109 protein-coding genes and 2 pseudogenes (1 of these 111 running past the window's edge) are annotated in these 108,737 nt (G+C 69.7%); 51 read left to right on the forward strand and 60 right to left on the reverse strand.

What is annotated here, in order from left to right; genetic code table 11:
* Positions 1 to 74: 74 nt before the first annotated feature.
* The 3 genes from I4Q42_RS13785 to I4Q42_RS13795 all read left to right on the forward strand — a co-directional run bounded on the left by I4Q42_RS13785 (position 75) and on the right by I4Q42_RS13795 (position 2,879).
* The gene (locus I4Q42_RS13785; RefSeq protein WP_198576661.1) at positions 75 to 842 is read left to right on the forward strand and encodes a sulfite exporter TauE/SafE family protein; all 768 of its coding nucleotides are present in this window, start codon (positions 75 to 77) and stop codon (positions 840 to 842) included.
* 86 nt (positions 843 to 928) lie between these two features.
* On the forward strand, positions 929 to 1,594 hold the full coding sequence (gene trhA, locus I4Q42_RS13790) for a PAQR family membrane homeostasis protein TrhA (RefSeq protein WP_198576662.1): 666 nt from the start codon (positions 929 to 931) through the stop codon (positions 1,592 to 1,594).
* Positions 1,595 to 1,598: 4 nt separating this feature from the next.
* Positions 1,599 to 2,879 carry a patatin-like phospholipase family protein gene (locus I4Q42_RS13795; protein WP_198576663.1) on the forward strand — a complete coding sequence of 427 codons (1,281 nt, stop codon included), beginning with the start codon at positions 1,599 to 1,601 and terminating at the stop codon, positions 2,877 to 2,879.
* A 23-nt stretch (positions 2,880 to 2,902) separates the two neighbouring features.
* Here I4Q42_RS13795 and I4Q42_RS13800 read toward each other — a convergent pair whose 3' ends face one another.
* Positions 2,903 to 3,823, reverse strand: a complete 921-nt coding sequence (locus I4Q42_RS13800) for a DUF4019 domain-containing protein (protein WP_198576664.1) — start codon at positions 3,821 to 3,823, stop codon at positions 2,903 to 2,905.
* 141 nt (positions 3,824 to 3,964) lie between these two features.
* Between I4Q42_RS13800 and I4Q42_RS13805 the strand changes: the two genes are divergently transcribed.
* Both I4Q42_RS13805 and I4Q42_RS26080 read left to right on the forward strand, forming a co-directional pair.
* On the forward strand, positions 3,965 to 4,411 hold the full coding sequence (locus I4Q42_RS13805; RefSeq protein ID WP_198576665.1) for a copper-binding protein: 447 nt from the start codon (positions 3,965 to 3,967) through the stop codon (positions 4,409 to 4,411).
* A 23-nt stretch (positions 4,412 to 4,434) separates the two neighbouring features.
* Positions 4,435 to 4,526 (forward strand): annotated as a pseudogene (locus tag I4Q42_RS26080) (hypothetical protein); the annotation flags it as partial.
* A gap of 23 nt (positions 4,527 to 4,549) precedes the next feature.
* Here the strand turns inward: I4Q42_RS26080 and I4Q42_RS13810 are convergent.
* From I4Q42_RS13810 to I4Q42_RS13835, 6 genes are all read right to left on the reverse strand, one after another.
* On the reverse strand, positions 4,550 to 4,873 hold the full coding sequence (locus I4Q42_RS13810) for an FmdB family zinc ribbon protein (protein ID WP_198576666.1): 324 nt from the start codon (positions 4,871 to 4,873) through the stop codon (positions 4,550 to 4,552).
* 103 nt (positions 4,874 to 4,976) lie between these two features.
* Positions 4,977 to 5,945 carry a lipid A-modifier LpxR family protein gene (locus I4Q42_RS13815; RefSeq protein ID WP_198576667.1) on the reverse strand — a complete coding sequence of 323 codons (969 nt, stop codon included), beginning with the start codon at positions 5,943 to 5,945 and terminating at the stop codon, positions 4,977 to 4,979.
* Between the two features lie 323 nt (positions 5,946 to 6,268).
* A complete protein-coding gene (locus I4Q42_RS13820) occupies positions 6,269 to 8,140 on the reverse strand; it encodes a ribonucleoside-diphosphate reductase subunit alpha (protein WP_198576843.1) in 1,872 nt (623 codons plus the stop codon).
* A 598-nt stretch (positions 8,141 to 8,738) separates the two neighbouring features.
* Positions 8,739 to 9,947, reverse strand: a complete 1,209-nt coding sequence (locus I4Q42_RS13825) for an outer membrane beta-barrel protein (protein ID WP_198576668.1) — start codon at positions 9,945 to 9,947, stop codon at positions 8,739 to 8,741.
* Positions 9,948 to 10,288: 341 nt separating this feature from the next.
* Entirely contained in the window at positions 10,289 to 12,076 is a 1,788-nt protein-coding gene (locus I4Q42_RS13830; protein ID WP_198576669.1) for a cation:proton antiporter domain-containing protein, read from the reverse strand.
* A gap of 25 nt (positions 12,077 to 12,101) precedes the next feature.
* Positions 12,102 to 12,374, reverse strand: coding sequence for a helix-turn-helix domain-containing protein (locus tag I4Q42_RS13835; protein WP_198576670.1), 273 nt, complete (start codon positions 12,372 to 12,374; stop codon positions 12,102 to 12,104).
* 71 nt (positions 12,375 to 12,445) lie between these two features.
* Here I4Q42_RS13835 and ybaL point away from each other — a divergent pair, with 71 nt between their 5' ends.
* Positions 12,446 to 14,095, forward strand: a complete 1,650-nt coding sequence (gene ybaL / locus I4Q42_RS13840; protein ID WP_198576671.1) for a YbaL family putative K(+) efflux transporter — start codon at positions 12,446 to 12,448, stop codon at positions 14,093 to 14,095.
* A gap of 173 nt (positions 14,096 to 14,268) precedes the next feature.
* On the opposite strand, the gene I4Q42_RS13845 is transcribed toward ybaL, so the two are convergent.
* Positions 14,269 to 15,054, reverse strand: coding sequence for a TerC family protein (locus tag I4Q42_RS13845; protein ID WP_198576672.1), 786 nt, complete (start codon positions 15,052 to 15,054; stop codon positions 14,269 to 14,271).
* Between the two features lie 118 nt (positions 15,055 to 15,172).
* Between I4Q42_RS13845 and I4Q42_RS13850 the strand changes: the two genes are divergently transcribed.
* From I4Q42_RS13850 to I4Q42_RS13880, 7 genes are all read left to right on the forward strand, one after another.
* On the forward strand, positions 15,173 to 16,270 hold the full coding sequence (locus I4Q42_RS13850) for an acyltransferase family protein (protein WP_198576673.1): 1,098 nt from the start codon (positions 15,173 to 15,175) through the stop codon (positions 16,268 to 16,270).
* Between the two features lie 70 nt (positions 16,271 to 16,340).
* Entirely contained in the window at positions 16,341 to 17,027 is a 687-nt protein-coding gene (locus I4Q42_RS13855; protein WP_198576674.1) for a CHAP domain-containing protein, read from the forward strand.
* Between the two features lie 74 nt (positions 17,028 to 17,101).
* Positions 17,102 to 18,061, forward strand: coding sequence for a magnesium transporter CorA family protein (locus I4Q42_RS13860; RefSeq protein WP_198576675.1), 960 nt, complete (start codon positions 17,102 to 17,104; stop codon positions 18,059 to 18,061).
* An 81-nt stretch (positions 18,062 to 18,142) separates the two neighbouring features.
* Positions 18,143 to 19,390 (forward strand): pentapeptide repeat-containing protein, encoded by a 1,248-nt coding sequence (locus tag I4Q42_RS13865; RefSeq protein ID WP_198576676.1) that lies wholly within the window; start codon positions 18,143 to 18,145, stop codon positions 19,388 to 19,390.
* Positions 19,391 to 19,616: 226 nt separating this feature from the next.
* Positions 19,617 to 20,729 carry an SGNH/GDSL hydrolase family protein gene (locus I4Q42_RS13870; protein WP_198576677.1) on the forward strand — a complete coding sequence of 371 codons (1,113 nt, stop codon included), beginning with the start codon at positions 19,617 to 19,619 and terminating at the stop codon, positions 20,727 to 20,729.
* A 130-nt stretch (positions 20,730 to 20,859) separates the two neighbouring features.
* Positions 20,860 to 22,434 (forward strand): hypothetical protein, encoded by a 1,575-nt coding sequence (locus tag I4Q42_RS13875; protein ID WP_198576678.1) that lies wholly within the window; start codon positions 20,860 to 20,862, stop codon positions 22,432 to 22,434.
* A gap of 20 nt (positions 22,435 to 22,454) precedes the next feature.
* Positions 22,455 to 22,919, forward strand: coding sequence for a hypothetical protein (locus tag I4Q42_RS13880; protein WP_198576679.1), 465 nt, complete (start codon positions 22,455 to 22,457; stop codon positions 22,917 to 22,919).
* Positions 22,920 to 22,927: 8 nt separating this feature from the next.
* Here I4Q42_RS13880 and I4Q42_RS13885 read toward each other — a convergent pair whose 3' ends face one another.
* Complete coding sequence (locus I4Q42_RS13885) at positions 22,928 to 23,785, reverse strand: crotonase/enoyl-CoA hydratase family protein (protein ID WP_198576680.1); 858 nt, start codon at positions 23,783 to 23,785, stop codon at positions 22,928 to 22,930.
* A 112-nt stretch (positions 23,786 to 23,897) separates the two neighbouring features.
* Between I4Q42_RS13885 and I4Q42_RS13890 the strand changes: the two genes are divergently transcribed.
* Positions 23,898 to 24,686: an SH3 domain-containing protein gene (locus I4Q42_RS13890; protein ID WP_198576681.1), complete on the forward strand. Its 789-nt coding sequence runs from the start codon at positions 23,898 to 23,900 to the stop codon at positions 24,684 to 24,686.
* A 130-nt stretch (positions 24,687 to 24,816) separates the two neighbouring features.
* On the opposite strand, the gene I4Q42_RS13895 is transcribed toward I4Q42_RS13890, so the two are convergent.
* Entirely contained in the window at positions 24,817 to 25,419 is a 603-nt protein-coding gene (locus I4Q42_RS13895; protein WP_198576682.1) for a class I SAM-dependent methyltransferase, read from the reverse strand.
* A gap of 85 nt (positions 25,420 to 25,504) precedes the next feature.
* Between I4Q42_RS13895 and I4Q42_RS13900 the strand changes: the two genes are divergently transcribed.
* Positions 25,505 to 25,915 carry a hypothetical protein gene (locus tag I4Q42_RS13900; protein WP_198576683.1) on the forward strand — a complete coding sequence of 137 codons (411 nt, stop codon included), beginning with the start codon at positions 25,505 to 25,507 and terminating at the stop codon, positions 25,913 to 25,915.
* Positions 25,916 to 25,922: 7 nt separating this feature from the next.
* Here I4Q42_RS13900 and I4Q42_RS13905 read toward each other — a convergent pair whose 3' ends face one another.
* Positions 25,923 to 26,357, reverse strand: coding sequence for a DUF488 domain-containing protein (locus tag I4Q42_RS13905; protein WP_198576684.1), 435 nt, complete (start codon positions 26,355 to 26,357; stop codon positions 25,923 to 25,925).
* A 76-nt stretch (positions 26,358 to 26,433) separates the two neighbouring features.
* Here I4Q42_RS13905 and I4Q42_RS13910 point away from each other — a divergent pair, with 76 nt between their 5' ends.
* A complete protein-coding gene (locus I4Q42_RS13910; RefSeq protein ID WP_198576685.1) occupies positions 26,434 to 27,333 on the forward strand; it encodes an alpha/beta fold hydrolase in 900 nt (299 codons plus the stop codon).
* Between the two features lie 184 nt (positions 27,334 to 27,517).
* On the opposite strand, the gene I4Q42_RS13915 is transcribed toward I4Q42_RS13910, so the two are convergent.
* The gene (locus tag I4Q42_RS13915; protein WP_198576686.1) at positions 27,518 to 29,632 is read right to left on the reverse strand and encodes a M13 family metallopeptidase; all 2,115 of its coding nucleotides are present in this window, start codon (positions 29,630 to 29,632) and stop codon (positions 27,518 to 27,520) included.
* 110 nt (positions 29,633 to 29,742) lie between these two features.
* Positions 29,743 to 30,225: a copper chaperone PCu(A)C gene (locus I4Q42_RS13920; RefSeq protein ID WP_198576687.1), complete on the reverse strand. Its 483-nt coding sequence runs from the start codon at positions 30,223 to 30,225 to the stop codon at positions 29,743 to 29,745.
* 353 nt (positions 30,226 to 30,578) lie between these two features.
* Here I4Q42_RS13920 and I4Q42_RS13925 point away from each other — a divergent pair, with 353 nt between their 5' ends.
* On the forward strand, positions 30,579 to 32,138 hold the full coding sequence (locus tag I4Q42_RS13925; RefSeq protein WP_198576688.1) for an MDR family MFS transporter: 1,560 nt from the start codon (positions 30,579 to 30,581) through the stop codon (positions 32,136 to 32,138).
* A 138-nt stretch (positions 32,139 to 32,276) separates the two neighbouring features.
* Here the strand turns inward: I4Q42_RS13925 and I4Q42_RS13930 are convergent, their stop codons facing one another.
* Complete coding sequence (locus tag I4Q42_RS13930; protein WP_198576689.1) at positions 32,277 to 34,439, reverse strand: primosomal protein N'; 2,163 nt, start codon at positions 34,437 to 34,439, stop codon at positions 32,277 to 32,279.
* A gap of 146 nt (positions 34,440 to 34,585) precedes the next feature.
* Between I4Q42_RS13930 and I4Q42_RS13935 the strand changes: the two genes are divergently transcribed.
* The 4 genes from I4Q42_RS13935 to I4Q42_RS13950 all read left to right on the forward strand — a co-directional run bounded on the left by I4Q42_RS13935 (position 34,586) and on the right by I4Q42_RS13950 (position 39,266).
* Entirely contained in the window at positions 34,586 to 35,266 is a 681-nt protein-coding gene (locus tag I4Q42_RS13935) for a DUF484 family protein (RefSeq protein WP_198576690.1), read from the forward strand.
* A 136-nt stretch (positions 35,267 to 35,402) separates the two neighbouring features.
* A complete protein-coding gene (locus I4Q42_RS13940) occupies positions 35,403 to 36,320 on the forward strand; it encodes a tyrosine recombinase XerC (RefSeq protein ID WP_198576691.1) in 918 nt (305 codons plus the stop codon).
* 250 nt (positions 36,321 to 36,570) lie between these two features.
* Positions 36,571 to 38,586, forward strand: a complete 2,016-nt coding sequence (locus tag I4Q42_RS13945) for a methyl-accepting chemotaxis protein (RefSeq protein ID WP_198576692.1) — start codon at positions 36,571 to 36,573, stop codon at positions 38,584 to 38,586.
* 149 nt (positions 38,587 to 38,735) lie between these two features.
* Entirely contained in the window at positions 38,736 to 39,266 is a 531-nt protein-coding gene (locus I4Q42_RS13950) for a hypothetical protein (RefSeq protein ID WP_198576693.1), read from the forward strand.
* Positions 39,267 to 39,438: 172 nt separating this feature from the next.
* Here the strand turns inward: I4Q42_RS13950 and I4Q42_RS13955 are convergent, their stop codons facing one another.
* From I4Q42_RS13955 to lpdA, 3 genes are all read right to left on the reverse strand, one after another.
* Positions 39,439 to 39,717: a hypothetical protein gene (locus I4Q42_RS13955; RefSeq protein WP_198576694.1), complete on the reverse strand. Its 279-nt coding sequence runs from the start codon at positions 39,715 to 39,717 to the stop codon at positions 39,439 to 39,441.
* A 79-nt stretch (positions 39,718 to 39,796) separates the two neighbouring features.
* Complete coding sequence (locus I4Q42_RS13960; RefSeq protein ID WP_198576695.1) at positions 39,797 to 40,300, reverse strand: RDD family protein; 504 nt, start codon at positions 40,298 to 40,300, stop codon at positions 39,797 to 39,799.
* Positions 40,301 to 40,416: 116 nt separating this feature from the next.
* Positions 40,417 to 41,820: a dihydrolipoyl dehydrogenase gene (gene lpdA, locus I4Q42_RS13965; protein ID WP_198576696.1), complete on the reverse strand. Its 1,404-nt coding sequence runs from the start codon at positions 41,818 to 41,820 to the stop codon at positions 40,417 to 40,419.
* A 412-nt stretch (positions 41,821 to 42,232) separates the two neighbouring features.
* Here lpdA and I4Q42_RS13970 point away from each other — a divergent pair, with 412 nt between their 5' ends.
* The 4 genes from I4Q42_RS13970 (at position 42,233) to I4Q42_RS13985 (ending at position 46,055) form a co-directional block, all read left to right on the forward strand.
* On the forward strand, positions 42,233 to 43,684 hold the full coding sequence (locus I4Q42_RS13970; RefSeq protein WP_232793132.1) for a S10 family peptidase: 1,452 nt from the start codon (positions 42,233 to 42,235) through the stop codon (positions 43,682 to 43,684).
* A gap of 145 nt (positions 43,685 to 43,829) precedes the next feature.
* On the forward strand, positions 43,830 to 44,489 hold the full coding sequence (locus I4Q42_RS13975; RefSeq protein ID WP_198576698.1) for a peroxiredoxin: 660 nt from the start codon (positions 43,830 to 43,832) through the stop codon (positions 44,487 to 44,489).
* 3 nt (positions 44,490 to 44,492) lie between these two features.
* Positions 44,493 to 45,527, forward strand: coding sequence for an MBL fold metallo-hydrolase (locus I4Q42_RS13980; protein WP_198576699.1), 1,035 nt, complete (start codon positions 44,493 to 44,495; stop codon positions 45,525 to 45,527).
* A 39-nt stretch (positions 45,528 to 45,566) separates the two neighbouring features.
* The gene (locus I4Q42_RS13985; RefSeq protein WP_198576700.1) at positions 45,567 to 46,055 is read left to right on the forward strand and encodes a GNAT family acetyltransferase; all 489 of its coding nucleotides are present in this window, start codon (positions 45,567 to 45,569) and stop codon (positions 46,053 to 46,055) included.
* A gap of 111 nt (positions 46,056 to 46,166) precedes the next feature.
* On the opposite strand, the gene ppk2 is transcribed toward I4Q42_RS13985, so the two are convergent.
* Positions 46,167 to 46,943 carry a polyphosphate kinase 2 gene (gene ppk2, locus I4Q42_RS13990; protein WP_198576701.1) on the reverse strand — a complete coding sequence of 259 codons (777 nt, stop codon included), beginning with the start codon at positions 46,941 to 46,943 and terminating at the stop codon, positions 46,167 to 46,169.
* A gap of 46 nt (positions 46,944 to 46,989) precedes the next feature.
* Between ppk2 and I4Q42_RS13995 the strand changes: the two genes are divergently transcribed.
* Both I4Q42_RS13995 and I4Q42_RS14000 read left to right on the forward strand, forming a co-directional pair.
* Positions 46,990 to 47,706: a 16S rRNA (uracil(1498)-N(3))-methyltransferase gene (locus I4Q42_RS13995; RefSeq protein ID WP_198576702.1), complete on the forward strand. Its 717-nt coding sequence runs from the start codon at positions 46,990 to 46,992 to the stop codon at positions 47,704 to 47,706.
* Positions 47,707 to 48,029: 323 nt separating this feature from the next.
* Positions 48,030 to 49,391 (forward strand): glutamate--cysteine ligase, encoded by a 1,362-nt coding sequence (locus I4Q42_RS14000; protein ID WP_198576703.1) that lies wholly within the window; start codon positions 48,030 to 48,032, stop codon positions 49,389 to 49,391.
* Positions 49,392 to 49,494: 103 nt separating this feature from the next.
* Here I4Q42_RS14000 and I4Q42_RS14005 read toward each other — a convergent pair whose 3' ends face one another.
* Both I4Q42_RS14005 and I4Q42_RS14010 read right to left on the reverse strand, forming a co-directional pair.
* Positions 49,495 to 50,127, reverse strand: coding sequence for a lysoplasmalogenase (locus I4Q42_RS14005; RefSeq protein WP_198576704.1), 633 nt, complete (start codon positions 50,125 to 50,127; stop codon positions 49,495 to 49,497).
* A complete protein-coding gene (locus tag I4Q42_RS14010) occupies positions 50,120 to 50,539 on the reverse strand; it encodes a YkvA family protein (protein WP_198576705.1) in 420 nt (139 codons plus the stop codon). Before I4Q42_RS14010 ends, I4Q42_RS14005 begins: the two co-directional genes overlap by 8 nt.
* 55 nt (positions 50,540 to 50,594) lie before the next feature.
* On the opposite strand from I4Q42_RS14010, the gene I4Q42_RS14015 reads away from it, so the two are divergent.
* Complete coding sequence (locus I4Q42_RS14015; RefSeq protein ID WP_198576706.1) at positions 50,595 to 51,377, forward strand: SDR family NAD(P)-dependent oxidoreductase; 783 nt, start codon at positions 50,595 to 50,597, stop codon at positions 51,375 to 51,377.
* 179 nt (positions 51,378 to 51,556) lie between these two features.
* Here I4Q42_RS14015 and I4Q42_RS14020 read toward each other — a convergent pair whose 3' ends face one another.
* From I4Q42_RS14020 to dapB, 4 genes are all read right to left on the reverse strand, one after another.
* Positions 51,557 to 51,910 (reverse strand): YdbL family protein, encoded by a 354-nt coding sequence (locus I4Q42_RS14020; protein WP_198576707.1) that lies wholly within the window; start codon positions 51,908 to 51,910, stop codon positions 51,557 to 51,559.
* A gap of 14 nt (positions 51,911 to 51,924) precedes the next feature.
* Complete coding sequence (locus I4Q42_RS14025; RefSeq protein ID WP_058349385.1) at positions 51,925 to 52,104, reverse strand: YnbE family lipoprotein; 180 nt, start codon at positions 52,102 to 52,104, stop codon at positions 51,925 to 51,927.
* A 35-nt stretch (positions 52,105 to 52,139) separates the two neighbouring features.
* Positions 52,140 to 55,415, reverse strand: a complete 3,276-nt coding sequence (locus I4Q42_RS14030; protein ID WP_198576708.1) for an intermembrane phospholipid transport protein YdbH family protein — start codon at positions 55,413 to 55,415, stop codon at positions 52,140 to 52,142.
* A 272-nt stretch (positions 55,416 to 55,687) separates the two neighbouring features.
* Positions 55,688 to 56,470, reverse strand: coding sequence for a 4-hydroxy-tetrahydrodipicolinate reductase (gene dapB, locus I4Q42_RS14035; RefSeq protein ID WP_332873081.1), 783 nt, complete (start codon positions 56,468 to 56,470; stop codon positions 55,688 to 55,690).
* A 257-nt stretch (positions 56,471 to 56,727) separates the two neighbouring features.
* Here dapB and I4Q42_RS14040 point away from each other — a divergent pair, with 257 nt between their 5' ends.
* Together I4Q42_RS14040 and I4Q42_RS14045 are read left to right on the forward strand one after the other, a co-directional pair.
* A complete protein-coding gene (locus I4Q42_RS14040; RefSeq protein WP_198576709.1) occupies positions 56,728 to 59,010 on the forward strand; it encodes an NADP-dependent malic enzyme in 2,283 nt (760 codons plus the stop codon).
* Positions 59,011 to 59,105: 95 nt separating this feature from the next.
* A complete protein-coding gene (locus I4Q42_RS14045) occupies positions 59,106 to 59,522 on the forward strand; it encodes a hypothetical protein (protein ID WP_198576710.1) in 417 nt (138 codons plus the stop codon).
* A gap of 134 nt (positions 59,523 to 59,656) precedes the next feature.
* Here I4Q42_RS14045 and I4Q42_RS14050 read toward each other — a convergent pair whose 3' ends face one another.
* Positions 59,657 to 60,121, reverse strand: coding sequence for a DUF4126 domain-containing protein (locus I4Q42_RS14050; protein ID WP_198576711.1), 465 nt, complete (start codon positions 60,119 to 60,121; stop codon positions 59,657 to 59,659).
* A gap of 312 nt (positions 60,122 to 60,433) precedes the next feature.
* Between I4Q42_RS14050 and I4Q42_RS14055 the strand changes: the two genes are divergently transcribed.
* The 7 genes from I4Q42_RS14055 to I4Q42_RS14085 all read left to right on the forward strand — a co-directional run bounded on the left by I4Q42_RS14055 (position 60,434) and on the right by I4Q42_RS14085 (position 67,975).
* Positions 60,434 to 61,849, forward strand: coding sequence for a sensor histidine kinase (locus tag I4Q42_RS14055; RefSeq protein WP_232793133.1), 1,416 nt, complete (start codon positions 60,434 to 60,436; stop codon positions 61,847 to 61,849).
* Positions 61,850 to 61,884: 35 nt separating this feature from the next.
* The gene (locus tag I4Q42_RS14060; RefSeq protein ID WP_198576713.1) at positions 61,885 to 62,649 is read left to right on the forward strand and encodes a 3-oxoacyl-ACP reductase; all 765 of its coding nucleotides are present in this window, start codon (positions 61,885 to 61,887) and stop codon (positions 62,647 to 62,649) included.
* A gap of 198 nt (positions 62,650 to 62,847) precedes the next feature.
* The gene (locus I4Q42_RS14065; protein WP_198576714.1) at positions 62,848 to 63,492 is read left to right on the forward strand and encodes a phosphoribosylanthranilate isomerase; all 645 of its coding nucleotides are present in this window, start codon (positions 62,848 to 62,850) and stop codon (positions 63,490 to 63,492) included.
* Between the two features lie 18 nt (positions 63,493 to 63,510).
* Positions 63,511 to 64,743 carry a tryptophan synthase subunit beta gene (gene trpB, locus I4Q42_RS14070; protein ID WP_198576715.1) on the forward strand — a complete coding sequence of 411 codons (1,233 nt, stop codon included), beginning with the start codon at positions 63,511 to 63,513 and terminating at the stop codon, positions 64,741 to 64,743.
* Positions 64,743 to 65,582: a tryptophan synthase subunit alpha gene (gene trpA / locus I4Q42_RS14075; protein WP_198576716.1), complete on the forward strand. Its 840-nt coding sequence runs from the start codon at positions 64,743 to 64,745 to the stop codon at positions 65,580 to 65,582. The genes trpB and trpA overlap by 1 nt, the downstream gene beginning before the upstream one ends.
* A gap of 11 nt (positions 65,583 to 65,593) precedes the next feature.
* The gene (locus I4Q42_RS14080) at positions 65,594 to 66,520 is read left to right on the forward strand and encodes an acetyl-CoA carboxylase carboxyltransferase subunit beta (protein ID WP_198576717.1); all 927 of its coding nucleotides are present in this window, start codon (positions 65,594 to 65,596) and stop codon (positions 66,518 to 66,520) included.
* A 138-nt stretch (positions 66,521 to 66,658) separates the two neighbouring features.
* The gene (locus tag I4Q42_RS14085; RefSeq protein ID WP_198576718.1) at positions 66,659 to 67,975 is read left to right on the forward strand and encodes a bifunctional folylpolyglutamate synthase/dihydrofolate synthase; all 1,317 of its coding nucleotides are present in this window, start codon (positions 66,659 to 66,661) and stop codon (positions 67,973 to 67,975) included.
* A gap of 165 nt (positions 67,976 to 68,140) precedes the next feature.
* On the opposite strand, the gene I4Q42_RS14090 is transcribed toward I4Q42_RS14085, so the two are convergent.
* Together I4Q42_RS14090 and I4Q42_RS14095 are read right to left on the reverse strand one after the other, a co-directional pair.
* Positions 68,141 to 68,539, reverse strand: coding sequence for a hypothetical protein (locus I4Q42_RS14090; protein WP_198576719.1), 399 nt, complete (start codon positions 68,537 to 68,539; stop codon positions 68,141 to 68,143).
* 32 nt (positions 68,540 to 68,571) lie between these two features.
* Positions 68,572 to 69,594, reverse strand: coding sequence for a WD40 repeat domain-containing protein (locus I4Q42_RS14095; RefSeq protein ID WP_198576720.1), 1,023 nt, complete (start codon positions 69,592 to 69,594; stop codon positions 68,572 to 68,574).
* A 221-nt stretch (positions 69,595 to 69,815) separates the two neighbouring features.
* On the opposite strand from I4Q42_RS14095, the gene I4Q42_RS14100 reads away from it, so the two are divergent.
* The 3 genes from I4Q42_RS14100 to I4Q42_RS14110 all read left to right on the forward strand — a co-directional run bounded on the left by I4Q42_RS14100 (position 69,816) and on the right by I4Q42_RS14110 (position 71,920).
* Positions 69,816 to 70,262 carry a biopolymer transporter ExbD gene (locus I4Q42_RS14100; protein WP_198576721.1) on the forward strand — a complete coding sequence of 149 codons (447 nt, stop codon included), beginning with the start codon at positions 69,816 to 69,818 and terminating at the stop codon, positions 70,260 to 70,262.
* 101 nt (positions 70,263 to 70,363) lie between these two features.
* Positions 70,364 to 70,996 carry a LysE family translocator gene (locus I4Q42_RS14105; RefSeq protein WP_198576722.1) on the forward strand — a complete coding sequence of 211 codons (633 nt, stop codon included), beginning with the start codon at positions 70,364 to 70,366 and terminating at the stop codon, positions 70,994 to 70,996.
* Positions 70,997 to 71,092: 96 nt separating this feature from the next.
* Complete coding sequence (locus I4Q42_RS14110; protein ID WP_198576723.1) at positions 71,093 to 71,920, forward strand: SDR family oxidoreductase; 828 nt, start codon at positions 71,093 to 71,095, stop codon at positions 71,918 to 71,920.
* Between the two features lie 3 nt (positions 71,921 to 71,923).
* On the opposite strand, the gene I4Q42_RS14115 is transcribed toward I4Q42_RS14110, so the two are convergent.
* The 12 genes from I4Q42_RS14115 to coxB form a co-directional block, all read right to left on the reverse strand.
* On the reverse strand, positions 71,924 to 73,591 hold the full coding sequence (locus I4Q42_RS14115; protein ID WP_198576724.1) for a putative bifunctional diguanylate cyclase/phosphodiesterase: 1,668 nt from the start codon (positions 73,589 to 73,591) through the stop codon (positions 71,924 to 71,926).
* 57 nt (positions 73,592 to 73,648) lie between these two features.
* Positions 73,649 to 74,227, reverse strand: a complete 579-nt coding sequence (locus I4Q42_RS14120; RefSeq protein WP_198576725.1) for a GNAT family N-acetyltransferase — start codon at positions 74,225 to 74,227, stop codon at positions 73,649 to 73,651.
* 37 nt (positions 74,228 to 74,264) lie between these two features.
* Complete coding sequence (locus I4Q42_RS14125; protein WP_198576726.1) at positions 74,265 to 75,539, reverse strand: M16 family metallopeptidase; 1,275 nt, start codon at positions 75,537 to 75,539, stop codon at positions 74,265 to 74,267.
* A gap of 174 nt (positions 75,540 to 75,713) precedes the next feature.
* Positions 75,714 to 77,111: a threonine synthase gene (thrC, locus tag I4Q42_RS14130; RefSeq protein ID WP_198576727.1), complete on the reverse strand. Its 1,398-nt coding sequence runs from the start codon at positions 77,109 to 77,111 to the stop codon at positions 75,714 to 75,716.
* Positions 77,111 to 77,797 carry an SURF1 family protein gene (locus tag I4Q42_RS14135; protein WP_198576728.1) on the reverse strand — a complete coding sequence of 229 codons (687 nt, stop codon included), beginning with the start codon at positions 77,795 to 77,797 and terminating at the stop codon, positions 77,111 to 77,113. Before I4Q42_RS14135 ends, thrC begins: the two co-directional genes overlap by 1 nt.
* Positions 77,790 to 78,152, reverse strand: coding sequence for a DUF983 domain-containing protein (locus tag I4Q42_RS14140; RefSeq protein ID WP_198576729.1), 363 nt, complete (start codon positions 78,150 to 78,152; stop codon positions 77,790 to 77,792). The genes I4Q42_RS14135 and I4Q42_RS14140 overlap by 8 nt, the downstream gene beginning before the upstream one ends.
* Positions 78,153 to 78,339: 187 nt before the next feature.
* On the reverse strand, positions 78,340 to 79,215 hold the full coding sequence (locus I4Q42_RS14145; protein ID WP_198576730.1) for a cytochrome c oxidase subunit 3: 876 nt from the start codon (positions 79,213 to 79,215) through the stop codon (positions 78,340 to 78,342).
* 77 nt (positions 79,216 to 79,292) lie between these two features.
* A complete protein-coding gene (locus I4Q42_RS14150; RefSeq protein WP_198576731.1) occupies positions 79,293 to 79,934 on the reverse strand; it encodes a cytochrome c oxidase assembly protein in 642 nt (213 codons plus the stop codon).
* On the reverse strand, positions 79,915 to 80,031 hold the full coding sequence (locus I4Q42_RS14155) for a hypothetical protein (RefSeq protein WP_232793146.1): 117 nt from the start codon (positions 80,029 to 80,031) through the stop codon (positions 79,915 to 79,917). Before I4Q42_RS14155 ends, I4Q42_RS14150 begins: the two co-directional genes overlap by 20 nt.
* A 47-nt stretch (positions 80,032 to 80,078) precedes the next feature.
* Positions 80,079 to 81,119 carry a heme o synthase gene (gene cyoE, locus I4Q42_RS14160; RefSeq protein ID WP_198576733.1) on the reverse strand — a complete coding sequence of 347 codons (1,041 nt, stop codon included), beginning with the start codon at positions 81,117 to 81,119 and terminating at the stop codon, positions 80,079 to 80,081.
* Positions 81,120 to 81,239: 120 nt separating this feature from the next.
* The gene (gene ctaD / locus I4Q42_RS14165; RefSeq protein ID WP_198576734.1) at positions 81,240 to 82,901 is read right to left on the reverse strand and encodes a cytochrome c oxidase subunit I; all 1,662 of its coding nucleotides are present in this window, start codon (positions 82,899 to 82,901) and stop codon (positions 81,240 to 81,242) included.
* Between the two features lie 26 nt (positions 82,902 to 82,927).
* On the reverse strand, positions 82,928 to 83,890 hold the full coding sequence (coxB, locus tag I4Q42_RS14170; RefSeq protein ID WP_198576735.1) for a cytochrome c oxidase subunit II: 963 nt from the start codon (positions 83,888 to 83,890) through the stop codon (positions 82,928 to 82,930).
* 374 nt (positions 83,891 to 84,264) lie between these two features.
* On the opposite strand from coxB, the gene I4Q42_RS14175 reads away from it, so the two are divergent.
* From I4Q42_RS14175 to tldD, 4 genes are all read left to right on the forward strand, one after another.
* Positions 84,265 to 84,591, forward strand: coding sequence for a PadR family transcriptional regulator (locus I4Q42_RS14175; protein ID WP_110121359.1), 327 nt, complete (start codon positions 84,265 to 84,267; stop codon positions 84,589 to 84,591).
* Positions 84,588 to 85,154, forward strand: a complete 567-nt coding sequence (locus I4Q42_RS14180) for a DUF1700 domain-containing protein (protein ID WP_198576736.1) — start codon at positions 84,588 to 84,590, stop codon at positions 85,152 to 85,154. Before I4Q42_RS14175 ends, I4Q42_RS14180 begins: the two co-directional genes overlap by 4 nt.
* A 9-nt stretch (positions 85,155 to 85,163) precedes the next feature.
* Positions 85,164 to 85,967 carry a GIN domain-containing protein gene (locus I4Q42_RS14185; RefSeq protein WP_198576737.1) on the forward strand — a complete coding sequence of 268 codons (804 nt, stop codon included), beginning with the start codon at positions 85,164 to 85,166 and terminating at the stop codon, positions 85,965 to 85,967.
* A 72-nt stretch (positions 85,968 to 86,039) separates the two neighbouring features.
* Positions 86,040 to 87,470, forward strand: coding sequence for a metalloprotease TldD (gene tldD / locus I4Q42_RS14190; protein ID WP_198576738.1), 1,431 nt, complete (start codon positions 86,040 to 86,042; stop codon positions 87,468 to 87,470).
* Positions 87,471 to 87,799: 329 nt separating this feature from the next.
* Here tldD and I4Q42_RS14195 read toward each other — a convergent pair whose 3' ends face one another.
* From I4Q42_RS14195 to I4Q42_RS14215, 5 genes are all read right to left on the reverse strand, one after another.
* Positions 87,800 to 88,894 carry a 3-deoxy-7-phosphoheptulonate synthase gene (locus tag I4Q42_RS14195; RefSeq protein ID WP_198576739.1) on the reverse strand — a complete coding sequence of 365 codons (1,095 nt, stop codon included), beginning with the start codon at positions 88,892 to 88,894 and terminating at the stop codon, positions 87,800 to 87,802.
* A 110-nt stretch (positions 88,895 to 89,004) separates the two neighbouring features.
* Entirely contained in the window at positions 89,005 to 89,088 is an 84-nt protein-coding gene (locus I4Q42_RS14200) for a hypothetical protein (RefSeq protein WP_101711352.1), read from the reverse strand.
* 64 nt (positions 89,089 to 89,152) lie between these two features.
* Positions 89,153 to 89,923: a DUF4908 domain-containing protein gene (locus I4Q42_RS14205; protein ID WP_198576740.1), complete on the reverse strand. Its 771-nt coding sequence runs from the start codon at positions 89,921 to 89,923 to the stop codon at positions 89,153 to 89,155.
* A gap of 224 nt (positions 89,924 to 90,147) precedes the next feature.
* Entirely contained in the window at positions 90,148 to 90,870 is a 723-nt protein-coding gene (gene phbB / locus I4Q42_RS14210) for a beta-ketoacyl-ACP reductase (protein WP_198576741.1), read from the reverse strand.
* A 96-nt stretch (positions 90,871 to 90,966) separates the two neighbouring features.
* Positions 90,967 to 92,142 (reverse strand): acetyl-CoA C-acetyltransferase, encoded by a 1,176-nt coding sequence (locus I4Q42_RS14215; RefSeq protein WP_198576742.1) that lies wholly within the window; start codon positions 92,140 to 92,142, stop codon positions 90,967 to 90,969.
* Between the two features lie 220 nt (positions 92,143 to 92,362).
* Between I4Q42_RS14215 and phaR the strand changes: the two genes are divergently transcribed.
* Together phaR and I4Q42_RS14225 are read left to right on the forward strand one after the other, a co-directional pair.
* Positions 92,363 to 93,058 (forward strand): polyhydroxyalkanoate synthesis repressor PhaR, encoded by a 696-nt coding sequence (gene phaR, locus I4Q42_RS14220; protein WP_198576743.1) that lies wholly within the window; start codon positions 92,363 to 92,365, stop codon positions 93,056 to 93,058.
* Between the two features lie 78 nt (positions 93,059 to 93,136).
* Positions 93,137 to 93,469 carry a hypothetical protein gene (locus tag I4Q42_RS14225; RefSeq protein WP_198576744.1) on the forward strand — a complete coding sequence of 111 codons (333 nt, stop codon included), beginning with the start codon at positions 93,137 to 93,139 and terminating at the stop codon, positions 93,467 to 93,469.
* Here the strand turns inward: I4Q42_RS14225 and I4Q42_RS14230 are convergent.
* The 5 genes from I4Q42_RS14230 to I4Q42_RS14250 all read right to left on the reverse strand — a co-directional run bounded on the left by I4Q42_RS14230 (position 93,466) and on the right by I4Q42_RS14250 (position 97,666).
* Entirely contained in the window at positions 93,466 to 93,777 is a 312-nt protein-coding gene (locus I4Q42_RS14230; protein WP_198576745.1) for a DNA-binding protein, read from the reverse strand. The two genes, I4Q42_RS14225 and I4Q42_RS14230, sit on opposite strands and share 4 nt — an antisense overlap.
* Before the next feature lie 392 nt (positions 93,778 to 94,169).
* Positions 94,170 to 95,438, reverse strand: a complete 1,269-nt coding sequence (locus I4Q42_RS14235; protein WP_198576746.1) for an acetyl-CoA C-acyltransferase — start codon at positions 95,436 to 95,438, stop codon at positions 94,170 to 94,172.
* A 77-nt stretch (positions 95,439 to 95,515) separates the two neighbouring features.
* Positions 95,516 to 96,172, reverse strand: a complete 657-nt coding sequence (locus I4Q42_RS14240; RefSeq protein ID WP_198576747.1) for a sulfite oxidase-like oxidoreductase — start codon at positions 96,170 to 96,172, stop codon at positions 95,516 to 95,518.
* A 60-nt stretch (positions 96,173 to 96,232) separates the two neighbouring features.
* Complete coding sequence (locus I4Q42_RS14245) at positions 96,233 to 96,655, reverse strand: hypothetical protein (protein ID WP_198576748.1); 423 nt, start codon at positions 96,653 to 96,655, stop codon at positions 96,233 to 96,235.
* A 270-nt stretch (positions 96,656 to 96,925) separates the two neighbouring features.
* Positions 96,926 to 97,666, reverse strand: coding sequence for a glycosyltransferase family 2 protein (locus tag I4Q42_RS14250; RefSeq protein WP_198576749.1), 741 nt, complete (start codon positions 97,664 to 97,666; stop codon positions 96,926 to 96,928).
* 79 nt (positions 97,667 to 97,745) lie between these two features.
* On the opposite strand from I4Q42_RS14250, the gene I4Q42_RS14255 reads away from it, so the two are divergent.
* Positions 97,746 to 99,446 carry an ArnT family glycosyltransferase gene (locus I4Q42_RS14255; RefSeq protein ID WP_198576845.1) on the forward strand — a complete coding sequence of 567 codons (1,701 nt, stop codon included), beginning with the start codon at positions 97,746 to 97,748 and terminating at the stop codon, positions 99,444 to 99,446.
* Positions 99,443 to 100,345, forward strand: a complete 903-nt coding sequence (locus I4Q42_RS14260) for a hydroxymethylglutaryl-CoA lyase (RefSeq protein ID WP_198576750.1) — start codon at positions 99,443 to 99,445, stop codon at positions 100,343 to 100,345. Before I4Q42_RS14255 ends, I4Q42_RS14260 begins: the two co-directional genes overlap by 4 nt.
* Before the next feature lie 166 nt (positions 100,346 to 100,511).
* Here I4Q42_RS14260 and I4Q42_RS14265 read toward each other — a convergent pair whose 3' ends face one another.
* Both I4Q42_RS14265 and I4Q42_RS14270 read right to left on the reverse strand, forming a co-directional pair.
* Positions 100,512 to 101,216: a glycosyltransferase family protein gene (locus I4Q42_RS14265; protein WP_198576751.1), complete on the reverse strand. Its 705-nt coding sequence runs from the start codon at positions 101,214 to 101,216 to the stop codon at positions 100,512 to 100,514.
* A gap of 70 nt (positions 101,217 to 101,286) precedes the next feature.
* The gene (locus I4Q42_RS14270) at positions 101,287 to 102,162 is read right to left on the reverse strand and encodes a bifunctional regulator KidO (RefSeq protein WP_198576752.1); all 876 of its coding nucleotides are present in this window, start codon (positions 102,160 to 102,162) and stop codon (positions 101,287 to 101,289) included.
* Positions 102,163 to 102,262: 100 nt separating this feature from the next.
* Here I4Q42_RS14270 and I4Q42_RS14275 point away from each other — a divergent pair, with 100 nt between their 5' ends.
* Positions 102,263 to 103,258, forward strand: coding sequence for an XdhC family protein (locus I4Q42_RS14275; RefSeq protein ID WP_198576753.1), 996 nt, complete (start codon positions 102,263 to 102,265; stop codon positions 103,256 to 103,258).
* A gap of 162 nt (positions 103,259 to 103,420) precedes the next feature.
* Here the strand turns inward: I4Q42_RS14275 and moaC are convergent, their stop codons facing one another.
* Positions 103,421 to 103,888: a cyclic pyranopterin monophosphate synthase MoaC gene (moaC, locus tag I4Q42_RS14280; protein ID WP_198576754.1), complete on the reverse strand. Its 468-nt coding sequence runs from the start codon at positions 103,886 to 103,888 to the stop codon at positions 103,421 to 103,423.
* A gap of 13 nt (positions 103,889 to 103,901) precedes the next feature.
* Positions 103,902 to 104,450: a molybdenum cofactor biosynthesis protein B gene (gene moaB / locus I4Q42_RS14285; RefSeq protein ID WP_198576755.1), complete on the reverse strand. Its 549-nt coding sequence runs from the start codon at positions 104,448 to 104,450 to the stop codon at positions 103,902 to 103,904.
* 3 nt (positions 104,451 to 104,453) lie between these two features.
* Here moaB and I4Q42_RS26615 point away from each other — a divergent pair.
* A pseudogene (locus tag I4Q42_RS26615) lies at positions 104,454 to 104,562 on the forward strand (hypothetical protein); the annotation flags it as partial.
* 14 nt (positions 104,563 to 104,576) lie between these two features.
* Here I4Q42_RS26615 and I4Q42_RS14290 read toward each other — a convergent pair.
* The 3 genes from I4Q42_RS14290 to moaA are packed head-to-tail and all read right to left on the reverse strand — an operon-like array spanning position 104,577 to position 106,276.
* The gene (locus tag I4Q42_RS14290; protein WP_198576756.1) at positions 104,577 to 105,017 is read right to left on the reverse strand and encodes a molybdenum cofactor biosynthesis protein MoaE; all 441 of its coding nucleotides are present in this window, start codon (positions 105,015 to 105,017) and stop codon (positions 104,577 to 104,579) included.
* The gene (locus I4Q42_RS14295; RefSeq protein ID WP_198576757.1) at positions 105,014 to 105,253 is read right to left on the reverse strand and encodes a MoaD/ThiS family protein; all 240 of its coding nucleotides are present in this window, start codon (positions 105,251 to 105,253) and stop codon (positions 105,014 to 105,016) included. The genes I4Q42_RS14290 and I4Q42_RS14295 overlap by 4 nt, the downstream gene beginning before the upstream one ends.
* A 3-nt stretch (positions 105,254 to 105,256) precedes the next feature.
* A complete protein-coding gene (gene moaA / locus I4Q42_RS14300; protein ID WP_198576758.1) occupies positions 105,257 to 106,276 on the reverse strand; it encodes a GTP 3',8-cyclase MoaA in 1,020 nt (339 codons plus the stop codon).
* 37 nt (positions 106,277 to 106,313) lie between these two features.
* Between moaA and I4Q42_RS14305 the strand changes: the two genes are divergently transcribed.
* Positions 106,314 to 106,910 carry a nucleotidyltransferase family protein gene (locus tag I4Q42_RS14305; protein ID WP_198576759.1) on the forward strand — a complete coding sequence of 199 codons (597 nt, stop codon included), beginning with the start codon at positions 106,314 to 106,316 and terminating at the stop codon, positions 106,908 to 106,910.
* Here I4Q42_RS14305 and I4Q42_RS14310 read toward each other — a convergent pair.
* The 4 genes from I4Q42_RS14310 to I4Q42_RS14325 form a co-directional block, all read right to left on the reverse strand.
* Positions 106,907 to 107,323 carry a hypothetical protein gene (locus tag I4Q42_RS14310; RefSeq protein ID WP_198576760.1) on the reverse strand — a complete coding sequence of 139 codons (417 nt, stop codon included), beginning with the start codon at positions 107,321 to 107,323 and terminating at the stop codon, positions 106,907 to 106,909. The genes I4Q42_RS14305 and I4Q42_RS14310 overlap by 4 nt on opposite strands.
* Positions 107,324 to 107,439: 116 nt before the next feature.
* On the reverse strand, positions 107,440 to 107,655 hold the full coding sequence (locus I4Q42_RS14315) for a hypothetical protein (RefSeq protein WP_198576761.1): 216 nt from the start codon (positions 107,653 to 107,655) through the stop codon (positions 107,440 to 107,442).
* A 35-nt stretch (positions 107,656 to 107,690) separates the two neighbouring features.
* Positions 107,691 to 108,044, reverse strand: a complete 354-nt coding sequence (locus I4Q42_RS14320) for a hypothetical protein (protein WP_198576762.1) — start codon at positions 108,042 to 108,044, stop codon at positions 107,691 to 107,693.
* 92 nt (positions 108,045 to 108,136) lie between these two features.
* Positions 108,137 to 108,737 carry the 3' portion of a response regulator transcription factor gene (locus I4Q42_RS14325; RefSeq protein WP_198576763.1) on the reverse strand. Its footprint extends 140 nt past the window's final position, so only the last 601 of its 741 coding nucleotides appear in the window; the start codon falls outside the window, past its right edge; the stop codon is at positions 108,137 to 108,139.

The following is a 108,737-nucleotide window of genomic DNA, read 5'->3' on the forward strand; positions in this document are numbered from 1 at the left end:
GGGGGAGGATCTCGTTGGACGGCCTCGCAAGCGAGGGGTCGTCCGACCCGTCACGCCCTGCTAACACCCCCGTCATGCTCACCGACCCCTTCTTCTACGCCGTCGCCATTCCCGCCGTGATCCTGGTGGGGCTGGCCAAGGGCGGGTTCGCGGGGATCGGGGTGGTGGCCACGCCCCTGCTGGCCCTGGCGGTCGGGCCGGTGAAGGCCGCGGCGATCCTGCTGCCGCTGCTGATCGTGCAGGACGTCGTCGGGGTCTGGGCCTATCGCAAGACCTGGGACAAGGGCCTGCTGATCCTGATGGTCCCGCCGTCCGCCGTCGGCATCTTCCTCGGCTGGGCCCTGGCGGCCCTGGTGTCGTCGTCGGCGGTGGAGCTGGCGGTCGGGGTGGTCTCGGTGCTGTTCGCCGTTCAGCGGCTGTGGGCCGAGCGGGCGGTCAAGGCCGCCGCCGCCGTCGAGGCCGGACCGGCCAGGCCGTGGCTGGGCGCCCTGTGCGGCATGGCCTCGGGCTTCATCAGCCAGATCGCCCACGCCGGCGGCCCGCCGTTCCAGATCTACGTGCTGCCGCGCCGCCTGCCGCGCGACGTCTTCGTCGGCACCAGCGCGATCTTCTTCGCCATCGTCAACTGGATGAAGATGCCCGCCTACCTGGCGCTGGGCCAGTTCACCTCCGACGTGCTGACCGCGGTGGCCGTGCTGATCCCCCTGGCCTTCGCCTCGACCTGGGCCGGGGTCTGGCTGGTGCGGCGCGTGCCGGCGGAGGGTTTCTACAAGATCATCTACGTGCTTTTGATCGTGGTCGGAACAAAGCTGGCCTGGGACGGCTTTTTCGGCTTGATGTGATCATCAGTCACGCTTGCGATATGCCCTTTCGGCGCCATGATGATCGGCGTTTATACGTCACCCAATTCGACTAGGCTGGGCGGGCCATGACGATCTCCGATTTCACCAAGCACTATCCGACCACGGGCGCGAAATTCGCAGACCTGGTCGTCCACCTGGCCGGCCTGGCCTGCGCCCTGCTGGGCGGCGGCATCCTGCTGGGCCTGGCCTTCGGCCTCGGCTCTCTGGGCCAGGTGGCGGCGGTCAGCGTCTACACCGTCGGCCTGATCCTGATGCTGTCGCTGTCGACGGCCTACAACTTCGCCAAGGCGCGCTGGCAGCCGCTGCTGCGCCGCTTCGACCACGCCGGCATCTTCATCATGATCGCCGCCTCCTACACCCCGTTCACCACCCAGAACCTCGAGGGCTGGTGGGCGATCGGCATGACCGCCGCCGTCTGGGGCATCGCGGGCGTGGGGGTGATGGCCAAGCTGTTCCTGCCGGGCCTCGACAAGCGCTTCTGGGTCGGCCTGTACCTGGCCCTGGGCTGGCTCGTTCTGGTGGCGATCAAGCCGATGATCGAGGGCCTGTCGTGGGTGGCCCTGCTGCTGTTGGCCATCGGCGGCCTCGTCTATTCCACCGGCACGGTCTTCTACCTGATGCGCCGGTTGAAGTTCCGCCGCGCCATCTGGCACGGCCACGTGATCGGCGGCGCGGGCCTGCACTATGCGGCCGTCCTCGTCGGCGTGGTCCTGGCCGGCGCGCGGGCCTAGCGGCATGGCGCGCGACGAGCGCAACATCGAGCAAAGCCCAGAGCGTCCAGCCGGCGAGAGCCGGATCAGCATTCAGGGCCTGTTCCGCGACTGGCGCGGCCCCGATCCCCTGCGCGGCAAGCGACTGGCGGCCCCGCCGGCCAACGCCTACGCCGAGGTGGTCGGCTTTCCCGGCGTGCGCCTGTCGATCGAGCAGGCCGAAGACGCCCTGAAGACCGCCGCCGACCGGCTGGCGCCGATCCGCTCGCTGATCGGTCTCGACGAATTCAACATCCTGGCCCTGTCGGGCGGAGCGGCCGGCGGCGCCTATGGCGCGGGCGTGCTGACGGGCCTGACCAAGGCCGGCCGGCGGCCCGACTTCGCCATCGTCACCGGGGTCTCGACCGGGGCCCTGATCGCCCCGATGGCCTTTCTCGGCCCCGCCTGGGACGACCGGCTGACCGAGGGCTATCTGGGCGGCCACGCCTCCGAGCTGCTCAGCTTCCGGCGGCTGGCCCCGGCGCTCGGCCCCAGCATCTTCAAGGGCGAGAGCCTGGACGCCCTGGTCGAGCCGTTCGTCGACGAGGCGATGATCGCCGCCGTCGCCGCCGAGCACGCCAAGGGCCGGCGCCTGCTGATCGCCACCACCAATCTCGACAACCAGAAGGCCTCGATCTGGGACCTGGGGGCGATCGCCACCCGTGGCGGGCCCGAGGCGGTGAAGCTGTTCCGCGACGTGCTGGTGGCCTCGGCCACGGTGCCGGGCCTGTTCCCGCCCAAGATGATCGAGGTCGAGGCCGGCGGTCAGCGCCACCAGGAAATGCACGTCGACGGCGGGGTGGCCGCGCCGCTGTTCCTGATGCCCGACGCCCTGCTGCACTGGCGCAATCTCGGCCAGCGCCTCCGCCGCGGGCGGGTCTATGTGATCGTCAACACCGTGCTGGATCCCTCGCCGCGCTCGACCCTGCCGGGCGTGGCCTCGATCATGGGCCGCAGCTTCGAGACCATGCTGCGGTTCTCCTATCGCCAGGCCCTGAGCCTGGCCGAGGGCTTCTGCACGCGCCACAATCTGCCGCTCAGCGTGGCCTCGATCCCGGGCGACTTCGACGGCCTGAACATGCTGCGGTTCGAGACCCCGGTCATGCGCAAGATCTACGACGCGGCCGAGACCCTGGCGATGGAAGACAAGGTCTGGACCAGCCCCGCCCTGGAGCCCACCGGCTGGCGCGGCCTGTTCCGCCGCCCCGGCGCCCGTCCCAAGCCCGAGCCGGGCGCCACCAGCCTGGATCCCGGCGCGGACGGCTGAGGGGTTCTTCCGGCGGAACGCTGTCAGGGGCCCTTGGGCGACAGCATCTGGCCGTTGAGGGCCTGGAACGCACGTACTAGGTCGTCGCAGGCCGACTTGGACGCCTCACACTGGATGCTCATGTTCAACTGCGCGCCGCGGCCGCGGCCCTCGACCTGCCGCTTCACGGCCGACGGATAGGCCGGATGGCCGACCGGGGGGAACGACCAGATCGTCATTGCGGCGCTATCGTCCGCGATGGTCCAACCGTTCTGCGTCGAGATGACGACGCCGCGCTTCGACCGCAGGGCGTCGAGCGCCGCGGCGACGGTGGGATAGCCGATGGTATCGCCCTCCGCTTCCGGCAGGGGCGCCGCGGCGACGGGCGCGCGCGGATAGTTCGGGCAGTTGGCCGAGATCTGCGCCCAGGCCTTATCGGCTTTAACCGCGCCGATCTGACCCGCCGTGACGTTGGGCAGCAGGTAATCCTCGCTGCGCATGACGGTGAAGTCGCCGCCGGCCGGCGCCTGGTAAAGGACGATGAAGCCGCAGTGGCGATCGATGTTGGCGAACCGGCTCACCAGGTCGATGGCGGCATAGACGCCTCGCGCCGGCGCCCGAGCGGGGTCCTTGGTCCAGGTGATCTTCATGAGCCGCCGTTCCTCGACAGGCCCGGCCAGCGTGTTGAACGCGGTCCGCCGCGCCGAGAACTCGGCCAGGGTTTCGTGGCGATTTATAGCGTCCAACGCCTTGTAGGCGTCGGCGTAGCGGCCTGAATCGAGGTCGCCGAGATAGGCCGAGGCGGCGGTCCGGACGCTTTGCTCCAGAGCGGCCGAGGGGATCCAGCCCGGCGCGGAGTCGGCCGTCACATTGACTTCGCGGCGTGGGCCTTCGGCGGCGACCGGTGCGGCCCCGAGCGCCATGACGACGACGATTGCGATGGAGGCGATCACCAAGCGTTGCATCACGCCAGCCTATAAGCCGGACATTGAAACCACCAGCGGTGAAGCTTGCCCGCCCGCCCTATTGCAGGGCGGAAACCGAACGCAGTCATCCGGCAGCACTGGGCGGCTAAGGCCGAAGCGGTTTCAACGGTCCGCCCGGTCATGCGCAAGCTTCTTCTCCCCGTCCTCGCCGTCGCCCTGCTCGCTACGGCGGCTCATGCCCAGCCGCCCGGCGGCGGACGCGGCGGTCCGCCTCCCGGTGGCGGAGGCGGCGGCCCGGGCGGCCCCGGCCCGGCCAAGCAGGCCGATCTCGACAAGGTGGTGATCGTCGGCAAGGTGCTGGCGGTCGATCCGGCCACCGACCGGGTGACCATCGCCTACCAGGCGGCCGAGGCCCTGAACTGGCCGGCCGGGACCATGCCGTTCTCCACGGCCAAGCCGGGCATGCTGGGCGAGGTGGCGGTGGGCCAGACGGTGCGCTTCACGCTGAGCAATCACCGCATCGCGGCGTTCCTGCCGGAAGCGGGGCCCGATGGCGCGCCGCCTCCGGGCGGACCTGGTGGTCCGGGCGGGCCCGGCGGGGATCGTCCCCCGCCTGCGCCGCGCTAACTCGGGAACACAAAGGATGCGAAATCCTCGCCCTTCGACAGGCTCAGGGTGAGGATTTCTGTCGACCTGCCGGCTCCGGATTGGTCCTCACCCTGAGCTTGTCGAAGGACGAGGACCACACAACCGATGGCGAGCGGCTCAGCCGGCCTTCTTCAGATAGCGGGCACGGGTCTTCTCGACGCGCGGCGGGTCGGCGCGGAAGTCGGCGGCCACGCCCAGGCGGGCGTTGCACGAGGGGCAGCGCACGGCGTCGGCGTCGGCCAGTTCGGCCAGCGGATCGAAGCGGGTGCCGCAGGGCTTGCACTTCCAGTCGCCGACCTGAGGCGGCGGCGGAGGCGCCGGTTCGGGCGTCACCACCCGGGCCGTCTTCTGCAGGCGCTCGAGAGGCGGCGGACCGCCGGGAGCGGCGACGCCGCTCTTCAGGCTCAGGATTTTGCGGCGCGGGGGCTCGCTATCGCTCATGACGCTCGACGACTTTACGGAAGGATGGTCGCTAGCTGCATGATCGCGGCCGGAAACTCAAGGGTTCGCACGTTCTGGGGCCCATGTAAGCGCCCCACGCGCCTCACCATTCGGGCTTCAGGCTGAAGGACAGGGCCACGACCGAGTCCTCCTGGGTGCCGATGCCCATGATCTTGTCCTTGGCCTTGATCTCGCGGCGGATATAGCCGACCGAGGCCTGCATCGCCCCGCGACGCCAGCCGACGCCGGCCTGGGCGTCGCCGATCAGCTTGCTGGTGGTGTCGGCGGTGATGCCGGCCCGGCTCCAGTCGCCGTCGTCGCTGCGCAGCAGGTTCATGCCGACCAGCTGGCCGCTGGCCCCAGCGAACAGGTACCAGCGCCCGCGGTCGCCGAAGGTCTCGCGGCCGTCGCGCACGCCCAGGCCGTCGATGACGCGGTCCTCGACGCTCTTGTCCTTCTTGCCGATCCGCACCATGCCGCCGGCCTCGGCCGAGCCGCCGGCGCCGCCGAAGCCGACGCCCGCATGGGGGGTGAAGTCGACGGCCAGGCGGCCGGCGCCGAACTTGACCGCCGCCGGCCAGCCGCGCTGGACGCTGACGTCGACGGTGTCGGCGTCGAAATTGGCCGCGCCCGGACGCACCAGGCTGAGCGGCGCGCTCTGGGCCAGGCGCGAGGAGCGGGCCACCGAGACCCGCACGGAATTGACGGCGTGGTCGCTCTCGCCGACCACGAAGGTGTTGGAGCCCCAGGAGACCGGGCCGCGATTGTCGTAATAGCGGTCGGCGTCCAGCAGGTTGGCGTCGCCGTAGAGGCCGGCAGGCGACACCGCGAACAGCCCGCCCTCAGCTTCGGCCGCGCGGCTCTCGACGGCGCGGGGCGCGAAGGCGGCGGCCGACGGCGTCGCCGAGACGGCGCCTGAAGCGACGTCCGGGCCGCCCGCGCGGCGGGTCAGGTCGAGGGTCTGCAGGGTCGGGGTCAGAGTCGGCGCCGCGGCGGCCGGACGGGCCGGCGTTCTCGCGCGCTTGCCCTTACGGACAGCGGCGTCGGACGTCGCCGCGGAAAACGCCAACATGGCGCCGCAGCACGTCGCGATCGTTGCGCAAACGATACGCATTGCGGATTCCCCAATCCCAATCTCGCCCACCGTATCCGGCATTTCGGATACGTCCACCGGGAAAACCCGGCGTTCGGTGAACAGTCAGTGACTGTATTGGTTCCGCTCGGAGCCTGTCCGGTTCGGAGGTCACTCTCCGAAGCGGATAAACAGGCTCCGATTCATATGAATCGAGCGCGATACCCGCCGAAACCGCACACACTTTCGGCTATCGCGCTCGCAAAAACAGCGGCGCGAGATGTCGCGCCGCTGTGGTGAATTGTCGCTTTACCAAGCCTGCACTACTGGCAGGCGAGGCATTCCTCATAGTCGGTCTTCTCGGCGATCTCGAAGCCGCCCGGGCCCGCCGCGACGGCGTCGGAGCCGGCGTAGGCGGCGCGCTGCACCGACTTGGAGCGCAGGTAGTAGAGGCTTTTGACGCCCCGTTCCCAGGCCTGCCAGTGCAGCATGTGCAGGTCCCACTTGTCGACGTCGCCGGGCAGGAAGATGTTCACCGACTGGCTCTGGCAGATTTCCGGCGTGCGGTCGGCGGCCAGCTCGACCACCCAGCGCTGATCCAGTTCGAAGGCGGTCTTGTAGACGTCCTTCTCGTCCTGGCTCAGGAACTCCAGGTGCTGGACCGAGCCTTCGTTTTCCAGGATCGAGCCCCAGACCAGGTCGGTGTTCTGACCCTTCTCCTCGAGCAGCTTCTCCAGGTAGGGGTTCTTCACCGCGAACGAGCCCGACAGGGTCTTGTGGGTGTAGATGTTGGCCGGGATCGGCTCGATGCCGGCGCTGGTGCCGCCGCAGATGATCGAGATCGAGGCGGTCGGGGCGATAGCCAGCTTGTGCGAGAAGCGTTCCATCGAGCCGCGGTCGGCGGCGTCCGGGCACGGACCCTTCTCTTCGCCGATCTTGACGCTGGCCTTGTCGGCCTCGCGGCGCAGGTGCTTGAACATCCGCATGTTCCAGCTCTTGGCCAGGGCGCTTTCGAACGGCACGTTCTGGCTTTGCAGGAAGCTGTGGAAGCCCATCAGGCCCAGGCCCACCGAGCGCTCGCGCATGGCGGCGTAGGCGGCGGTCGAGGCCGCGTCCGGGGCGCGATCGATGAAGTCCTGCAGGACGTTGTCGAGGAAGCGCATGACATCCTCGATGAAGGTCGGGTGGTCACGCCATTCCAGGAAGGTCTCGGCGTTGACGCTCGACAGGCAGCAGACCGCGGTGCGCTCCTGGCCCAGGTGGTCGGTGCCGGTGTGCAGCATGATCTCGCTGCACAGGTTCGACTGGCGCACCTTCAGGCCCAGCTCGCGCTGGAACGACGGCATGGCGCGGTTCACGGTGTCGGAGAAGATCAGGTAGGGCTCGCCGGTCTGCATGCGCAGGTCGAGGATCTTCTGCCACAGGCCGCGGGCGTCGACTTCGCGCAGCACTTCGTTGGTCTTGGGCGAGCGCAGGCCGAACTTCTGGCCGTCGCGCACGGCGTGCATGAACTCGTCGGTGATCGAGATGCCGTGGTGCAGGTTCAGGGACTTGCGGTTGAAGTCGCCCGAGGCCTTGCGGATCTCCAGGAACTCTTCGATTTCCGGGTGATGGATGTCGAGATAGACGGCGGCCGAGCCGCGACGCAGCGAGCCCTGCGAGATGGCCAGGGTCAGCGAGTCCATCACGCGGATGAAGGGGATGATGCCCGAGGTCTGGCCCTGGCCCTTGACCTTCTCGCCGATCGACCGGACGCCGCCCCAGTAGGTGCCGATGCCGCCGCCGTTGGCCGCCAGCCAGACGTTTTCGTTCCAGACGCCCAGGATGCCGTCGAGGCTGTCGTTGACGGCGTTGAGGAAGCAGCTGATCGGCAGGCCGCGATCGGCGCCGCCGTTGCTGAGCACGGGGGTGGCCGGCATGAACCACAGGCGGCTCATATAGTCGTAGACGCGCTGGGCGTGGTCGGCGTCGTCGGCGAAGGCCGTCGAGACGCGCGCGAACATGTCCTGGTAGGACTCGCCCGGCAGCAGGTAGCGGTCTTCCAGGGTCGTCTTGCCGAAATCGGTCAGCAGGGCGTCGCGCGAACGGTCAACCTCGACCTTGCGCACCAGGGCCAGGGCCGGACGTTCCTTGAAGGCCGACGCAGCGCGCGCGGCAGGTTGAATCTTGGTCGCTTCGCCAGCGGTCATGAGCAGAACCCGTTCATTTACCACGCGCTCGCGAGAAGCCGTCCGCTTCCTGCGCAGTCGCTAGATATAGTGGGCGTTGCGCCCCCAGAGCCCATATATGGGGCCACAGGCGCCGCCTCTTCGTCAACGGGTCGGAACGCTTCCGAAGCGAGTTTTTCGTTAACAAGCTGTGAACGACTGAAGGTTCCCGGTGTGGATCAAGGGGTTGCCCACATGAGAATTTTTCGACGCGACGAAGCGCCGCACCAGCGTTAACGAAACTCCGCCGCCGGAACGCTCGGAGACCGACGATTCCGGATTCGAGGGAAGGGCGTACGGACAAAAAGAGCGGGGATATTTGGGCTCCGATCCTCTCCCCTTGCGGGAGAGGGTGGCCCCGCGGAGCAGGGTCGGGTGAGGGGTCGAAAGCCCTGTCCGCCGCGGCGGCGGATCGACCGGTGCGCCGTCAGATTTCTGAGAGACCCCTCATCCGGCGGCTGCGCCGCCACCTTCTCCCGCAAGGGGAGAAGGAAACCGAGACCACAAAAAGCAAAAGGCCCCGGAGTTTCCTCCGGGGCCTTCGCATTTCGTCGGGAAGCCGAGAGCCTCCGTCCGGGATCCGATCTTAGAAGTTGATCGAGATCGTCGAACGACGGTTCAGCGGTTCCTTCACGCCGTCGCCGGTGGCGACGGCCGGAGCGGTTTCACCCTTCCAGTCGACCGCCAGGGTCGATTGGGCGACGCCCAGGCCGACCAGCGCATCGGCCACGGCCTTCGCACGACGCTCCGACAGGCGGGCGTTGTACTTCGGCGAGCCCGAGGTGTCGGTGTGACCGACGACGACCAGCTTGGTCGCCTTGCCGTCGTTGGCGTACTTCGCGGCTTCCGAAACCACCGACTGGGCTTCCGGCGTCAGCACGTACTGATCGAACGGGAAGTAGACGATGAATTCCTTGGCCTCGAACGGCGCCGGAGCCGGAGGAGGCGGCGGCGGCGGGGGAGGCGGCGGGGGCGGAGGCGGCGGGGGCGGCGGAGGCGGCGGGGGCGGCGGCGGGGGCGGCGGAGCCGCGAACGAGTACCGCAGGCCGACCGTCAGCGACTGGTCCTTGTACTGGCCTTCGAACGTGCCCGGCTGCAGAGCGGCCGACCCCTTCGACTGCCAGCTGTGGTCGTCGGTGGCGAAGTAGCGATAGGTGACGTCGAGCTTCAGCTTGTCGGTCGCCTTCCAGGCCAGACCGGCGATGCCTTGCCAGGCGATCGCGATGTCGTCGTCGTCGACGGTCAGGTTCTGCACGGCCGGGTTGGCGGTCGTGATGGCGCCGACGCCGCTGAACTGACCCACGGTCGAGACGTCCAGGCGATTGACGCCGAGGCCGGCGCCCAGGAACGGGTTGATCTTGGCGTCCGGCGCGAAGTCGTACAGGACGTTGAACATCAGCGACCAGGACTCGAGCGAGCCGTCCGGCGAGCCGCACTTCGGCGACGCGGTCGTACGGGTCACGCCCGGGGTGCAGAGGCCGATCGGCTGCTGACGGACGGGGTTGCCGCGGACGCTCGACAGGTCGCCCGGACGGTAGCCGCCTTCGAGTTCAGCGCGCCAGTTCGGGGTGAACTGGTAGCCCAGACGCACGAAACCGGTCCAATCGGACTCGGTGTTCCAGGTCCAGTGATAGTGAGCGCCGTCGGGGGCGTTGCCGTCCGACTCGCTGGTGACTTCGTTCGGCCAGTGGTAGCCGAGGTCGACCGCGCCGTACCAGCCGGTCTCTTGGGCCGAAGCGCCCGACGCGGCGAACACCGCGGCCAGGGCGGCTCCCGCCAGGAGTTTGAGTTTCATATCAAGAGCCCTCTATTGCCCTGCACGGCCCAACGGCCGAGCATCGTTATACCAAGGCGCACGTTCCGCGTAAGTGTCGGCTCGGCAACACCGTCCAAAGTTTCACCGAGGCGGAAAGCCCCCCGCGACACCTCGCGGTCGCCTTGCGATCACCAGCGCCGAATCCGACGATCTGAGGTCCACGAAAGGCGCCCGCGTCCTCCTCGGTTCGCACGCAAAGCGGCTCCGCGCAAGGCCTTCCGTAGCGTCGGGCGGGCTGGAAGGGCGGAAAAAGGCCGTGAATGGCCAAGTTTTCCACAAGGTGTCCGGCTACCTGCGACCCGAAGGGCCGAGCCGGGGCCTCACCCGGCGTCGCGCAGCCGCTTGCGCTTGCCGCCCAGGGCGTCCGGGCGATTGAGCACCTTGCGGTACTCGTCGCGACGCTCGTGGATCGAGGCGATGACCAGGCCCATCGGCACGCCGATATCGACCAGCACCGCTTCCGACAGCTGCAGAGAGGCCTCGATGGTTTCGGGCACGGCGTCGGTGGCGCCCAGTTCGTAGAGCCGGGCGGCGTGGCGCGCGTCCCGGGCCCGGGCGACGATGGTGAGGTCGGGACGGTGGCCGCGAGCGGCTGCGACCACCGCCTCGGCGGCCTCGGGACCGTCCATGGTCACCACAACCGCGCGGGCGTGATCCAGGCCGCAGCGCTCCAGCAGCTCCACCCGGGCGGCGTCGCCGAAATAGACCCGGTGGCCGGCGCGGCGGCCCTGCTCCACGAGGCGCGGGTCGCGGTCGATGGCGATCCACGGCAGGTCGTGGCGGTCGAGCATGTCGCCGACCAGCCGCCCCACCCGGCCAAAGCCCACCACCAGCACCCGGCCCTTGGGTTCTTCCGTGGACAGATCGACCGCCTCGGGCGCGTCAGGCGCCTCGCTGGTCTCGGCCGGAACCTTGCGGCCCAGGCGCGCGCCCAGGCCGGTCAGGGCCGGGATCAGGAACATGGTCAGGGTCGCGGCCACCAGCACGGCCTGGCCGACGGCGGGACTGACCACCTCGGCGTCCATGGCGTTGGCCAGCAGCACGAAGGCGAACTCGCCGCCGGCCGCCAGGGCCAGGGCGCTCTCGGCCGAGGCCCGGTTGGACAGGCCAAACAGCTTGCCCAGGCCAAACACCATGCCCGCCTTGATCGCCACCAGGCCGACGGCCGTGCCCAGCACCAGGATCGGCGAGGCGACCAGCAGCGACAGGTCCAGGCGGATGCCCAGCGACACGAAGAAAAGCGACAGCAGCAGGCCCTTGAAGGGCTCGATCTTGACCTCGACCTCGTGGCGATACTCGGTCTCGGCCAGCAGCACCCCGGCCACGAAGGCGCCCAGCGCCATCGACAGGCCCGACAGCGAGCTGACCAGGCCGGCGCTGATGATCACCAGCAGGCAGGCGGCCATGAACATCTCTTCGCTCTTGGCCCTGGCGACCGAGCGCATCATCGGCCGCAGCGCCAGGCGGCCGACCAGCACGATCACCCCCAGGCCCAGCGCCGCCGGCAGCAGGGCCAGCAGGCCGCGGGCGTCGAACTGTCCGTGGCCGCGGCCCAGGATCGCCAGGGTGATCAGGATCGGGGCCACCGCCAGGTCCTGGAACAGCAGGACGGAGAAGGTCGCCCTGCCCCCTTCGGCGTGCAGCCGCTTGCGCTCGGCCAGCACCGGCACGGCGATGGCGGTGGACGACAGGGTCAGGGCCGAGCCGATGGTCAGGGCCGCCACCGGCGACTGGCCCAGCAGCATCGCCACCGCCCCCAGGGCCAGCGAACAGCCGACCACCTGGGCCGCGCCCAGGCCGAAGACATATTTGCGCAGCAGCCGCAGGCGCTCCCACGACAGCTCCAGCCCGATCATGAACAGCAGGAAGACGACGCCGAACTCGGCCAGCTGGCCGATCTCGTCGGGATTGTCGACGGTGACGTAGTCGAGCCAGGGGGCGATGGCGATCAGCCGGCCCAGGCCGAACGGCCCCAGGATCACGCCGGCCAGCAGGAAGCCCAGGATGGGGTTGATCTTCAGGCGCTTGAACAGCGGCGCGACGATCCCGGCCGTGGCCAGAAACAGGACCAGATCCTTGTAGTCCGCCGGTGAAACCTCGTGGTTCAACGCCTTTTGCCCTCCTGGATCGATCCTAGTCCGTCGTCTTCAGCCTCACGCCCGGTCCCCAGGCGCCAAGTCCCGGCTCGCCGCCTTCGGCCGCCGCGATCAGCACGGCGCCGCCTTCTTCCAGTGCGTCGATCAGAAGCCGCTCGGTGCTATGGTGCAAGGCGTGACGCTCGGTCTCGAAGTCCTTGACCGTGCTGCGCGACACCCCCGCCTTGTCGGCAAGCTCGCCTTGCGACCAGTTGAGCAGGCCACGGGCGCCCCGGCATTGGGCCGGCAGGAGAATTTTTGCGTGAGGCATCTGGAAACTCGCGGGCTTGTCACCCATATTGGTTGAGTACGCCCGAAAAAGATGACCGTCAAGGAGGCTTCATGCACCACACCTCGCTGATCGCAACCATCGTCGCGGGTCTGGTCCTGGCCTTCATATTCGGCGCGCTCGCCAACCGGTTGAAGCTGCCGGTGCTGGTCGGCTACCTGCTCGCCGGGGTCATCGTCGGGCCCTTCACGCCGGGCTATGTCGCCGACCAGGAGCTGGCCCCGCAGCTGGCCGAGATCGGCGTCATCCTGCTGATGTTCGGGGTCGGGCTGCACTTCTCGGTCAAGGACCTGATGGCGGTGCGCAAGATCGCCATCCCCGGCGCCGTCGTGCAGATCGCCGCCGCCACCGTGATGGGCGTGGCCCTGGCCCTGTCGCTGGGCTGGAGCTGGGGCGCGGGCATCGTCTTCGGCCTGGCCCTGTCGGTCGCCTCGACCGTGGTGCTGCTGCGGGCCCTGCAGGAGCGCCGGCTGATCGAGACCGACCGGGGACGCATCGCCGTCGGCTGGCTGATCGTCGAGGACCTGGCCATGGTGCTGGCCCTGGTGCTGCTGCCGGCCCTGTCGGGCGTGCTGGGCGGAACCCCGCCGGCCAACGCCTCGGGCGGACTGCTGCTGGCCTTCGCCATCACCATCGGCAAGGTCGTGGCGTTCGTGGCCTTCATGCTGATCGTCGGCCGCCGGGTCATTCCCTGGATCCTGCACCGCATCGCCCACACCGGCTCGCGCGAGCTGTTCCGCCTGGCGGTGCTGGCCATCTGCCTGGGCGTGGCCTTCGGGTCGGCGGCGCTGTTCGGCGTGTCGTTCGCGCTGGGCGCCTTCTTCGCCGGCATGATCATGGCCGAGAGCGAGCTGTCGCATCAGGCCGCCAACGAGACCCTGCCGCTGCGCGACGCCTTCGCCGTGCTGTTCTTCGTCTCGATCGGGATGCTGTTCGACCCGATGGTGCTGCTGCGCGAGCCGCTGGCGGTGCTGGCCACGGTGCTGATCATCGTCGTGGGCAAGTCGCTGGTCGCCTATCTGCTGGTGCTGGCCTTCAAGCGTCCGCAGAGCGTGGCCCTGACCATCTCGGCCAGCCTGGCCCAGATCGGCGAGTTCTCGTTCATCCTGGCGGGCCTGGGCGTGTCGCTGAAGCTGCTGCCGGCCGAGGGCCGCGACCTGGTGCTGGCCGGCGCCATCCTGTCGATCCTGATCAACCCGCTGCTGTTCGCCTGGCTGGACAAGCGGATGGTCAAGGTCTCGGCCGACGAGGCGGTGGAGCCGGTGGCCGCCGCGGCCCAGCCGCACGCGGTGCTGGTCGGCTACGGCCGGGTCGGCAAGGCGGTGGCCGAGGGGTTGAAGAACCGCACGCCGCTGGTGGTCATCGAGGACGAGGTCGACCGGGCCATCGAGCTGCGCGAGGCCGGCTACGAGGTCGTGGAAGGCAACGCCGTGCGCCCCGAGGTGCTGATGAAGGCGGGCCTGGACAAGGCCACCCACGTCTTCGTCGCCGTGCCCAGCCCCTTCGAGGCCGCGCGGATCATCGAGCAGGCCCGCGCCGCCAACCCCGACGCTCGCATCGTCGCCCGCGCCTATACCGACGCCGACGTCGACCTGCTGACCCAGATGGGCGCCACCGACGCCCTGATCGGCGAGCAGGAGATCGCGCGGGGGATGCTGCAGCGTGCCCCGCGGCGGGCGCCGCCGCCGGCGACAGCCCACTAAATCCCTCTCCCCTTGCGGGAGAGGGTGGCCCCGCGGAGCGGGGTCGGGTGAGGGGTCGCACCTACAGAAACGCCGCGACGGCTGGTCAGCTGTCGCGGCGTCTTGCGTTTGAGAGACCCCTCATCCGTCGGCTGGCGCCGACACCTTCTCCCGCAAGGGGAGAAGGATCAGGATCACTTCCCCTTCTTACCCGCCGACCTGCGCGAGAGCATGTTCAGGCCCTCGACGCCGGCCGAGAAGGCCATGGCGGTGTAGATGTAGCCCTTGGGCACGTGCACCCCGAAGCCCTCGGCGATCAGCACGGTGCCGATCATCAGCAGGAAGCCCAGGGCCAGCATCACCACGGTCGGGTTGTTGTTGATGAAGTTGCCCAGCGGGTCGGCGGCCAGCAGCATCACGGTCACGGCGGCGACGACGGCGATGACCATGATCGCCAGGTGCTCGGTCATGCCGACGGCGGTCAGGATCGAGTCGATCGAGAACACCAGGTCCAGCAGGATGATCTGGAAGATCGCCGCGCCGACGTTGGAGATCGCCGCGCCGGTCTTGTCGAGCACGTCGTGGCTTTCTTCCTTGGGATCGACCGTGTGGTGGATCTCCTTGGTGGCCTTCCAGATCAGGAACAGGCCGCCGGCGATCAGGATCAGGTCGCGCCAGGAGAAGGCGGTCTCGAAGGCCGGCTCGCCGTGGCTGCCCACCGGGCCGACGATGCCGAGGTCAAAGACCGGGGCGGTCAGGCCGACGATGAAGGCGATGGTCGACAGCAGGACGAGGCGCATGATCAGCGCCAGCGAGATGCCGATGCGGCGCACGCGCTGGCGATGCTCGGGCGGCAGCTTGTTCGACAGGATCGAGATGAAGACCAGGTTGTCGATCCCGAGGACGACTTCCATGACCACCAGGGTGACGAGCGCCGCCCAGGCGGCCGGGTCTGCGGCGAGGTGAAGGAGTTCGTTCATGGGTCCCGGAGTAGGTTGTGGACAGGTTGATCACGTCCCAACCCGTCGCTGGCCCCGCCGCGGCCGCCGGATCGGCGGTCGGCGAAATGCGGCGAAACTGGGACACGGAAGAGCAGATATGCCTGACGCCGCCCATATCAAGCCCCTGACCGCGCTTCGTTTCTTCGCCGCCTTCTGGGTGGTGATGTATCACTACTGGCCCAACCTCGCCGTCACGGGCGCGATTCCGGGCGTGGTGGCCAAGGGCTACCTCGGCGTCGAGGCCTTCTTCATCCTGTCGGGCTTCATCCTCTGCCACGTCTATCTGACGGCTTTCGGCGAGGGTCGGTTCGGCTATGGCGGCTTCCTGTGGAACCGGCTGGCGCGGGTCTATCCGCTGCACCTGTTCACCCTGGCCGGCGTCGGGCTGATGGCCTTCGCCGCCGGCCTGGCCGGCATCGCCGTCGACAAGAACATGCTGGCCTGGGACGCCCTGCCGGCCAACCTGCTGATGGTCCAGGCCTGGGGCTTCGCGCCGGTGTCGGGCTGGAACCACCCGTCGTGGTCGATCTCGGCAGAGTGGTTCGCCTATCTCAGCTTCCCGGCCTTCGCCTTCGTGGCCTGGAGGCTGCGCGCGCGGCCGCTGGTGCTGCTGGGCGCGGCCCTGGCGGTGATCGCCGCCCTCTATCCGGCCTTCGAAAAGCTGGCCGGATTCCCGCTGACCGAGGCCACCATCCGCTGGGGCGCCCTGCGGATCGTGCCCTGCTTCTTCTACGGCTGCGCCCTCTACACCCTGTGGAAGAGCCAGGCCGTGACCCTGCGCGGGGCGGGAATCGGCGCCGCCGTGGCGGGCGCCGTTCTGCTCGTTACAGTGCAGCTCCAGGCGCCAGATGCGTTGATCGTGGCCATTTTGGGCGGTTTTATTCTATCCCTGGCGCGCCTGGCCAAGGCCGGTTCGACCTTCGCCACCCAAAGCATCTTCGTGTATCTGGGCGAGATCAGCTACTCGACCTACATGATCTGCATCCCCTGGAAGATCCTGGCGATCAACGGGGCGGCCAAGCTGTTGAATATCGAGGGCGACAAACTGCCGCTACTGGTCTGGCTGTTAATCGTCGCGGCCTTGATTCCGCTGTCCGCGGCCTCGTACCATCTGGTGGAAAAGCCCGCCCGGGACTTGATGAAGTCTTTGGCCAAGCGTCGCCGTGGCGCGGCGACAACCGTCACTGTGGCCTAATAAACACTCTTTTCATATTTTTCCCCCAGGGTTATCGACTTACCCAGTGACGCGGGGGAGTACCCACAGCATGACGAAACGGAAGAGAGCCCTCTGGGGTTCCCTGGCCGCTGCGGCCATGGTCAGCCTCGCGCCGATCTCGAGCGCCGTGGCCGACGGGTACTGGCAGTGCGTGCCGTTCGCCCGCCTGATGTCGGGCATCCAGATCTTCGGCGACGCCCGCACCTGGTGGGGCCAGGCGGTCGGCAAGTACGACGTCGGCTTCGTGCCGAAGGCCGGCGCGGTCCTCTGCTTCAAGCCCACCGCCCGCATGAATCTCGGCCACGTGGCCTTCGTTTCGCAGGTTCTGACCGACCGGGTGATCCAGGTCACCCACGCCAACTGGTCCGTCATGAACGGCGCTCGCGGCCAGGTCGAACAGGATGTCACCGTCGTCGACGTGTCGGCGGCCGGCGACTGGAGCCAGGTCAAGGTCTGGTACGACCCGATCCGCGATCTCGGCACCACGGTCTATCCGACCCACGGCTTCATCTATCAGAACCAGCAGGCGGTCACGATCGCCGCCGCCACCAGCAAGCTGGCGCTCGCCCAGAACGCCGCCGTGTCGCTGGCCAAGCAGGCCGCCAACCAGGTCGCCCTGTCGGTCCGCGCCAATCCGCTGGACATGATCAACCAGGCCGCCGATTCCACCGACCGCATCGCCGCCCTGATCTCCGCCGCCCAAGGCGAAGACAAGCCCGCCCAACCCCAGCGCTGATTGCGGCAAGCGTGGCGCGTTGACGCCATGCCCCGCCTGGGCCACACCCGCAGGGTGAAGGTCCGGGTCGATCCATGCTGAGAATTCTGCGCCAAGGCGCCCCGGGCTTCGAGCCGGGCGGCCATACGCCCGACTGGCGCCTGCCGGCCGACGCCGTATGGATCGAGCTGGTGGACCCCACCCGCGCCGAGGAAGTGGCCGTCGAGCAGTCGATCGGCCTGCTGCTGCCCACCCGCGAGGAGATGGCCGAGATCGAGGCCTCCTCGCGCCTCTACCAGGAGGACGGCGGCACCTTCATGACCGCCACCATCCTGGTCAACGCCGAGGGCGAGCTGCCCACGGCCGCACCGGTGACCTTCGTGCTGACCGGCGACAAGCTGGTGACCATCCGCTACGTCGAGCCGCGCGCCTTCTCGGTGTTCACCGCCCAGGCCGAACGCCAGCCCAGCCTGTGCCCCGGCGGGCCGCAGACCTTCCTCGGACTGCTCGACGCCGTCATCGACCGCACCGCCGACATCCTCGAGCGCACCGCCAGCGAGGTCGAGGCCCAGTCGCGGATGATCTTCAGCCGCCCGCGTGGCGCGGCCTTCGAGAAGATCCTCAGCCGCCTGGGCCGGGCCCAGAACGTCAACGCCAAGGCCCGCGACAGCCTGGTCAGCCTGGCCCGCCTGCTGTCCTTCGCCAGCCTCGCCGACCAGTTCGAGGGCGACAAGGAACTGCGCGATCACCTGAAATCGCTGCAGCGCGACGTGACCTCGATCACCGACCACTCCAGCTACCTGTCGGGCAACATCACCTTCCTGCTCGACGCGGCGCTGGGCTTCATCAACATCGAGCAGAACCAGATCTTCAAGATCTTCTCGGTGTTTTCGGCCGTGTTCCTGCCGCCCACCCTGATCGCCGGGATCTACGGCATGAACTTCGAGCACATGCCCGAGCTGAAGTGGATGGAGGGCTATCCGTGGGCCCTGGGCCTGATGCTGGCGGCGGCGGTGATCCCGCTGCTGTGGTTCCGGCGAAAAGGCTGGCTGTGATTTGTTTCGCGAGCGCAAGAAACAAACCGTTCCTTAAACGGATCGGGGTCACAACATGCCAGAAGCCCTGATAAAAAGCCGATGTCCGCCGTCCAAGCCGCCAATCCGCCGAGCCTGATCCGCAGGCCCCCGGCCGCCGCCGTCAAGGCCGCGGTCGAGGCGCATGGCCGCTATCTGAAGGGCCTGCCGGCCGGCCGTCGCGCCACCCTGGCCTATGTCGACCTCTCGCATTTCGAACTCGACGGCGTGGACCTGTCGGAAGCCGACCTGACCGGCGCGCTCCTGGCCGGCGCTTCGCTGCGTGGCGCTGTGCTGGACCGGGCGGTGCTGTACGGCGCGGACCTGCGCGACGCCGACCTGCGCGGCGCCCGCCTGACCCGGGTGGACATGCGCGGGGCCTATCTGCGCGGCGCCAACCTGTCGGGCGCCGACCTGACGGCTTGCGACCTGCGCGAGGGCCTGACCGCCGTCCAGGACGGGGCCGAGGGCTTTCGCCTGCTGCGCCATTCCGAGGACGGGGCCGGCCTCGACTACACCCTGCTGAAGGGCGCCAGCCTGAACGGCGCGCACATGTCCGGCGCCTTCGCCCGCGCCGCCGACCTGACCGACGCCGACCTGTCGGGGGCCACCCTGTCGAACGCGCGGCTCAACAACGCCACGATGAACCGGGTCGACATGACCGGGGCCGAGATCTTCGGGGCCGACCTTTCGGGCGCCCTGCTGCGCCGGGCGGTGATGACCGGGGTCGACGTCTCGGGCGCCAATCTCGAGGACGCCGATCTGGCCGAGGTGCTGCGCGCCCCGCCGCCGCTGATCTATATCGACGACCAGCCGCTGCACGAGCTGCTGGAAGACCACGAGCGCTTCTGCACCAGCGGCGGCGCCCAGGGCCGGGCGATCTCGATCCCGCAGGTCGACTTCCGGCCCATGCGCCGGCTGAAGGGCCGCAAGCTCAGCGGCCTGTCGGCCCCAGGCTCGATCCTGTTCGGCATGGACCTGGAGGGCGTCGAACTGCAAGGCGCCAACCTGGCCGGCGCCGACCTGCGCGGGGCCAAGCTGAAGGGCGCCGACCTGCGCGGCGCGCGCCTGACCGACGCCGACCTGGCCCGCGCCGACCTGACCGGCGCCAAGCTCGGCCCGCTGGTGATCAGCGAGGGCCGATCCCTGCGCACCGACCTGACCCGCGCGATCCTGCGCGCCGCCAACCTGACCGGCGCCAGCGCCGCCCGCGCCCGCCTGATCGACGCCGACCTCGCCCGCGCCAACCTCTCAGGCTGCGACCTGCGCGGCGCCGAGCTGCCGGAAGGCTTCGTTGCGCCGAAGGGCTGAGGCGTCCGCCAACACCCCCTGTGGAAGTCATCGCCCGCTTCATGCGGGCGACCCAAGCTGACCTAGCCACATCCTGACACGCCGCTTGGGTCACCCGGACGAGCCGGGTGATGACTTCGGGTTTGGGAACGGCGATTTGGCAACGGCCAGCCCGGATACCTTTTCCATCTTTCCTTATTCCGCCCGCCCGCTACACCCGACCTCCACGCACGCATGGGAGGGCGCGATGGGACTTCGAGGGCTTCTGACGGCCTTGGCTCTGGGCGCCCTCTGCGCGACCGGCGCGGCGAGCAGCGCCGCCGCCCAGCTGCGCCTGACGGTCAATCCGCAAACCACCGCCCTGACGCCCCTGCCCGCCCTGACCGGCGGCCGCGTCGTCGCCAGCGCGGACGGCTGGACCTACCAGTGGCCCGGCGTCCATTTCGAAGCCGCCTTCGAGGGCGGGAGCGTGCTGGTCAAGCTCGGCCCCGGCGACCAGATCCTCCACCTTTCCGTCGACGGCGCCCCGGCTCGACGGCTGGTGAAGCCCGCCCCCGGCCTCTATCGCCTGGACGGTTTCGGCCCCGGCCGCCACCTGGTGCGCGCCGCCGTGGTCGGCGAGATGCAGTCGGCCCCGGCCCGCTTCGGCGGCTTCTTCCTGGAGGGCGGCAAGCCCTTGCCGCTGACCGCGCCGCGCCGCCAGATCGAGTTCATCGGCGACTCCCACAGCGTCGGCTACGGCGACGCCTCCGACAAACGCGTCTGCACGCCCGACGAGGTGTGGAGCACGACCGACAATTCCATCGCCTTCGGCCCGCTGACCGCCGCCCGCTTCGGCGCCGATCACCAGGTCAACGCCATTTCCGGCCGAGGGATCGTGCGCAACTACGACGGCATGGCGGGCGACACCCTGCCTCAGGCCTGGCCAAAGGCCCTGCTGGGCGCGGCCCCGGCCTACGCCAACGCCGACTGGGCGCCGCAGGTGGTGGTGATCAACCTGGGCACCAACGACTTCTCCACCCCCGTGAAGCCCGGCGAGCGCTGGAAGGACCGCCAGGCCCTGCGCGACGACTATGTCGAGACCTACGCCCGCTTCGCCCAGGCGATCCGCGCCCGCCAGCCCCAGGCCTTCCTGATCCTGCTGGCCCCGCCCAGCGCCGAGAACGAGATCGCCGCCCAGGTCGACCGCGTCGCCGAGCGCCTGAAGGCCGCGGGCGAGACCCGCCTGGCCGTCATCCCGGTCGGCGAGATGGAACTGACCGCCTGCGACTGGCACCCCTCGGCCCGCGACCAGCAGGGCATCTCCGCGCGGCTCTCGGCCTTCCTCGACCAGCGGCCTGAGGTGTGGCTGGGGCGGTAACGAGCCGCGCCGACGGACCGTTCGCCCGGCTTCCCCATAGGGAATTCCCTAGCTGGCGGCGGGCGGTCCCGGCGCGGAGAGTGCCGGCGCCGCCGAGCCCCGGGCGGCGCGTAGCAGGAGCACCGTCGCCATGCTCGATTCCGTCGCCTCGGCCCCATCCCGCCAGACGCCGCCGCCATCGCCGGGGCCGTCCTCGGCGCCCGCTTCGGCGCCGGCTTCGCCGCCGCCGTCCCAGACCGCCGTCAACACGGTGCACAAGGCGCTGGAGAGCGGCTTCTTCAACCCGATCACCCACGACGACGTGAAGACCGCCGTCGGCGCCCTGACCCAGCTGGACTCGGCCAACGCCAAGACCGCCATCGAGACCCTGGCCAAGGACGGCTCGCTCGACCGGCTGGCGGCCGAGGTCAACGACGGCAAGGGCCTGGGGCTGGGCGGGCTGTCGGCCGACGAGAAGCGCGACTTCTTCAACGCCATGGCCAAGGACCTGGGCGGGTCGCAGCTGAAGTCGCTGTCGGACGCCTTCGCCAAGGCCGGCGGCGACTATCACGGCAAGGCCGACGTCCAGGCCCTGGGCCAGGCGGTCGCCACCCACGCCGCCTCCGACGTCAAGGTCGCCTATGTGCAGGCCCAGGCCGGCTCGACCCTGGACCACACGGCCGACACCACCCGCCCCTTCACCCTGATGGGCTCGACCCAGGTCACCAGCCACGGCGACGCCGAGGCCGCCGCGGTCGGCGACGTGCTGGCCAGCCTGAAGGGCGACCCGGCCGCCGCCCAGAAGGCCTTCGACGCCCTGTCGCCCGACCAGCTGCGCGGCGTGCTCGACGCCTCGATCGACCGGGTGGAGACCTCGCGCACCGTCGCCTCGATGAGCGGGGCCGGCGCCGCGCACAGCAACGCCACCACCCTGGACGCCACGACCTACAAGGCCATCCTCGAGGCCGGCGCCCAGTCGACCGACGCCGACTTCAAGGCCCGGCTGTTCGCCGAGGGCTCGGCGGTGTTGAAGGGTCTGCCCGACCAGAACCTGCTGCTGGGGATCAGTTCCTTCGATCGCCCCGAGGCGACCCGCGCCATGGCCGAGGGCCTGACCAGCGTGCTCAAGAGCGACGTCTCGGGCGTGATGCGCGAGCTGGCTTTCAACGCCGAGACCCGCGACGGCACGGCCTTCGCGACCTACGCCAAGCAGATGCTCAACGACAAGCAGACCGAGCCGCTGGCCGACATGATGCAGCAGCTGCAGGTGGGCGGCGCCAAGACCGAGAACCCGATCGACCGCTTCGAGGCCGTGACCCAGGTCACCCTGCCCAACGGCCAGGCGGCGGATCGCTACGAGAACGCCGCGGCCCTGGGCCACTATGTCGGCGGGGTGCAGGCGGCCGCCGCCTCGATCACCACCGACCAGAAGGCCCAGGCCGAGCTGATCTCGGCCGTGCTCAAGAGCGGGCTGACGATCCTCGACAAGTCCGGCGTCGGCGGCAAGGGCGTGGGCGCCGCCGCGGCGGTGGCCAAGGAATGGGTGACCATCGGCACGAACGCGGCGCTCAAGGCCCTGCAGGACAATCCGGCGGCGACCGGCGAGGCCCTGGACCTGGCCGCCGTGCCCACCGATCCCAGGACCGGCGAGGAGGCCGTGGGCAGCAACTCCAAGAGCGCCTACAACACCGCCCTGAACACCGTGGCGCGGCAGGCCAAGCCCTGACCGCGCCGACTGGAGCCCTGATGCGCCGACTGTTCGCGACGCTCGTCCTGTCGGGCCTGGCCGCCTGCGGCCCGGCGGCCCTCGGTCCGCCGAAACAGCCGCCCCCGCCGCCGGCAGGCTTCGTCGAGACGCGGTCGCTGTCGCTGGACCAGGCCGACGATCCCTACCAGCGCGTCGTCGAGACGGGCCTGGCCGAGACGGCCGCCGCCTCGGGCGAGGCCCAGGGCGACACCGTCACCTACCGATCGCCGCCCGGCGAGACCCGCGCGGCGATCGAGGCCCACTACCGCCAGGCCGCCGACCAGGACGGCTGGACCCCGGACCGCACCCTGGCCCCGCCGGCCGGGTCCAGGGTCGAGGGCTACTGGTCGTTCGGCTATCGCGCCGGCAAGCGCTGGTTCCAGGTCGCCGGCGTCACCCCGGGCCCCGCCCTGCCCGTTCCGGAAGCCGGCCTGCCGGTGGTGGTGCGCAGCAACGCCGACTGATCCGGGCCCTAGATCCCCGCCTTGATCGGCGCGAGGTCGGGGAACACCGGCTCGCGCTTGCCGGCCTTGGCGGCGAAGGCCTCGGCCATGTGCGGGCCCGCCAGCATGCCCGACTGCCAGACGGCCAGGTAGTCGAGGGTGTTGGCGACCGAGTGATCGCGGGCGTAGTTGATGATCACCTTGCTGCCGGTCACCGCCAGCGGAGTCTTCGAGGCGATCTCGCGGGCCGTCTCCAGGGCGTGGGCGACCACCGCCTCGTGGCTGTCGAACACCGCGTTGACCAGACCCAGCTCCAGGGCCTTGGCGGCCGGCAGCTTGCGGCCGGTATAGGCCAGCTCCTTGACCCAGCCCTCGGGGATCAGCTTGCACAGGCGCGGGAAGGTGCCGACGTCGGCGGTCATGCCGATGTTGATCTCCTGGATCACGAAATAGGCGTCGGCCGTCGCGTAGCGGATGTCGCAGGCGGTGGCGAAGTCGACGGCCCCGCCGATGCAGCCGCCCTGGATGGCCATGATCACCGGCATCCGCGCCCGCTCCAGGCACGAGAAGGTCTCCTGCAGGCCCTTGACCTTGTGGCGGAAGGCCTCGGCCGCGACGTGGCGATCGACGGGCTCGCCGCCGGTGATCCCCTCGTCGGCGAACACCGACAGGTCCATGCCGGCGCTGAAGTGCTTGCCGGTCGAGGAGATGACGATCGCCCGCACCCCGCCCTGCCGGTCGAGGTCGTTCACGATCGTCGGCAGCTCTCGCCAGAACGAACGCGTCATGGAGTTGAAGCTTTCCGCCCTTATCAGCTTCAGGTGGGCGACCCCGGCCTCGAGCTCTACTGTGAAGCAGCTATACTGTGTGGGTGTTTCATTTCCCATCGTCGCCTCCCTTATCGTTGTTCACCTGAACGATAGCACGGGCGGCGGCGGCGACGTCAAATCCGGCGGACGCCTTCCCCGACGCGTCTGGCCCCGCCAAGGAGTTCAAGTCATGCGCAAGCCCATCACGACCGTCCTGTCGATCGGCGCCGTCCTGGCCACGGGCCTGGCCGCCCCGCTTCCCGCCCTGGCCCAGGGCAAGCCGCTGGGCGGCCTGTTCTCGTGCGAGGGCACGGGCGGCAAGCAGGAAGGCGGGGCCCTGATCGGGGCCGGCGTCGGCGCCCTGGTTGGCAGCAAGATCTCCAAGAACGAAAAGGCCCTGGGCGCCATCGTCGGCGCGGCCGCCGGCGCGGCGGCGGGCTCCTATATCGGCTGCCGCATGCAGTCGACCGACACCGCCCGCGCCCAGGCCGCTACCAAGAAGGCGCTGGAGACCGGCCAGTCGCAGGCCTGGAACAACCCGCGCACCGGCGCCTCGGGCCGCATCGACGTGGTCTCGTCCAGCTACGGCCCGCCGATCGCCGGCGACCAGCTGCGGTTCGAGCGCAACATCCAGCAGCTGGCCAGCTACGACGCCGTCGGCGCCGACTACACCGCCCGTTCGACCGCCAACCTGCGCAGCGGCCCGTCGACCAGCGGCGCCGTGGTCGGCAAGCTGTCGGCCGGCGAGCGGGTCGAGATCCTGGGCGCGGTCCCGAACTCCAACTGGCTGCTGGTCGGCCGCAACGGTTACGGGACGGGCTATGTCTCGGCCTCGCTGCTGACCGCCGGCAACTACGGCCCGGCCCCCTCGTGCCGCACCATCGCCGCCCAGATCGCCACCAGCGGCCAGCGCCCGACCACCGAGCGCTACAGCGCCTGCAAGGACGGCCGCGGCGAGTGGCAGCTGACGGCGGTCTGATAACTTAAGCACCTCCCCCGCAAAGCGGGGGAGGTGGCGCGGCGCCACCGGCGACGTGACGGAGGGGGCTACCGCAAGCTCGGCGCCCAGTCTCGCCCCCTCCACCGCTTCGCGGTCCCCCTCCCCCGTTTCACGGGGGAGGAGCTTTCTCCAAACACACCCACGTCCAGGTCACCCCAACCGCCAGGTTCCCCGACTGCACCGACGCCGCCTCGGCGCGGTGGACCAGCCGCAGGCCCGACGCCGCCGCCAGGGCGATCGTGTGCTCCACCGAGATCGGCCACACCGGTCGCGAAGGCGCGCCGAGACCGTGGCGCAGCGACATCACCAGCACCCCAAGCGGCGCCAGCAGGCCCGCCAGCCTGGGCATGGCGACCGCGCGGGCGTCGTCGTTCAGGTGCTGCCAGACGCCGCTGAGCAGCAGACGCTCGAAAGGCCCTTCCAGCCGCGCCAGGGTCGGCAAGCGATCATCGATCCAGGTCAGGTCCGGATGCAGGGCCATCCCCGCCGCCCGCAGCGACGCTGCCGGTTCAACGGCCGCCACCGCATGGCCCATGCCCGCCAGCCAGGCCGCGTCGCGCCCCGTCCCCGCCCCGATGTCGGCGATGCGGGCGGGCGTCGTCGGGATGAACGCCGACACCGGCGTGTAGAGCCCGGCCGGATCGATCGCCTCGAAGCGCTCGACCAGTTCCGGTCCGTCGGTGGAATAGGCGGAAATTACCGTCTCGATCATCGACTCTCCAGCGATCTTGGCCTTGCCTCTCCACGACATCGCATCCTAGCGTTCATCAACCTGAGATGTCGGTAGAGGAACCGTGATGCGCAGCGTCATCATCGTCGGAGCATGGGTCTTGGCAGCCGCCACCGCCGGCTGCGCGGCCAAGCCCAAGCCGGCCATCGCGACGGCGTCCTGCCCGCCGCTGACAGCCGCTCAGTGGCAGCCGCCGGCCCTGAAGGCGCATCACGACCTGTTCGACGCAGCGCTCCGTCATCGCTTCGGCGACATCGGCACCCACGGACTGTTCGAGCATACAGAGGAGGCGCGCGGGACGGTCGTCACGGTGCGGCGGATCGGACCGGCCCGCTTCGAGATGCCCGCGCCGGGCCAGGGCGGCGAACTGGAGATCGTGCTGGAGCGCTGCACCGCCAAGGTTTTGAAGGTGCGTAAGTTGGCCGATCTGGAGGCCGAGCCCAAGCCTATCGCCCCGGACCAGGATCCGGCCGACTGACCGTGTCCTAAAGATCCACGACCTCGCATTTGAGGCTGGCGCGGATGCGGTCGGCGACGATGCGGCGGTGGCAGCAGGCCGGGTCGTCCTCGTAGCACAGCAGGGCGATGCGCTTGTCCTTCGCCAGATCGGTCGCCTGGGCCAGGGCCACCTGGGCGTCGGGCTCCTCCAGATGAGCGCTGAAGATCTGCCGCATCTCGTCGGTGCGTCCGGCGCGGGCGGCGTCGCGGCCGGCCTTGGGCGTGCCCAGCGGCCGCAGGTGCAGGTAGCCGATCCCCTCGGCCTCGAGGCTGTTTCCCAGCAGGGTCTTGGAGAAACCGGCCTTGCGCGACGAGGCCACGGCCCGCACGTCGACCACCAGTTCCACCTGCGCGGCTTTCAGGCGCCCGATCATCCCGCCCTGCGTGTCGGTCTCATAGCCGATGGTGGCGAGCGGATTCATGGCCGGCTCCATTGGACGGCGGGGCGTCGGGCGCCTACCTTAGGCCGCAAGCTGCCGAAGAAGGAACCTCGGGCTTATGGACGCCGCCGTCTTCCGCGAACCCAAGCGGCGTTTCATCGCCATCGACAGCCGGGCCGGCGGCGGCGAGATGGCCGCCCTGGACTTTGGTCCGCCCAGCCGCGCCATCGACGTCGTCTTCGTTCACGCCAACGGCTTCAACGCCCAGACCTACCGCACGCTGCTGGCGCCGCTGGCGGCCGGCCTGCGAGTGCTGGCGGTCGACCAGCGCGGACACGGCGACAGCCGGCTGGCCGCCGATCCCGAAGGCCGGCGCTCGTGGCTCGACCTGCGCGACGACCTGCTGGCCCTGTTGCAGGCCCTGGACCAGGCGCCGGTGGTCCTGGCCGGCCACTCGATGGGCGCGACGGTCAGCCTGCTGGCCGCGGCCGAGGCGCCGGGCAAGGTTTCCAGCCTCGTGCTGCTCGATCCCGTCGTCATGCCGCGCATGCTGGCCCTCTACGCCAAGGCCCCGTGGACCTCGGGGCGTCTCTGGAAGCGCCTGCCGATCGCCCAGGCCGCCACCCGCCGGCGCGAGGTGTTCGACAGCCGCGAGGCCGCCTTCAACGCCTATCGCGGGCGCGGCGCCTTCAAGACCTGGCCCGAGGCCATGCTGGCCGACTATGTCGGCGGCGGCTTCAAGGACCGGCCCGACGGCAAGGTCGAGCTGGCCTGCACCCCGGCCTGGGAAGCCTCCAACTACGCCGCCCAGGGTCACGATCCCTGGCGCGCGGTCAGCCAGTTCCGCGGCCGGGTGCGGATCCTCAAGGCCGAGCATGGCTCGACCTGCGCCGCCGGCGACAGCTTCGCCCGTCGCGGCAAGGCCGTGCGCATCGAGACCGTGCCGGGAACCAGCCACTTCCTGCCGATGGAACGCCCCGACCTGGTCCGCGAGGCGATCTTCGAGGCGGCGACTTAGAACGCGATCCTTCTCCCCTTGCGGGAGAAGGTGTCGGCGAAGCCGACGGATGAGGGGTCGCACGAACGAAAAAACGCCGCGACGGCCTTTCGGCTGTCGCGGCGTCTGGCGTCTGAGAGACCCCTCACCCGACCCGCTTCGCGGGCCACCCTCTCCCGCAAGGGGAGAGGGATCTGGGCTTAGATCACCAGATGTTCACGCGATCGGCCGGCGCGATGTACAGCTTGTCGGTGGGCTGGATCTTGAAGGCCTTGTACCAGCCCGGCTGGTTCCGGATCGTGCCGTTGACGCGGTAGACGGCCGGCGAGTGCGGGTCGCTGGCGATCTGCTGCTTCAGGGCGTCGTCGCGGCTCTTCTGACGCCACACCTGGGCCCAGCCAAGATAGACCCGCTGGTCGCCGGTGAAGCCGTCCAGCACCGGGGCCGGCTTGCCCTTCAACGAGGCGTGGTAGGCGTCCAGGGCGAAGGACAGGCCGCCCATGTCGCCGATGTTCTCGCCCATGGTCAGGTCGCCGTTGACGTGCACGCCCGGGAACGGCTCGAACGCCGAGTACTGGGCGCCCAGCTTGGCCTTCTGGACCTCGAACTTGGCGGCGTCTTCGGCCGTCCACCAGTCGCGCAGCACGCCGTCGCCGTCGGACTTGCGGCCCTGGTCGTCGAAGCCGTGGCCGATCTCGTGGCCGATCACGCCGCCGATGCCGCCGTAGTTGACGGCCGGGTCGGCGTCCGGATGGAAGAACGGCGCCTGCAGGATGGCGGCCGGGAACACGATCTCGTTGTTGACCGAGTTGTAGTAGGCGTTGACCGTCTGCGGGGTCATGCCCCACTCGGTCTTGTCGACCGGCTGGTTCAGGCGCTCGACGTCGTGGCGCCATTCGAAGGCGCCGGCCCGCAGGCTGTTGCCGTAGGCGTCGTCGGCGCTGATCTCGAGCTTGGAATAGTCGCGCCAGGTGTCGGGATAGCCGATCTTGACGGTGAACTTGGCCAGCTTGTCCAGGGCGCGGGTCTTGGTCTCCGGGCCCATCCAGTCCAGGCCCTCGATGCGGGCCTTCAGGGCCGTGCGCAGGTTGGCCACCAGGTCGACCATCTTGGCCTTGGATTCCGGCGGGAAGTACTCGGCCACATAGACCTTGCCGACGCTCTCGCCGAGCATGCCGTTGACCTGGGCGACGCCGCGCTTCCAGCGAGGCTTCTGCTCGGGCTGGCCCGACAGGGTCTTGCCGCGGAACTCGAAGCTGGCGTCGGCGAAGCGCTTGGACAGCAGCGGGGCCGCGCCGTCGACGATCTTGAACGCCTGCCAGGCCTTCAGGGTGTCGAGCGGGGTGTCGGCATAGACCTTGGCGAACTTCGGGAAGGCCGTGTCGGTGGTCACCACCACGCGGTCGAGCTTGGGCAACTCGGCGCCGACCAGGTAGCGGTTCCAGTCATAGCCCGGGGTCAGGGCGGCCAGTTCGGCCCAGGTCTTGGGGTTGTAGGTCTTGTCGCGGTCGCGGCGCTGCACGCGGGTCCAGCTGGCTTCGGCGAGCTGGGTCTCGAAGGCCACGACGGCCTTGGCGGCCTCGGCCGGGTTCTGCCAGCCGGCATAGCCCAGCATCTTGGCGACGTAGAGCTCGTAGGCGGCCTTCTTGTCGGCGAACTTGGCGTCGAGATAGTAGTCGCGGTCGGGCAGCGACAGGCCGCCAGCGCCGGCATAGACGGCGTAGCGGTTGGGGTTCTTGGCGTCGCTCGAGATGTAGAGGCTGAGGATCGAGGCGAAGGCCGTGGTCGGGCTCTTGCCCATCAGGGCGGTGAAGTCGTCCTTGCTGGTGATCGCGCGGATCTCGGCCAGCTCGCCGGCGATCGGCTTGGCGTCGAGGGCCTCGATGCGGGCCTCGTCCATGAACGCCTTGTAGGCCGCGCCGACCTTGACGCTGTCGGCGTCGGTGGTCTTGCCGGCGGCGGCGCCCTCGATGATGGCGCGGGTGCGGGCTTCCGACAGCTCGGCCAGCTTGTCGAAATTGCCGTAGCGGGTGCGGTCCGACGGGATCTGGGTGACCTCGTCCCACTTGCCGTTGGCGTACTGGTAGAAGTCGTCGCCCGGCTTGACCGAGGCGTTCATGCCGGTGAGGTCGAAGCCCCACTTGCCGTAGCGCGGCGAGGCCAGCGAGACGGCGCCGCCGCCCGCTTCGGCGGCCGGGGCGAACAGCGACTGCACGGTGCAGGCGTCGTCGACGCAGGCGTGCTCCTCATGCGCCTGGGCGGCGAAGGCGGACATCGAGAGGGCGACCGCCGCGGCGGCGCCGAACCAAGCTTTTTTCATAGAAAGGCAGATCCGGTGGAAAACCGGCGGCAATCTGCGCCTGGCGCCGGAATTTCCTGCCTTAAAATTCTGTCATGTTTAGGGGCGTGAGCCGGGTGCTCAATCGCCGGTCAGTGCCGATGCGGCGGCGCGGGCAGACCCCCAACCGCAGGTCGTGGCGCGTTGCGTTGCACGGCCAGCCGGGCCTCGACCCGCCGCCCGTCGTCGAACACCAGGGTCAGCGGCAGGCGGCCGCCGAGGTTCAGACCCGCCGTCAGTCCCATCAGCATGAAGTGCCGGCCGCCGGGCGAGAAGCTGACGCTGCCGCCGGCCGGGATCACCAGGGGCTCGTCCATGCCCCGCATGCTGGCCACCCCGCCCTGCATCGCGGTCTGGTGGATCATCACCATCCGGGCCACGGGGCTGGCGGCGCCGACCAGGGTCACCGGCCGGTCGCCGGTGTTGACCAGGGTCATGTAGCCCGCCCCGTTCATCCCCGCCTGGGCCGGCCGCGCCCAGGCCTCGCGCACCGACACCGGCGCCCCGCGCGGCGCGGCGATCGCGACGACGGGCGTCAGGGCCAGGAGGGCGAGCAGCGGGGCAAGGCGGCACATGGCGGGTCTCTGCGGATGGGGGCGACGGGAGACGGCTTACGCTTCTCGGTCAAAGGCGGCGACCAACTCAAAGTTGCCTTCTCCCCTTGCGGGAGAAGGTGGCGGCGGTAGCCGACGGATGAGGGGTCTCTCAAACACGAGACGCTCCGCCTAGCCGATCCGCCGCACGCGGCTTTGCGTTCTGAGAGACCCCTCACCCGACCCCCGCCTTCGCGGGGGCCACCCTCTCCCGCAGGGGGAGAGGGGCGCGAACATTCGCACCACGACCTTCGGCGTCGTTCCCTCTCCGCCTGCGCCCCCGAACCGTGCTAGGCGAGGCGTCCACGCTCGACGGACCCTCCACGGACCCCCGCATGACCGGCCAATTCACCGACGCCGAACGCCGCACCACCCTGGCCGGCCTGATGATCGTCTTCCTGCTCAGCGCGCTGGACCAGACCATCGTCTCCACCGCCATGCCGCGGATCATCTCCGAACTGCACGGCCTGACGCTCTATAGCTGGGTGACCACCGCCTACCTGCTGAGCTCGACGGTGATGGTGCCGATCTGGGGCAAGCTGGGTGACATCTACGGCCGCAAGCCGGTGCTGGTGGCCGGCATCTCGATCTTCATGGTCGGCTCGTGGCTGTCGGGCCTGTCGGGCGAGTTCGGCCCGCTGCTGGGCATGAACGGCATGGTGCAGCTGATCGTCTTCCGCGCCTTGCAGGGCATCGGCGGCGGCGCGCTGTTCACCACCGCCTTCGCCATCATCGCCGACCTCTATCCGCCGCGCGAGCGGGGCAAGTTCGCCGGCATTTTCGGTTCGGTGTTCGGCCTGTCCAGCGTGCTGGGCCCGCTGATCGGCGGCTATTTCACCGACCACGGCACCATCCAGCTGGGCGCCCACGTGATCGCCGGCTGGCGCTGGGTGTTCTACGTCAACCTGCCGCTGTGCCTGCTGTCGCTGTTCATGATCCTGGTGAAGATGCCGGCCCTGCCGCACCAGCGCTCGGGAAACATCGACTTCCTGGGCGCGGCCCTGCTGATCGCCGCCTTCGTGCCGCTGCTGCTGGCGCTCAGCCTGGGCGGTCACGACATCGCCTGGGCCTCGGCCCAGAGCGTGGGCCTGTTCGCCGGCGCGGCCGTGGCCCTGGGCCTCTTCGTCTATGTCGAGAGCCGGGTGTCGAACCCGATCGTTCCGCTGCATCTCTTCAAGAACAAGACCTTCGTCACCGCCAACCTGGCGGCCTTCCTGATCTCCATGGCCTTCATGGGGGTGGCGGTGTTCCTGCCGCTCTACATGCAGCTGGGCCTGGGAGTGGACGCCACGACCTCGGGCCTGGCCATGCTGCCGCTGATGGGCGGGCTGATCATCGGCTCGTCGGTCTCGGGCCAGCTGGTCACCCGCACCGGCAAGTACAAGCCGTTCATGCTGGCCGGGGCGGCCCTGCTGCTGGTCGGGGTGCTGCCCATGACCCACCTGGCCGGGATCAGCCACCTCTACCTGCTGTGCCTGCTGCTGCTGGTGGTGGGCGTGGGCCTGGGACCCAACCAGAGCCTGTTCAACCTGGCCACCCAGAACGCGGTGTCGCCGCGCGACATCGGCGTGGCCACCAGCTCCAACCAGTTCTTCCGCCAGATCGGCTCGACGGTCGGGGTGGCGGTGGCCGGCGCCCTGCTGACCACTCGCCTGGCCAGCTACGGCGGCGGCAAGCTGGATCTGGGCGCCCTGCAAGGCCTGGCCCTGGAGAGCGGCGTGGTGGGCGGCCATCGCGACCCGGCGCTGGGCCAGGCCCTGGCCTACGCCGTCAGCGGCGTGATGCAGGCGGCGCTGGTGGTGATCGTGCTGGGCCTGGTGGTGATCTTCTTCGTCCCCGCCCTGCCCCTGCGCTCGCGCATGCCGACGCCGGAGCCGGTGCTGGAAAAGGAATAGAAGAGGTCCTTCTCCCCTTGCGGGAGAAGGTGGCGGCGAAGCCGACGGATGAGGGGTCGAAAGGCCTGTCGGATAGTTTTGAGAGACCCCTCACCCGACCTCCTTCGGAGGCCACCCTCTCCCGCAAGGGGAGAGGGATCAAAGAAACGAATACGGGTCGATGTCGATCGTCACCCTCACCGAGTTCGGGATCTTGGCCCGCGCCCGCCACGCCGCCATGAACCCCGGCAGGTCGACATTGCGCCCGGCCCGCACCAGAAACCGCTTGCGCCGCCGCCCGCGCACCAGGCCCAGCGGCGCGTCGGCGGGGCCGTAGACTTCCACCCCTTCCGCATTAGGCGTCGCCGCGGCCAGGGCCTGGACATAGGCCTCCAGCGCTTCAGCGTCGGGACCGGAGGCGATCACGGCGGCCAGGCGGCCGAACGGCGGCAGGCCGGCTTCCTCGCGCATGGCCATCTCGGCCTCGACGAAGGCGTCGCGGTCCTGGGCCTTCAGGGCCTGAAGCACCGCGTGCTCGGGGGCGTAGGTCTGGAGGTAGGCGCGGCCCGGCTTCTCGTGGCGGCCGGCGCGCCCCGTCGCCTGGGCCAGCAGCTGGAAGGTCCGCTCGCCGGCCCGCAGGTCGCCGCCGCGCAGGGACAGGTCGGCGTCGATCACCCCAACCAGGGTGAGGTTGGGGAAGTTGTGGCCCTTGGCGGCGGCCTGGGTCGCCACCAGGATATCGATCTCGCCGGCCGCCATGGCGTCGACCAGCGCCCGCGCCCCGGCCGGATCGAACACCGTGTCCGACGAGAACACGGCGATGCGGGCGTCGGGGAACAGGTAGCGCGCCTCTTCCTCCACCCGCTCCACGCCCGGACCGATCGACACCAGGCTGTCCTTGGCCCCGCAGTGCGGACAGGCCTCGGGCTTCTTCATCGAAAAGCCGGTCAGGTGGCAGACGAGGCGCCCGGTATAGCGGTGCTCGACCAGCCAGCTGTCGCTGTCGGGCGACTTCAGCTTCTCGCCGCAGGCCCGGCAGAGCACCAGCGGCGCATAGCCCCGGCGATTGAGGAACAGCAGGCTCTGCTCGCCCTTCTGCAAGGTCAGGGACACCGCCTTGACCAGGGTCGGCGACAGCCAGCGGCCGGGCTCGGGCGGGGTGGCCCGCATGTCGATCAGCTCGATGTCGGGCAACTGCGCCGTGCCGTGGCGCGCGCCCAGCCGCAGCCAGCGATAGCGACCGGTCTGGGCGTTCCACAGGCTTTCCAGCGACGGGGTCGCGCTGGCCAGCACCACCAGGGCCTTCTCGATCTTGGCGCGGGCCACGGCCAGGTCCCGGGCCTGGTAGATGAAGCCCTCTTCCTGCTTGAACGAGCCGTCGTGCTCCTCGTCGACAACGATCAGCTTGAGGTTCGTAAACGGCAGGAACAGCGCCGAACGGGCTCCGACCACGATGCGGGCCCGGCCGTCAGCCACGGCCTCCCAGGCCCGGCGGCGGCGGGGCGGCGAGACGCCCGAGTGCCACTCGATCGGCGCCGCGCCGAAGCGCTGCTCGAAGCGGGCCATGACGGCCTGGGTCAGGGCGATCTCGGGCAGCAGCACCAGCACCTGGGCGGCCGGATCGGCGGCCAGGGCGGCGGCGGCGACCTCCAGATAGACCTCGGTCTTGCCCGAGCCGGTGACCCCGTCCAGCAGCGCGGCCTGGAAACCGCCGGCCGCCAGCATCTCGGCCATCACCTCGGCCGCGGCCTTTTGACTCGGGTTCAGGGTCTGGGGCGGCAGGGTCAGGTCCGGCTGCGCCACCGAGTCGTCGGCGGCGACCAGCACCGGCTCCAGCGCCCCCTCGTCCACCAGCCCCTTGACCACCCCGGCCGAGACCCCGGCCTGGCGGGCCAGCTCGGCGGCGCTCATCGGGCCATGCTCGGCGGCGGCCAGCACCTTCAGGCGCGCGGGCGTCATCCGACCAGGCTGGACGCCGGTCAGGGCCACGGCCTTCTCGGGCTTGGCCGTCGGGTGGCGCAGGCCGCGCAGGGCCATGGCCAGCGGCCAGCCGGGAACATCGACGCTGTAGCGCGCGGCCCATTCGACGAAGGTGATGACATTGGCCGGCAGGGGCGGATCGTCCACCCGGTGCAGGACGGGCTTCAGCGGTCGGTTGCCGCCCGCGCCTTCGCGCAAGGCGGTCACCACGCCGCGCACGGTGCGCGGACCCAGGGGCACGGCCACGTGGTCGCCGACGGCCAGGTCCAGGCCCTCCGGCTCGGCGTAGTCGAAGGCCTCGGGCAGCGGCATGGGCAGCAGGACGGAGGCGATGCGCGGCATGAGAACCGCCTTCTGCGCCAGAAACCTCGCCGCGTCGAGACATCTGCCGCGCGGGCCCCGGTTCAGCTCATCAAGCCGGCGTTAACCGAAACAGGTCTTCATCGGGCTCGCCTGCCACGTGCGGGCGAACGCAGGGATAGGTGTTCATGAGCGAGTTCAGTCAGGCGCTGGCCCAGCCGCAGATCGATCCGGACCTGGTCCGCGACTTCCTGCGCGACCAACCGGAGATGCTGCGCGACGACGCCGACCTGCTCAGCGACCTGGGCCTGAAGCTCGACGGCGGCAATGTCGTCGAGTTCGGTCACGTCGCCATCGCCAAGGCCGCCGCCGCCCGCGAGCGCGAGGCCCACGCGCGCAAGTTCGTCGAAGCCACCGCGGAGGCCAACATGTCGGCCCAGGCCCAGGTGCACGCCGCCGTCATCGACCTGCTCGACGCCCGCAACCATTCCGATCTCGCCCGCCGGGTCGACGAGATGGCCGCCCTGCGCTTCAGCCTCGCCGCCGGCACGGTGGCCCTGGAAGGCCCCGCCCGGGTGCCCGCCGGCTGGCACGCCCTGGTCGACGGCCAGGTCGACATGATCATGGGCGACCACGGCGTGGCCCGCATGGGCTTCTTCGCTCCGGCGCTGGGCCTGTTCGGCGACAAGTTCGAGACCATCCGCAGCATGGCCATCGTCCGCATGGCCCTGTGGGAGCCCTCGCGCCAGGCCGTCCTGGCCTTCGGTTCGACGGACCCCGAAGCCTTCACCCCCGACATGGGCTCCGATCTCGTGGCCTTCCTGGCCCGCGTCGTCGAACGCACGGCCGAGCGTTGGCCGGTTCCCTAAGATCCTCCCCCTCTGGGGGAGGTGGCCCAGAGGGCCGAAGGGGGGGCGTTCTCAGCTTCCGAAAAGCTGACAGGTCTTGCCCCAACTCCCCTCTCCGTCCGCTTCGCGGACACCTCTCCCACGGGGAGAGGGTCTCGTGACCTCCGCCCGCGACGCCCTGGCCGCCTGGCTGACCCATCTCGCCGACGAGCGCCGCGCCTCGCCGCGCACGGTGCGGGCCTATGGCGACAACGTGCTGGCCTATCTGAACTTCATCGAGCGCCATAACGGCGGGAGCCTGTCGCTGGCCGACCTCGGCGCCGTCTCGGCCGCCGACCTGCGGGCCTATCTGGCGTTCCGGCGCTCGGGGGATCACCCACTGTCGCCGCGCTCGGTCAGCCAGAGCCTGTCGTCGATCCGCGCCTTCCACCGCTTCCTCGACGCGCGCCTGTCCACGCCCAACGCCGCCATCGGCCTGGTGCGCGGGCCGCGCATCAAGGTCGGAGCCCCGCGTCCGGTCACTGAGGACCAGGCGCGAGGCTTGCTGGCCGAGATCGCCGTCGATCCTGATCGCGAAGAGTGGGAAGCCGCCCGCGACGAGGCGGTTCTGACCCTGCTTTGGGGCTGCGGCCTGCGGATCTCCGAAGGGCTGTCCCTGACCCGCGCCGACGCGCCCCTGGCCGAGACCCTGCGCATCACCGGCAAGGGCGGCAAGACCCGGATCGTGCCGGTGCTCGACGCCGTGCGGACGGCGGTGGACGCCTATGTCGCCGCCCTGCCCTTCGTGCTGGCCCCGAACGAACCCCTCTTCAGGGCCAAACGCGGCGGGCCGCTGTCGCCCCGCCACGTGCAGGCGGCCATGCAACTGCTGCGCGGGCGCCTGGGCCTGTCGGACCGCGCCACGCCCCACGCCCTGCGGCACAGCTTCGCCACCCACCTGCTGGGCGCCGGCGCCGACCTGCGCTCGATCCAGGACCTGCTGGGCCACGCCTCGCTGTCGACGACCCAGCGCTACACCCAGGTGGACGCCGAGGGGCTGCTGGCGGCCTACGGCAAGGCGCATCCGCGGGCTTAGAAGCTCTCTCAGCACGAACTCGGCGCAGTCGCATAAGGTGCGGGTTCAGACTTGCTCAGCCCAGAGCAGCGCCCCTCAGGTCGCATTTCCGACGTTACAGCGATTTTTCCTGCGACAAGGAGTCGCGCGAGCCTGTGAATATCTCCGGCTTAACCACGCTTTTACTGCGGCTGCCGCTTTCTGCCGTCCAAAGATGAAACACCTCCGGCCGCGCTGCGCGCCCGGGGGACGCTGAAAGCGGGACCGCCTGATGAAACTCGACGATCTGAAGATCGCCACCAAGGTGATGCTGCCGGCCATCGTGCTGGCGCTCGTCGCCGTCGCCTGCGTGGGCGTGGGCGTGTGGCAGCAGAAGAAGCTTGAAGCCGCCGTCGTGCGGATTGTCGAGCAGCGCGCGCCGGCCGAATTGGAAATGGCCCGCTTCAACCGCCGGGTCGCCACCATCGGCTACGCCGCCTATCGCACCGTCGCCAACGAGGGCGGCACCGAGGCGGCCCAGCAGGCGTCGGCCGAGATCGACGAGGCCTTCAAGACCGGCAAGGCCCGCCTCGACGCCGTGGCCAAGGCCGACCCCAGCGCGACCAAGGACGTCGCCGCCTTCCGCACCCGTTTCACCAAGGTCTATGACAGCGGCCGCCAGGGCGCCGACCTGGGCCTGCAGAACGCCAACGAGGCGGCGATCATGGTCATGGCCGTGATCGACCCGGACATCAGCGCGCTGACCAAGGACGTCTCGACCTGGACCGACAAGCACGCCGACGAGACCCAGTCCATCGTCGACAGGGCCCGCGCCGACGCCAGCGCCGGCATCATGATCACCGTGGTGTTCGGTCTGGTCTCGGCCGCCGCCGCCCTGCTCTTCGCCGTCTGGCTGGGTCGCAACAAGATCGCCCGCCCGCTGATCAACCTGTCCAAGACCATGGAAGTCCTGGCCCAGGGCTCGGTGGAAGTCGACGTCAACGGCGCCCAGCGCCGCGACGAAGTCGGCGCCATGGCCCGCTCGGTCCAGGTGTTCAAGGACAACGCCCTGGCCCTGCGCACCGCCGAGGCCGCCCAGCAGCGCGCCGCCGCCGAGACCGAGAGCGAGCGCCGCAAGAACGAACAGATCCGCGAAGCCGCCGCCAAGGAGCAGGCCTTCGTCATGGAAGCCATCGCCACCGGCCTGAACCGCCTGGCCGAGGGCGATTTGACCTACCGCGTCGACGCCGACTTCCCGGCCGACTACAAGCGCCTGCAATCGGACTTCAACGGCGCCATCGCCCAGATGGAAGAGGCGATGCGCACCATCGTCCACGCCGCCAACGGCATCGGCGCCGGCAGCGACGAGATCGCCTCGGCCGCCGATGACCTGTCGCGCCGCAGCGAGCAGCAGGCCGCCAGCCTGGAAGAAACCGCCGCCGCCCTCGACGAGATCACCGCCACCGTCCGCCGCTCGTCGGCCGGCGCCGTGGAAGCCTCGCGCGTCGTCACCTCGACCCGTTCTGACGCCGAGCGCACCAGCGTCGTCGTCAAGGGCGCGGTCGACGCCATGCAGCAGATCGAGAAGTCCTCGACCGAGATCAGCCAGATCATCGGCGTGATCGACGAGATCGCCTTCCAGACCAACCTGCTGGCCCTGAACGCGGGCGTCGAAGCCGCTCGCGCCGGCGACGCCGGCAAGGGCTTCGCGGTCGTCGCCCAGGAAGTGCGGGCCCTGGCCCAGCGCTCCGCCGAAGCGGCCAAGGAGATCAAGACCCTGATCTCGACCTCGTCGCAGCAGGTGAACCAAGGCGTGTCGATGGTCGGCCAGACGGGCGAGGCCCTGCAGGCCATCGTCGGCAAGGTCAGCGAGATCGACGCCCTGGTCAGCGAGATCGCCGCCGGCGCCGCCGAGCAGGCCACCGGCCTCAACGAGGTCAACGCCGCCGTCAACCAGATGGACCAGACCGTCCAGCAGAACGCCGCCATGGTCGAGCAGTCGACCGCCGCCAGCCACTCGCTGAAGGGCGAGGCCACTGGCCTGATGGCGATGATCTCGCGCTTCCAGGTCTCCGGCGCCGAAGCCCGCCGCGTCTCCTCCGGCGGCGGTTCGGCCCGCCGCCATGCCCCGCCGCCGGTGTCGCGTCCGGTCGCTCGTCCGGCTCCGGCCGCCCGTCCGGCGGTGTCGCTGGCCGGCTCCGACAGCCGCCCGGGCGTCAACCCGGTCCGCTCGGCCCAGGCCAAGCTCGCCGCCTTCGCCTCGTCGCCGGCCCCGGCCGCCAGCAGCGACGACTGGGAAGAGTTCTGATCCCGATCTAGTGCGCGTACCCGCCCCGCGTATCGGGGGCGTATCCTCCCCTTGAACTACCAGCCCCGCCGGTGCGAACCGGCGGGGTTTTTCTTTGCCCGTCAGCGCCCATATCCATCGGAGCGCGAGCAGGGACACGGGGGAAGCGGATGACGGCGGTCGAGACCTTGCGGGCGCCGCGCCTGCCGCGCGGCTTCCTGATCGGCCCGCTGATCCTGGCCCTGCTGGTCGGACTGGTCGCCCTGGTCCCCACGCCGTGGTTCATCCGCCTGGGCGCCCTGGCCGTGGCCGGATTGATCGTCGGCGTCGCCCTGGTCTTGGCCCTGCCGCCGCCCTGGCTGGAACTGGACGACGACGGCTTCACCGCGCACCGCCGCCTCGGCCGCGACCGCCGGGTCGCCTGGGCCGACATCGAGCGCTTCGAGATCGGCCGCACGCCCAAGCCGCACCCCGCCTTGCGGGTCCTGATCGCCGTGCCGGTGTTTTTCCTGACGGTCCTGTCCAGCGCCGGGACGATGGACGTCGACGTCAGCGACACCTCGACCGACGCCATCGTCTGGCGCAAGGCGGGTTCGACGCGGACGCGCCCGGACGGCTGGATCACCGACACCTATGGCCTGGCCCGTGAGGCGCTGCTGGAGCGGCTGGAGGCGCGGCTGGCGGGTGTGCGCGGAGGCTGATGCTTCCTTCTCCCCTTGCGGGAGAAGGTGTCGGCGATAGCCGACGGATGAGGGGTCTCTCAAACTTCGACGCCGCACCCAGCCTCGCCGCCGTCGCAGCGGACAGGATTATCGACCCCTCACCCGACCCCCGCCTTCGCGGGGGCCACCCTCTCCCGCAAGGGGAGAGGGACTACTTTACCCCGCTCACCGTCATCGGGGCGTCCACCGGGCAGCCGTCGATCATGCGCATGACGGCGTAGCGGCCCTTGGCCCGCGGTTCCTTGGCCAGGGGCTGGGCCTGGACCGCCGGTTCCTTGCGTTCGAGGGTGAAGCTCACCTCGCCCATCGGACAGTTGCGCCGGGCGGGATAGACCACCCGGCCCTCCACCGGCTTGGCCGACGGCGCGGCGGCGGGAGTCACAGGCGCGGCCTGCACGGCGGCGGCCAACAGCATCGCGGACAAAAGCATGGCGAGGCTCCTTCGAAGAACCTCGCCACTCTATCTTAGGTGTCGCGACGCCGCGCGTGAAATCGCCGCAAGGATCGCGTCAGTCGAAGACCGAGGTGTCAGGGGCGGCGCTGCGCTTGACGCGCTCCCAGTCGTCCTTGGTGATCACATAGGTGCCGGCCAGCATGTCGCCCAGCCGCTGGCGCTTCTTGCTGATCGCCACGATGATCCCGGCCGGAATGCCGCCCAGCAGCATCGGATTGACCTCGATCACCCGGGTCAGGGTGCGGCCCGACGCGCGCAGCAGGCCCGGCTTGCCGGCCTTGGCGTTGACGACCACCAGGCCCAGGGCCAGCTTGCCCAGGCTGCGGCCCCAAAGGCCCTCGGTAAGAGGGAAGTAGCCCACGATCAGGATCAGGCTGATGACGCCGCCCGCCGTGCTCAGGTGGAAGCGGTCGAGGACCAGCACCGGCACGACGAGGAAAATGCCGAGCAGGACCATGTCGATCCAGCACGCGCCCCATCGCCTGACGAGAATAGACCCGGCGTCCTGCCGCCGGACCGCCTCGACCACCGTCGTCGGCAGCCTGTTTTCGTAGATCATGCAAAGCGCCCCTCAACCGCAAGGTCAGGATGAGGGGCCAGCTAAGCCATAGCGTCAAGCTTGGAGCGCGCCGGGGTCACGGTGTTACAGACCCGGCGCGCTCCAGGCATTTTGACCTAGGCCTGCATCGTCCAGCCTTCGACGCCCATCGCCGCCTGGCGGAAGGCTTCCGAGCGGGTCGGGTGCGGATGGCAGGTGCGGGCGACGTCTTCCGACGAACCGCCAAACTCCATGGCCACGCAGATCTCGGCGATCATGTCGCCGACGTTGGGACCCACGGCGTGGGCGCCGAGGATGCGGTCGGTCTTGGCGTCGGCCAGCACCTTCACGAAACCGTCGGTCTCGTGGTTGATCTTGGCGCGGCTGTTGGCCAGGAACGGGAACTTGCCAACCTTGTAGGCGACGCCCGCGGCCTTCAGCTCGTCCTCGGTCTTACCGACCGTGGCGACTTCCGGCTTGGTGTAGATGACGCCCGGGATGATGTCGTAGTTCACGTGGCCGGCCTTGCCCGCGATCAGCTCGATACAGGCCACGGCCTCGTCCTCGGCCTTGTGGGCCAGCATCGGACCCGAGGTCACGTCGCCGATGACCCAGACGCCGTCGACGCCGGTCTTGTAGTGATCGTTGGCGATGACGCCGCGCTTGTCCGGGGTGATGCCGACCGTCTCCAGGCCCAGGCCTTGGGTGAACGGGCGACGGCCGATGGCCACCAGCACGTAATCGGCCTGCAGGGTCTCGGCGGGGCCGCCGGCGACCGGCTCGAGGGTCAGCTCGGCCTGCTTGCCCTTGTCGCTGGCGCCGGTGACCTTGGCGCCGAGCTTGAACTTGAAGCCCTGCTTGGTGAGAATCTTCTGGAAGGCGGTGGCCACTTCGGTGTCGGTGCCCGGGACGATGCGGTCGAGATACTCGACGACGGTGACTTCCGCACCGAGGCGACGCCACACCGAACCCAGCTCCAGGCCAATGACGCCGGCGCCGACCACGATCAGGCTTTTCGGCACGGCCGGCAGCGACAGGGCGCCGGTCGAGTCGACGATGCGGCCGGCGTTGTCGACGGTCACGCCCGGCAGCGGGGTGGGCTCCGAGCCGGTGGCGATGACGATGTTCTTGGTCTCCAGGACCTTCTCCGAACCGTCCTCGGCCTTGACCACGACCTTTCCGGGTCCGTCGATGCGGCCCCAGCCCTTCACGTACTCGACCTTGTTCTTCTTCATGATGAACTCGACGCCCTTGGTCAGGGCTTCGACGCTGTCGGCCTTCTGGGCCATCATCTGGGTCAGGTTCAGGGTCGGCTTGACGTCGATGCCGAGCTTGGCGAACTCGCCGCCGGCCGCGGCGTCATAATATTCCGAGGCGTGCAGCAGGGCCTTCGAGGGCATGCAGCCGACGTTCAGGCAGGTGCCGCCGAGCTTGCCGCGACCTTCGACGATGGCCGTCTTCAGGCCCAGCTGACCGGCGCGGGTCGCCGCGTTGTAGCCGCCGGGGCCGCCCCCGATGATGACGACGTCGTATTGGGCCATGGGATCTTCGCCTTGCAGCAACGCGCCGGTAGCGGCGCCGGACAAAATATAGGGCTCGCAAGGCGCTTTGGCAGGCCTCGCCGGGGCGGGGCTACTCCTAGTGCGACGGGGGACAAAACGGAACCCGTTTTTCGTGCTTAGTCGTGATCGGATAAGGGAAATCCGGCTCGCCTGCCCAAGTCCTGCTCGCGCGTGGGACGATCACGCGCCCTCGCCTCGCCGGGCACGATCTTGCCGCGAGCCCACTTTTCGGCGGCGTCCTTGCCGACAGCTTGGCCTTGCTCTAGCCATTTCGGCCTCACCCGAGCGCGCCTGGCGAAACCCGGTCCGCTCCAGGCTCCGGAACACAGAGGCGACATTGCTCAGCACTTGGAAGTCGTGGACCGCGGGGGCGGCCCTCGCGATCGGAATGATGGCCGCTGGAGCCTTGCCGGGATCGGTGCTGGCCGACGAGGCCAAGCCGGCCGACAAGACCCCGGCCGTCGAGCTGCCCGCCTTCCCGGCCGACAAGTCGGTCAAGCAGACCACCGTGCTGGCCGGCAAGACCGTCGCCTACACCGCTACAGTCGGCTCGCTGCCGGTGCGCGACGAGAAGGGCAAGAAGATCGCCGAGGTGGTGTTCACCGCCTATACCCTGGACGGCCCGCGCGATCCAAACCGTCCGGTGACCTTCGCCTTCAACGGCGGCCCCGGCGCGGCCTCGGTCTATCTGAACTTCGCCCTGGGTCCCAAGCGCGTGCAGTTCGGCGCCGAGGGCGACAGCCCGTCGGCCCCCACGCGGCTGCAGGACAATCCGGCCAGCTGGATGGACTTCACCGATCTCGTCTTCATCGACGCCGTCGGCACCGGCTTCTCGCGCAGCCTGACCACGCCCGAAGAGACCAAGAAGCGCTTCTACGGCGTCAAGCAGGACATCGACTACCTGTCGCGGGTGGTCTTCGACTGGCTGGTCAAGAACGAGCGCCTGCCCTCGCCCAAGTACATCGTCGGTGAAAGCTACGGCGGCTTCCGCGGCCCGCGCCTGACCTACACCCTGCAGACCGACTACGGCGTCGGGATCAACGGCCTGGTCCTGGTCTCGCCGCTGCTGTCGAGCGCCGGCCGCACGGCGCAGGAGATCTCTCCCCTGCCGGCCATGTGGACCCTGCCGTCGATCGCCGCCGCCAAGCTGGAGCGCGACGGCAAGCTGACCCCGGCCGCTATCAAGGACGTCGAGGACTACACCCGCGGCGAATACATGGTCGACCTGATGAAGGGCTCGGACCCGGCCGCGCTGGACCGACTGACCACCAAGGTCTCGGCCATGACCGGCCTTGATCCCACCTATGTGCGCCGGGCCGGCGGGCGGCTGGAGACCCAGTCGTTCCTGCGCGAGGTGTTCCGCCAGACCGGGCGCCTGGGCAGCCGCTACGACAGCAACGTCACCTCGCTGGATCCCTTCCCCTATTCGCCCGAGCAGGAGATCAACGACCCGATCCTCGACTCGATCATCGCCCCGACCACCAGCGCCATCGTCGACTTCACCACCCGCACCGTCGGCTGGAAGGTCGAAAGCCGCTACGAGGCGCTGTCGGGCGACGTCAACCAGGCCTGGGATCGCGGCCGCGGCCCCGACACCGAGTCGGTCACCGACCTCCGCAAATCGGTCTCGGTGGATCCGAAGCTGAAGGTGCTGATCGTCCACGGCTACAACGACCTGTCGTGCCCGTTCTTCGCCTCGCGCCTGGTGGTCGACGCCATGCCGGCCACGGCGAACGGCCGGGTAACCCTGTCCAACTATGCCGGCGGCCACATGTTCTACAGCCGCCCCGACAGCGGGGCGGCCTTCCGCGCGGATGTGAAGAAGCTGTACGGCGCCAACTGAGGCGTCCACCGCCGCGAGACGACAGGGCGGCCGCTCCGAAAGGGGCGGCCGTTTTTTCATGCGGGAATTGCATATCCCGCCCGAGCCACCCGGGATAGACTCCGCGCCGCATGTCCAGGGCATGGACCTGATCGGGGAAAAGCGGATGTCGCTTCGCATAAACGGCCTGGCGCCGAACTTCACGGCCGAGACCACCGAGGGGACGATCGCTTTCCACGACTGGATCGGCGACAGCTGGGCGATCCTGTTCTCGCATCCCAAGGACTTCACCCCGGTCTGCACGACCGAGCTCGGCTACATGGCCAAGCTGAAGCCCGAGTTCGACAAGCGCAACACCAAGGTCATCGGCCTGTCGGTGGATCCGGTGACCAACCACGCCCGCTGGGCCCAGGACATCGCCGAGACGCAAGGGACCGCCCCGAACTACCCGATGATCGGCGACACCGACCTGGTGGTCTCCAAGCTCTACAACATGCTGCCGGAAGAGATCGAAGGCGGCTCGGACGGCCGCACCGCCGCCGACAACGCCACGGTCCGCACCGTGTTCATCATCGGCCCCGACAAGCGCATCAAGCTGATGATCAGCTATCCGATGACCACCGGCCGAAACTTCGACGAGATCCTGCGGGTGCTCGACTCCATGCAGCTGACCGCCAGGCACCGCGTGGCCACGCCGGTGAACTGGCAGGACGGCGACAAGGTGATCATCGCCGGCTCGGTGTCGGACGACGAGGCCAAGACGCTCTATCCGGACGGCTGGGAAGCCCCGCGCCCCTATCTCCGCATCGTGCCCCAGCCGAAATAGGACATGCTGTTCGAGACCTTCAGCGCTGGAGGTTGCCGCTCGTACCTGGTCGGGTGCGAGCGGACCCGCGCGGCGGTGCTGATCGATCCCGAACTGAGTCTGAGCGACCATTATCGCGGCTTCCTGCTGCAGAACGGCCTGTCGCTGCGCTACATCGTCGACACCCACACCCACGCCGACCACTTCTCGGCCGGCCGGTCGCTGAGCAAGGCGATGGGCGCGCCGGTGGTGATGCACAGGCTCAGCCCCGCGCCGCACGCCGAGCTGCGGCTCGACGACGGCGACATGCTGGTGGCCGGCGACCTGAAGCTGAAGGCCCTGCACACCCCCGGCCACACCCGCGATTCCATGTGCCTGGTGCTGGGCGACCGGGCGTTCACCGGCGACACCCTGCTGATCGGCGGCACGGGCCGCACCGACCTGCCGACCGGCGACCCGCACGCCCTGTTCGACAGCCTGTTCGACAAGCTCTTGAAGCTGCCGGGCGAGACGCTGGTCTACCCCGCCCACGACTACAAGGGCCGTTCCCACTCGACGATCGCCGACGAGATCGCGACCAATCCGCGCCTGCAGAAGACCGAGCGCGCCGCCTTCGTGGCGATGATGCGCGACCTCGACCTGGCCGCCCCCACCCACCTGACCGAGGCCTTGCGTACAAACATGAGCGGCGGCAAGACCGTCGCCCAGCTGCTGGCCGAGGCCGCCGCCGTCGTGCCGTTCATGGCCCTGGCCGAACTCGACGACCGGCTGGGGGCCAACAGCGCCGACCTGGTGGTCATCGACCTGCGCGAGAAGGAGGCCTTCGAGGCCGGCCACATCCGCGGGGCCCTGCACCTGCCGCGCGGCCAGCTGGAGCTGCGGGTCAATACCGCCCTGCCCGACCCGACCGCCCGCATCGTCACCTGCTGCGAGTTCGGCAAGATCTCGACCCTGGCCGCCGCCACCCTGCGCGAGCTGGGCTATCAGCGCGTCACCGCCCTCGACGGCGGGGTCGCCGCCTGGCGCGAGGCCGGCCTGGCGCTCGACCTCCCCGGCTAGGCGGACGAAACGGCCTCGCTTCTCCGGCGTTTGGTCCGCATGACCTATCTGACCCGAACCGTGTTCGCGGGCGCCAGCCTGCTGCTGATGCTGGCGGCCCTGGCCCTCATAGCGCTGGGCTTCATGGAGGCGGTGGACGGCTTGCGGGCCCCGGAGACGGCCGGGCCGGACGCGGTGCTCGACGCCCTGGGCTACATCATCGTCGCCATCGCCGTGTTCGACGTCGCCAAGTACCTGTTCGAGGAAGAGGTCACCCGCGGCAGCGAAAAGCGCAGCGCGGCCGAGGCCCGCCGCAGCCTGACCAAGTTCCTGTCGACCGTGGTCATCGCCCTGTTCCTCGAGGCCCTGGTCATCGTCTTCAAGACCGCGCGCGAGGACGTCGCCAAGCTGATCTATCCGACCGGACTTCTGGTGGCCTCGGTGCTGGTGCTCGTGGGCCTGGGCGCCTACCAGCGCTTCTCGGCCGCCGTCGAGGAGAAGGTCGGCGACGACGACGACGCGGAGGCGCGGAAGGACAAGGCGAAGTAGCTTCGCCGGTGCGTGGTCCCCGCCCTTCGACAAGCTCAGAGTGAGGAGCAAGGGACAGGCTCGGCGCTGGAAAACCTCATCCTGAGCCTGTCGAAGGACGAGGTTTCGCCCCTACCGCGCCAGCCGGCCGTCCCCCAACGCCGCCGGCTCGAAGCGGAAAATCACCTCCGGATCCGGCTCGGGCACGCCCTTGAGGATCTTCTTGCCCGCCGCCCCTTTCGGCGCGGCCGTATGCAGCAGCCAGCGGATGACGTTGAGACGGGCGGCCTTCTTGTGGTCGGCCTTCACGCACACCCACGGCGCGGTCTCGCTGTGGGTGCGGGTGAGCATGTCGTCGCGGGCGGCGGTGTAGTCGTCCCACTTCTCCTGGGCGACGGCGTCCAGCGAGCTGGTCTTGAAGGCCTTCAGCGGATCGTCGCGGCGGGCCTTCAGCCGTTCGGCCTGGGTTTCCTTGTCGATATCCAGCCAGAACTTCGAGAACAGCATGCCGCTCTCGACCAGCATGGTCTCGAAGGCGGGCACGTCGCGCAGGAACTGGGCCTGCTGCTCGGGCGTGGAGAAGCCCATGACCTTCTCGACCCCGGCCCGGTTGTACCAGGAGCGGTTGAAGATCACCGCCTCGCCGCAGGCCGGCAGCCATTCAACATAGCGCTGGAAGTACCATTCGCTCTGCTGGCGGTCGGTGGGCGCGGGCAGGGCCACGACCGTGGTCTGCCGGCGATGCAGGTGCTCGGTGATGCGGGCGATCGTGCCGTCCTTGCCGGCCGCGTCTCGGCCCTCGAAGATCGCCAGCAGCTTCCAGCCGTCCTTGATGGCGTGCCTCTGGAGGGCGATCAGCGCGATCTGCAGGTCGCGCAGCTCTTCGTCATAGTCGCGGGACTTGGTCATAGGTGGAGCCTACCCCCAGAAAGGAAACCTGCGCTAGAAGGAGCGCATGATCCGCCTCTTCGTGCCCCAGCCGCTGTCCAAGGACGCCGGAATCGCTCCGACCCAGGAGCAGTCGCGCTATCTCGTCTCGGTGATGCGCCTTGCCGTCGGCGACGAGATCCTGGTGTTCAACGGGACCGACGGCGAATGGCGCGCCAGCCTGGTCGACGCCGGCAAGCGTGGGTGCCTGCTGAAGGCGGAAGAGCAGACCCGGCCCCAGCTGGTGACGCCCGACCTCGATCTGGTCGTCGCCATGGTCAAGCGCGGCCGCGTCGAGACCATCGTCGAGAAGGCGGCCGAGCTGGGCGCGCGCCGCGTGCGCCTGACCACCACCCGCCGCACCAATGTCGACTACATGAAGCTGGGGCGCCTGGACGCCATCGCCATGGAGGCCGCCGAGCAGACCGGGCGGATGGACGTGCCGGCGATCGTAGATCCCGAGAAGCTCGACAAGATCCTCGACGGCTGGGACGCGGGCCGTCGCCTGGTGTTCTGCGACGAGGGCGGCGACGCCAAACCCGCCATCGAGGCCCTGGCCGGAACCGGCGATCCCGCCGCCATCCTGATCGGCCCCGAAGGCGGCTTCGCCCCCGAGGAACGCGAACGCCTGCGGTCCCTGCCGTTCGTGACCCCCGTGTCGCTGGGCCCGCGCATCCTGCGCGCCGACACGGCCGCGATCAGCGCCATGACGCTGTGGCAGGCGGCGGCGGGGGATTGGCGCTAAATCCCCTCTCCCCTTGCGGGAGAGGGTGGCCCGCGAAGCGGGTCGGGTGAGGGGTCGAAAACCCTGTCCGCTTCGACGGCGGATCGACCGGGCGCGGGCGGAAAGATCTGAGAGACCCCTCATCCGTCGGCTTCGCCGCCACCTTCTCCCGCAAGGGGAGAAGGACGCTCCATATCGCCCGAGACCGAACGGTAACGCTAATTGTAGCGGACCCTCTTGAGGTCGGCTAAGACGGCTCCCAATTGCGCTCCACGCGTTTCGTGGCGGTCGGGGGGAATTGGGCCCCTCCCCTCCTGTGGCGTTTGATTTTAGGGGAGACGGCGATGGCCGACACCGCCAGCCTGGATCAGCGCCCGCTGACCCTCGAAGACCTGACCGCCTATTTCGCCAAGGGCAACAAGCCGAAGTCCGCCTTCCGCGTCGGCGCCGAACACGAGAAGTTCGGCTTCTACCTCGGCAGCCACACGCCGGTGCCCTACGAGGGCGACAAGGGCGTGCACGCCCTGCTGGTCGGCCTGCAGCGCTTCGGCTGGACACCGGTGATGGAAGGCGATGTGATCATCGGCCTCGAGCGCGACGGCGCCAATGTCAGCCTGGAGCCGGGCGGCCAGTTCGAGCTGTCGGGCGCGCCGCTGCTGACCATGCACGACATCTGCAACGAGACCGGCGGCCACCTCGACGAGGTCAAGACCGTCGCCGACGAGCTGGGCCTGGGCTTCCTGGGCGTCGGCTTCTCGCCGCAGTGGAAGCGCGAAGAGGTGCCGATCATGCCCAAGGGCCGGTACGTCATCATGCGCAACTACATGCCCAAGGTCGGCGGCCTGGGCCTCGACATGATGCTGCGCACCTGCACCGTGCAGGCCAATCTCGACTTCGAGAGCGAAGCCGACATGGTCGCCAAGTTCCGCATGAGCCTGGCCCTGCAGCCGATCGCGACGGCGCTGTTCGCCAATTCTCCGTTCACGGAAGGCAAGCCGAACGGCTTCCTGTCGGCGCGCGCCAACGTCTGGACCGACACCGATCCCAACCGCACGGGCCTGCTGGACTTCGTGTTCCAGGACGGCTTCGGCTTCGAGCGCTACGCCAAGTACCTGCGCGACGTGCCGATGTATTTCGCCAAGCGCGGCGACCGCTATATCGACCTGGCCGGCCGGTCTTTCCGCGACTTCATCGACGGCAAGATCGACGAGGTCGGCGGCGAGCGGGCGACGATCAAGGACTGGGCCGACCACGCCACCACCGCCTTCCCGGAAGTGCGCCTGAAGACCTATCTGGAAATGCGCGGCGCCGACGCCGGCCCCTGGAGCCGCCTCTGCGCCCTGCCGGCCCTGTGGACCGGCGTGTTCTACGACGACGCCGCGCTCGCGGCCGCCTGGGACCTGGCCAAGGACTGGACCGTCGAAGACCGCGAAGGCCTGCGCCGCGACGTGCCGACCCTGGGCCTGAAGGCCAAGGTCGCCGGCCGCACCGTGCAGGACGTCGCCAAGGACTTCGTCGCCATCGCCAAGCAGGGCCTCAAGGCCCGCGCCCAGTTGAACGGCGGCTTCCTCGACGAGACCATCTATCTGGGCGAGCTGGAAGAGATCGCCGAGACCGGGATCACGCCGGCCGAACGCCTGCTGGAGAAGTTCCACGGCGAGTGGGGCGGCGACATCGGCAAGCTGTTCGACGAAGGGGCTTACTGAGCCGGGGAAGACCCCCTCCGGCCCTCCGGGCCACCTCCCCCAGAGGGGGAGGATCTAGCAATGCTCCCCCGCTGGGGGAGCTGTCGCGGAGCGACTGAGGGGGTCAGCGCAACATCCCCCAGACGATCCCCGCCTGGCCGCCGATATACAGAAACCACACGGCCCACGCCGTCAGCCTCTCGGAACCGAAAAGCTTCGCGCCCTTGAACAGGTCGAAGGCCAGGATCGCGTCCGAGGCCATGAAGGCCACGCCCCCCGCCGTCGCGGGCCAGCGCACCGTGGGCAGGGCGGCGGCCGACACCACCATGGCCAGGATCGCCGCCACATAGGCCAGCACCGCCGGCCGCAACGGCCCGAGCGATCCCCACAGCCGCCGCAGCATCACCGCCCCGACCAGGGCCGCCACCGGCGCGATGACGAAGAAGGCCTGGCTGGGCGCCGTGCGCTCGCGCCAGAACACGATCACATAGACCAGGTGCCCGGCCAGGAACGCCGCCAGGCCGAATGGCAGCCAGCGCTTGGGATCGCCGGCCAGGAAGGCGTCGCCGGCCGCGCACAGGGTCAGGGCCACGGCCAGCAGCACCGTGCCGCCTTCCAGATAGGCCAGCACCGCGAGCGCCGCCGTCGAGGCGGTCTTGACCACGGTGCGCAGGAACGAAGGCGGCCGCTCCACCAGCGCCAGGCCATAGGCCAGGGCGCAGGCGCCACAGATCGCCCACAGCCAGGCGTCAGTCATCCGAGGAGAGCTTGCTCAGGAAGGCCTGGGCGGCGTCCTTGTGGCGGCTCTTGAGGTTCTTGCCGACGATGGCGATCAGGGCCGCGATCACGGCGGCGTCGTCGGTGAAGCCGATGGCCGGCAGGACGTCGGGAATGGCGTCGGTCGGCAGGACGAAATAGGCCAGGGCCGCGAACATCATGCCCTTGGCCGCCGTAGGCGTCTCCGGATCGCGGGCGCACCACCACAGCGACAGGGCGTCGGCGGCGAACGGGATCTTCGAGGCCACGCGGCGCATCTTCGGCCAGAAACCGCGCGTCACCCGCTGCTCGTTGACCCGCACGGTGGCCGGAACGAGCGCCTTCCTCGGATCCAGCACGTCGTCGGGCGTGACGCCGTTGACGTCGGGGGATGGTTTGGCGTCGGCGCTCATGGGGGTAAACCGCTCCTCAACAGACCAATTAAACGCAACCCCAGGGGAAACGTCCATGAAACTCGACAACACCATCGCCGCCGTGATCACCGGCGGCGCCTCGGGCCTTGGCGAAGCCACCGCCCGCGCCCTGGCCGCCCAGGGCGTCAAGGTCGCGATCTTCGACATGAACGAGGCGCGCGGCGAGGAGGTCGCCAAGGAGATCGGCGGCGTCTACTGCAAGGTCAACGTCACCAGCGACGCCGAGGTCGAGGCCGGCTTCGAGAAGGCCCGCGCCGCCCACGGCCAGGAGCGGATCCTGGTCAACTGCGCCGGCGTCGGCAACGCCGCCAAGACCGCCAGCCGCGACAAGGCCACCGGCGAGACCAAGCACTTCCCGCTCGATATCTTCGACCGGGTGATCCAGATCAACCTGGTGGGCACCTTCCGCTGCATCGCCAAGTCGGCCAAGGGCATGCTCGACCTGGAGCCTCTGGAGGACGGCGAGCGCGGCGCGATCGTCAATACCGCCAGCGTCGCCGGCGAGGACGGCCAGATCGGCCAGGCCGCCTATTCGGCCTCCAAGGGCGGCGTCATCGGCATGACCCTGCCGATCGCCCGCGACCTGATGAACGACGGCATCCGCGTCAACACCATCCTGCCGGGCATCTTCAACACCCCGCTGATGAACGCCGCGCCCGACAACGTCAAAGCCGCCCTCGCCGCCTCGGTGCCCTTCCCCAAGCGCCTGGGGAACCCGGCCGAATACGCCCAGCTGGCCCTGACCATGATCACCTGCGGCTACTTCAACGGCGAAGACGTCCGCCTCGACGGCGGCATCCGCATGGCGCCGCGCTGACCCAGTTCCCTCTCCCCTTGCGGGAGAGGGTGGCCCCCGCCAGGGGGTCGGGTGAGGGGTCGCACCAACGCAAAACGCCGCGACGGCCGATCGGCTGTCGCGGCGTTTCACATCTGAGAGACCCCTCATCCGTCATCCTTCGGATGACACCTTCTCCCGCAAGGGGAGAAGGATCAGGGTTACTTCTTCACCCAGCCGCCGCCGAGCGGCTTCCAGTACTGCCCCGGCGCCAGGCGGGCGTAGAGCTGCTTGGCGGTGGCCTGGCCGGCGGCGTCGGCGGTGACGCCGGTCTTGGCGGCGGTGTCCTTGTAGACGGCCGCGCGGCCGGTGTTGATCTCGGCCACGGCGGCGCGCAGGTCGGCGTCGCCGCCCGACACGATGCCGAGGAAGCCGTCGGCCTGCTCGCCGATCGTGCCGGAGGCCTTGCCGGCGTCCACGGCGGCCTTGGCGGCGGCCGACTGGGCCAGCACCGGGGCGGCGACCGCGCCCATGGCGGCCGCGATGGCCAGGACCGTCATCGTCTTGCGGATCATGGCGGTTCCTCCTCTTAGAACAGGTTCGGGTTTTGCTGGATCAGCGTCTGGACTTCCTTGTCCAGCCGCACCCGCACATCGGCGTCCAGCTTGGCGTAGATGTTGATCGGATCGACCTTGACGCGGACGGTCGGGGTGCAGGCCGCGAGGCCTCCCGCCGCCAGCAGGGTCGCGATCAGGACGCGCTTGTGCATGGGTTTGTCTCCAGTTCGGGGTTCACGTTGCGCGGTCACGGCTGAACCGGCGCTGAACGGCGGGTTTCTTCTGTTTCTTCCGCGAAACGACGGCCCCAGGCGGCCAGAAGCTCGTCGAAATTGAGCGAGGTGTCGAGGGTCAGGTCCACCGGCGTCTTGGCCGGCAGCGGGATCCGCCGCTGGAAGGCCTTGCCCTGGATCAGCTCCAGCAGCCCGACCTTGGCCTTCTCGGCGACCTTCGGATCGTGCTCGCCCTTGATGTGGAACAGCAGCGACAGGCGCCCGTTCGGCGTCGAATTGACCCCGGCCTCCAGGGTGTCGAAGGCCAGATTCTCCATGGCCTGGTAGGCGAAGTCCTGGATGGCGTTGACCGGCTGCTGGGCGACGGTCGCGTTGTTGGGATTGCCGGGGCTGTCGCTCTCGGCCTGGCTGGCGGTCTGGTTGGCCTCGACGCCGGTCAGGGCCTCGCGCGAGATCGAGATGTGGCCGGGCTTGATGGCGTTCAGCTTGCCGTCCAGCAGCTTGAAGCCCTTGTCGCTGAACTGGAACGGCAGGCGGCCGGAGACCACCGCGTCGAGCTTAACCTTGTCGGCCAGGGTCGAGCCGGCGGTCAGTTCGCCCAGGTCCAGGCCGTCGATGACGATGACCCCGCTGATCGCCTTGCCGTCCAGCGGTATGTCCAGCGGCTCGATCGAGATCTTGCCCTTGGCGGCGGTCAGCTGGGCTCGCGAGACCTGCAGCGAAGTGGCGCCCAGGGTGAACACCCCCTCGATGGCCTCGAGCGGCACGATCGAGTCGATGCGGGTGATCGCCAGCTTCTGGTCGGGGGCGCTGGTCAGGGGCGCCAGGCTGACGAACTTCACGTCGCCATTCAGGGTGGCCACGAAGCCCAGCGGGCTGGCGCGGAAGTCGAGGCCTTGCGTCGAGACCTCGCCACTGCTGGTGACGCCCTGGTCGGTCCAGTCGAAGCGGCCCTTGAAGCTGGCCTTGCCCTCGGCCTCGCTGGCGAAGGCGGCCATCGGGCTGACGGCCACCGGCTGCAGGCCCTGCTGCTTGGAGAAGACGATGTTGGAGGCGTCGATCAGCGCCGAGCCACGGCCGCTCTCCACGCCATGGCGGATGTCGATGCGGCCCAGGGCGAAACCGCTGGCCGTGGTGACATCGACGCCGCCGCTCCAGACGCCGGAGGCCAGGGCCAGGCGCCCCGTCGCCTTTACCGGCTCGAAGCGCTTGGCCGAGGCGGCGTCGACCAGACGGCCCTCCGTCAGCCGCACCTCGGCGCGGTCGAAGCCCTGCCCGCCGCCGACGAAGGTTCCGGCCACGCCCTCCGCTTTCGCCTCGGCGGCGGTGATCGCGCCGCGTCCGTTGGCGAAGCGGGCCTGGGCCTCCCAGCGGCCGTTCGCCACCCGCACCAGCGGCGCGGCGACCGGGCAGACGTCCAGGGCGATGTCCTGGATCGGCCGCTCGCCGGCCTCGCCCGCTTCGATGGCCGCGACGCTGACCGGCGTGCAGCCGGAAAGGCGGAAATCGAACGCGCCATTGGCCGCGCGGGCCTGGCCCTTGGCGTCGAGCTTGATCCCCTCGGCCGGCGGTACGTCCAGCGTGCCCGACAGGGCGACCGGCGAGGAGAAACCGGCCGCGTCGGCGCGCCAGTTGGTGGCCGCCAGGGTCAGCTCCGGCAGGCCGCCGCCGGCCAGGGCCAGGGTCGCCGAACCGCGCGAGACGCCGCCGGCGCTTTCCAGCAGGCGGCCTCCTCCCGCCGTCAGGGTCGCCTTGGCGCCGCTGGCCGAGGCCAGGGTTACCGGCTTGCCGGCGAAGGCCGCAAGCTTGCCGCCGCCGATCTCCAGCCGCAGGTCGGGGGCGTCGAGCTCGAAGTCGCCCAGCGCCTTGCGGGCGGCGACGGCGTAGTCGGGATTGGGCAGGCCGGCGGTCAGGCGTTCGGCGTCGGGGGCGGATACCGCCCCGTCGGCTCCGGCCCGACCGGCCAGGGTCAGGTTCAGGCCCTCGCCCGCCCGGAAGCGGCCCTTGGCGTCCAGCACCAGGGCCGAGAGGCCCAGGCCGTCGCGGGCCGCGCGGCCGACGCCGGCCGCCACGCTGACCGCGCCGGTCAGGCCGATCGCCCCACCCTTGGGGGCGGAGAAGGAGAGGTTGCTCGACTTGACGTCCACCGCCGCCCGGCTCAGCGCCGCGCCGCCGGCCAGGGCCTGCTCGGCCGTGCCGCGCAGCCGCGCCGGCCCCAGGGCCCGCACCCCGGCGGAGTCGAAATCCACCCGCAGGGCGTCGCTGTCGATCTCGGCGGCGAAGCTGCGGGCCTCGACGCCCGGAGCGACCAGCCGCCCGGCCCGGGCCTGGCCCGACACCCGCGCGGCCGCGCCGCCCTTCTTGAAGTCGCCGGCCACCAGACCCGCCAGGGTCAGGCGGGTCTCGACGTCGGCCAGGCTGGTCTCCCCGGCTCTCAATCCCTCTGCCTTGATCGACAGCTTGACGTCGGCCGGGCCGGTGGCGGCCAGCCGCTTGAGGTCGGGATAGGCGACGTCGGCCTCCAGCCGGGCGTCGGCGCCCTCCAGGTCGACCTGCTCGGCGTCCAGCCCCTCGACCTCGGCGCGGGCGTCGACGGTGAGGCGATCGCCCCGCTTGCGGGCCCGCAGCACCGCCCCGCGCAGGTCGACCTGCAAGGCGTCGGTGGCGTAGCGCATGGCCGCCACCGCTGCGTCGAGCCGCAGCAGTTGGCCGTCGTCGAGGCTGGCGTCGCCGGTCAGGCGGGCCACGCCGCCGGGGGTGTCGAGCGTCACCCGGGCGTCCTCGACCAGCACGGCCGGCCCGCCTTCCTTCTTCTCGCCGGGCGACTTCAGCGCCTCGTCTATCAGCGGCTGCAGCTTGCCGAAGGTCAGGGTTTGGCCGTCATAGCGGGCGCGCAGGCGCGGGCTGGTGATGCGCACGGCGCGGGTGTCGATGGCGAACGGCCCGCCCGACCACGGCGCGGTCAGGTCGTAGGCCACCTCGATCCGCTTGGCCGAGAAATAGGGATCATTGGCCGGTCCCAGCCGGATCGAGCCGGCGAAGCCGCTGGCGTCCAGGCTCTCGACCGAGATCAGGCCTTCGATGCCGCGCTCGGCCAGCCAGGCCTCGGCCAGGGCGCGGCTGATCTCGCGCCGGCCGGCATAGGTCGAGAACCCCAGCGCGATGAACGCCATCAGGGCGAAGGACACCGCCTCCAGCCCGGCGTCGGCCAGGGCCGCCCGGTCTGGGCGCCAGCGCCGCGACTTGCGCGGCTTGGGAACGGAATCGGGGTCGGCTTGGGGCTCGGCCATCGACCGCACCATGCCGCATGCCGTGGCGTTTGTGAGGCCCCCGTTGCGGAAAAGTCTGGAAACCGACGGTATTGAAACACCGTCGGCGGCGCGTGCGCCCGCCTAACTCCCGTCATTCCCGCCCTTGTGGCGGGAACCCCTCTGTCAGCCGCAAGGGCGGGAGGGGCGGCGTGCTGAGCACGCCGCTTGCGCTTCCCAAGCGGAACCAGGGTTTCCCGCCACAAGGGCGGGAATGACGGGAGACTAGGGAATACGGAGGAAGGGAGAGGAGATCAGATCCCCCGGAACCCCAGCACCTGCTGCATGTCATAAATCCCCGGCGCCTTCCCCTGGGCCCACACCGCCGCGGCCACCGCGCCCCGCGCGAACAGGCCCCGGTCGATGGCCGAGTGCGAGATCGTCAGGCTCTCGCTCTCGCCGGCGAAGATCACGCTGTGCTCGCCGATGATGCCGCCGCCGCGCACGACGGAGAAGCCGATGGCGCCTTCCGTCCGCGCGCCGGTGACGCCGTCGCGGGCGCGGTCCTCGACCTCGGACAGCACCACGCCGCGCCCCTCGGCGGCGGCCTGGCCCAGCATCAGGGCGGTGCCCGAGGGGGCGTCGATCTTGCGCTTGTGGTGGGCCTCGAAGACCTCGATGTCCCAGTCGCTGGCCGGCAGGGCGGTGGCGGCCTGGCGCACCAGGCCCATCAGCATGTTGACGCCCAGCGAGAAATTGCCCGAGCGGACGATCGTCACGCTCTCGGCGGCCTTGGCCAGCCGCGCGTCCTGCTCGGCGTTGAAACCCGTGGAGCCGATGATCAGCGCGATCCCGCCGCCGGCGGCCGCGATGGTCTCGGCCAGCGCCACCGAAGCCTCGGGGATGGTGAAGTCGATGATCGCCTGCGCGCCGGCCAAAGCGCTCTCCAGCGCCACGAGGCCCTCGTCCTCCGCGCCCGGGCGGTCGAAGCGGGCCACGGTCGTCGCGTCGGCGCGGCCTTCCAGCGTGGCGGCCACGGCCTTGCCCATGCGGCCCAGGGCTCCGGCGACGGCGATCCTGACGGGGGAAGAGGACACGGGCTTTATCTCCACGAAACGTGCCTGCGCCTCGTCGCCCACGCCCCGTTCCGGGTCAACGGTTTTGTCCCGCAAGCTTCCGCCAGGGCAGCGTCCCACATGCAGCAACCCCAATCCCAACAAGCGTTTGTACCGCTACCATTCGATATTGTCCGGTTGTCGCGCCCCCGCCCCGTCGCTAGGCTGATCGGCATAAGGACGCGTCGCATCGTTCGGCGGGTCCATTTCAACTGGCTACGCAGGACAGGAAACGCGCCATGAGCGACGCGGAACGCAAGACCTTCACCGATGCGGAGGCCTTGGCCTTCCACCGCTATCCCCAGCCGGGGAAGCTGGCGGTGACCCCCACCAAGCCGATGGCGACCCAGCGCGACCTCAGCCTGGCCTATTCGCCGGGCGTGGCGGTGCCGGTGCACGCGATCGCGGCCGATCCCGACATGGCCTACGAGTACACCTCCAAGGGCAACCTGGTGGCGGTGATCTCCAACGGCACGGCGATCCTGGGCCTGGGCGACCTGGGGGCCCTGGCCTCCAAGCCGGTGATGGAAGGCAAGAGCGTGCTCTTCAAGCGCTTCGCCGACGTCGACAGCATCGACATCGAGGTCTCCACCAAGGACGCCGACGAGATCATCACCGTCGTCAAGAACATCGGCGTCACCTTCGGCGGCATCAATCTCGAGGACATCAAGAGCCCCGAATGCTTCCGCATCGAGACCGAGCTGCAGGAGCTGCTCGACATCCCGGTGTTCCACGACGACCAGCACGGCACGGCGATCATCTGCGCCGCCGGCCTGATCAACGCCTGCCACATCACCGGCAAGAACCTCGCCGACGTAAAGGTCGTGCTGAACGGCCCCGGCGCGGCCGGCATCGCCTCCATGGACCTGATCAAGGCCATGGGCGTGCGCCCCGAGAACGTCATCGCCTGCGACAGCAAGGGCGTGCTCTATCGCGGCCGCACCGAGGGCATGAACCAGTGGAAGAGCGCCCACGCGGTCGAGACCGACAAGCGCACCCTGGAAGAAGCCGTGGCAGGCGCCGACGTGCTGCTGGGCCTGTCGGCCAAGGGGGCCTTCACCCCGGCGATGATCGCCAGCATGGCGCCCAATCCGGTGATCTTCGCCATGGCCAATCCGGACCCGGAGATCACCCCGGAAGAGGTGCACGCCGTCCGCAAGGACGCGATCATGGGCACCGGCCGCAGCGACTATCCCAACCAGGTCAACAACGTCCTGGGCTTTCCCTACATCTTCCGCGGGGCGCTCGACGTGCGGGCCCGCCGCGTGAACCATGAGATGAAGATCGCCTGCGCCCAGGCCCTAGCCATGCTGGCCCGCGAGGACGTGCCCGACGAGGTGGCCGCCGCCTATCACGGCCGCCAGCTGAAGTTCGGCCCCAACTACATCATCCCCTCGGCCTTCGACCCGCGCCTGATCTGGTACGTGCCGCCGTTCGTGGCCCAGGCGGCCATGGACACGGGCGTGGCCCGCAAGCCGATCGCCGACATGGACGGCTATCGCCAGAGCCTGGCCCAGCGCCTCGACCCCACCGCCGGCTTCCTGCAGAAGATCGCCGGCTCGGTGATGGCCAATCCCAAGCGCATCGTCTTCGCCGAGGGCGAGGAGCCGTCGGTGATCCGCGCCGCCTACGCCTTCCAGACCGGCGGCTACGGCAAGGCCATCCTCTGCGGCCGCGAGAACCTGGTGCACGAGAACATGAAGCTCGTGGGCCTGGATCCCGAGACCGCGGGCCTGGAGATCCACAACGCCCGGCTTTCCGACCGCAATCCCGACTATGTCGACGCCCTCTACGCCCGCCTGCAGCGCCAGGGCTTCCTGCGCCGCGACGTCCAGCGCCTGATCAACCAGGACCGCAACAGCTTCGCCGCCTCGATGGTCACCCTGGGCGAGGCCGACGGCATGGTCACCGGCGTCACCCGCAGCTTCGACCAGGCCCTGGACGAGGTGCTGCGCGTCGTCGACCCGGCCCCGAACGGCCGGATCATGGGCATGTCGGTGGTGCTGGCCAAGGGCCGGACCATCTTCGTGGCCGACACCAACGTCACCGAACTGCCCGACGCCGACGAGCTGGTCGAGATCGCCTGCGAAGCCGCCCGCGCCGTCGCCCGCCTGGGCTTCAAGCCGCGCGTGGCCTTCATGAGCTACTCCACCTTCGGCAACCCGATGGGCGAGCGCTCCGACAAGGTCCGCGAGGCCGTCGCCACCCTCGACGAGATGGGCGTCGACTTCGAATACGAGGGCGAAATGCCGCCCGAACTGGCCCTGGATCCGGAAAAGCGGCTGAACTACCCGTTCATGCGCCTGACCGACAGCGCCAACATCCTGGTCATGCCAGCCATCCACGCCGCCTCGATCTCGACCAAACTCGTCCAGTCCCTGGGCGGCGCGACGGTGATCGGGCCGGTGCTGCTGGGCCTCTCCAAGTCGATCCAGATCTGCCCGCTGGGCGCTTCGGTGTCGAAGATCCTGAACATGGCGATGATGGCGGCTTACGATCAGCCGGTGGAGGCGGGGGAGTAGGCGAACAAGACGGCGGGGCCTTAAGCGCCCCGCCATCCCCACGCCGCAATTCGCGCCAAGGCTGTGCTTTCCAATCGCTCACCTGGAAACTCGCCATGGCTAGCACGCAGCAATTCGCCGCCTCTGCGTTGGCGGTCGCCCTGACGCTCGGGATCGCGGGCGGCGCGCAGGCCTGCCGGGTAAACCAGCCGCCGGAGGCGCGGGTGGCGCATGCCTATGACGCCGTGGTGCTGGCGCGGGTCGAGCGGGCCGCGCCGCTGGACGGCCGAGGCTGGCGGGCGCAAGCGACCGGGATCCAGGCCGTCGAGGGCGAAGTGGGCCCGGCGGCGACGGTGTTCGAGATCGGGCGGACGGGCGAACCAGCCGCCTGCGACGACGGCCAGGCGATCGCCGGGGTCGGCGAGACCTGGGCGCTCTATCTGTCGCGCAGGCCGGACGGCGGCTTCACGGTCAGCCAGTCCTATCCGCTTGACCTAGCGCGCCGGATCGATCCGCGCTTCCAGAAGCCCTAGGTCGCCAGGGCGAGGGCGAGCCCCGCCAGCAGGCCGCCGCAGACGACGCCGGCGGCGAAATGCAGGGTGCGGATCGATGGGGTCATGGCCGGGCCTCCAGGCTCGCGCCACCCTAGCATGGTCGCGACGCGGCCCTAAGCGATCGCGCCCCGGCTCGCGCCACCAACCACCGCCCGAGCCGCCGCGACGGTCAGCGCGTCCTCCACCAGCCCCGTCGGGGTCTGGCCATAGCGATGCAGCGCCGCCATCCGCAGGTCGAAGGTGACATAGGCCGCGACCAGGGCCGCCGTGGCGCCCAGCACGCCGCCGGCGAGCGCGCGGTTCCTCGGGGCCAGGGCCGCGCCGGCGATGCCGGCGGTGACCACGCGGGCCAGCAGGCCGGCCGGGACGATGCGGTCGGGGGCCGAGTGCAGCTTGTCGCCCCACAGCTCGGCGGCGGCCAAGGCCTTGGTCCCGGCGCTGACCAGCGGATGGCCCAGCCACGACGGCGCGCCGTTGTCGGCCGGCAGCTGGCCCTTGGCGGCCGCGTCGCTGACGGCAGCGAACGGGGTCAGGGCGCGGGCGCCGGCGGCGAGGCCGATCAGGAACGAGGCGAGCATGGCGGGGTGTCTCCGGGGCTGGGGCTGGGGCTGGGGCTGGGGTCTGGGGTGCAACACGCCGGGCCCGCCAAACGATCCCTCTCCCCTTGCGGGAGAGGGTGGCCCGCGCAGCGGGTCGGGTGAGGGGTCGAAAGTCCCGTCAGCCGCGAAAGCAGTTTGACCGGGCGCGCTCGTCGGACTTTTGAGAGACCCCTCATCCGACGGCTTTCAGCCGCCACCTTCTCCCGCAAGGGGAGAAGGATCATGTCTAGCGCCTCGCGTGCGAACGTGGCCATGATATCGCTCCCGCCGTTCGGAGCCCCCGCCCGCCCGATGATCGCGTCGCCTAGCCTGACCACGGCCCTGAAGCACGCGCCGCTGGGTATCGCCATCTTCGACCGCTCGATGCGCTACCTGGCCCATTCGAGCCAGTACCTGACCGACCAGGGGCTGTCGGCCGACCTGCCGCTGCTGGGGCGCGTCCACTACGAGGTGTTTCCCGAGATCCCCCGGCACTGGCGCGACCTGCACGCACGGGTGATCGAGGAGGGGGTCGAGCTGCGCGAGGACGTCGGCGACCGCTATGTCGACCGCGCCGGCCGGGTGGAGTGGATCCGCTGGTCGATGGCCCCCTGGCGCACCGACGACGGGGCGATCGGCGGGCTGGTGCTCTATACCGAGGTGGTCACCGCCGCCGTCGAGGCGCGCCTTCGGCTGGAAGCGGCGGAGGCCCGCTACAAGGCCGTGTTCGACCAGGCCTCGATGGGGGTGGCGCGGATCTCGCCGCGCGGCGCCTTCCAGGAGGTCAACGACCGCTTCTGCGCCATCACCCGCCATAGCCGCCAGCACCTGCTGGCCGGCAACGCCGCCGAGCTGATCGAGCCGGAGGACCTGCCCGGGGCCCAGGCCGAGGTGCGGGCCCTGCTGGCCCGGCGGATCGACACCTACGCCGCCGAGCGCCGCCTCCGGGCCGGCGACGGCGAGCTGCTGTGGATCCGCCTGACCGTCTCGCGGGTGCAGCCGCGCGGCCAGCCGGCCTATCTGGTGGCGATCATCGCCGACATCACCGTGCGCAAGCGGGTCGAGGCCGAGAAGGAACGCCACGAGGGCCAGCTGCGCCTGCTGATCAACGAGCTGAACCACCGCGTGAAGAACACCCTGGCCACGGTCCAGTCGATGGCCGCCCAGACCCTGCGCAACGAGCCCGACCCGGTCACCGCCTTCGAGAAGTTCGAGTCGCGCCTCTTGGGCCTGTCGCTGGCCCACGACGTCCTGACCCGCGAAAGCTGGCACGGGGCCGAACTGCGCGAGGTGGCCCAGCGGGCTCTGGCCCCGTTCACCGCCGCCGCCGGCCGGGTCAGCGTCGAGGGGCCGGCCTGCTTCCTGCCGCCGGGCGGGGCCCTGACCATGTCGCTGATCTTCCACGAGCTGGCCACCAACGCCCTGAAGTACGGCGGGCTGTCCAATGTCGACGGGACGGTGGCGGTGAACTGGAGCTTCGACCCCGTGGCGCGGGCCCTGTGCCTGACCTGGGTCGAGAGCGGCGGCCCGGTCGTCGACGCCCCGCCCGCCCGGCGCGGCTTCGGCTCGCGGCTGATCGAGCGCAGCCTGCGCGGCGAGCTGCGCGGCCAGGCGCGGATGGACTGGCGATCGGAGGGCCTGGTCTGCCGGCTAGAGGCCCAGGTCCCCGAACCGACCCCGCCCTCGCCGGAACTCGGCGTCGTCGCCAGCCTGGACGAACGGCGCTAAGGGGACCCCTGGCCGAGTTCCAGGAGTTCCAAAGAATGCAGCTGTCCGACCAGATCGTCCTCGTCACCGGCGCCGGCCGGGGCCTGGGGGCCGAGATCGCCCGCGCCTTCTCCCGCCAGGGCGCCCGCGTCGTGATCAACTACCGCACCAGCCAGGACGCCGCCGAGGCCCTGGCCGCCGAACTGGGCGGCGAGGGGCGCGCCATCGCCGTCCAGGCCGACGTCGCCGACCGCCCCGCCGTCGAGGCGATGTTCGCCGCCGCCAAGGCCGCCTTCGGCGGTCACGTGACCACCGTGGTCAACAACGCCCTCGACTACAGCTTCAACGGCGACGCCCGCGCCCAGCTGACCAGCATCGCCTGGGAGGACTTCGAGAAGCAGACCCTCACCGTGCTGAAGGGCGCGCTGAACGTCATCCAGGCCGCGGCCCCCGACATGACCGACGCCGGCTTCGGCCGCGTGATCAATGTCGGCACCAACCTGTTCCAGAACCCGGTCGTGCCCTATCACGACTATACGGCGGTCAAGGCCGCCCTGCTGTCGCTGACCCGCACGGCCTGCGGCGACCTCGGCCCGGCCGGCATCACCGTCAACATGGTCTCCGGCGGCCTGCTGCGCGTCACCGGCGCCAGCGCCGCCACGCCCGAGCCGGTCTTCGACCTGATCGCCGGCATGACCCCGCTGCGCTCGGTCACCACCCCGGCCGAATTCGCCGACGCCGTGCTGTTCTTCGCCAGCCCCTGGGCGCGGGCGGTGACGGGGCAGAACCTGGTGGTCGATGGCGGGCTGGTGCGGGACTGATCGGGGAGTCCTTTCGCCTCACTTTTTAGAAGTCATCGCCCGCTTCATGCGGGCGACCCAAGCCGAGCCAGCCACTTTCTGACGCGCCGCTTGGGTCGCCCGGACAGGCCGGGCGATGACCTCTGTAGGGGGTAGCTGGCCTGTCCGATCGAGGCGGAGGACTTGCACAACCGCCTTCCCCACCGTAACTCCCCCGCCATGACCACCAAGGCCAAGATCTGCGGGCTTTCGACGGCGGAGACGGTGAAGGCCGCCTTCGACGGCGGCGCGGCCTATCTGGGCTTCGTGTTCTTCGAAAAAAGCCCCCGCAACCTGACGCCCGAAGCCGCCGAGCGCCTCGTCGCGCCGATCCGCGGCAAGGGCGTCAAGACCGTGGCCGTCACCGTCGATCCCGACGACGCCCTGGTCGACCGGCTGATGGCCACGATGCGCCCCGACCTGATCCAGGTGCACGGCAAGGAGACCCCCGCCCGCGTCCGCGAGATCGCGCAGCGCAGCGGCGCCGGGGTGATCAAGGCCTTCTCCGTGTCCTCGTCGGCCGATGTCGACCAGGCCAAGGCGTACGAGACCGTCGCCGAGCAATTCCTGTTCGACGCCAAGCCGGTGGAAGGATCCGCCCTGCCCGGCGGCACCGGCGCAAGGTTCGACTGGAGCCTGCTGGAAGGCCGGCGATTTTCTCGCCCGCATTTCCTCGCCGGCGGGCTGGACCCGTGGAACGTGGCGCAGGCGGTCAAGGCCTCCGGGGCCCCGCTGGTGGACGTTTCCTCTGGCGTGGAACGCGGTCCGGGCCTAAAGGACCCGGCTCTGATCGCGGCGTTCCTCGACGCCGTCAAACGCGCCTAAAAGCCCGGAAGACCGATCTTGAACGCTCCTGTCTCGCCTGCCGAACGGCCTAACGACTGGTCCGCCTATCCCGACGCCAAGGGGCGCTTCGGCGACTATGGCGGCCTCTATGTGGCCGAGACCCTGATGCCGCTCGTGCTCGAGCTGGACCGGGCCTACACGGAAGCCAAGAACGATCCGGCGTTCCAGGCGGAGCTGCGCGGCTACCTGACCCACTATGTGGGCCGGCCGAGCCCGCTCTATTTCGCCGAGCGGCTGAGCCAGCATCTCGGCGGCGCCAAGATCTACTTCAAGCGCGAAGAGCTGAACCACACCGGCGCGCACAAGATCAACAACTGCATGGGTCAGATCCTGCTGGCCCAGCGCATGGGCAAGACCCGGATCATCGCCGAGACCGGCGCCGGCCAGCACGGCGTGGCCTCGGCCACCGTCACCGCCCGCTTCGGCCTGCCCTGCGTGGTCTATATGGGCGCCGTCGACGTCGCCCGGCAAAAGCCCAACGTCTTCCGCATGAACCTGCTCGGCGCCGAAGTGCGCCCGGTGACCTCGGGGGCGGCGACCCTCAAGGACGCCATGAACGAGGCCATGCGCGACTGGGTCACCAACGTCGAAGACACCTACTACATGATCGGCACCGCCGCCGGTCCCCACCCCTATCCGGCCATGGTCCGCGACTTCCAGGCGGTGATCGGCAGCGAGACCCGCGAGCAGATCCAGGAGCTGGAAGGCCGCCTGCCCGACGCCGTCGTCGCCTGCGTGGGCGGCGGTTCGAACGCCATCGGCATGTTCCACCCGTTCCTGGCCGACGAAAGCGTCAAGATCTATGGCGTCGAGGCCTCGGGCCACGGCCTGGAGACCGACAAGCACGCCGCGTCCCTGACCGGCGGTCGCCCGGGCGTGCTGCACGGCAACAAGACCTACCTGCTGCAGGACGACGACGGCCAGATCCTCGACGCCCACTCGATCAGCGCGGGCCTGGACTATCCGGGCATCGGGCCGGAGCACTCGTTCCTGCACGACATCGGCCGCGCCCAGTACCTGACCTGCACCGATGACGAGGCCCTGAAGGCCTTCCAGCTGTGCGCCGAGCTCGAGGGCATCATCCCCGCCCTGGAAAGCGCCCACGCCCTGGCCAAGCTGCCGCAGCTGGCCAAGGAGATCGGCGAGGGCGGGATCATCGTGCTCTGCCTGTCGGGCCGGGGCGACAAGGACATCTTCACCGTGGCGGACGCCCTGGGACGGACCATCTGATGAGCGTGACCAGCTATCGCGACGGCACCCGCCTGCAGCGCGCCTTCCAGCGGGAAAACGACCACCGCGCCCTGTTCATCGCCTACATCATGGCCGGCGACCCGGACCTGGAGACCTCGTTCGAGCTGCTGACGGGCCTGGCGGAACACGCCGACGTCATCGAGCTGGGCATGCCCTTCTCGGATCCGATGGCCGAGGGCCCGACCATCCAGCTGGCCTCGCAGCGCTCGCTGGCGGCCGGCACTAAGATGCGCGACGTGCTCGGCATCGTTCGCCGCTTCCGCGAGACCAACACGGTCACGCCGATCGTGCTGATGGGCTATCTGAACCCGGTGCTGTCCTACGGCTTCGAGGCCTTCGCCGATGACGCCTCGAACGCCGGCGCCGACGGGGTGATCATCGTCGACTGCCCGCCGGAAGAGGCCGACGCCCTGACCGACGCGCTGAACGGCGCCAAGATGGACCTGATCCGCCTGGCCACGCCGACGACCGACGACAAGCGTCTGCCGGCCGTGGTGCAGCGCACCTCGGGCTTCATCTACTACGTCTCGGTGGCCGGCGTGACCGGCGTCAAGGAAGCCGACGCCGACGCCGTGCGCAGCCCGGTGGAGCGCCTGCGGGCCGCTTCGGGCCTGCCGGTGGCGGTCGGTTTCGGCATCAAGACCCCCGAGCGCGCCGCCCAGGTGGCCCGCGTCGCCGACGGCGTCGTGGTCGGTTCGGCCCTGGTCGACGAAATCGCAGCGGCGGCCGCGTTGAACGAAAACGTGACCCAAAAGGTTCTTTCCAAGGCGTCGGAGCTGGCTAAGGCTGTGCGATCGGCGCGACTCGCAACGGTGTGAGGCTAAAGGCTATGGCGATGGCTGAACCCCAAGGCCCCAAGAAGGGCGACAAGACCAAGACCTCGACGGACCGTCGCGGCGGCTGGCTGTCCCGCATCGCGCCCGGCGTGCGCGGGGCCTTCGCCAAGCGCGAAACGCCCGAGAATCTGTGGGTCAAGTGCCCCGACACGGGCGAGATGATCTATCGCTCCGACCTGGAGGCGGCCCTGTGGGTCACCCCGGCCGGACGCCACATGCGCATCGGTCCCGAGGCGCGCTTCAAGTTCACCTTCGACGAAGGCCAGTACGAGTCCCTGCCGACCCCGTCGGTCGTGGAAGACCCGCTGAAGTTCTCGGACGGCAAGCCCTACAAGGATCGCCTGGCCGCCGCTCGCAAGAGCACCGGCGAGCAGGACGCCATGGCCATCGGCTACGGCAAGGTCGGCGGCGTCGACGCCGTCGTGCTGGTCCAGGACTTCGCCTTCATGGGCGGATCGCTGGGCATGGCCGCCGGCGAGGGCTTCATCGCCGCCGCCAAGGCCGCCCTGGCCCGTGAAGTCCCGCTGATCGCCTTCACCGCCGCCGGCGGCGCGCGCATGCAGGAAGGCGCCCTGTCGCTGATGCAGATGGCCCGCACCACCCTGGCCATCAACGAGCTCAACGACGCGGCCCTGCCCTATGTCGTGGTCCTCACCGACCCGACCACCGGCGGCGTCACCGCCTCCTACGCCATGCTGGGCGACGTCCACCTGGCCGAGCCGGGCGCCCTGATCGGCTTCGCCGGCCCGCGCGTCATCGAGCAGACCATCCGCGAGACCCTGCCGCCGGGCTTCCAGCGTTCGGAATACCTCGTCGAAAAGGGCATGGTCGACCGCGTCACCGCCCGCAAGGACCTGCCGTCCACCCTCGGCTCGATCCTCGGCACCCTGATGCTGGGCCGCGGCCGCAAGGCGGCTTAGAATTCGAAGATGCTCCCCCTCTGGGGGAGCTGTCGGCAAAGCCGACTGAGGGGGTGCGGCGCAGCCGCCTGACGGCGGCCCCCTCCACCCCTTCGGGGTCCCCCTCCCCCAGAGGGGGAGGATCTTGATCGCGAACCCATGACCGACCACCTCCGCGCCCACGACGCCGCGCTGGCGCGGCTGCAGGCCCTGCATCCCAAGCTGATCGACCTGTCGCTGGACCGCATGCGCCGGCTGTGCGCCGCTCTGGCCGACCCGCAGGACCGCCTGCCGCCGGTGATCCACGTGGCCGGCACCAACGGCAAGGGCTCGACGGTGGCCTATCTGCGCCACATGGCCGAGGCCGCCGGGCTGAAGGTGCACGTCTTCACCTCGCCCCACCTGGTGCGCTTCGTCGAGCGCATCCGCCTGGCCGGGACGCTGATCACCGAGGATCACCTGGCCGACGTGCTGGAGCGGGTCGAAGCCGCCAACGCCGGCGAGGCCATCACCTTCTTCGAGATCACCACGGCCGCGGCCTTTGTCGCCTTCGCCGAGACCCCCGCCGACCTGTGCATCGTCGAGGTCGGGCTGGGCGGCGTGCTCGACGCCACCAACGTCATCGCCGCGCCGGCGGTCAGCGTCATCGCCCCGATCGACATCGACCACCGCGAATTCCTGGGCGACACGATCGAACTGATCGCCGCCGAAAAGGCCGGGATCATCAAGCCCGGCGCCCCCGCCGTCAGCGCCCGCCAGCAGGACTCGGTCGACGGCGTGCTGGAGACCGCCGCCGCCCTGGCCGGGGTCGAGCTCACGCTCATGGGCCGCGAGTTCGACGCCTGGGAGGAACGCGGACGCCTGCTCGTCCAGACCCAGGACCGCCTGCTCGACCTGCCCGCCCCCGCCCTGCCCGGCGAGCACCAGTTCGCCAATGCAGGCCTGGCCGTCGCCGCCCTGCTGGCCCTGGACGACCCGAGGATCGACGAGGCGGCCATGGGCCGGGGAATTGCTGGCACGGTGTGGCCGGCCCGCTTCCAGCGGCTGACGGCCGGTCCCTACGCGGAGAAGGCTACGAGCGCCGGCGCCGACCTGTGGCTCGACGGCGGCCACAATCCTCACGCCGGCCGCGCCGTGGCCCGGGCCGTGGCCGATCTGGCCGCCCGTGACGGCCGCCCCGTGGCGCTGATCGCGGGCCTGCTGGCCAACAAGGACGCCACCGGCTTCTTCGGAGCCTTCCGGGGGATCGCGGCCAAGGTCTTCACCGTCACCTTCGAAGGCCACGCCGCCGCCAGCGCCGCCGAAACCGCCGCCGCCGCCGAACTGGCCGGCCTGCGCGCCTGCGCCTGCGTCGGGCTGGACGACGCGCTCAGCCGGGCGCTGGCGCTGGGTCCCGTGCCCCATGTGCTGATCTGCGGGTCGCTGTACCTGGCGGGCGAGGTGCTGGGCGCGAGCGAAGCGACCTGGCCGGTCTGAAGCCACCCCCTCCCGTCATTCCCGCCCTTGTGGCGGGAAACCCTCTGTCAGCCGCAAAAGGCTAGAGAGGCGACGTGCCGAGCACGTCGCTTGCGCCTCACGTGCACGCGGAACGAGGGATTCCCGCCACAAGGGCGGGAATGACGGGAGATTGGGGGACCTGAACTAGATTTCGGCGCGCAACCGCTTGGTCGCATCCACCGCTAGGTCAGGCGACAGACCCGCGAGTATCGACAGCATAGTCTCGAGAGCGACCGGCGAAAGGCGAACCAGGATAGCGTCGTTGATCCTGCCAGTGCGGTGCCAGATTTCGGCCAAGGACTCTCCGCAGGCGTCGGCCAATCCCTCGTAGATCGAGGCGTCGCAGGCGATCCGGGCCAGCGCATCCTCGACGCCATCGACGTCGTAGGCGGACAGATCCGTCGCCGCTTCTTCACGATCACCATGCGGGGCGGTCGGATCCATAAGGACGCCGATCAAACCCTGCGCAACCGCCGTCGGATCACGCACGGTCACCGGGAACCATCTGGTGCAGAACCTTGCCCAAAGAACCTTGAGGTCCATTCGCCCGCCCCACGCCAACCAGCTGGCCCGCCTTAGAAATTCCGCGTCGAGATATCCGGCACGGCCAGGATCCCCGCCTCGCCGCTTTCGTCGCCCCAGGCCAGGCGCGTGCCGCCGGCGTCGACCGCCAGGCTGCTGATCGGGGCGCCGCGTTCGGCCTTCAGGGTCTCGATGCGGCCCGAGCGCAGGTGGGCGGCCCAGATGCGGCCGTTGTCCTGGCCGGCGATGGCCACCGGCAGGGCGTCGACGCCCGCCACCTGCACCACCAGCGAATCGCGGGAGAAGCCGATCTCGGCGGCTTCCTTGCCCATCGGGCCGCTGGCGCCGGCGAACGGCCAGACGACCGCGCCGTTGGCGCCGGCGGTGACCAGCAGGTTGCCCTTGTCGAGGAAGGCCAGGCTCTTGATCTTGGCCGGATAGCCGCCCATCCGCATGTCCTTGCCGTCGCTCAGGCGCCAGCCGTGTAGCTGGTTCTCCTGCATCGACGAGACCAGGAACTTGCCGTCGGGGCTGTAGGCCAGGGCCACGTGGCTGCCCGCCCACTTCATCACCGTCGGCTTCTGGTCGGCGATGCGGCTCCACCACAGCGACACGCCGCCGTAGCCGGCCGCGGCCAGGCGCTTGCCCTTCGGATCGAAGGCCACGCCCGAGACGGTCTTTTCATGGACGTAGGTGCGGCGGAATTCGGCGTCGGCCGTGTCCAGCACATGGACCTCCTTGCCGGCCGTGAAGGCGATCAGGCCCGAGGCGGCGCTGGCGGCCACGTGCTCGATCCACTTGCCCTTCACCTCGGCCAGCAGGGTGGCCACGACCTCGTCGCCCTCGACCCGGCTCCAGACCACGCGGCCATCGTCGCCGCCGGTCACCAGGCCCCGGCCCGAGGGGTGGACGCAGGCGGCCAGCACCGCGCCGCCCATCGCCCCGCCATGGGCCTCGACGGTGACGAAGCCGCCGTCGGCCTCGAATCGGACGGTGCCGTCGCCGAGAGCGAATCCGGCGCGGCCGGCCCGATCGAACAGGGCGGCGGTGACGTAGGCGTCGAAGGAATAGATCATCCGCGCGCCATAGCGCGGCCTGGATGCCAAGGCTAGTCGCCCGTAGCGCGAGGCTTAAGCCTTGAAACCGCTATCTGAACGGCGTTAGGCCAAAAAGAGTCACAAAAGGGGTTGCCATTGCAGCGCCTCCTCGGGCTTTACTTCCCCGCCCGTCTGCGCCAGACGTGGCCTCTAACAATTTCTGGATCGCCTGGGGGCGATCCCTGGGAGACAGTCAGGCTATGGCGGCTAAACTTGCTGGCGGCGGCGGCGGTCGCTACTCGCTGAACCAGAATTCAGAAATCAACGTCACGCCCTTCGTCGACATTCTGCTCGTTCTGCTCATCATCTTCATGGTCGCCGTGCCGATGGCCGTGACCTCGATCAAGATCGACCTGCCGCCGGCTTCGCCGCCCCCTCCGGGCCAGAAGCCGAAGGATCCGGTCTTCATCTCGATCCAGAAGTCGGGCGCGCTGTTCATCGCGGACAAGCAGACCAGCCTCGACAACCTGCAGTTCGACCTGGACGCCAAGTTCGCCTCGCAAGGCGAAGCCGGCCCGAAGGACGATCAGCGCGTCATGATCCGCGCCGACGCCGACGTGCTGTACGCCGACTTCATGGGCGTGCTGAACCAGCTGCAGACCGCTGGCTGGTACAAGGTCGGCCTGATCAACGAAGACATCCACTAAGGATCTTCGGCGACAGCCAAACAGACCAAGGGCCGGCCGCGAAAGCGACCGGCCCTTTTTCTTGCCCGCTTCCCTGGTCAGTCTTCCGGAGCCCCTTCCCGATGCCCGACGCCAAGACCTGGATCGCCTTCGCCCTGGTGTGCCTCGGCATGGCCCTGACCCCGGGGCCGAACATGCTCTATCTGGTCAGCCGCTCGATCTGCCAGGGCCGCTGGGCCGGGATCGTGTCGCTGGCCGGCACGGCGGCGGGCTTCGTCGTCTATCTAGTCTGCGCGGCCCTGGGCATCACCGCCCTCTTGATGGCCGCCCCGATCGCCTACGACGTCCTGCGGTTCGGCGGGGCGCTGTATCTGGGCTGGCTGGCCTGGCAGGCGATCAAGCCGGGCGGCGCCTCGCCGTTCCAGGTGCGCGAACTGCCCAAGGACCCGCCGCTGAAACTGATGGCCATGGGCTTCCTGACCAACCTGCTAAACCCCAAGGCGGCAATGCTCTATCTGTCGCTGCTGCCGCAGTTCATCGATCCGAAGCATGGGGCGGTGCTGAGCCAGTCTCTGCTGCTGGGCGGCACCCAGATCGCCATCAGCCTCAGCGTCAACGCCATGATCTGCCTGGCGGCCGGCTCGATCGCCACCTTCCTGGCCACCCGCCCGAGCTTTGCCCTGGTGCAGCGCTGGCTGATGGCGACCGTGCTGGGCGGCCTGGCGGTGCGCATGGCGACAGAGGCGCGGCGCTAGGACTGCTGAAACCGGCTCAGCAGGCCGTGGACGAGCCGGCGGCTAATCACCCCTCCTGATCGGCGCTATCACGCCCTCCTCAGTCCAGGAGAGCCCATGAGCGACGTCATCGTGGTCATCGGGGCCGGCCAGATCGGCCAGGCCATCGCCCGCCGGGTCGGCGTCGGCAAGCGCGTGCTGCTGGCCGACATGAAACGCGAGAACGCGCAGGCCGCCGCCGAGGTGCTGGCCGACGCCGGCTACGAGACCCACGTCGCCACCGTCGACGTCGCCTCGCGCGACGCCGTGCAAGCCCTGGTAGCGACCGCCACGGGCCTGGGCGAGGTCACGGGCCTGATCCACGCCGCCGGCGTTTCGCCCAGCCAGGCGAGCCCGGAAACCATCCTCAAGGTCGATCTCTACGGGACGGCCCTGGTCCTCGACCTGTTCGGCGAGGTGATCGCCAGGGACGGCTCGGGCGTCGTCATCGCCTCGCAGTCGGGCCACCGCCTTCCACCGCTGCCTGAAGAGCAGAGCCACGCCCTAGCGACCACACCGACCGAAGACCTGCTGGCCCTGCCCTTCCTGGCGCCCGACCAGGTCACCGACCCGCTGAAGGCCTACCAGCTGTCCAAGCGCGGCAATTCCCTGCGGGTCGCGGCGCAGGCCGTGCGCTGGGGCCGACGCGGGGCGCGGATCAACGCCATCAGTCCCGGCATCGTCATGACGCCCCTGGCCCGCGACGAGCTGTCGGGACCGCGCGGCGCGGGCTATCGCAAGATGATCGAGGGATCGGCGGCGGGCCGCGCGGGCACGCCCGACGAGGTCGGGGCGGTCGGCGCCCTGCTGATGGGCCCCGACGGCGGCTTCATCACCGGCAGCGACATCCTGATGGACGGCGGGGTGACGGCGGCGTGGCTGTATGGGGATCTGGCGAAGGGGTGAGGGTTACCCCCGCGCCTTCACGGGCGCGGCGCCGTCGACATAGGCCTCGTTGAGATAGACCTCGGCCTCTTGCGGCGACAGGGCCGGCGCGTAGCCGAAGCCCTGGCCGTAGTCGCAACCCAGGCCCTGTAGGGCGGCCGCCATCTCGGCGTTCTCGACGCCTTCGGCGACCACTTCCAGGTCGAGATCCTGGCCCAGCTTGACCACCGAACGGACGATCTTGGCCGAGCCGGCGTTGCCGCCCATGGTCCGCACGAAATAGCGGTCGATCTTCAGCGTGTCGAACGGCAGGCGCGTCAGGTAGGACAGCGACGAGAAGCCGGTGCCGAAGTCGTCCAGCGCCAGGCCGGCGCCGGCCTCGCGCAGGCTGCGCAGGATCACCGCGGCCCGCTCGGGGTCGCGCATGATGTCGCTTTCGGTGACTTCCAGCTTCAGGGCGCCGCGCGGCAGGCCGTTGTCGCGCAGCACCTGGGCCACGTCGTGCACCAGGCCCGGGCGATCGATCTCGCCGGTCGACAGGTTGACGCTGACGGTCAGGGCGCCGACGGCCGGGTGGGTGTTGCGCCAGGCGGCCAGCTGCTTGCCAGCGGCGCGCATCATGTGCTCGCCCAGCTCGGCCATCAGGCCCATCTCTTCGATCAGCGGCAGGAATTCGTCGGGCGGCAGCAGGCCGCGGCGCGGGTGGATCCAGCGCGCCAGGGCCTCGAAGCCCGACAGGGCGCCGGTCGACAGCCGCACGACCGGCTGGAAATAGGGAACGATCTCGCCGCGGCCGATGGCGCCGCGCAGGTCGGCCTCGAGCGCCAGGCGCGACAGGCCGTCGGTCTCCATCGAGCGGCCGTAGGCGGCGGCCGAACCCCGTCCGTTGGCGGCGGCGGCCTCGACGGCCAGCTCGGCGCGACGGACCAGCTCGGCGGCCTCCGGCGCGTCGTCGCCGCCCTCGGCCGAGACGGCGCCGATGGTCAGGGTCGGATGGATGTCGAAACCGGCGATGCGCAGGGGCTGTTCGAGGGCCGAGCGCAGCAGTTCGGCCGGCTCGTAGCCGTGCGGCTCGCACAGCACGGCGAACTCGTCCTCGCCGATGCGGCCCAGGATCGAGCCCTCGGGGAAGGCGGCGGCCAGGCGCGAGCCCAGGGCGGCCAGAACGAGGTCGGCGCGTTCGTGGCCCAGGGCCTCGTTCAGGCGGCGCAGGCGATCGAGGTCAGCCACGACCAGCTCGTGCACCCCGACCTGGGTCAGGCGCTCGCGGGCGCGGGCGATGAAGCTGCGGCGGTCGAGGAGCCCCGTGAGGTCATCCTTGCCCGAGGCGGCGAATTTCACTTCCGGGGCGATGACCCCGGCGGCCCGCAGGCCCTCTTCCAGCCAGACGCCGCGCCAGATGCAGGTCTCGCCGCCGCGCATGCGCATGCGCACGACGATCTCGGCGCCGGGCTCGCGGACGCGCAGCAGCTCGTCGGCCTGGGCGCGGTCCTGCGGCAGGGCCAGGGCGCGGAAGGCGGCAGAGGCGCATTCGGGGGCCAGGGGCGACAGGCCAAGAGCCCGCGACGCGCCATTGATGCGCAGCCGGTCGGCCTCGGGATCCCAATGCCACAGCGCGACCTCGGCGGCGCCCAACGCTTCCAGCGTGGTCGTCGCGTCCCAGATCCTGCGCTCGGCGACTTTGAAAGACATGCCCGTTCCCGCGCCGCCCGATCCCCCATGGACCGGCGTGCAGGCTCGGGCGCGCGCTCAAGACGGAGCGATCAACCCGAACAGACGATGATCTCGCCATTCGCCGTTAATTTTAAGATAAGCGCGCGCATATCCTTCCTCGGAAAACCCGCATCGGGCGAGCAGGGCGGCCGAACGCGCGTTGTGCGGCATGCAGGCCGCCTCGAGCCGATGGAGGGCCAGCGGGCCGAAGGCGAAGTCGACCACGGCCTTCACCGCCTCGCCCGTATAGCCCTGCCCCGCATGCGCCTCGCCGGCCCAGTAGCCGACCACCCCGGTCTGGGCGACGCCGCGGCGGATGTTGAACAGCCGCACGCCGCCCAGGATGGCGTCGTCGGATTTGCGGAACACGAAGAACGGAAAGGCTTCTCCTGCCTCGAGTTCACGCGCGTAGGCGGCCAGGCGCTGGCGGAAGGCGGCCCGGGTCAGGTCCTCCGCCGGCCAGGTCGGCTCCCACGGCTGAAGGAAGGGACGCGAGGTCTCGCGCAGCTCGGCCCACGGCTTGTGGTCGGCCAGGCGCGGCAGGCGCAGATAGACCCGCTCGGCGTCGATGCGCGGGCCGTGGTCGAGGCGAAGAAGGCGGAGAATGGCGGACAAGCGGGGGTCTCGAGCGGTATCTCCGCACCATTGCGGCTTATTGTCCGCCGAACAACGCCCGCCGGAAGATTTCGCCCGCGCCCAGCGCGCTCTTGGCGCCGAGCACGGCGGTGGCCGCCTTGGCCGGGTCGAGCATGCGGCGGCCCAGGCGGGCGATGTCGGCGGCGCTGACCGACTCGACCCCGGCCGCCAGCTCGGCGGGCGAGAACAGCCGGCCGAAGGTCAGGGCCTGGCCGGCGGCCTGCTCGGCGCGGGCCAGGGGCTGCTCGCGGGCCATGAACATGTGCGCCTTCAGCTGGGCCTTGCAGCGGGCCAGCTCGGCCTCGTCGATCCGCTCGACCAGGGCCAGCAGCTGCTCGGCGCAGACCTGGGCGGTCTGGGCCGCGTCCTTGGCCGCGCAGCCGGCGTAAATGCCCAGCGCCCCGATGTCGGCATAGGTGTCGGCATAGGCGTCGATGTTGTAGGCCAGACCGCGCTTCTCCCGGGCTTCCTGGAACAGGCGCGAGGACATGCCCCCGCCCAGGGCCTCGGCGAACACCCGCAGGGCGAAATAGTCGTCGTCGCGCGAGCCGGCGGCGGGCAGCATCAGCACCAGATGCGCCTGCTCCAGCTTGCGGGTCTCGGCGAAGGATCCGCCGACGAACGGCGCCGGCTCAGGCACGGGCGCGCCGGGCGTGGCCGGCAGGTCGCCGAAGGCCTTCTGCGCCAGGTCCAGCAGCTCGGCTTCCTCGACCGCGCCGGTGGCGCTGACGATCAGCCGGTCGGCGGCGTAGAGGCTGGCGCGCCAGTCGGACAGGGCTTCGGGGGTCGCGGCCTCGACGCTGTCGACCGTGCCCAGGATCGGCCGGCCGACCGGATGGTCGCCCCAGGCGCCCTTTTGCAGCAGGTCGAAGACATAGTCGTCGGGCGCGTCGGCGGCCTCGGCGATCTCCTGAGCGACGACCTGCTTCTCGCGGGCGAGATCCCCGGCGTCCAGGGTCGGACGGCGCACCAGGTCGGCCACCACCTCGACGCCCAGCGGCAGGCCGCCCTTCAGAGCGCGGATCTGGAAGCTGGTGCGCTCATAGCCGGTGGCGGCGTTGATCTGGCCGCCCTGGGCCTCGACCACCTCGACGATGTCGCGCGCGCTGCGCCCGCCCGCGCCCTTGAACACCATGTGCTCGAGCAGGTGCGACCAGCCCGAGCGCGCCGGATCCTCATAGGCCGCGCCGCGCCCGGCGACGACGGTCAGGGCCAGGGTCTCGAGCCCCGGCATCGGATCACAGACGACGCGGACGCCATTGGGCAGGGTGTGGAGGGTGGGGATGGTCATTTCCCTCCGTGTAGCCGCGTAAGCGCCCGAAAGCGACCCTCCCCCTGTGGGGGAGGCGGCCGAAGGCCGGAGGGGGGACGGTTTCAGCTTCCGCCATGAGAAGCCGTTTCTCGCCCACTCCCCCCACCGATCGCTACGCGATCGCCTCCCCCACAGGGGGAGGTTCTCGCCAATTTACTTCCCCGCGAACGCCCGCACGTGGGCCTTCACCGCCGCCGCATCCGCCGGCAGGCGGTCGAAGCGTTCGGGTTTGGCCGACAGGTCCGGCGCGCCGCGCGGCACGCCCTGGACGACGGCGGCGGCGGCCAGCACGGCTTCGGGGAACTTGGCCGGGTGGGCGGTCGACAGCACCACGACCGGGGTCGTGGGGTCTTCCAGGCGCAGGCCATGGGCGGCGGCCAGGCCCACGGCGGTGTGCGGATCGACCACTTCGCCGGTCTCGTTCAGGGTCGAGAGCATGGTCTTGGCGGTGTCGGCCTCGCTGACCGAGGCGCCGGCGAACAGCTCGCGCATCATGGCGTGGGCGCTGGGCGGGATGTCGAGCACGCCGGTGGTGTTGAAGCCCCGGAAGGCCCGGCCGGTCTCGACGCCGTCGCGGCGCACGGCCTCGAAATAGAGCCGCTCGAAGTTGGACGCGACCTGGATGTCCATTGCCGGGCTCTGGGTGGCGGCCACGGCCCCGCGGGCGTAGCGGCCGGTCTCGAAGGCGCGGGCCAGGATGTCGTTGCTGTTGGTGGCCGCGACGATCTTGGCGATCGGCAGGCCCATCTGCTTGGCGACGAAGGCGGCGTAGGCGTCGCCGAAATTGCCCGTCGGCACGACGAAGGCCACCTCGCGGGCCGGCGCGCCCAGGCTGACGGCGGCGGTGAAGTAATAGACGCTCTGGGCCGCGATCCGCGCCCAGTTGATCGAGTTGACGCCCGACAGGTCGACCGCGTGGCGGAACTGGTCGTCCTGGAAGGCCTGCTTGACGATGGCCTGGCAGTCGTCGAACGAGCCCTGCACCGACACGCACGACACGTTGGCGTCTTCCGCCGTGGTCATGAACCGGCGCTGGACCTCGCTGATCCGGCCTTCGGGGAAGAGGGCGACGATGCGGGCGTTGCTGCGACCGCGGAAGGCCTCGACGGCCGCGCCGCCGGTGTCGCCCGAGGTGGCGCAGATGATGGTCATGGTCCGCGACTGGCGCGACAGCACATAGTCGTACAGCCGCCCCAGCAGCTGCATCGCCACGTCCTTGAAGGCCAGGGTCGGGCCGTGGAACAGCTCCAGCAGATAGCGGTTGGCGGCCAGCTGCTTCAGCGGCGTCACGGCCGCGTGGGTGAAGCTGGCATAGGCCTCGTCGCACAGGGTCTGCAGGTCGTCGGCCGGGATGTCGTCGCCGACGAACTTGCCCAGCACCGCGGCCGCGACCTGGGCATAGGACTTGCCGGCGAAGGCGGCGATCTCTTCGGGCGTGAACGTCGGCCACGCCTCGGGCACGTAGAGGCCGCCGTCGGGGGCCAGGCCGGCCAGCACCGCGTCCAGGAAGCCGATCGTGGGGGACTCGCCCCGGGTCGAGACGTAACGCATCAGGGCCTCATCCTCCGCCAGAGCATGGCGGCATAGATAAAGAGCAGGGTGACGGCAAGACCAAACCACGTAAGCGCGTATTCCAGGTGCCGGTTGGAAATTTCTGCCGGCAAGGGCGCGGGCGTGACGCCGGCGACGGCGGGCGTGGCGGTCTCGACCATCAGGATGTAGGGCGCGGGCTTGTCGGCGGCGAGGGCCGTCAGGGCCTTGTCGCGATCGCCGCCCAGGGTCTTGGGCACCATCAGCACGCCGACCACCCGGGCCGGGGCGGCGAAGGCGCGCGGCGGCGGCGCCATCTGGCCCTTCAGGGCGTCGACCACGCCAAGGTCCAGCAGGACGACGCCGTGCGCCTGGCCGGCCAGCCGGCAGGGCGTCACCGCCCGCCAGACGATGTCGCCGTCGCGAACCCCATAGACCAGCGGCAGCGGCGCGGCCGTCTCCGGCGCGCAGTCGGCGGCGACCCGCATGAAGCCCACGTCCTCGCCCTTGTCGGCGCGGGTCAGGGCGTCGGCCAGCGGGATGGCGGACGCGGTCTTAAGCGTCTCGATGCGCGCCAGCAGGTCTTCTTTCCAGTGCAGGCGCTTCACCTGCCAGGACCCCAGGCCGCAGAGGATGGCGAAGGCGATCAGGGTGGCGATCGTCAGGCCGATCGGGAAGCCGGGCTTCCTGGGAGCGACCTCAGACATCGCGGCGCCCGGCTTCCGAAGCCCGGTTGGCGATCTGGGCGGCGACCATCAGGCCCTTGGCCGGGCGCATCAGCCCCAGGCACGCGATCAGGGTCAGCGGCAACCAGACCACCAGCAGCAGCCAAACCGGCCAGTGCCAGGCGAACATCGAGAACAGCGCACCGAAGGCGCACAGGAACCCCGCGATCAAGATGACGAAGGTCGCCGCCCCGTCGCCGGTCTCGTGCTTGCCCAGGTCGTAGCCGCAGGCCTCGCAGCGCAGGGCGATCTTGAGGAAACCCTCGAACAGGAAGCCCTCGCCGCAGACGGGGCATCGCCCGGCGGCGCCGGCGGCGTAGGGGTTGGTCTTGGGCATGCGGCAGTCCTTATCGACCGCTCCCCTCCACGCGTCATCCCCCGACTTGTTCGGGGGACCCAAGCCGAAGCGGCCGGATCCGCTTGGGTCGCCCGGACAAGCCGGGCGATGACTTCCTAGAGGGGGCGAAGAACGAAAAAGGCCCGGAGCGCTGGCGGCGCTCCGGGCCTTTCGGAACTCCGTGACCTCAGTGCGTCGAGGCGCCGAAGATCACGTAGATGAAGGCGAACAGGAACAGCCAGACCACGTCGACGAAGTGCCAGTACCAGGCGGCGGCTTCGAAGCCGAAGTGCTGCTTGGGCGTGAAGGCGCCGTTCATCAGGCGGATCAGGCAGACGATCAGGAACAGCGTGCCCACGAAGACGTGGAAGCCGTGGAAGCCGGTGGCCAGGAAGAAGGTCGAGCCGTAGAGGCCCGAATTGGCGGCAGCTTCGTTGTAGAACAGCTGCTCGTGGTTGATGTGGGCGTACTCATAGACCTGGATGGTCGTGAACAGCGCGCCGAGCAGGATGGTCAGGATCAGGCCCCACTGGGCGCCCTTGCGGTCGCCTTGCTGCAGGGCATGGTGCGACCAGGTGATGGTCGTGCCCGAGAGCAGCAGCGTCAGGGTGTTGACCAGCGGCAGGTGCCAGGGCGACACGGTCTCGACGCCGGCCGGCGGCCAGCTGGCCCAGGCCGTGCGCACCTCTTCGATGCCCGACAGGGTGCGGTGGCCGTGGAACAGGGCCATCTCGAAGAAGATCCAGAACCACGCCACGAAGAACATCACTTCCGAGGCGATGAACAGCACCATGCCGTAGCGCAGGCCGATCGAGACGACGGGGGTGTGGTCGCCGGCGTTGGCTTCCTTGATGACGTCGCGCCACCAGCCGAACATCGTGTAGAGCACGCCGGCCAGGCCGGTCGCGAACAGCCACCACTGGCCCTTCTCGATGCCGAACACCCCGCCCTTGATCCAGGCGATCAGGCCGATGGCCATGACCGTGGCGGCGGCCGAGCCGACGAACGGCCAGGGGCTGGGCGGCAGGATGTGGTAGTCGTGTTTGACGGCGCCATGGGCCATATGTTGCCAACCCTCTTTGATCTTATTGAAGGCGCGTCGCTTGGGTCCCCCCCGGCCCGCGCCTCTCTTGTGGAAAGCTATAGTCTGTCGGACGCTGTTCCGCCAAGGGGTTGAACGATGCGTGCGACGTCTGCCCCGCCCTCCTGGCCATCGACGGCCGGGAAGAAGGTGTAGGACAGGGTGATCTCGGACTTGCCCTTGGTCTCCGGGTCCTCGGCGTAGCGGGGATCGACGAAGTAGACGACCGGAAACTCGACCGTCTGGCCGGGCTGGATCGTCTGGTTCGAGAAGCAGAAGCACTCGATCTTCTGGAAGTACGGGCCGGCCTGCTCGGGCACGACGTTGTAGATCGCCCGGCCGGTCTGGGGCTTGTCGCTGGTGTTGGTGACCTTGAAGAAGGCCAGGCCCGAAGCGCCCAGCTTGATGTCCTGGCTGACCTGCTCGGTGGTGAAGGTCCAGGGCAGGTTGCGGATATTGGCGTCGAAGCGGACCTGGACGGTGCGGTCCAGCACCTTGGTCGGAGCCGCCTGCGCCCGGCGCACCGTGCCGTCGAAGCCGGTCGCCTGGCAGAACAGCTTGTACAGCGGCACCGCCGCATAGGCCGCGCCGACCATGCCGACGAAGGCGGCGGCGCAGATCAGCGCCACGCGCTTGTTGCGGCGGGCTTGAACGGTGTCGCCGGCCTTTACCGGCGGCTTGTCAGAACCGGTGTCCGACATTGGCGCCGAGCCGGACCAGGGTGACCACGAAGACCAGCACGACGAAGGCGGCCAGGCCGACGGCCAGGGCGATGTTGCGGCCGTTGCGGGCGCGCAGGGCGTCGGCCTTGTCCGGCTGGACGGAGACGGTCTTCTTCGGGTCGGTCACGAAATGAGCTCCAGGGCCTTCACGCCGATCATCGCCTCGGCCAGCAGGGCGGCGAACAGGGCGAACAGATAGAGGATCGAGAAGGCGAACAGGTTGCGGGCGTCCTTGGCCCCGCCGACCGGCGGCGGGCGCTTGCCCTCCACGGCCGGCTCGGCGGCGGGGGCGGCGACCTCGTAGAGCGCGCGATCGGCCGCACGCGGGTCGGCCGCGTCGCCGGCGTCGCTGCGGAAGACGCGCCAGGCCAGGATCAGGAACACCAGGCCGCCCAGGCCCGAGACGGCCAGGTACAGCGGCCCGCCCAGGCCGGTGAAGGCCGGGGCCAGGCAGACGGGAATGAATACCAGGCTGTAGATCAGGATCTGCTGGCGGGTCGCCTTGGCGCCCTTGACCACCGGCAGCATCGGCACGCCGGCCTTGGCGTAGTCGGTGCTGATGTAGAGCGACAGGGCCCAGAAGTGCGGCGGGGTCCACAGGAAGATGATCAGCACCATCAGCCAGGCGTTCAGCGGGGCCGAGCCGGTCGCGGCCGCCCAGCCGATGGCGGGCGGCAAGGCCCCGGCCAGACCGCCGATGACGATGTTCTGGGCCGTCCAGCGCTTGAGCCACATGGTGTAGACGACGGCGTAGAAGACGATGGTGAAGGCCAGCAGGCCCGCGGCCAGCCAGTTGATGGCCATGCCCAGCATCATCACCGACAGCAGGGACAGCACCACGCCCAGGGTCGCGGCTTCCGAGCCCTCGACCAGGCCGGCCGGCACCGGGCGGCCGCGGGTGCGGCGCATCTTGGCGTCGATGTCGGCGTCGTACCACATGTTCAGGGCGCCCGAGGCGCCCGCCCCGACGGCGATGCACAGCACGGCCACGGCGCCCAGCAGCGGGTGGATGGGCGTGCGGGCGGCGACCAGGCCGGTCAGGCCCGTGAACACCACCAGCGACATCACGCGCGGCTTCATCAGCTGGAAATAGTCCTGCCAGCGCGCGGCGCGGACCGGGTCGGTCGCGGGAACGTCGGACGAGAGGACGGCGGGCTTGGCCATGGGGTACGGTATCTTGGAAAACTAGGTCTGGATGGGCGAAGGGCGCGGGCCCGGCTGTCGCCGGATCCGCGCCCCCCGCGCTTATATCGCTATCTTACCAGAGATCAGTGATGCCAGTGATCAATGATGATCGTCGGCCTTGATGACCGGCGGCTCGCTGAACTGGTGGAACGGCGGCGGCGAGGACAGGGTCCATTCCAGCGTGGTGGCGCCTTCGCCCCACGGGTTGGCCTCGGCCTTGCGGCGACGGATGGCGGCTTCCAGCAGCACGACCAGGAAGACGCCGACGCCGACGACGGTGATCATGTAGCCGACCGACGAGACGTAGTTCCACTTCGCGAAGGCGTCCGGATAGTCGACATAGCGGCGGGGCATGCCGTCCAGGCCCAGGAAGTGCTGCGGGAAGAACACCAGGTTCACGCCCACGAACATGATCCAGAAGTGGGCCGCGCCGAGGAACTCGTTGTACTTCACCCCCCACATCTTCTCGAACCAGTAGTAGAAGCCCGCGAAGATGGCGAAGACGGCGCCCAGCGACAGCACGTAGTGGAAGTGCGCCACCACGTAGTAGGTGTCGTGCAGGCTGTAGTCGATGCCGGCGTTCGACAGCACGACGCCGGTGACGCCGCCGACCGTGAACAGGAAGATGAAGCCGATCGCCCACAGCATGGGCGTCTTGAAGCTGATCGAACCGCCCCACATCGTGGCGATCCACGAGAAGATCTTCACGCCGGTCGGAACGGCGATGATCATCGTCGCGGCCACGAAATAGGCGCGCAGGTTGATGCTCATGCCGACCGTGTACATGTGGTGGGCCCACACGATGAAGCCGACGAAGCCGATGGCGACCATGGCGTAGGCCATGGCGAGATAACCGAAGACCGGCTTCTTGGAGAAGGTCGAGACGATGTGGCTGACGATGCCGAACCCGGGCAGGATCAGGATGTACACTTCCGGGTGACCGAAGAACCAGAACAGGTGCTGGAACATCACCGGGTCGCCGCCGGCGCCGGGGTCGAAGAAGTGGGTGCCGAAGTTGCGGTCGGTCAGCAGCATGGTGATGGCGCCGGCCAGGACGGGCAGCGACAGCAGCAGCAGGAACGCGGTGATCAGCACCGACCAGGCGAACAGCGGCATGCGGTGCAGGGTCATGCCCGGCGCGCGCATGTTGAAGATCGTGGTGATGAAGTTGATCGCGCCGAGGATCGACGAGGCGCCGGCCAGGTGGAGCGACAGGATCGCCAGGTCCATGGCCGGACCGGTGTGGCCGGTGGTCGAGAGCGGCGGATAGATCGTCCAGCCGCCGCCGAAGCCGTGGCCCGGGCCGCCGTCGACGAACATCGAGGTGCAGAGCAGCACCCAGGCGGCGACCAGCAGCCAGAACGAGATGTTGTTCATCCGCGGGAAGGCCATGTCCGGCGCGCCGATCATGATCGGCACGAACCAGTTGCCGAAGCCGCCGATCATGGCGGGCATGACCATGAAGAAGATCATGATCAGGGCGTGGGCGGTGACCACGGCGTTGTAGCCGTGCTTGCCCTTGAAGACGCCCCACTGGGCCAGCAGGCCGTTGTCGGTGAAGATCTGGATGCCCGGGTGCATCAGCTCCCAGCGGATCAGACCCGACAGGGCGCCGCCCACGATCCCGGCCATGATGGCGAACAGGATGTAGAGGGTGCCAATGTCCTTGTGGTTGGTCGAGAAGAACCAGCGAGCGAAGAAGGGCGGCTTTTCGTCGGCCCCGTGGTCGTCGTGATGATCGATGTCAGCGGCGTGAGCCATCGGACTGATATCCTGCAATCGGGGTCTTAGGCCGCCGGCGCGGCGGCGGGCGCCGCGGCCGGAGCGGAAGCGGGAGCAGCGGCCGGAGCAGCAGCGGGGGCGGCGGCGGGCGTGGCCGCCGGGGTCGCCGCGGGCGCGGCTTCAGCGGTCGCAGGAGCGGCGGGCGCCGCGGCCGGAGCCTTGGCCTTCACCCAGGCGTCGAACTCGGCCTGGCTGACGACCTTGATCTCGATCGGCATGAAGGCGTGGTCGATGCCGCAGAGCTCCGAGCACTGGCCGTAATAGGTGCCCACCTTCTCGGCCTTGAACCAGGTTTCGTTCAGGCGGCCGGGGATGGCGTCGGTCTTGAGGCCGAAGGCCGGCAGGGCGAAGGCGTGGATCACGTCGGCGCCGGTGACCTGCACGCGGACCACCTGGTTGACCGGCACGACCATCGCCTCGGTGGCGGCCAGGCGATACAGGCTGTGGGGCAGGCCCTCGGCCTTCAGCTGGGCCTCGGTCTTCACGTTGGAGATGATCTCGGGGATCTTCTGGTCGGGGTACTCGTAGCCCCAGTACCACTGATAGCCCGTGGCCTTCACGGTCATGTAGGGCTTGGGCATGTCGTTGTACTTGAACAACAGCCGGAACGAGAAGATGGCGATGATCATCAGGATCAGCACCGGCACGACCGTCCAGATGATCTCGATGGTGGTGTTGTGGCTGAACTTGGCCGGGACCGGGTTGGCCTTGGCGTTGTAGCGCACCGCGATCCAGACCAGCAGGCCCAGCACCAGCAGCGTGATCAGCGTGATGATCGGCAGCAGAATGATATCGTGAAACCAGATCGCGTCGTGCTTGAGCACGGAAGCCGCGGGCTGGAGAGCGATCCCGCCCGGCGTCGGCTGACCCAATAGGTCATCGGCGAAGGCTTGCCCCGTGAACGCCATCATGGCGGCGGCGGCGCCTAGGCCTGCCCACGTCCGCCGCATCCCCTGGAAGTGCTTCATTTCCCTCTCGGCCCGTTTCGGCGGCGTTCTAACGAGAGACACCTCCGCCTCACGCCGCGCCGACTTGCACAATACGACCGGATACCCGGGTTCAGGCAATCGACTTTGAACGAAGTCGGAGCTCTCCCCACGGCGCCGGCCGGTCGCAGGCGTGCATACGCGCATCAATCCCTGTTGCCAAGCACCCGAAACCATATGGGGAGCAGGGTTTCTGCGTCAGTTGCGAAGCACTCTCAATAACTTCGCCAAATCCGTCCACACGACCGACAGGCGAATCACGTCGATCCTCGAACATTGATAACTTGTAATAACAGCTACCTTGCATCACACACTACCTGGCCGTACAAGGGTCCTACCAACAGGAACCGAGAGCCGTGCCTGAAGCCATCGAAACACAATTGAAGAAAGGCGTGCTGGCGCTGTGCGTGCTGGCCCTGCTGTCGAAGGCCGACAGCTACGCCTACGAGATCGCCAGCCAGCTGGCCCACGACATCGACATGGGAGAGGGGACCATCTACCCGTTGATGCGACGCCTGCAGTCCGACGGCCTGGTCGAGACCTATCTGGTCGAGTCGACCAGCGGCCCGCCGCGCAAATACTACCGCCTGACCACCGCAGGCCGCGACAGCTTCGCCGCCCAGAAGGCCGAATGGGCCGCCTTCACCAAGGCCGTGGACGACATCCTGGGAGCCGCCGCATGACCCGCGCCGAATTCATCACCCGCCTGAAGCGGGGCTTGGCCGGCCTGCCGGCCACCACGATCGCCGACGCGGTCGCCGACTACGACGCCCACTTCGACGACGCGGCCGCCGCCGGTCGCGGCGAAGCCGAGACGGCCGCCGCCCTGGGCGATCCCGACCGCCTGGCCCGCGAGCTGCGCGCCGAAGCCGGCCTCAAGCGCTGGGAAGAAACCAAGAACCCGTCGGCCGCCGCCGGCGCCGTGTTCGCGGTTCTGGGCCTGGGCGCGATCGACATCCTGATCCTGCTGCCCATCCTGATGGGCGTGATCGGGGCGATCTTCGGCTTCTTCATGGCCGGGATCGGCATCTTCATCGCCGGGGGCTTCGTGTTCTCGGCCGGACCGTTCCTGAACCCGCCGGGCGGAGCCGCCTTCGCCATCCTGGGCGGCATCGGCCTGATGGCCGCGGCCACCGCCCTGACCGCCGTCACCGGCCTGGTCACGGTCGGCCTGGTCAACGGACTGGTCTGGTACGGCCGTCTCCACTACCGGCTGCTGAAGCCGGCCATCGAACCGCAAGCCTGAGGTCGCGCCATGATCCGCAACCTGACCATCATCGCCGTCGCCAGCTTCGTCCTGGCCGTCGCCTGTCTCGGAACCGCCTTCGCCATCGGCGGGCGGGAGATCGTCAAGCGCGGCGGCTGGACCATCCCGGCCAACATCCACTTCAACATCGAGGACGACGACGGCAACGTCACCGTCCGCCGCAACGGTGCGGTGACCATCGAGGACCACGGTCCCAACACCACCCGCCAGATCGCCTGGACCGGCGCCGAGGCCCTGCGCATCGATCTGCCGGCCCGGGTGATCTACACCCAGGGCGACAAGGCCGGCGTCACCGTCGAAGGTCCGCAAGGACTCGTCCGCCGCGTGGTGCTGACGGGCGACCGTCTGCACCTGGACGGCGACGGCGAGGGCCGCGGCTTCCGGTTCGACGCCGACGGCCTGCGGGCGTTCTCCGACGCCGACGACCTGGTGATCCGCGTCTCGGCCCCGTCGGTGAAGACCTTCGTGCTCAACGGCTCGGGCCAGCTGGACATCCAGTCCTACGACCAGCCGAGCCTGTCCCTGGCCCTGAACGGCAGCGGCGAAGCCTACGCCACCGGCAAGGTCAAGGCCCTGGACCTGCAGATCGCCGGCTCCGGCGAGGCCGAACTGAGCGCCCTGAACGTCACCGACGCCAAGGTCGAGATCGCCGGCAGCGGCGAGGCCAAGCTCGGCCCGACGGGCGAGGCCGACGTCCAGATCGCCGGCAGCGGCGACGTCACCCTGACCGAGCGCCCGGCCCGCCTGTCCAAGTCGATCGCCGGATCGGGCGAGGTCAACGAGGACTGGTAGCCCGCCAAAGGGGCGGGGACCAAAAAGGCGGAGGGAGATGACGCGGGGCCTGCAAGCGCCTAACTTGTACGGATGACCGCTCCTCTCTCCGCCCCTTCCCTGCTGGACGCCGCCGGCGTCGACCCGCAACGCGCCCGCGCCATCCTGGGCGAGGCCCTGGCCGGCGCCGACGACGGCGAGCTGTTCCTCGAGCGGTCCGAGAGCGAGGCCTTCGTCTTCGACGACGGCCGGCTGAAGACCGCCTCCTACGACAGCGGCGAGGGCTTTGGCCTGCGGGTGGTGGCCGGCGAAACGGCCGGATACGCCCACGCCTCGGAGATCTCCGAGGCCGCCATCGGCCGGGCGGGATCGTCGGCCAGCCTCGCCAAGCGCGGCTATGCCGGCGTTTCGGCCGAAGGCCCCCGCGCCACCAATGAAAAGCTCTATGGCGAGGACGACCCGGTCTCCTCCCCCGCCTTCTCCGAGAAGGTCTCCCTGCTCCAGGAAATCGACGCCTTCGCCCGCCAGCGCGACCCGCGCGTCGCCCAGGTGATGGCCAGCCTGACCGGCGAGCGCCGGGTGGTCGAGATCCTGCGCGCCGACGGCAAGCTGATCCGCGACGTGCGTCCCCTGGTGCGCCTGAACGTCCAGGTCACGGTCGAGAAGGATGGCAAGCGCGAGGCCGGCTCGTCCGGCGCCGGCGGCCGCGCCGGCTTCGCCGCCTGGATCAGCCCCGACAAGTGGCAGGACCAGGTCGACGAGGCCCTACGCCAGGCGCTGGTCAATCTCGAGGCCGTCGCCTGCCCGGCTGGCGAGATGGACGTGGTGCTCGGCCCGGGCTGGAACGGCGTGCTGCTGCACGAGGCCGTCGGCCACGGGCTGGAAGGCGACTTCAACCGCAAGGGCATCAGCGCCTTCTCGGGCCGCATCGGCGAGCGGGTGGCCGCCAAGGGCGTCACCGTCTTCGACGACGGCTCGATCCCCGGCCGCCGCGGCTCGCTGACCATCGACGACGAGGGCACGCCGACCGAGCGCACCATCCTGATCGAGGACGGCATCCTCGTGGGCTACATGCACGACCGCATGTCGGCCCGGCTGATGGGCCTGGCCGCCACCGGCAACGGCCGCCGCCAGTCCTACGCCCACATGCCGATGCCGCGGATGACCAACACCGGCATGCTGGCCGGCAACGACGACCCGGCCGAGATGATCGCCTCGATGAAGCGCGGCCTCTACTGCGCCAATTTCGGCGGCGGCCAGGTCGACATCACCAACGGCAAGTTCGTCTTCCAGTGCACCGAGGCCTATCTGGTCGAGGACGGCAAGATCACCGCCCCGGTCAAGGGCGCCACCCTGATCGGCGACGGCCCCAGCGCCCTGACCCGCGTGACCATGATCGGCAACGACTTCGCCTTCGACCCCGGCATCGGCGTCTGCGGCAAGGCCGGCCAGGGCGTGCCGGTGGGCGTGGGCCAGCCGTCGCTGAAGATCACCGGCCTGACGGTGGGCGGGACGAATATCTGATCCAGACCCTCCCCCTGAAGGGGGAGGTGTCGCCGGAGGCGACGGAGGGGGAAGTGACCCCTCCGCCGACAAGACCTTCCCCCTCCGACCGCTTCGCGGCCACCTCCCCCTTCAGGGAGAGGGTTCAAGCGCCCAACCCTGTCGGCGATTTAATCCACCTTGCGGGCTTGTAACTTCACCCGCGCCTCGTCTGCGGCCCAATCTGTGGCGCGAGACAACGAGGCCGCCGACCGCGATTACGGGTCCCCAATCCATGCGGATTCAGAAGCGGCCACTTCGAAGGACCCCGGCGCCCAACCGGGGTCCTTTTTTCTTTCGGACGAGACGCCTCAGCCCTTGCGGGCTTCGCGGCCGGCCCGCACGGCGGCGGCCAGGCCGTCCAGCATCCGCACCGAGGTCTCCCAGTCGACGCAGGCGTCGGTGACCGACTGGCCGTAGGTCAGGGGCTGGCCCGGGACGATGTCCTGGCGGCCGGCGACGAGATTGCTCTCGATCATCACGCCCATGATCGGCGAGGCCCCGGTCGCCACCTGGGCGGCGATGTCGGCGACGACGGCCGGCTGGTTCTCGTGGTTCTTGCCGCTGTTGGCGTGGCTGGCGTCGACCATGATCTTCGGCGGCAGGCCGGCCTTGACCAGGGCCTGGGCCACGGCCTCGACGCTGGCGGCGTCGTAGTTGGGGGCTTTGCCGCCGCGCAGCACCACGTGGCTGTCGGCGTTGCCGGTGGTGGTGGCGATGGCCGCGCGGCCTTCCTTGGTCACGGCCAGGAAATGGTGCGGCTGGGCGGCGGCGGTCACCGCGTCGATGGCCACCTTCACGTCGCCGTTGGTGCCGTTCTTGAAGCCGACCGGGCACGATAGGCCCGAGGCCATCTCGCGGTGGATCTGGCTTTCGGTGGTGCGGGCGCCGATCGCGCCCCAGGCCACCAGGTCGGCGATGTACTGCGGGGTGGTGACGTCCAGGAACTCGCAGGCGGCCGGCAGGCCCTGGGCCGACACGTCCAGCAGCACCCGCCGCGCCAAGCGCAGGCCCTCGTTGATCCGGAAGCCGCCGTCGAGGTCCGGATCGTTGATCAGGCCCTTCCAGCCCACCGTGGTGCGCGGCTTCTCGAAATAGACCCGCATGATCACTTCCAGCTCGCCGGCGTGACGCTCGCGCTCGACGGCCAGGCGGCGGGCGTATTCCAGCGCGGCCTTGGGGTCGTGGATCGAGCACGGACCGATGACCACCACCAGACGGTCGTCACGGCCGTGCAGCACCTCGTGAACCACCTGGCGGGAGGCTTCCACCACCTCGGCGGTGGCGGAGGTGGCCGGGGCCTCGCCGATCACCTGGGCGGGCGGGCTGAGGGTCTGCAGGCGGGAAATCCGCAGGTCGTCGGTGGGGATCGGAAGCGAGACGAGGTGGGCGGTCGAGGAAGGCATGGCGCGGGTCCTGAAGGATCGTGAGGAAGATCGGGGAGGTCCGGCGGCCATTAAAAAAGCCGCCCGGGGAACCCCTGGCGGCTGGTGAAAGGCGTTTTGGCGGCCTGATCTCAGGCCAAACGATCCCCTCCCGGCGCCAGAGGCGTCGGATAGCTAAAGTACCAAAACAGCTGTTGGCTGGCGGCGAGGATCATGGCGGTCACCCTAGAGCCAAGTTTTCCGGGAGTCCACAGGCCAAGGCTGTGAAGGACGCGCGGCCTATTGGTCCACGACCTTGATGATCCGCTCCGACGACGGCCGGCCGGCCGGACCCTTGCCGGAGGCGTAGGTGATGATCAGGGCGTCGTCCTTGATCGTCGCGCCGGGCTTGCGGCCCTCGGCCAGCAGCACCCGGCCGATGCGGGTCAGGAGGTTGCGGTCGCCGTTTCGGGCCATGCGCTCGAAGGCCTCGGCCGCGACATTGGCGCAGTCGGCCACCAGCACCGAGGTCTCGGGCCGCACGTCCTGCACGGTCTCGAAGGCCACCCTGTGGCGGGCGGCGCGGCTGGCGCGGTCGGCGGCCTGCAGCATGCGCTGGAACAGGGCGTTGGGGGTGATGAACGGCGGCGACTGGATGGTCGTGGCCTTGCCCATCAGGGCCGCGGCGGCGCCGGCCGGGCGGTCGGGCGTGAACAGGGTCATGCCGCCCAGCTTGGTGGCGCGCAGCACCGGCTCGCCCAGCTCGTTCTTGTAGATCACGTCGCCGCGCGGACCGGCGTGCGGCGACAGCACCCAGACCTCGGCGCTGTTCTCGAACTTCAGCAGCGGGATGGCCGCGCCCCGGTCGAGCACGAAGGCCCCGCCGCCTTCCGAGACGTAGCGGGCCACGGGCGGCGCCGGCGGCTTGCGGGCCTCGGCGGTAGCGCGGTCGCCGAACAGGGCGTCGCGCAGGCTGTGCTTGGATTGGGCGGCGGCGGGCGCGGCGGCGAAGAGCCCAGTTCCGACCAGGGCAAGCGCCAGCGCGGCCGCGCAGCCTACCGGCCCCTTCATTTCCACCGTCGGTCGTATCATGCCGGCGGTGATGATCCCCGACTGGGGCGATTCTTGGACGTGGAGGCGCCGCTTCCTGGCAAGCGCCGCCGTGCGACTTTTCTGCAACGCTTCCCTGGCGCGGGGCTTCTGCCGCCGCGTCCCCTCGAGATCTGGTCAGGGCCAGAGACCCCGACCAGAACCGTTAGGTCAAGCCACAAGCCCCGAAACGGGGACCGTGACGATCAGGCGAGGTACTGGCCGCCGTTCAGCGATAGGGTGGCGCCGGTCACGAAGCCCGCACGCTCGCCGGCCAGGAAGGCGACCATGTCGGCGATCTCCTCGCCCTTGCCCAGGCGGCCGACGGGGATGCCGCCGATGATGCTGGCCAGCACCGTCTCGGGCACGGCGGCGACCATCTCGGTGTCGATATAGCCCGGGCAGATCACGTTGACCGTGACGCCCTTCTTGGCGTTTTCGAGCGCCAGGGCCTTGGTGAAGCCGATCAGACCGGCCTTGGCGGCCGAGTAGTTGGTCTGGCCGACTTGGCCCTTCTGGCCGTTGATCGAGCTGATGTTGATGATCCGGCCCCAGCCGCGCTCGCGCATGCCCTCGATCACCGGGCGGGTCATGTTGAAGGCCGAGTCCATGTTGACCCGGATCACTTCCGACCACTGCTCGTAGGTCATCTTGTGCAGGAAGCCGTCGCGGGTGATGCCGGCGTTGTTGACCAGCACGTCGACCGGCCCGAGCTCGGCGGTGACCTTGGCCACAGCGGCCTGGCAATCGTCGAACGAGCCGACATTGCCCTTGACCACCATGACGCCCAGCGCCTTGGCGCAGGCCTCGGCGGCCTCTTCGTTGCCGGAATAGCCCGCCGCGACCTTGAAGCCGTCGGCGACGAGCCGCTCGCAGATCGCCCGACCGATGCCCCGGGTGCCGCCGGTGACGAACGCAACTCTAGCCATACAGAAGTCTCCTGCTGCCGTTACGTCATGGTTGCACGTGGTCGTGTCCGGAGCGCAAGCCCCGGACACGGTTTGTCATGAAGAGTTCTTCCGAACTCAGACGGCCTCGACGCAGAGCGCCACGCCCATGCCGCCGCCGACGCACAGGGTCGCCAGGCCCTTCTTGCCGCCCGAACGCTTCAGTTCGTGGACCAGGGTGGTGAGGATCCGCGCGCCCGAGGCGCCGATCGGGTGGCCGATGGCGATGGCCCCGCCGTTGACATTGACCTTGGCCGGGTCGAGGCCCAGCTCGCGCACCACCGAGATCGACTGGGCGGCGAAGGCCTCGTTGCTTTCGATCAGGTCGAGGTCGCCGACGGTCCAGCCGGCCTTTTCCAGGGCCTTCTTGGTGGCCGGGATCGGGCCCGTGCCCATGATCTCCGGATCGACGCCGGCATTGGCCCACGAGACGATCTTGGCCAAGGGCTTCAGGCCGCGCTTCTCGGCCTCCTCGGCGCTCATCAGCACCAGGGCGGCGGCGCCGTCATTGAGGCCCGAGGCGTTGGCGGCGGTCACCGAGCCGTCCTTGGCGAAGGCGGGCTTCAGGCCCGAGATGCTGTCCAGGGTCACGCCGTGGCGGATGTATTCGTCCTGATCGACGACGGTGTCGCCCTTGCGGCCCTTGATGGTCACCCCGACGATCTCGTCGGCGAACTTGCCGGCCTTCTGGGCGGCCTCGGCCTTGTTCTGGCTGCCGACGGCGAACTTGTCCTGGTCCTCGCGGGTGATCTGCCAGCGGTTGGCGATGTTCTCGGCGGTCTGGCCCATGTGGTAGCCGTGGAAGGCGTCCCACAGGCCGTCCTTGATCATGGTGTCGACGAAGCCCAGGTCGCCCATCTTCTGGCCGGTGCGCAGGGCCTGGGCGTGCGGGGCCTGGCTCATGCTCTCCTGGCCGCCGACGACGACGATCTTGGCGTCGCCCGACAGGATCTGCTGGGCGCCCAGGGCGACCGCGCGCAGGCCCGAGCCGCACAGCTGGTTCAGGCTCCAGGCCGGGCTCTCGACCGGGATGCCGGCCTTGACCGAGGCCTGGCGGGCCGGGCCCTGGCCGGCGCCGGCCTGCAGCACCTGGCCCAGGATCACTTCATCGACGTCGGCCGGGGTGATGCCGGCGCGTTCGACCGCGGCGGCGATGGCCGTCTTGCCCAGCTCGGAGGCCGGCAGGCTGGACAGCGCGCCGAGGAAGGAACCCACCGGCGTACGAGCGGCGGAGACGATGACGATGTCGGTCATTGGCTGTTGTTTTCCCGTGACTGGTCCGTGACGCCTTCGCAGTTGCGGCGCCCACACTTTTGCAGTGCAACAGCACCATGCCGAAACGAACGCCGTTCGTCACGAATACATTTTCTCGTCATGTTGTGACCTGAGCGCTCGCGCGGGGCTGGCGCCCTGCCTTTGCATTCGCGATAGTGCGATGCGAAAAGCGGGCGACACCGCTGTCCCAGGGAACGAAATGTCCGAGAACCCCGAAAAAGGCGAAACCGCCGCCGGTGCTGAAAAAGCTTCCACGGAAAAGGGCTCGGGCCAGCGCGTCGTCATCAAGAAATACGCCAATCGCCGGCTCTACAACACCGCGTCCAGCTCCTACGTCACCCTCGAACACCTGTCGGACATGGTGAAGGAAGGGATCGATTTCGTCGTCTACGACGCCAAGTCCAACGACGACATCACCCGCTCGGTCCTGACCCAGATCATCTTCGAGGAAGAAAACCGCGGCGGCGGCCAGAACCTGCTGCCAATTCAGTTTCTCCGCCAGCTGATCGGTTTCTACGGCAACTCGATGCAGGCCTTCCTGCCCAGCTACCTGGAGATGTCGCTGGAAAGCTTCTCCAAGCAGCAGGAGCGCATGCGCCAGCAGTTCACCGGCCAGGGCCTCGCCGCCCCGGGCCTGGGCAAGGCCGCGGCCCCTGGCATCGCTATCTACGAAGAGCAGATCCGCCAGAACATGGCCCTGTTCGACCGGGCCATGAAGATGTTCTCGCCCTTCGCCTACAGCCGGCCCGAAGACGGCGCCGCGGCCGAGACGCCCGCCGCCGCCCCGACGCCGCAGGCCGCGCCCAACGCCCCCAGCGAGGACAGCCTGGCCGACCTCAAGCGCCAGCTCGAGGCCATGCAGGAACAGATCGCCAAGCTGGCGACCAAGTCCTAGGTCCCGCCCAACCCTTAAACTCCGCTAAGCATAACGGCGCATTCGTTCTTAACGGACGCGCCGCTAGGGTCCGTAGTCATGAACGGTCCGATCGACCCCATCCGACGCGCGGCCAACGCGCGCCGGGCGCTGCCTGCGCCCAGGGACTCCGACCGCCGCGAGGCGGACGGGGAAGAAGACGTCGTGCACGTTCATGAGGAAGAGGAAGCGCCGGCCCCGCCGCCGCCGCCGCGGCGCGGGGCCTTCGCGGCCTTCGCCGCCCACCTGATGGGCCAGCCCGGTCAGAAGCGTGGTCTGCGCGGTGGGCAAGAAGTGCTCGACAACGCCCGTTCGACCTATCTCGGCACGGAATATTCCGGCCCGGCCGACCGCCGTCCCAAGGCGGGGCTGATCAAGAAGACCGAGATCTAGCGCCTCAGGGCGGCGACCTCCGCCTCCAGCGCCGTCACCCGCGCCTCCAGCTGGGCCATGCGCCGCGCGACCGGATCCACCGGCGCGGCGTGCGCCCCGATCCCTGCCCTTTGCGCCGCCTCTTCGCGTGAAACCCCAAGCATTTCGGCGAAAACCGCCACTTCGGCGGGGCTGAGCTCGCGCTGATCCTTGAACGCCAGGTCGAGGGCGTCGGCGCTCATGCCCGCCGCCACGGCCAGGGCCGCCCGATCGAGCCCGCGCTCGGCCAGCCTCGCGTCATACCACCCAGGGTCGAAAAACAGCGTCATCTCGAATTGTTAGCGCGCCCAGTCGAGTTGGCGCCAGTCTTGCTAGGTCGAACGCCGAGTCTTTTCGCAGAGCGCGCCGACCTATGCTGACCCTCCTGATCCGAGCCTTCGACGTGGCCGTTGTGACCCTGATCTTCAGCGCCCTGACCTGACAACGTTTTCCTGACAACGCTTCCCTGCGACAAAAGCGCCGAGCGACATCCATTCGCTTGATTGGCGGGGCGAGCGGGTACAATTTGAAGACGTCGCGTTCACCCCCCACAGCGCGACACGCGTACCGCCGGCCCGAGGTTGCCCCTAGTCCTCGGGCCGGTTCTACGTCCATATCCCAGCCCATCGCGAGTTGAGTGCTACCGTTTCACGAGAACGGTCGGCGACGAGATGTGGCCGCCTTACACCGCCTCCAGCAGCATCATCGTCCCCTGGCCGCCGTCGGCGCAGATGCTGACGATCGCCTTCTCGCCCTTGCCGCGCGCGGCCAGCTCCTTGGTCGCCTGGCTGAGGATCCGCGCGCCGGTGGCGCCGAACGGGTGGCCGATCGCCAGGCTGCCGCCGGTGGGGTTCATCCGCTCGCGCGGGAAGGCCCCGAGGTCGGCGGTCACCCCGGCCTTCTCGGCCAGGAACTTTTTGCTCTCCCAGGCGGCGATGTGCGACAGCACCTGAGCCGCGAAGGCCTCGTGGATCTCCCACAGGCCGATGTCGGACAGGGTCAGGCCGTTGCGCGCCAGCATCCGCGGCACGCCATAGGCCGGGGCCATCAGCAGGCCCTCGTGGCGCAGGTCGATGGCCGTGACCTCGTAGTCGAGAATCTTCACCCGCGGCGTCCGCTCGGACAGCCGCGCCAGCCCCGCCTCCGAGGCCACCCAGAGGCTCGACGCGCCGTCGGTCAGGGGCGAGGAATTGCCGGCCGTCAGCGTGCCCTGGCCGCTGGTCTTGTCGAAGGCCGGCTTCAGCCTGGCCAGCTTCTCCAGCGTGCTGTCCTTGCGCGGGATGGTGTCGCGTCGCGCCTCGCCGACCGGGATGACCAGGTCGTCGAAGAAGCCGTTCTCCCAGGCGCGCACGGCGTTCTGGTGGCTGGAAAAGGCGAGGGCGTCCTGGTCGACGCGAGACAGGCCCCAGTCCTTGGCGGTGATCTCGGTGTGCTCGCCCATCGACAGGCCCGTCGTGCGGTTGGCCACCTTGGGCACATAGAGCCGCGCATCGGCCGCCTTGAACGCCGACAGCACGGCCAGCCGCCCCTTCAGGTCGCGGGCCTGCTGGAAGCGGCGAATCCAATCCGACAGCCGCACCGACAGCCCGATCTGCACCCGGCTCATCGCCTCCACGCCGCCGACCAGGGCCAGGTCCCGACCACGTCCGTCGATCATGCCGGCGGCGTCCAGCACCCCGGCCATGCTGGTCGAGCAGGCCATGACGGTCGAGAAGGCCGGAATGGTCGGGTCGGCCCCGGCGTCGAGCAGCACCTCGCGGGCGATGTTGCTCCAGGTCAGGTTGGGGATCACCGTGCCCCAGACGGCGAAGTCGGGCCGCGCGCCCGTCTCCAGCATCGCCTTCACCACGGGCACGGACAGGTCGATGGCGTCGTGGGCGGCCAGGGCCCCGTCGACCTTGGCGAAGGGCGTGCGCAGGCCGGCGGCGAGCCAGAGGTTGGAGGCGGTCATGAACGGCGTCCGTAAGAGGGTCTGTTACCGATAGATAGGCGCGCGCGGACCGCTTCGCTTGTCGAAATCCGCCGCCCTCAGGAGTAGCGCTCCTCGGCCCACGGATCGCCGCGGTTATGGTAGCCGCGCTCCTCCCAGAAGCCCGGCCGGTCGGCGGCGACGAACTCGATCCGCTTCAGCCACTTGGCGCTTTTCCAGAAATAGAGATGCGGCGCGACCAGCCGCACCGGCCCGCCATGCTCGGCCGCGATCGGCGCGCCCTCCCAGCCATGAGCCAGCAGCACGCCCTCGTGGGCGAAGTCTTCCAGGGTCAGGTTGGTGGTGTAGCCGTCGTAGGAGTGCAGCACCACGAACCGCGCCTCGTCCCTGGGCGCGACGGCCAGGATCAGGTCGCGGGTCAGCACGCCGTCCCAGTGGTTGTCGTAGCGCGACCAGGTGGTGACGCAGTGGATGTCCGACACCGGCTGGCTCTGGGGCTGGGCCAGCAGGGCCGGGAAATCCCAGGTCGCCGGACGCGACACCAGGCCGTCGATCCGCAGCCGCCAGTCCTGGCGCGGGACGTCGGGCTTGAGGCCCAGGTCCAGCACCGGCCAGTCGCGGGTCAGGTGCTGGCCGGGCGGCAAGCGCTCGGCCTCGGGCCGCGCGGTGTGGCCGGTCAGGAACTTGCCGCTCCTGGCCCAGGCTTCCTTGCTGCGGGTGAGCTTGCTGTCTTCCGGCGGTTGGTCGTCGTCCATCGGGGCCTCCTGGCGAAGGAGGCTAACGCGGAGATCCGGCGCGCGGCTTGAAGAAAAGCCTCAGCGGTCGCCGAAATCGACGTCGCGGCGGGCGGCCACGATGGTGACGATGAAGCCGGCCAGCACGTCCAGCAGCACCATCAGGGTGATCAGGAAGAACACCGAGGTGGCGAAGGCCGGCAGCAGCAGGAGCTGCACCAGGCAGACGATGAACAGCACCATCGACAGCGAGTGGTTGATGATCGCGATCTTGCGGCTGGTCGTCGATTTCAGCAGCTCGACGAACAGCACCACCAGCGAGGCGCCCAGCAGCAGGTCGCCCCAGCTGACGATCCAGTCGACCCGCGAGGCCATGTGGATGCGGAACAGCTGCTCGCTGAACCGATAGCTGGCCGCGTCAGACGAGAACCCGCCGCCGACGGTCAGGGCCAGCAGATTGTAGATCAGCACCGGCAGGGCCAGCAGCGGAAAGGCGGCGAACATTGGTGATCCCCTCGACGACCGCCAGAGTTAACCGGTTTTCGACCGCCGGTGAAGCTGGCGCCGCTTGGCGGGCGAGCGGGCGCGTGCGCGTCCCACGAAGCCTCTCTGATATCCCGTCATTCCCGCCCTTGTGGCGGGAACCCCTCTTTCAGCCGCAAGGGCGGACGAGGCGGCGTGCTCAGCACGCCGCTTGCGCTTCCCGTAAAAGCGGAACCAGGGTTTCCCGCCACAAGGGCGGGAATGACGGGAGTTTGAGGAGGCGCGCCGCGCCTACGCCTCGTCGACGCCCTGCGGGTTCCGCGCCCGCGATTGCAGCCAGACCACGCCGAACAGGTCGCGGATCGAGGCCTTCAGGCGGCCGAAGTTGGTGTATTTCGACACCCCGGTCTCGCGGTGACGGTGGTTCACCGGCTGGAAGGTGATCTCGTAGCCCTCGCGCAGCATCAGCGCCGGGATGTAGCGGTGGATGTGATCGAAATAGGGCAGGCGCAGGAAGGCCTCGCGGCGCATGGCCTTCAGGCCGCAGCCGGTGTCGTTGGCGGTGTCGTGCAGCAGGCGCTTGCGCACGCCGTTACCGAACTTGGAGGCGAAGCGCTTGGCGTTGCTGTCCTGGCGCTTGACCCGCTCGCCGCCGACCAGGGTCAGGTTGGCGGGCGCGGCCTGCAGGGCCTTGGCCAGGCGCGGCGCGTCGGCCGGGTCGTTCTGGCCGTCGCCGTCCATGGTGATCACGATCGGGGCGCGGGCGGCCAGGATGCCGCTGCGGATGGACCGGCTCTGGCCCGAGTTCTTGCGGTGGCCCAGCACGCGCAGCTGCGGGATCTCGGCCTTCAGGGCGGTCAGCAGGGCCTTGGTGTCGTCGCGGCTGGCGTCGTCGACGAAGATCATTTCGTAGGACTCGCCGGCGAAGGCGGCGGCGATCTCGCGCGCCAGGGCCGGCGCCGCGCCGCCTTCGTCGAACACGGGGACGACGACGGAGAAATCGGGGATCGCGGCGGGATTGGAAGACGTCATGGCCGCTTTTACCGCAAAACTCGCGCCAGGAAAGGATCGTGCTATTTCAGCAGGCATGAGCCCAGTTACGACTCCAAGCCTGAGCCTTGAATCCCGCCTCGACGCCTGGTCCCGCGGCTGGCGCGCGCCGGTGTTCGCCGCCCTGGTGGCCCTGATCGCCGGCCTGCCCGGCCTTTTCGCCATGCCGCCGCTCGACCGCGACGAGTCCCGCTTCACCCAGGCCACGGCCCAGATGCTGGAGACCGGCGACTATGTGAACATCCGGCTGCAGGACCAGCCGCGCAACAAGAAGCCGGTCGGCATCCACTGGCTGCAGGCCGTGGCGGTGTCGGCCGTCTCGGCGCCCGAGGACCGGGGCATCTGGGCCTATCGTATCCCGTCGCTGCTGGGCGCCATGCTGGCCGCCGCCGCCTGCGCCTGGGGCGCGGCCGCCTTCTTCGGCCCGCGCGAGAGCCTGCTGTCGGGCGCGATCCTGGGGGCGACCTTCCTGCTGTCGACCGAGGCCTTCATCGCCAAGACCGACGCCTCGCTGTGCGGCTTCACCACCCTGGCCATGGCCGGCCTGGCGCGGATCTACGCCGCCAGCCTGGCCGGCGAGAAGGCCGGTAAATGGCCCAAGCTGGCCTTCTGGATCGGCATGGCCATGGCCGCCCTGATCAAGGGTCCGGTCGGCCTGCTGGTCGTGCTGCTGGCCGGCCTGGCCCTCTGGGCCTGGGACCGCAAGGCGCCGTGGGCCAGGCAGCTGGGCTGGAGCTGGGGCCTGATCCTGTTCGCCGCCATCGTCCTGCCCTGGGCCTGGATGATCACGGTGGCCACCGACGGCGCCTTCTGGGGCGCGGCCGTGGGCGGGGACCTGGCCCCCAAGCTGGCCGGCGGCCACGAGCGCCACGGCGGCATCTTCGGCTACTACGCCCTGCTCTCGCCGCTGCTGCTGTTCCCGGTAACCCTGCTGCTGCCGGCCGCCCTCGTCCTGGCCTGGACCGGCCGCAAGGAGCCGGGCGTGCGCTTTGCCCTGTGCTGGCTGATCCCGACCTGGCTGATGTTCGAGCTGCTGCCGACCAAGCTTGCCCACTACACCCTGCCCGCCTTCGGGGCCCTGGCCATGCTGATGGCCGCCGCCCTGCGCGCGCCCCTGGGCCTGGTCTCGCGGATCGTCGGGACGGTGCTGCTGGCCATCGCCGGCTTCGCCTTCGCCGCCGTCTGCGTCGTCGCCTGGAAGCAGTACGCCGCGCCCTCGACCCTGCCGCTGGCCATCCTGTCGGCCCTGCTGTTCGTGGCCTCGGCCCTCGCCGGCGGCTGGCTGATCCTGCGCCGCCAGGCCGCCAAGGCCCTGGTCACGGCCGGGGTGCTGGGCGTCCTGGCGCACGGGACCATGGCCGGTCTGCTGGCCCCGCGCCTCGACTCCCTGTGGCTGTCGCAGCGACTGGCTCGCGCCCTGGAGAAGGCCGACCTCGCCCCCCGCGCCGGGGCCTTCGGCCCGGTGGCGGTGACCGGCTATTCCGAGCCCAGCATGGTCTTCCAGGTGGGCACCACCACCCAACTGACCGACGCGGACGGCGCCGCCGACGCCGTCGACGAAGGCCGACCCGCCGTGGTCGAGGGCCGCGAGGACGCCAAGTTCCGCGCCGCCCTGGCCGCCCTCGGTCACGCGCCGCGCCCGGCCGGCGAGATCAAGGGCCTGAACTATTCCGACGGCGACGACGAGGTGCTGCGGATCTATCGCGGCGAACCCCGCCGCCACGACGCTGTCGAGCGGGCTGAAGAGGAGGCGCAGCCATGAGCCGCTTCATCGAGATCGTCGAGGTCGGTCCCCGCGACGGCCTGCAGAACGAGAAGGCCCTGCTCAGCGTCGAGGAAAAGCTCGACCTGATCCGCCGCCTGGAAGCCGCCGGCGCCCGCCGCACCGAGGTCGTCTCATTCGTCAATCCCAACCGCGTGCCTCAGATGGCCGGGGCCGAAGAGATCATGGACGCCCTGGGCGGCCCCGATCCCAAGCGCTCGCGCATCGGCCTGGTGCTCAACATGCGCGGCTGGGAACGCTGCCTCTCGACCGGCTGCGACGAGGCCAATGTCGTGGTTTGCGCCTCGGACGGCTTCGGGGTGAAGAACCAGGGCGCCACCGTCAACCAGCAGCTCGACACCCTGGCGGCCATCGTCGAGCGCCAGGCCGTCGAGGGCGGCCCGCCGATCACCGCCACCATCTCAGTCGCGTTCGGTTGCCCGTTCGACGGCGAGGTTTCGCAAGACCAGGTCGTGGCCATCGCCCGCGAGGCCGCTGCCATGAACGTGCCCGAGATCGCCATCGCCGACACCATCGGCGTCGCCGACCCGTGGACGGTCCGCAAGCGCATCGACGCCGTCCGCGCCGCCGCACCCGACGCCCGCCTGCGCATGCATTTCCACGACACCCGCAACACGGGCCTGGCCAACGCCTTCGCCAGCGTCGAGGCCGGCGTCGACATCCTCGACGCCTCGGTCGGCGGCCTCGGCGGCTGTCCGTTCGCCCCGGCGGCGACGGGCAATATCGGCACCGAGGATCTGGTCTACATGCTGGAGCGGGCCGGGTTCGAGACCGGCTACGACCTGGAAGCCCTGATCGCCATCGGCCGCGACATCAGCGAACGCCTGGGCAAGGCCCCGGCGTCGTCGCTGGCGCGGGCGGGCGGGTTTCCCAAATAGTCCCTCTCCCCTTGGGAGAGGGTGGCCCCGCGGAGCGGGGTCGGGTGAGGGGTCGCACAAACAGAAACGCCGCGACAGCCGATCAGCCGCCGCGGCGTTGGATTTCTGAGAGACCCCTCATCCGTCGCCTTTCGGCGACACCTTCTCCCGCAAGGGGAGAAGGAAACTACGCCGCGAAGCGGCCCAGGTCCTGGCGGCTCTCCACCAGGTCCAGCACGTCGCCCATGCGGAAGCCCGGATCGACCGGGTGCAGGGCGTCGTAGATCGAGCGGGCGAAGGCGAGATCGGCCGGGGTCTTCACGCGCCAGTCGAGGCCCGACCAGTCGCGCACGGCCCGCAGGTGGGCGTGGCGGAAGCGGCCGGCCTGCTCGCGGATGGCGGCGGTCGGCGAGATGCGGGCCAGCGGGTCGCGTTCTTCGGCGGCGGCGGTGCGCAGGGTCTGGGCGGTGACCACCTCGACCTCCAGCCCGGCCGGATAGGTGCGGTGCACGCGGTTGGAGGCGTAGTCGGCGCCGGTGCTCAGGGCCAGGCGGACCGTCTGGTCGATCAGGCCCGGATCGACGAAGGGCGCGTCGCCCTTCAGCCGGACGATGTGGCTGACCGGGCCGGCGGCCTCGGCGCAGCGGGCGATGCGATCGAGAATGTCGGCGCCCGCCCCGCGATGGACGGTGACGCCGCGCGAGACCAGGAAGCCGGCCAGAGCGTCGTCGGGCGCCTGGTCGCTGGTGGCGACGATGATCTTGGAAAGGGTGCGCGCCTCGCGGATCCGCTCCAGCTGGCGCAGGATCATCGGCTGGCCCTGAAGGGTCGCCATCGCCTTGCCGGGCAGACGGCTGGAGCCCATGCGGGCCTGCAGGACAGCGAGGATCATCGGCTTTGCCTCCCTTCGAGGCGTCTTCTCGGTTCTTTTTTGAACCTTGAGCTTCGAGTCGGGCGCCCCGCTAGGCGACCCAACGTCGCGGGTCGAGGGCCACCGGATCGTCGATGGCCATCTCGTCCCAGTCGAGGTCCGGCGGCGGGCTGGAAGCGGCGGCGACGACGGCCGACAGTTCGGCGGCCGAGGTCACGCCGACGATCACGGCCGAGGCTTCCGTGCGCGACAGGGCAAAGCCGAGGGCGGCTTGCAGCGGGTCGGAACGGCCCTCGGCGATCATCCGGCGCACGCGCGACAGGCGGCCCGAGGCCCCCTTCAGCTGGGCCGGCACGCGGTCGGGCGGCAGGAACAGCAGGCCGTTGAGGAAGATCGAGCGCAGCTGCACCTCGACGCCCATGCCGGCGATGCGTTGCAGCGAGCCGTCGGCCAGCAGGCGCTGGTCGAGCAGGCTGGCCGGCGCCTGGATGATGTCGGGCTTGAAGCGGCGGGCCACGCCGACCGGATCGTCGGTGGCGTGGGCGGAAATGCCGATGTTGCGGAACAGGCCCTGCTCGCGCAGGCGCAGCAGGCGGTCCCACATGGCCGGGCCATGGACGCCGAACAGTTCCGACGGCGATTGAACGACGATGGTGTCGGCGCGCTCCAGGCCCAGGCGGCGCAGCGAGGCGCGGGCCTCGGCCTCGACGAAGTCCGGCCCACGGTCAGCGCGGGCGGCGGCCAGGCAGACGCGGGTCGAGACGGGACGCGGGATCAGGTCGCCGAGCACGGATTCCGAACGGCCATAGACGCCCGAGACGTCCAGCACCGACAGGCGGGCGCGGGCGGCGATGTTCAGGATGTCACGCGCCTCGATCTCCGGTGAACGCGAACGCGGCGACGCGTTCATGCCATCCAGCCCGAACTGGGCGGCGGCGAGACCGAGCTTGGAGACGGTGAGCGACATGAAATTCCGCGTCGGGTGAGCACCAATTGAAACCGACCGTACGCGCCAAGGTTTGAAGAAGGCGTTTCTGGAACCTTGCCGAGGGGTTAAGATCGAGCCCATGGACCCGACCGATCCCGCCGCTCCTTCCGGCGCCGAATGGCCCCTGCACGGACTGGCCGACGACGTCCGGCCGGCCCTCGCCCGCGCCCTGGCGGAAGGACCGACGGTGCTGGCCACCATCGTCGCCCTGGAGGGCGGCGGCCCGCGCCCGGTCGGCACGCAGATGCTGTTCGGACAAGGCTTCGCGTCCGGCTTCCTGTCGGGCGGCTGCATCGAGGGCGACGTCGAGATCCATGCCCAGGAGGTGCTGGAGACGGGCCGACCGAAGCGCCTGGTCTATGGCGAGGGCAGCCCCTGGCCGGACATCCGGCTGCTGTGCGGCGCGCGCGTCGAAATCCTGGTCGAGCATCTCGACAGTGACGACGCGGCCGCGCGCGACCTTTTGACTCATGCAACCCAAAGACGGCCGGCCCTGTGGTTCAGCGACGGGATTCGGCGGGTCTGCGCGCCGGCCGGGGCGACTCCGGTCGTCTGGCCAGGCGTCTTCGTGCGCCGCTTCGATCCCGTCTCGCGGCTGGTGGTGATGGGCGGCGACCCGACCGCCCTGGCCCTGGCCAGTCTCGGCGCCCAGGCCGGCTTCGAGACCACCCTGGTCCGCCCCAAGGGTCCGCTCGCCGCGCCGCCCCTGGCCGGCGTCGCCTACAGCCGCGCAGCCCCCGCCGAGGCCCTGGCCGCCATCGGCCTCGACGCCTGGACGGCGGTGGCGGTGTGCAGCCACGACATGACCCTGGACCACCAGGCCCTGCTGGCCGCCCTGCCCTCGCGCTGTTCATACGTGGGCCTGCTGGGCGCGCGGCGGCGGCTGGCCGAACGGCTGGCGGCCTTGCGGGCGTCGGGGCTGACGGAGCGGGACCTCGTCAAGCTCCGCGCGCCGATCGGCCTGGATCTCGGCGGCAAGGCGCCGTTCGAGGTGGCGATCGCCGTGATCGGCGAGATCATCGCCACGCGGCACGGGCAGCCGGCGCTGGAGCGGCGGGCGGAGGTCGCTTTCTGATCCCTCTCCCCTTGCGGGAGAGGGTGGCCTCCGAAGGAGGTCGGGTGAGGGGTCGATGACCCGATCAACCGCGAAACAGAGCGGCCGGGTGCGGCCTTTGAAGTCTGAGAGACCCCTCATCCGACGGCTTCGCCGCCACCTTCTCCCGCAAGGGGAGAAGGGTCAGATTTTCCAATCCCCCGACTTCCCGCCCGTCTTCTCGACCAGTCGCACGGCCTCGATGACCATGCCCTTCTCGGCGGCCTTGAGCATGTCGTAGATCGTCAGGCAGGCCACCGACACGGCGGTCAGCGCCTCCATCTCGACCCCTGTCGGCCCCGTGGTCTTGACGCGAGCGACAACGGAAAGCCCGCCCTCGCCGGGCTCGACCTCGACCACCACCTTCGACAGGGCCAGCGGGTGGCACAGGGGGATCAGGTCGGACGTCTTCTTGGCGGCCATGACCCCGGCCAGCTCGGCCACGGCGCGGACGTCGCCCTTGCGGCCGGTTCCCGACACGGCCAGGGCCAGGGTCTCCGGCGTCATCCGCACGAAGCCCTCGGCCACCGCCTCGCGCACGGTCGAAGCCTTGTCGGAGACGTCGACCATCCGGGCCCGGCCCTGGTCGTCGATGTGGGTCAGCTTGCTCACCGTTCCAGAAGCCCTATCGCTCTAGAAGTCGAGGCATCAGCTCGACCATGTTGCAAGGCTTGTGGCGGCTGTCGAGCTGCGGGCCGATGACCTTGTCCCAGCCGTCCTTCACCGCCCCGTTCGAGCCCGGCAGGCAGAACACGAACACGCCGTCGATGATGCCGGCCGTGGCCCGTGACTGCAGGGTCGAGAGCCCGACCGTGGCGTAGGACACCAGGTGGAACACCACCGAAAAGCCGTCGATGACCTTGTCGAACAGCGGCTCCAGCGCCTCGACCGTCACGTCGCGGCCGGTCAGGCCGGTGCCGCCGGTGGAGACCACCGCATCGACCTCGCCGCTCGCGATCCAGCCGCGTACGGTGGACCGGATCTTCTCGATGTCGTCGCGCACCACGGCCCGGCCGGCGAACGCATGGCCAGCGGCCTTGACGCGCTCGATCAGGATCTCGCCCGAGGTGTCGCTGCGCTCGTCGCGGGTGTCGGAGACGGTGAGGATCGCCACCCGAACCGGCTTGAACGGCAGCTCCGGCTTGATCCCGCCGCCCGGGGTGAGGCCTGACATGCGATAGCTCTCCTTGCCTTCGAACGATTGCGCGACGCCCGCGCCCTTCGACAGGCTCAGGGCGAGGGCGACTGCAAAGGTTCCTCATCCTGAGCTTGTCGAAGGACGAGGAACCGCTTCCACGGCCTAGTCCCAACGCTCCGCGTCGGTCATATCCTGCGCCGTCGGCTCGATCCAGCGAGCGCCGCCTGGGCCATGCTCCTTCTTCCAGAACGGGGCGCGGCTCTTCAGCCAGTCCATCAGGAAGTCGCAGGCCTCGAAGGCCGCCCGGCGATGCTTCGACGCGGTCGCCACGAACACCACCGCCTCGCCCGGCGCGATCCGGCCCACCCGGTGGACGATCCGCCAGTCCTGCAGGCCGAACCGCGCGGCGGCCCCGACCGCGAAGGCCTCGATCGCGCTTTCGGTGAAACCCGGATAGGCCTCCAGCTCCAAGATCGACGCGGCCCCGCCCTCGGCGCGGGCTAGGCCAACGAAGCTGGCCACCGCCCCGGTCTCGTCGCGGCCGGCGCAGAAGTCGCCCAGCAGCGCGCCGGGCTCGAACGGCGCCTCGGTCAGGGTGATCATCCGCCGCTCATCGGCGGCAGGAAGGCGACCTCGGTGGCGGCCGCCAGCACGGCCTCGCCGCGCACCAGGGCCTTGTCGACGGCCACCTGCACGCCGGGACCGGCCAGGGCTTCGGCGAGGTCGGCGTCGTCATTGGCGATGGAAATGCGCAGGGCGGCCAGGCTGGCCGCCTCGACCTCGCGCTCGCGCCAGCCGGCCTGGTCGGCCAGGCGCCCGAACAGCAGCACGCGGGCCATCGCCTAGCCTCCGGTCGTCGACATGTGGCGGGCCACGGCCGGCCGGGGCGCGTCGACCTGGAAGTCATGGCCCTTGGGCTTGGATCCGATCGCCGCATGGATCGCCGCCACCAGCTCGCCGTCGGTCGCCCCGCCGCGCAGCACGGCCCGCAGGTCGCTGGCGTCGTCACGACCCAGGCAGGTGTGCAGGGTGCCGGTGCAGGTCAGCCGCACGCGATTGCAGGCCTCGCAGAAATTGTGGCTCAGCGGCGTGATGAAGCCCAGGCGCCCGCCGGTCTCCTCGACCTTGGCGTAGCGGGCCGGACCGCCGGTGGCGTAGGCCAGGTCCGTCAGGGTCCAGTACGACGCCAATTCGCGCCGCACCTCGCGCAGCGACAGGAACTGGTCGGTGCGGTCCTCGTCGATCTCGCCCAGGGGCATGGTCTCGATCAGGGTCATGTCGCAGCCGCGATCGTGCGCCCACTGGATCAGGGCCGGCAACTCGCCGGCGTTGTCGCGCTTCAGGGCCACGGCGTTGATCTTGACCTGGATCCCGGCCGCCAAGGCGGCGTCGATCCCGCCGATCACCTTGGCCACGTCGCCGCCGCGCGTCAGCCTGCGGAACAGGTCGGGCTTCAGCGTATCGAGCGAGACATTGATCCGCTCGACGCCCAGCGCCGCCAGATGCTCGGCGTGCTGGGCCAGCTGGGTGCCATTGGTCGTAAGGGTCAGCTCGTCCAGGGCGCCGGTCTTCAAGTGGCGCGACAGGCTTTCGACCAGCCCCATGATCCCCTTGCGCACCAGCGGCTCGCCGCCCGTCAGGCGCAGCTTGCGCACGCCCAGGCCCACGAAGGTCGAGGCCAGGCGGTCCAGCTCCTCGAGCGTCAGCACCTCCGCCTTGGGCAGGAAGGTCATGTGCTCGGCCATGCAATAGACGCAGCGCAGGTCGCAGCGGTCGGTCACCGACACCCGCAGATAGGTCACCGCCCGGCCAAAGCCGTCGATCAGGCGAGGGGTGTCGTCAGGGGACGTCATATCCGCCATAGAATAGGCGTCTCGGGGCTCGGCGGAAAGGGAACTGATGCGGCTTGAGGCCATCGTTCTGGCGGCGGGGGCCGCGCGGCGCTTCGGCGGGGGCAAGCTGGCCGCCGATTACCGGGGCCGACCGCTGCTCGATCACGCCCTGGACGCCGCCCTGGACGCACCGGCCAGGACCGTGACCGTGGCGCTCCGCCCCGGCGACGCGGCGAGCCTGGCGCTGGTTGAGGCCCGCCCCGACGCCCGCCTGCGCCCCTTGGCCGCGCCGGACGCCGACGAGGGGCTGGGCGCCTCGCTGCGCACGGCGATCCTGGCCCTGCCGGCCGACGCCGACGGCGCCTTCGTGTTTCTCGGCGACATGCCCCTTATTCCCCGCGGCCTGGCCGCGCGCCTGGCCCAGGCTCTCGACGCCGGCGCGGGGATCGTCGCTCCGGTCCAGGCCGGCCGTCGCGGCCATCCGGTGCTGTTCGCCCGCCGCTGGTTCGACGATCTGGCCGCCCTCAGCGGCGATCGCGGCGCCCAGGGGGTGCTGGCCAAGGCCGGCGACGACCTCGTCCTGGTCGAGACCGACGATCCGGGCGTGCTGTTCGACGTCGATCTGCGCGAAGACCTGGTGCGAGAACCGGGCGCGGTCGCCTAGCCCTCCAGCGCGGCCCGCCGGGTCTCGCGCCAGTGCAGCCAGACACCCAGGGCCAGGGTGAGCAGGATGGCGTAGCTCCAGACGGCCAGGCTCATCATGTAGGTGTTGATGGTCACCCGCAGGTCGATGAGGGCCGCCAGGTGCGAGACCACCGCCACCAGCTGGAAGGCCGCGATGGCCACGGTCCACAACAGGCGCGAGCGCACCGACTCCCACATGAAGAGGACCGCCGTCAGGACGTCGACCACCATCAGCCCGACGTCGGGATTGATCCGGCTGTGGCGGAAGATCACCAGCGAGGCCGCCCACGAACCGAGCACGACGATGGCGATGCGGCTGGCCGAAGGGCCGCCGCGCCAGAACGCCAGGCCGCAGATGGCCAGCGCCAGGAAGAGATAGAAATAGGCCGACACGCGTACACCCCCAGTCACCGCATCAGGTTGACGCAAGTCCGGCCCGGATCAAGTGCGATCCGGGCCGGAGTTACGCCTTGGATGTCGGCGGCGCCCTGACCGGCAGGGATAGCCTTTCAGTGCCGCGTCTTCTCGCCTTCGCAGAGAATCCGGCGGATTTCATCGACGACGCGCACCGCGCCGTCGGCGTCGTCCGCCGCTTCCATGTCGACGAGCCGGCGCAACAGCACCGTCAGCACCCGTCGCTGGGTCGGACCCAAGGAGCGAATGCACCGCCCGAACTCGGCGGCCTCCTCGATGGCCGGATCCATGGTCGCCAGGACCGCGCTCATGCCGCGCTCTCCATCACAAACCTCCCCCGAAGCGATCAGGCGGCCCGGCCGCCGTCGACCGCGCGCAAGCCGGAGGTGCGCGGCGTGTCGCCGCCCTCGACCTTGCCCAGGTCGCCTTGGGCCAGGGCCCCGCAACCGATCTGCGAACGGACCTCGGCGAGATCGCCGTGCGCCTTCACGATCGTGCGGCGGGCCGACAGGATGTGGGTCAGGGTGACGCCCAGGGTCTCCAGGGCTTCCTGGCCGATCACGGCCGACAGCTGCGCGTCCAGCCGCAGCGTGGGCAGCAAGCCCATCAGCTCGGCGGTTTCACGCACGGCCGCGTCGATGGCGGCTTCGGCTTGTTTCAGTTTTTCGGCCCCGGCTCGGGCTGCGTCGCTGCGCTTCATGCAAGACTCTCCCACTCGCGCGGGCGCCCCCCGCACGTTCAAAGGCTTGGATTGTTGGAAACTCGGTTTTTCGACTGGCCCGAGACCGACGATCAGTTCGTCGGCGGGGCGCTCCAGCCCTCGCGGAATCGCTGGAGGGCGAAGAGGAATTCATGGGCGCCCATGGTCACCACGCTGAGCAGCACGCCGGCCGCCAGGGCTGAAACCACGATGAGGCCCACCCATTGCGCTGGGGTCAGGTCATGGCGCCAACCTCCCCGCGTTCGGATCTGATCGGGCTGTCGTCCGACAGGAACGCCGTGGCCGCGAGGACTCGCAGCAACAGCTTCGAAGGGGGATCCCCAGCCGCCTGAGCCTTGCGCAACGCCGAGACGGTCTCCGGCACCAGCCGCTCCCGTTCCGGCGTCGCCGCCATCAGCGTCAGGCCCTCTTCCAGCGACTTCCAGCTGGCGATGAAGAACGCCGAACCGGGAGGCGAGCCTGAAGCCCTTGTCTTGGGTGTATTGTCGTTCATGGCCGCTCCCGCTGCTGTCGTCAGGAGAGACCGGCTCGGGGTCGTCGGCTAGGCCCGGTGATTGCCTACGGTAGTCATTACCGGGGTCCCATTTTCCGGGCGCCTGCTCCCAGGCCACGAAGGCCAGTGCGGCGTCGCGGCGCGGCATGCCGGCCAGGCGGCGCCGGGCGCTGAGCACG

This window comes from Caulobacter hibisci, from assembly GCF_016135805.1.
Taxonomy (GTDB): domain Bacteria; phylum Pseudomonadota; class Alphaproteobacteria; order Caulobacterales; family Caulobacteraceae; genus Caulobacter; species Caulobacter hibisci.

Excerpts from the sequence above, each read along its gene's own strand:
- I4Q42_RS13970 (WP_232793132.1), top strand. The coding sequence starts at position 42,233 with ATGGCCGCTGGAGCCTTGCCGGGATCGGTGCTGGCCGACGAGGCCAAG.
- moaB (WP_198576755.1), bottom strand. The coding sequence starts at position 104,450 with ATGTCAGGCCTCACCCCGGGCGGCGGGATCAAGCCGGAGCTGCCGTTC.
- I4Q42_RS13890 (WP_198576681.1), top strand. The coding sequence starts at position 23,898 with ATGCGCAAGCCCATCACGACCGTCCTGTCGATCGGCGCCGTCCTGGCC.
- I4Q42_RS14295 (WP_198576757.1), bottom strand. The coding sequence starts at position 105,253 with ATGGCCCGCGTGCTGCTGTTCGGGCGCCTGGCCGACCAGGCCGGCTGG.
- I4Q42_RS13920 (WP_198576687.1), bottom strand. The coding sequence starts at position 30,225 with ATGTGCCGCCTTGCCCCGCTGCTCGCCCTCCTGGCCCTGACGCCCGTC.
- I4Q42_RS13825 (WP_198576668.1), bottom strand. The coding sequence starts at position 9,947 with ATGAAACTCAAACTCCTGGCGGGAGCCGCCCTGGCCGCGGTGTTCGCC.
- I4Q42_RS14020 (WP_198576707.1), bottom strand. The coding sequence starts at position 51,910 with ATGATCCGCAAGACGATGACGGTCCTGGCCATCGCGGCCGCCATGGGC.
- I4Q42_RS13980 (WP_198576699.1), top strand. The coding sequence starts at position 44,493 with ATGCTGTTCGAGACCTTCAGCGCTGGAGGTTGCCGCTCGTACCTGGTC.
- ppk2 (WP_198576701.1), bottom strand. The coding sequence starts at position 46,943 with ATGACCAAGTCCCGCGACTATGACGAAGAGCTGCGCGACCTGCAGATC.
- I4Q42_RS14065 (WP_198576714.1), top strand. The coding sequence starts at position 62,848 with ATGACCACCAAGGCCAAGATCTGCGGGCTTTCGACGGCGGAGACGGTG.
- I4Q42_RS14110 (WP_198576723.1), top strand. The coding sequence starts at position 71,093 with ATGAGCGACGTCATCGTGGTCATCGGGGCCGGCCAGATCGGCCAGGCC.
- I4Q42_RS14010 (WP_198576705.1), bottom strand. The coding sequence starts at position 50,539 with ATGAGCGCCGACGCCAAACCATCCCCCGACGTCAACGGCGTCACGCCC.
- I4Q42_RS14045 (WP_198576710.1), top strand. The coding sequence starts at position 59,106 with ATGGCTAGCACGCAGCAATTCGCCGCCTCTGCGTTGGCGGTCGCCCTG.
- I4Q42_RS14240 (WP_198576747.1), bottom strand. The coding sequence starts at position 96,172 with ATGGACGACGACCAACCGCCGGAAGACAGCAAGCTCACCCGCAGCAAG.
- I4Q42_RS13815 (WP_198576667.1), bottom strand. The coding sequence starts at position 5,945 with ATGTTGGCGTTTTCCGCGGCGACGTCCGACGCCGCTGTCCGTAAGGGC.
- I4Q42_RS13925 (WP_198576688.1), top strand. The coding sequence starts at position 30,579 with ATGACCGGCCAATTCACCGACGCCGAACGCCGCACCACCCTGGCCGGC.
- I4Q42_RS13935 (WP_198576690.1), top strand. The coding sequence starts at position 34,586 with ATGAGCGAGTTCAGTCAGGCGCTGGCCCAGCCGCAGATCGATCCGGAC.
- I4Q42_RS14235 (WP_198576746.1), bottom strand. The coding sequence starts at position 95,438 with ATGACCGCCTCCAACCTCTGGCTCGCCGCCGGCCTGCGCACGCCCTTC.
- I4Q42_RS13995 (WP_198576702.1), top strand. The coding sequence starts at position 46,990 with ATGATCCGCCTCTTCGTGCCCCAGCCGCTGTCCAAGGACGCCGGAATC.
- I4Q42_RS14315 (WP_198576761.1), bottom strand. The coding sequence starts at position 107,655 with ATGAGCGCGGTCCTGGCGACCATGGATCCGGCCATCGAGGAGGCCGCC.
- I4Q42_RS13785 (WP_198576661.1), top strand. The coding sequence starts at position 75 with ATGCTCACCGACCCCTTCTTCTACGCCGTCGCCATTCCCGCCGTGATC.
- I4Q42_RS13895 (WP_198576682.1), bottom strand. The coding sequence starts at position 25,419 with ATGATCGAGACGGTAATTTCCGCCTATTCCACCGACGGACCGGAACTG.
- I4Q42_RS13805 (WP_198576665.1), top strand. The coding sequence starts at position 3,965 with ATGCGCAAGCTTCTTCTCCCCGTCCTCGCCGTCGCCCTGCTCGCTACG.
- I4Q42_RS14050 (WP_198576711.1), bottom strand. The coding sequence starts at position 60,121 with ATGCTCGCCTCGTTCCTGATCGGCCTCGCCGCCGGCGCCCGCGCCCTG.
- I4Q42_RS13870 (WP_198576677.1), top strand. The coding sequence starts at position 19,617 with ATGGGACTTCGAGGGCTTCTGACGGCCTTGGCTCTGGGCGCCCTCTGC.
- I4Q42_RS13905 (WP_198576684.1), bottom strand. The coding sequence starts at position 26,357 with ATGAATCCGCTCGCCACCATCGGCTATGAGACCGACACGCAGGGCGGG.
- I4Q42_RS14275 (WP_198576753.1), top strand. The coding sequence starts at position 102,263 with ATGGACCCGACCGATCCCGCCGCTCCTTCCGGCGCCGAATGGCCCCTG.
- I4Q42_RS14225 (WP_198576744.1), top strand. The coding sequence starts at position 93,137 with ATGAACGGTCCGATCGACCCCATCCGACGCGCGGCCAACGCGCGCCGG.
- I4Q42_RS13880 (WP_198576679.1), top strand. The coding sequence starts at position 22,455 with ATGCGCCGACTGTTCGCGACGCTCGTCCTGTCGGGCCTGGCCGCCTGC.
- I4Q42_RS13845 (WP_198576672.1), bottom strand. The coding sequence starts at position 15,054 with ATGAACGAACTCCTTCACCTCGCCGCAGACCCGGCCGCCTGGGCGGCG.
- I4Q42_RS14055 (WP_232793133.1), top strand. The coding sequence starts at position 60,434 with ATGATCGCGTCGCCTAGCCTGACCACGGCCCTGAAGCACGCGCCGCTG.
- I4Q42_RS14200 (WP_101711352.1), bottom strand. The coding sequence starts at position 89,088 with ATGATCCTCGCCGCCAGCCAACAGCTGTTTTGGTACTTTAGCTATCCG.
- I4Q42_RS14115 (WP_198576724.1), bottom strand. The coding sequence starts at position 73,591 with ATGTCTTTCAAAGTCGCCGAGCGCAGGATCTGGGACGCGACGACCACG.
- I4Q42_RS14150 (WP_198576731.1), bottom strand. The coding sequence starts at position 79,934 with ATGTCGGACACCGGTTCTGACAAGCCGCCGGTAAAGGCCGGCGACACC.
- I4Q42_RS14265 (WP_198576751.1), bottom strand. The coding sequence starts at position 101,216 with ATGATCCTCGCTGTCCTGCAGGCCCGCATGGGCTCCAGCCGTCTGCCC.
- I4Q42_RS14140 (WP_198576729.1), bottom strand. The coding sequence starts at position 78,152 with ATGCCCAAGACCAACCCCTACGCCGCCGGCGCCGCCGGGCGATGCCCC.
- I4Q42_RS14015 (WP_198576706.1), top strand. The coding sequence starts at position 50,595 with ATGAAACTCGACAACACCATCGCCGCCGTGATCACCGGCGGCGCCTCG.
- I4Q42_RS13855 (WP_198576674.1), top strand. The coding sequence starts at position 16,341 with ATGACGAAACGGAAGAGAGCCCTCTGGGGTTCCCTGGCCGCTGCGGCC.
- tldD (WP_198576738.1), top strand. The coding sequence starts at position 86,040 with ATGACCGCTCCTCTCTCCGCCCCTTCCCTGCTGGACGCCGCCGGCGTC.
- I4Q42_RS13885 (WP_198576680.1), bottom strand. The coding sequence starts at position 23,785 with ATGGGAAATGAAACACCCACACAGTATAGCTGCTTCACAGTAGAGCTC.
- I4Q42_RS14100 (WP_198576721.1), top strand. The coding sequence starts at position 69,816 with ATGGCGGCTAAACTTGCTGGCGGCGGCGGCGGTCGCTACTCGCTGAAC.
- I4Q42_RS14230 (WP_198576745.1), bottom strand. The coding sequence starts at position 93,777 with ATGACGCTGTTTTTCGACCCTGGGTGGTATGACGCGAGGCTGGCCGAG.
- I4Q42_RS14095 (WP_198576720.1), bottom strand. The coding sequence starts at position 69,594 with ATGATCTATTCCTTCGACGCCTACGTCACCGCCGCCCTGTTCGATCGG.
- I4Q42_RS14180 (WP_198576736.1), top strand. The coding sequence starts at position 84,588 with ATGACCCGCGCCGAATTCATCACCCGCCTGAAGCGGGGCTTGGCCGGC.
- coxB (WP_198576735.1), bottom strand. The coding sequence starts at position 83,890 with ATGAAGCACTTCCAGGGGATGCGGCGGACGTGGGCAGGCCTAGGCGCC.
- I4Q42_RS14085 (WP_198576718.1), top strand. The coding sequence starts at position 66,659 with ATGACCGACCACCTCCGCGCCCACGACGCCGCGCTGGCGCGGCTGCAG.
- phaR (WP_198576743.1), top strand. The coding sequence starts at position 92,363 with ATGTCCGAGAACCCCGAAAAAGGCGAAACCGCCGCCGGTGCTGAAAAA.
- I4Q42_RS13865 (WP_198576676.1), top strand. The coding sequence starts at position 18,143 with ATGTCCGCCGTCCAAGCCGCCAATCCGCCGAGCCTGATCCGCAGGCCC.
- I4Q42_RS13915 (WP_198576686.1), bottom strand. The coding sequence starts at position 29,632 with ATGAAAAAAGCTTGGTTCGGCGCCGCCGCGGCGGTCGCCCTCTCGATG.
- I4Q42_RS14270 (WP_198576752.1), bottom strand. The coding sequence starts at position 102,162 with ATGTCGCTCACCGTCTCCAAGCTCGGTCTCGCCGCCGCCCAGTTCGGG.
- trhA (WP_198576662.1), top strand. The coding sequence starts at position 929 with ATGACGATCTCCGATTTCACCAAGCACTATCCGACCACGGGCGCGAAA.
- I4Q42_RS14205 (WP_198576740.1), bottom strand. The coding sequence starts at position 89,923 with ATGAAGGGGCCGGTAGGCTGCGCGGCCGCGCTGGCGCTTGCCCTGGTC.
- I4Q42_RS13860 (WP_198576675.1), top strand. The coding sequence starts at position 17,102 with ATGCTGAGAATTCTGCGCCAAGGCGCCCCGGGCTTCGAGCCGGGCGGC.
- I4Q42_RS14250 (WP_198576749.1), bottom strand. The coding sequence starts at position 97,666 with ATGACGTCTTCCAATCCCGCCGCGATCCCCGATTTCTCCGTCGTCGTC.
- I4Q42_RS14000 (WP_198576703.1), top strand. The coding sequence starts at position 48,030 with ATGGCCGACACCGCCAGCCTGGATCAGCGCCCGCTGACCCTCGAAGAC.
- I4Q42_RS13850 (WP_198576673.1), top strand. The coding sequence starts at position 15,173 with ATGCCTGACGCCGCCCATATCAAGCCCCTGACCGCGCTTCGTTTCTTC.
- I4Q42_RS13985 (WP_198576700.1), top strand. The coding sequence starts at position 45,567 with ATGACCTATCTGACCCGAACCGTGTTCGCGGGCGCCAGCCTGCTGCTG.
- I4Q42_RS14125 (WP_198576726.1), bottom strand. The coding sequence starts at position 75,539 with ATGACCATCCCCACCCTCCACACCCTGCCCAATGGCGTCCGCGTCGTC.
- I4Q42_RS13900 (WP_198576683.1), top strand. The coding sequence starts at position 25,505 with ATGCGCAGCGTCATCATCGTCGGAGCATGGGTCTTGGCAGCCGCCACC.
- I4Q42_RS13875 (WP_198576678.1), top strand. The coding sequence starts at position 20,860 with ATGCTCGATTCCGTCGCCTCGGCCCCATCCCGCCAGACGCCGCCGCCA.
- I4Q42_RS14040 (WP_198576709.1), top strand. The coding sequence starts at position 56,728 with ATGAGCGACGCGGAACGCAAGACCTTCACCGATGCGGAGGCCTTGGCC.
- I4Q42_RS14185 (WP_198576737.1), top strand. The coding sequence starts at position 85,164 with ATGATCCGCAACCTGACCATCATCGCCGTCGCCAGCTTCGTCCTGGCC.
- I4Q42_RS13950 (WP_198576693.1), top strand. The coding sequence starts at position 38,736 with ATGACGGCGGTCGAGACCTTGCGGGCGCCGCGCCTGCCGCGCGGCTTC.
- I4Q42_RS13930 (WP_198576689.1), bottom strand. The coding sequence starts at position 34,439 with ATGCCGCGCATCGCCTCCGTCCTGCTGCCCATGCCGCTGCCCGAGGCC.
- I4Q42_RS14145 (WP_198576730.1), bottom strand. The coding sequence starts at position 79,215 with ATGGCCCATGGCGCCGTCAAACACGACTACCACATCCTGCCGCCCAGC.
- cyoE (WP_198576733.1), bottom strand. The coding sequence starts at position 81,119 with ATGGCCAAGCCCGCCGTCCTCTCGTCCGACGTTCCCGCGACCGACCCG.
- I4Q42_RS14215 (WP_198576742.1), bottom strand. The coding sequence starts at position 92,142 with ATGACCGACATCGTCATCGTCTCCGCCGCTCGTACGCCGGTGGGTTCC.
- I4Q42_RS13810 (WP_198576666.1), bottom strand. The coding sequence starts at position 4,873 with ATGAGCGATAGCGAGCCCCCGCGCCGCAAAATCCTGAGCCTGAAGAGC.
- I4Q42_RS13955 (WP_198576694.1), bottom strand. The coding sequence starts at position 39,717 with ATGCTTTTGTCCGCGATGCTGTTGGCCGCCGCCGTGCAGGCCGCGCCT.
- I4Q42_RS14260 (WP_198576750.1), top strand. The coding sequence starts at position 99,443 with ATGAGCCGCTTCATCGAGATCGTCGAGGTCGGTCCCCGCGACGGCCTG.
- I4Q42_RS13835 (WP_198576670.1), bottom strand. The coding sequence starts at position 12,374 with ATGCCTCACGCAAAAATTCTCCTGCCGGCCCAATGCCGGGGCGCCCGT.
- ybaL (WP_198576671.1), top strand. The coding sequence starts at position 12,446 with ATGCACCACACCTCGCTGATCGCAACCATCGTCGCGGGTCTGGTCCTG.
- I4Q42_RS14060 (WP_198576713.1), top strand. The coding sequence starts at position 61,885 with ATGCAGCTGTCCGACCAGATCGTCCTCGTCACCGGCGCCGGCCGGGGC.
- I4Q42_RS13910 (WP_198576685.1), top strand. The coding sequence starts at position 26,434 with ATGGACGCCGCCGTCTTCCGCGAACCCAAGCGGCGTTTCATCGCCATC.
- I4Q42_RS14305 (WP_198576759.1), top strand. The coding sequence starts at position 106,314 with ATGCGGCTTGAGGCCATCGTTCTGGCGGCGGGGGCCGCGCGGCGCTTC.
- trpA (WP_198576716.1), top strand. The coding sequence starts at position 64,743 with ATGAGCGTGACCAGCTATCGCGACGGCACCCGCCTGCAGCGCGCCTTC.
- I4Q42_RS13800 (WP_198576664.1), bottom strand. The coding sequence starts at position 3,823 with ATGCAACGCTTGGTGATCGCCTCCATCGCAATCGTCGTCGTCATGGCG.
- ctaD (WP_198576734.1), bottom strand. The coding sequence starts at position 82,901 with ATGGCTCACGCCGCTGACATCGATCATCACGACGACCACGGGGCCGAC.
- I4Q42_RS14090 (WP_198576719.1), bottom strand. The coding sequence starts at position 68,539 with ATGGACCTCAAGGTTCTTTGGGCAAGGTTCTGCACCAGATGGTTCCCG.
- I4Q42_RS14030 (WP_198576708.1), bottom strand. The coding sequence starts at position 55,415 with ATGGCCGAGCCCCAAGCCGACCCCGATTCCGTTCCCAAGCCGCGCAAG.
- I4Q42_RS14245 (WP_198576748.1), bottom strand. The coding sequence starts at position 96,655 with ATGTTCGCCGCCTTTCCGCTGCTGGCCCTGCCGGTGCTGATCTACAAT.
- I4Q42_RS13945 (WP_198576692.1), top strand. The coding sequence starts at position 36,571 with ATGAAACTCGACGATCTGAAGATCGCCACCAAGGTGATGCTGCCGGCC.
- I4Q42_RS14320 (WP_198576762.1), bottom strand. The coding sequence starts at position 108,044 with ATGAAGCGCAGCGACGCAGCCCGAGCCGGGGCCGAAAAACTGAAACAA.
- I4Q42_RS14290 (WP_198576756.1), bottom strand. The coding sequence starts at position 105,017 with ATGATCACCCTGACCGAGGCGCCGTTCGAGCCCGGCGCGCTGCTGGGC.
- I4Q42_RS14005 (WP_198576704.1), bottom strand. The coding sequence starts at position 50,127 with ATGACTGACGCCTGGCTGTGGGCGATCTGTGGCGCCTGCGCCCTGGCC.
- I4Q42_RS14080 (WP_198576717.1), top strand. The coding sequence starts at position 65,594 with ATGGCGATGGCTGAACCCCAAGGCCCCAAGAAGGGCGACAAGACCAAG.
- I4Q42_RS14105 (WP_198576722.1), top strand. The coding sequence starts at position 70,364 with ATGCCCGACGCCAAGACCTGGATCGCCTTCGCCCTGGTGTGCCTCGGC.
- I4Q42_RS14025 (WP_058349385.1), bottom strand. The coding sequence starts at position 52,104 with ATGCACAAGCGCGTCCTGATCGCGACCCTGCTGGCGGCGGGAGGCCTC.
- I4Q42_RS13795 (WP_198576663.1), top strand. The coding sequence starts at position 1,599 with ATGGCGCGCGACGAGCGCAACATCGAGCAAAGCCCAGAGCGTCCAGCC.
- I4Q42_RS14135 (WP_198576728.1), bottom strand. The coding sequence starts at position 77,797 with ATGTCTGAGGTCGCTCCCAGGAAGCCCGGCTTCCCGATCGGCCTGACG.
- I4Q42_RS13960 (WP_198576695.1), bottom strand. The coding sequence starts at position 40,300 with ATGATCTACGAAAACAGGCTGCCGACGACGGTGGTCGAGGCGGTCCGG.
- I4Q42_RS14195 (WP_198576739.1), bottom strand. The coding sequence starts at position 88,894 with ATGCCTTCCTCGACCGCCCACCTCGTCTCGCTTCCGATCCCCACCGAC.
- lpdA (WP_198576696.1), bottom strand. The coding sequence starts at position 41,820 with ATGGCCCAATACGACGTCGTCATCATCGGGGGCGGCCCCGGCGGCTAC.
- thrC (WP_198576727.1), bottom strand. The coding sequence starts at position 77,111 with ATGCGTTACGTCTCGACCCGGGGCGAGTCCCCCACGATCGGCTTCCTG.
- I4Q42_RS13975 (WP_198576698.1), top strand. The coding sequence starts at position 43,830 with ATGTCGCTTCGCATAAACGGCCTGGCGCCGAACTTCACGGCCGAGACC.
- phbB (WP_198576741.1), bottom strand. The coding sequence starts at position 90,870 with ATGGCTAGAGTTGCGTTCGTCACCGGCGGCACCCGGGGCATCGGTCGG.
- moaA (WP_198576758.1), bottom strand. The coding sequence starts at position 106,276 with ATGGCGGATATGACGTCCCCTGACGACACCCCTCGCCTGATCGACGGC.